At 43.3% G+C, this 111,316-nt stretch carries 88 protein-coding genes and 2 tRNA genes; 46 read left to right on the forward strand and 44 right to left on the reverse strand.

Annotated features, from left to right (window positions below):
• Positions 1–2,686 (reverse strand): ESPR-type extended signal peptide-containing protein (locus H3U82_RS08850; RefSeq protein WP_198210210.1); only part of this gene is annotated, 2,686 nt, incomplete at its 3' end.
• 1,556 nt (positions 2,687–4,242) lie between these two features.
• Positions 4,243–5,160 carry a DMT family transporter gene (locus tag H3U82_RS08855; protein ID WP_198210212.1) on the reverse strand — a complete coding sequence of 306 codons (918 nt, stop codon included), beginning with the start codon at positions 5,158–5,160 and terminating at the stop codon, positions 4,243–4,245.
• Positions 5,161–5,807: 647 nt separating this feature from the next.
• Between H3U82_RS08855 and H3U82_RS08860 the strand changes: the two genes are divergently transcribed.
• Together H3U82_RS08860 and H3U82_RS08865 are read left to right on the forward strand one after the other, a co-directional pair.
• Positions 5,808–6,356, forward strand: coding sequence for a DUF2975 domain-containing protein (locus tag H3U82_RS08860; RefSeq protein ID WP_198210214.1), 549 nt, complete (start codon positions 5,808–5,810; stop codon positions 6,354–6,356).
• 39 nt (positions 6,357–6,395) lie between these two features.
• Positions 6,396–6,596, forward strand: coding sequence for a helix-turn-helix transcriptional regulator (locus H3U82_RS08865; protein ID WP_194240767.1), 201 nt, complete (start codon positions 6,396–6,398; stop codon positions 6,594–6,596).
• Between the two features lie 95 nt (positions 6,597–6,691).
• Here the strand turns inward: H3U82_RS08865 and H3U82_RS08870 are convergent, their stop codons facing one another.
• The 7 genes from H3U82_RS08870 to H3U82_RS08900 form a co-directional block, all read right to left on the reverse strand.
• The gene (locus tag H3U82_RS08870) at positions 6,692–7,459 is read right to left on the reverse strand and encodes an SDR family oxidoreductase (protein ID WP_084548229.1); all 768 of its coding nucleotides are present in this window, start codon (positions 7,457–7,459) and stop codon (positions 6,692–6,694) included.
• A 20-nt stretch (positions 7,460–7,479) separates the two neighbouring features.
• Positions 7,480–8,643: an isochorismate synthase MenF gene (locus H3U82_RS08875; RefSeq protein WP_174830690.1), complete on the reverse strand. Its 1,164-nt coding sequence runs from the start codon at positions 8,641–8,643 to the stop codon at positions 7,480–7,482.
• Positions 8,644–8,805: 162 nt separating this feature from the next.
• On the reverse strand, positions 8,806–9,594 hold the full coding sequence (locus tag H3U82_RS08880; protein ID WP_198210216.1) for a 4'-phosphopantetheinyl transferase: 789 nt from the start codon (positions 9,592–9,594) through the stop codon (positions 8,806–8,808).
• Positions 9,595–9,657: 63 nt separating this feature from the next.
• Positions 9,658–11,250 (reverse strand): ABC transporter ATP-binding protein, encoded by a 1,593-nt coding sequence (locus tag H3U82_RS08885; RefSeq protein ID WP_198210218.1) that lies wholly within the window; start codon positions 11,248–11,250, stop codon positions 9,658–9,660.
• Complete coding sequence (locus H3U82_RS08890; protein ID WP_198210221.1) at positions 11,247–12,848, reverse strand: ABC transporter ATP-binding protein; 1,602 nt, start codon at positions 12,846–12,848, stop codon at positions 11,247–11,249. Before H3U82_RS08890 ends, H3U82_RS08885 begins: the two co-directional genes overlap by 4 nt.
• Positions 12,849–12,902: 54 nt before the next feature.
• Complete coding sequence (locus tag H3U82_RS08895; RefSeq protein ID WP_198210223.1) at positions 12,903–13,778, reverse strand: isochorismatase family protein; 876 nt, start codon at positions 13,776–13,778, stop codon at positions 12,903–12,905.
• 32 nt (positions 13,779–13,810) lie between these two features.
• Positions 13,811–15,424 (reverse strand): (2,3-dihydroxybenzoyl)adenylate synthase, encoded by a 1,614-nt coding sequence (locus H3U82_RS08900; protein WP_084550654.1) that lies wholly within the window; start codon positions 15,422–15,424, stop codon positions 13,811–13,813.
• Positions 15,425–15,646: 222 nt separating this feature from the next.
• Here H3U82_RS08900 and H3U82_RS08905 point away from each other — a divergent pair, with 222 nt between their 5' ends.
• Both H3U82_RS08905 and basC read left to right on the forward strand, forming a co-directional pair.
• Positions 15,647–18,511: a condensation domain-containing protein gene (locus tag H3U82_RS08905; protein WP_198210225.1), complete on the forward strand. Its 2,865-nt coding sequence runs from the start codon at positions 15,647–15,649 to the stop codon at positions 18,509–18,511.
• A 61-nt stretch (positions 18,512–18,572) separates the two neighbouring features.
• Positions 18,573–19,889, forward strand: a complete 1,317-nt coding sequence (gene basC / locus H3U82_RS08910) for a putative histamine N-monooxygenase (protein WP_198210227.1) — start codon at positions 18,573–18,575, stop codon at positions 19,887–19,889.
• A 57-nt stretch (positions 19,890–19,946) separates the two neighbouring features.
• Here the strand turns inward: basC and H3U82_RS08915 are convergent, their stop codons facing one another.
• From H3U82_RS08915 to H3U82_RS08935, 5 genes are all read right to left on the reverse strand, one after another.
• A complete protein-coding gene (locus H3U82_RS08915; protein WP_198210229.1) occupies positions 19,947–22,211 on the reverse strand; it encodes a TonB-dependent siderophore receptor in 2,265 nt (754 codons plus the stop codon).
• A gap of 112 nt (positions 22,212–22,323) precedes the next feature.
• Positions 22,324–23,310 (reverse strand): siderophore ABC transporter substrate-binding protein, encoded by a 987-nt coding sequence (locus tag H3U82_RS08920; protein ID WP_198210231.1) that lies wholly within the window; start codon positions 23,308–23,310, stop codon positions 22,324–22,326.
• A complete protein-coding gene (locus H3U82_RS08925) occupies positions 23,307–24,083 on the reverse strand; it encodes an ABC transporter ATP-binding protein (protein ID WP_198210234.1) in 777 nt (258 codons plus the stop codon). Before H3U82_RS08925 ends, H3U82_RS08920 begins: the two co-directional genes overlap by 4 nt.
• Positions 24,080–25,027, reverse strand: a complete 948-nt coding sequence (locus H3U82_RS08930; protein WP_198210235.1) for an iron chelate uptake ABC transporter family permease subunit — start codon at positions 25,025–25,027, stop codon at positions 24,080–24,082. Before H3U82_RS08930 ends, H3U82_RS08925 begins: the two co-directional genes overlap by 4 nt.
• Entirely contained in the window at positions 25,024–25,965 is a 942-nt protein-coding gene (locus H3U82_RS08935; protein WP_037394177.1) for an ABC transporter permease, read from the reverse strand. The genes H3U82_RS08930 and H3U82_RS08935 overlap by 4 nt, the downstream gene beginning before the upstream one ends.
• A 431-nt stretch (positions 25,966–26,396) precedes the next feature.
• Between H3U82_RS08935 and H3U82_RS08940 the strand changes: the two genes are divergently transcribed.
• A complete protein-coding gene (locus H3U82_RS08940; RefSeq protein WP_198210236.1) occupies positions 26,397–28,496 on the forward strand; it encodes a condensation domain-containing protein in 2,100 nt (699 codons plus the stop codon).
• Between the two features lie 63 nt (positions 28,497–28,559).
• On the opposite strand, the gene H3U82_RS08945 is transcribed toward H3U82_RS08940, so the two are convergent.
• Positions 28,560–30,437: an AMP-binding protein gene (locus tag H3U82_RS08945; RefSeq protein WP_198210237.1), complete on the reverse strand. Its 1,878-nt coding sequence runs from the start codon at positions 30,435–30,437 to the stop codon at positions 28,560–28,562.
• 356 nt (positions 30,438–30,793) lie between these two features.
• Between H3U82_RS08945 and H3U82_RS08950 the strand changes: the two genes are divergently transcribed.
• Positions 30,794–31,225: a hypothetical protein gene (locus tag H3U82_RS08950; RefSeq protein ID WP_198186590.1), complete on the forward strand. Its 432-nt coding sequence runs from the start codon at positions 30,794–30,796 to the stop codon at positions 31,223–31,225.
• A gap of 2 nt (positions 31,226–31,227) precedes the next feature.
• Positions 31,228–31,683: a MarR family winged helix-turn-helix transcriptional regulator gene (locus tag H3U82_RS08955; protein ID WP_198186591.1), complete on the forward strand. Its 456-nt coding sequence runs from the start codon at positions 31,228–31,230 to the stop codon at positions 31,681–31,683.
• A 134-nt stretch (positions 31,684–31,817) separates the two neighbouring features.
• Here the strand turns inward: H3U82_RS08955 and H3U82_RS08960 are convergent, their stop codons facing one another.
• The 4 genes from H3U82_RS08960 to H3U82_RS08975 form a co-directional block, all read right to left on the reverse strand.
• The gene (locus H3U82_RS08960; RefSeq protein ID WP_198186592.1) at positions 31,818–32,111 is read right to left on the reverse strand and encodes a helix-turn-helix domain-containing protein; all 294 of its coding nucleotides are present in this window, start codon (positions 32,109–32,111) and stop codon (positions 31,818–31,820) included.
• Positions 32,111–32,338, reverse strand: a complete 228-nt coding sequence (locus tag H3U82_RS08965; protein WP_084552612.1) for a hypothetical protein — start codon at positions 32,336–32,338, stop codon at positions 32,111–32,113. Before H3U82_RS08965 ends, H3U82_RS08960 begins: the two co-directional genes overlap by 1 nt.
• A gap of 112 nt (positions 32,339–32,450) precedes the next feature.
• Complete coding sequence (locus H3U82_RS08970; RefSeq protein ID WP_037394187.1) at positions 32,451–33,272, reverse strand: hypothetical protein; 822 nt, start codon at positions 33,270–33,272, stop codon at positions 32,451–32,453.
• A gap of 282 nt (positions 33,273–33,554) precedes the next feature.
• A tRNA-Phe gene (locus H3U82_RS08975) sits at positions 33,555–33,630 on the reverse strand.
• 283 nt (positions 33,631–33,913) lie between these two features.
• On the opposite strand from H3U82_RS08975, the gene ampD reads away from it, so the two are divergent.
• The 4 genes from ampD (at position 33,914) to galU (ending at position 39,252) form a co-directional block, all read left to right on the forward strand.
• The gene (ampD, locus tag H3U82_RS08980; protein WP_198210238.1) at positions 33,914–34,498 is read left to right on the forward strand and encodes a 1,6-anhydro-N-acetylmuramyl-L-alanine amidase AmpD; all 585 of its coding nucleotides are present in this window, start codon (positions 33,914–33,916) and stop codon (positions 34,496–34,498) included.
• 106 nt (positions 34,499–34,604) lie between these two features.
• Complete coding sequence (locus H3U82_RS08985; protein ID WP_143555327.1) at positions 34,605–35,855, forward strand: cell division protein ZipA C-terminal FtsZ-binding domain-containing protein; 1,251 nt, start codon at positions 34,605–34,607, stop codon at positions 35,853–35,855.
• A 91-nt stretch (positions 35,856–35,946) separates the two neighbouring features.
• Positions 35,947–38,373 (forward strand): NAD-dependent DNA ligase LigA, encoded by a 2,427-nt coding sequence (gene ligA / locus H3U82_RS08990; RefSeq protein ID WP_198210239.1) that lies wholly within the window; start codon positions 35,947–35,949, stop codon positions 38,371–38,373.
• A gap of 6 nt (positions 38,374–38,379) precedes the next feature.
• Positions 38,380–39,252: a UTP--glucose-1-phosphate uridylyltransferase GalU gene (gene galU / locus H3U82_RS08995; RefSeq protein WP_096765929.1), complete on the forward strand. Its 873-nt coding sequence runs from the start codon at positions 38,380–38,382 to the stop codon at positions 39,250–39,252.
• 95 nt (positions 39,253–39,347) lie between these two features.
• On the opposite strand, the gene H3U82_RS09000 is transcribed toward galU, so the two are convergent.
• Positions 39,348–39,752 (reverse strand): EthD domain-containing protein, encoded by a 405-nt coding sequence (locus H3U82_RS09000; protein ID WP_084547365.1) that lies wholly within the window; start codon positions 39,750–39,752, stop codon positions 39,348–39,350.
• A 75-nt stretch (positions 39,753–39,827) separates the two neighbouring features.
• On the opposite strand from H3U82_RS09000, the gene H3U82_RS09005 reads away from it, so the two are divergent.
• Positions 39,828–40,169: a MerR family transcriptional regulator gene (locus H3U82_RS09005; RefSeq protein WP_025331549.1), complete on the forward strand. Its 342-nt coding sequence runs from the start codon at positions 39,828–39,830 to the stop codon at positions 40,167–40,169.
• A 79-nt stretch (positions 40,170–40,248) separates the two neighbouring features.
• Here the strand turns inward: H3U82_RS09005 and rtcR are convergent, their stop codons facing one another.
• Entirely contained in the window at positions 40,249–41,880 is a 1,632-nt protein-coding gene (gene rtcR / locus H3U82_RS09010; protein WP_198210240.1) for an RNA repair transcriptional activator RtcR, read from the reverse strand.
• A gap of 319 nt (positions 41,881–42,199) precedes the next feature.
• Between rtcR and H3U82_RS09015 the strand changes: the two genes are divergently transcribed.
• The 3 genes from H3U82_RS09015 to H3U82_RS09025 all read left to right on the forward strand — a co-directional run bounded on the left by H3U82_RS09015 (position 42,200) and on the right by H3U82_RS09025 (position 45,402).
• Positions 42,200–42,274, forward strand: a tRNA-Trp gene (locus H3U82_RS09015).
• 275 nt (positions 42,275–42,549) lie between these two features.
• Positions 42,550–44,124: a slipin family protein gene (locus H3U82_RS10900; protein WP_232335738.1), complete on the forward strand. Its 1,575-nt coding sequence runs from the start codon at positions 42,550–42,552 to the stop codon at positions 44,122–44,124.
• 45 nt (positions 44,125–44,169) lie between these two features.
• Entirely contained in the window at positions 44,170–45,402 is a 1,233-nt protein-coding gene (locus H3U82_RS09025; RefSeq protein WP_198210243.1) for an RtcB family protein, read from the forward strand.
• A gap of 85 nt (positions 45,403–45,487) precedes the next feature.
• On the opposite strand, the gene gyrB is transcribed toward H3U82_RS09025, so the two are convergent.
• The 3 genes from gyrB to dnaA all read right to left on the reverse strand — a co-directional run bounded on the left by gyrB (position 45,488) and on the right by dnaA (position 50,929).
• Positions 45,488–47,878, reverse strand: coding sequence for a DNA topoisomerase (ATP-hydrolyzing) subunit B (gene gyrB, locus H3U82_RS09030; RefSeq protein WP_174830671.1), 2,391 nt, complete (start codon positions 47,876–47,878; stop codon positions 45,488–45,490).
• A 309-nt stretch (positions 47,879–48,187) separates the two neighbouring features.
• A complete protein-coding gene (gene dnaN, locus H3U82_RS09035; protein ID WP_025331544.1) occupies positions 48,188–49,291 on the reverse strand; it encodes a DNA polymerase III subunit beta in 1,104 nt (367 codons plus the stop codon).
• Positions 49,292–49,306: 15 nt separating this feature from the next.
• Positions 49,307–50,929 carry a chromosomal replication initiator protein DnaA gene (dnaA, locus tag H3U82_RS09040; protein ID WP_078474975.1) on the reverse strand — a complete coding sequence of 541 codons (1,623 nt, stop codon included), beginning with the start codon at positions 50,927–50,929 and terminating at the stop codon, positions 49,307–49,309.
• 222 nt (positions 50,930–51,151) lie between these two features.
• Between dnaA and rpmH the strand changes: the two genes are divergently transcribed.
• From rpmH to yidC, 4 genes are read left to right on the forward strand one after another with little or no spacing between them, the layout of a single operon-like run.
• On the forward strand, positions 51,152–51,286 hold the full coding sequence (rpmH, locus tag H3U82_RS09045) for a 50S ribosomal protein L34 (protein WP_004283944.1): 135 nt from the start codon (positions 51,152–51,154) through the stop codon (positions 51,284–51,286).
• An 8-nt stretch (positions 51,287–51,294) separates the two neighbouring features.
• Positions 51,295–51,654: a ribonuclease P protein component gene (gene rnpA, locus H3U82_RS09050; protein WP_037394212.1), complete on the forward strand. Its 360-nt coding sequence runs from the start codon at positions 51,295–51,297 to the stop codon at positions 51,652–51,654.
• Positions 51,651–51,860, forward strand: a complete 210-nt coding sequence (yidD, locus tag H3U82_RS09055; RefSeq protein WP_084547360.1) for a membrane protein insertion efficiency factor YidD — start codon at positions 51,651–51,653, stop codon at positions 51,858–51,860. The genes rnpA and yidD overlap by 4 nt, the downstream gene beginning before the upstream one ends.
• A gap of 19 nt (positions 51,861–51,879) precedes the next feature.
• The gene (gene yidC, locus H3U82_RS09060) at positions 51,880–53,538 is read left to right on the forward strand and encodes a membrane protein insertase YidC (protein WP_198210245.1); all 1,659 of its coding nucleotides are present in this window, start codon (positions 51,880–51,882) and stop codon (positions 53,536–53,538) included.
• Positions 53,539–53,668: 130 nt separating this feature from the next.
• Here the strand turns inward: yidC and H3U82_RS09065 are convergent, their stop codons facing one another.
• On the reverse strand, positions 53,669–54,364 hold the full coding sequence (locus H3U82_RS09065; RefSeq protein WP_078474978.1) for an OmpA family protein: 696 nt from the start codon (positions 54,362–54,364) through the stop codon (positions 53,669–53,671).
• Between the two features lie 317 nt (positions 54,365–54,681).
• Here H3U82_RS09065 and cysS point away from each other — a divergent pair, with 317 nt between their 5' ends.
• Positions 54,682–56,091: a cysteine--tRNA ligase gene (cysS, locus tag H3U82_RS09070; RefSeq protein WP_198208038.1), complete on the forward strand. Its 1,410-nt coding sequence runs from the start codon at positions 54,682–54,684 to the stop codon at positions 56,089–56,091.
• 259 nt (positions 56,092–56,350) lie between these two features.
• Positions 56,351–56,566, forward strand: a complete 216-nt coding sequence (gene rpmE, locus H3U82_RS09075; RefSeq protein WP_037394224.1) for a 50S ribosomal protein L31 — start codon at positions 56,351–56,353, stop codon at positions 56,564–56,566.
• A gap of 353 nt (positions 56,567–56,919) precedes the next feature.
• Here rpmE and H3U82_RS09080 read toward each other — a convergent pair whose 3' ends face one another.
• Positions 56,920–57,882 carry an urea transporter gene (locus H3U82_RS09080; protein WP_198210246.1) on the reverse strand — a complete coding sequence of 321 codons (963 nt, stop codon included), beginning with the start codon at positions 57,880–57,882 and terminating at the stop codon, positions 56,920–56,922.
• A gap of 451 nt (positions 57,883–58,333) precedes the next feature.
• Here H3U82_RS09080 and H3U82_RS09085 point away from each other — a divergent pair, with 451 nt between their 5' ends.
• A complete protein-coding gene (locus H3U82_RS09085) occupies positions 58,334–58,810 on the forward strand; it encodes a hypothetical protein (RefSeq protein WP_198210247.1) in 477 nt (158 codons plus the stop codon).
• Positions 58,811–59,308: 498 nt separating this feature from the next.
• Entirely contained in the window at positions 59,309–60,286 is a 978-nt protein-coding gene (locus tag H3U82_RS09090; protein ID WP_084586011.1) for a TerC family protein, read from the forward strand.
• 102 nt (positions 60,287–60,388) lie between these two features.
• Here the strand turns inward: H3U82_RS09090 and H3U82_RS09095 are convergent, their stop codons facing one another.
• Positions 60,389–60,940 carry a flavodoxin family protein gene (locus tag H3U82_RS09095; RefSeq protein ID WP_025331534.1) on the reverse strand — a complete coding sequence of 184 codons (552 nt, stop codon included), beginning with the start codon at positions 60,938–60,940 and terminating at the stop codon, positions 60,389–60,391.
• 478 nt (positions 60,941–61,418) lie between these two features.
• Here H3U82_RS09095 and H3U82_RS09100 point away from each other — a divergent pair, with 478 nt between their 5' ends.
• From H3U82_RS09100 to H3U82_RS09110, 3 genes are all read left to right on the forward strand, one after another.
• Positions 61,419–62,810, forward strand: coding sequence for an NAD-dependent succinate-semialdehyde dehydrogenase (locus tag H3U82_RS09100; protein WP_025331533.1), 1,392 nt, complete (start codon positions 61,419–61,421; stop codon positions 62,808–62,810).
• Between the two features lie 332 nt (positions 62,811–63,142).
• Positions 63,143–63,925 carry a peroxide stress protein YaaA gene (gene yaaA, locus H3U82_RS09105; protein WP_198210248.1) on the forward strand — a complete coding sequence of 261 codons (783 nt, stop codon included), beginning with the start codon at positions 63,143–63,145 and terminating at the stop codon, positions 63,923–63,925.
• Between the two features lie 120 nt (positions 63,926–64,045).
• Positions 64,046–64,384: a zinc ribbon domain-containing protein YjdM gene (locus tag H3U82_RS09110; RefSeq protein ID WP_025331531.1), complete on the forward strand. Its 339-nt coding sequence runs from the start codon at positions 64,046–64,048 to the stop codon at positions 64,382–64,384.
• 117 nt (positions 64,385–64,501) lie between these two features.
• Here H3U82_RS09110 and H3U82_RS09115 read toward each other — a convergent pair whose 3' ends face one another.
• Genes H3U82_RS09115 through hutW form a run of 3 tightly spaced genes read right to left on the reverse strand, consistent with a single transcriptional unit; the run spans position 64,502 to position 67,083 of the window.
• Positions 64,502–65,146: an NAD(P)H-binding protein gene (locus H3U82_RS09115; protein ID WP_198210249.1), complete on the reverse strand. Its 645-nt coding sequence runs from the start codon at positions 65,144–65,146 to the stop codon at positions 64,502–64,504.
• 10 nt (positions 65,147–65,156) lie between these two features.
• Positions 65,157–65,660, reverse strand: a complete 504-nt coding sequence (hutX, locus tag H3U82_RS09120; protein WP_198210250.1) for a heme utilization cystosolic carrier protein HutX — start codon at positions 65,658–65,660, stop codon at positions 65,157–65,159.
• A 40-nt stretch (positions 65,661–65,700) separates the two neighbouring features.
• The gene (gene hutW, locus H3U82_RS09125) at positions 65,701–67,083 is read right to left on the reverse strand and encodes a heme anaerobic degradation radical SAM methyltransferase ChuW/HutW (RefSeq protein WP_198210252.1); all 1,383 of its coding nucleotides are present in this window, start codon (positions 67,081–67,083) and stop codon (positions 65,701–65,703) included.
• Positions 67,084–67,621: 538 nt separating this feature from the next.
• On the opposite strand from hutW, the gene H3U82_RS09130 reads away from it, so the two are divergent.
• Complete coding sequence (locus H3U82_RS09130) at positions 67,622–68,704, forward strand: ADP-ribosylglycohydrolase family protein (protein WP_198210254.1); 1,083 nt, start codon at positions 67,622–67,624, stop codon at positions 68,702–68,704.
• Between the two features lie 162 nt (positions 68,705–68,866).
• Here H3U82_RS09130 and H3U82_RS09135 read toward each other — a convergent pair whose 3' ends face one another.
• The 3 genes from H3U82_RS09135 to glmS all read right to left on the reverse strand — a co-directional run bounded on the left by H3U82_RS09135 (position 68,867) and on the right by glmS (position 73,115).
• The gene (locus H3U82_RS09135) at positions 68,867–69,034 is read right to left on the reverse strand and encodes a hypothetical protein (protein WP_198210256.1); all 168 of its coding nucleotides are present in this window, start codon (positions 69,032–69,034) and stop codon (positions 68,867–68,869) included.
• Positions 69,035–69,342: 308 nt separating this feature from the next.
• Positions 69,343–70,848, reverse strand: a complete 1,506-nt coding sequence (locus tag H3U82_RS09140; protein WP_198210259.1) for a glucosyltransferase domain-containing protein — start codon at positions 70,846–70,848, stop codon at positions 69,343–69,345.
• 425 nt (positions 70,849–71,273) lie between these two features.
• On the reverse strand, positions 71,274–73,115 hold the full coding sequence (gene glmS, locus H3U82_RS09145) for a glutamine--fructose-6-phosphate transaminase (isomerizing) (RefSeq protein ID WP_198210261.1): 1,842 nt from the start codon (positions 73,113–73,115) through the stop codon (positions 71,274–71,276).
• 31 nt (positions 73,116–73,146) lie between these two features.
• Between glmS and H3U82_RS09150 the strand changes: the two genes are divergently transcribed.
• Positions 73,147–73,377, forward strand: a complete 231-nt coding sequence (locus tag H3U82_RS09150; protein ID WP_198210263.1) for a hypothetical protein — start codon at positions 73,147–73,149, stop codon at positions 73,375–73,377.
• 173 nt (positions 73,378–73,550) lie between these two features.
• Here the strand turns inward: H3U82_RS09150 and H3U82_RS09155 are convergent, their stop codons facing one another.
• The 6 genes from H3U82_RS09155 to H3U82_RS09180 form a co-directional block, all read right to left on the reverse strand.
• The gene (locus H3U82_RS09155) at positions 73,551–73,823 is read right to left on the reverse strand and encodes a FeoC-like transcriptional regulator (RefSeq protein ID WP_198210264.1); all 273 of its coding nucleotides are present in this window, start codon (positions 73,821–73,823) and stop codon (positions 73,551–73,553) included.
• Between the two features lie 144 nt (positions 73,824–73,967).
• Entirely contained in the window at positions 73,968–76,292 is a 2,325-nt protein-coding gene (feoB, locus tag H3U82_RS09160) for a Fe(2+) transporter permease subunit FeoB (RefSeq protein WP_198210265.1), read from the reverse strand.
• Positions 76,289–76,531 (reverse strand): FeoA family protein, encoded by a 243-nt coding sequence (locus tag H3U82_RS09165; RefSeq protein ID WP_198210266.1) that lies wholly within the window; start codon positions 76,529–76,531, stop codon positions 76,289–76,291. Before H3U82_RS09165 ends, feoB begins: the two co-directional genes overlap by 4 nt.
• 326 nt (positions 76,532–76,857) lie before the next feature.
• Positions 76,858–78,228, reverse strand: coding sequence for a bifunctional UDP-N-acetylglucosamine diphosphorylase/glucosamine-1-phosphate N-acetyltransferase GlmU (glmU, locus tag H3U82_RS09170; protein ID WP_198210267.1), 1,371 nt, complete (start codon positions 78,226–78,228; stop codon positions 76,858–76,860).
• A gap of 81 nt (positions 78,229–78,309) precedes the next feature.
• Positions 78,310–78,579, reverse strand: a complete 270-nt coding sequence (locus tag H3U82_RS09175) for a hypothetical protein (RefSeq protein WP_025331518.1) — start codon at positions 78,577–78,579, stop codon at positions 78,310–78,312.
• A 72-nt stretch (positions 78,580–78,651) separates the two neighbouring features.
• Entirely contained in the window at positions 78,652–79,296 is a 645-nt protein-coding gene (locus tag H3U82_RS09180) for a pyrimidine 5'-nucleotidase (RefSeq protein WP_198210268.1), read from the reverse strand.
• A gap of 97 nt (positions 79,297–79,393) precedes the next feature.
• Between H3U82_RS09180 and H3U82_RS09185 the strand changes: the two genes are divergently transcribed.
• From H3U82_RS09185 to fba, 4 genes are all read left to right on the forward strand, one after another.
• Positions 79,394–80,401 (forward strand): thiamine ABC transporter substrate binding subunit, encoded by a 1,008-nt coding sequence (locus H3U82_RS09185; RefSeq protein WP_198210269.1) that lies wholly within the window; start codon positions 79,394–79,396, stop codon positions 80,399–80,401.
• Between the two features lie 145 nt (positions 80,402–80,546).
• The gene (locus H3U82_RS09190; RefSeq protein WP_198210270.1) at positions 80,547–82,097 is read left to right on the forward strand and encodes an iron ABC transporter permease; all 1,551 of its coding nucleotides are present in this window, start codon (positions 80,547–80,549) and stop codon (positions 82,095–82,097) included.
• The gene (locus tag H3U82_RS09195) at positions 82,091–83,026 is read left to right on the forward strand and encodes an ABC transporter ATP-binding protein (protein WP_198210271.1); all 936 of its coding nucleotides are present in this window, start codon (positions 82,091–82,093) and stop codon (positions 83,024–83,026) included. Before H3U82_RS09190 ends, H3U82_RS09195 begins: the two co-directional genes overlap by 7 nt.
• 128 nt (positions 83,027–83,154) lie before the next feature.
• Positions 83,155–84,219: a class II fructose-bisphosphate aldolase gene (gene fba / locus H3U82_RS09200; protein ID WP_025331513.1), complete on the forward strand. Its 1,065-nt coding sequence runs from the start codon at positions 83,155–83,157 to the stop codon at positions 84,217–84,219.
• A gap of 101 nt (positions 84,220–84,320) precedes the next feature.
• On the opposite strand, the gene hpaC is transcribed toward fba, so the two are convergent.
• The 5 genes from hpaC to ffh all read right to left on the reverse strand — a co-directional run bounded on the left by hpaC (position 84,321) and on the right by ffh (position 90,608).
• Entirely contained in the window at positions 84,321–84,851 is a 531-nt protein-coding gene (gene hpaC, locus H3U82_RS09205) for a 4-hydroxyphenylacetate 3-monooxygenase, reductase component (protein ID WP_025331512.1), read from the reverse strand.
• Positions 84,852–84,855: 4 nt separating this feature from the next.
• A complete protein-coding gene (gene hpaR, locus H3U82_RS09210) occupies positions 84,856–85,305 on the reverse strand; it encodes a homoprotocatechuate degradation operon regulator HpaR (RefSeq protein ID WP_078474998.1) in 450 nt (149 codons plus the stop codon).
• A 317-nt stretch (positions 85,306–85,622) separates the two neighbouring features.
• Positions 85,623–88,469 carry a valine--tRNA ligase gene (locus H3U82_RS09215; RefSeq protein ID WP_198210279.1) on the reverse strand — a complete coding sequence of 949 codons (2,847 nt, stop codon included), beginning with the start codon at positions 88,467–88,469 and terminating at the stop codon, positions 85,623–85,625.
• 423 nt (positions 88,470–88,892) lie between these two features.
• A complete protein-coding gene (locus H3U82_RS09220; RefSeq protein ID WP_078475000.1) occupies positions 88,893–89,057 on the reverse strand; it encodes an SEC-C metal-binding domain-containing protein in 165 nt (54 codons plus the stop codon).
• Between the two features lie 192 nt (positions 89,058–89,249).
• Positions 89,250–90,608: a signal recognition particle protein gene (gene ffh, locus H3U82_RS09225; RefSeq protein ID WP_078475001.1), complete on the reverse strand. Its 1,359-nt coding sequence runs from the start codon at positions 90,606–90,608 to the stop codon at positions 89,250–89,252.
• A 224-nt stretch (positions 90,609–90,832) separates the two neighbouring features.
• Between ffh and H3U82_RS09230 the strand changes: the two genes are divergently transcribed.
• The 14 genes from H3U82_RS09230 to H3U82_RS09295 all read left to right on the forward strand — a co-directional run bounded on the left by H3U82_RS09230 (position 90,833) and on the right by H3U82_RS09295 (position 111,158).
• A complete protein-coding gene (locus H3U82_RS09230) occupies positions 90,833–91,633 on the forward strand; it encodes an inner membrane protein YpjD (protein ID WP_037394291.1) in 801 nt (266 codons plus the stop codon).
• 49 nt (positions 91,634–91,682) lie between these two features.
• Positions 91,683–93,101: an MFS transporter gene (locus tag H3U82_RS09235; RefSeq protein ID WP_198210281.1), complete on the forward strand. Its 1,419-nt coding sequence runs from the start codon at positions 91,683–91,685 to the stop codon at positions 93,099–93,101.
• Positions 93,102–93,181: 80 nt separating this feature from the next.
• Positions 93,182–94,174, forward strand: a complete 993-nt coding sequence (locus tag H3U82_RS09240) for a nucleoside hydrolase (protein WP_174830659.1) — start codon at positions 93,182–93,184, stop codon at positions 94,172–94,174.
• 237 nt (positions 94,175–94,411) lie between these two features.
• Positions 94,412–95,251, forward strand: a complete 840-nt coding sequence (locus tag H3U82_RS09245; protein ID WP_198210283.1) for a MurR/RpiR family transcriptional regulator — start codon at positions 94,412–94,414, stop codon at positions 95,249–95,251.
• A 144-nt stretch (positions 95,252–95,395) separates the two neighbouring features.
• Positions 95,396–95,854: a hypothetical protein gene (locus tag H3U82_RS09250; RefSeq protein ID WP_198210285.1), complete on the forward strand. Its 459-nt coding sequence runs from the start codon at positions 95,396–95,398 to the stop codon at positions 95,852–95,854.
• A 100-nt stretch (positions 95,855–95,954) separates the two neighbouring features.
• Positions 95,955–96,608, forward strand: coding sequence for a YiiX/YebB-like N1pC/P60 family cysteine hydrolase (locus H3U82_RS09255; protein WP_084552807.1), 654 nt, complete (start codon positions 95,955–95,957; stop codon positions 96,606–96,608).
• A 556-nt stretch (positions 96,609–97,164) separates the two neighbouring features.
• A complete protein-coding gene (locus tag H3U82_RS09260) occupies positions 97,165–97,803 on the forward strand; it encodes an AzlC family ABC transporter permease (RefSeq protein ID WP_198210308.1) in 639 nt (212 codons plus the stop codon).
• Complete coding sequence (locus H3U82_RS09265) at positions 97,796–98,098, forward strand: AzlD family protein (RefSeq protein ID WP_198210287.1); 303 nt, start codon at positions 97,796–97,798, stop codon at positions 98,096–98,098. The genes H3U82_RS09260 and H3U82_RS09265 overlap by 8 nt, the downstream gene beginning before the upstream one ends.
• 342 nt (positions 98,099–98,440) lie before the next feature.
• Positions 98,441–99,040 carry a nitroreductase family protein gene (locus H3U82_RS09270; protein WP_198210289.1) on the forward strand — a complete coding sequence of 200 codons (600 nt, stop codon included), beginning with the start codon at positions 98,441–98,443 and terminating at the stop codon, positions 99,038–99,040.
• A 493-nt stretch (positions 99,041–99,533) separates the two neighbouring features.
• Entirely contained in the window at positions 99,534–101,306 is a 1,773-nt protein-coding gene (locus H3U82_RS09275) for a ShlB/FhaC/HecB family hemolysin secretion/activation protein (protein WP_198210291.1), read from the forward strand.
• A 65-nt stretch (positions 101,307–101,371) separates the two neighbouring features.
• A complete protein-coding gene (locus H3U82_RS09280; RefSeq protein ID WP_198210293.1) occupies positions 101,372–109,801 on the forward strand; it encodes a hemagglutinin repeat-containing protein in 8,430 nt (2,809 codons plus the stop codon).
• A 7-nt stretch (positions 109,802–109,808) separates the two neighbouring features.
• Positions 109,809–110,006 (forward strand): DUF4926 domain-containing protein, encoded by a 198-nt coding sequence (locus H3U82_RS09285; RefSeq protein ID WP_025331490.1) that lies wholly within the window; start codon positions 109,809–109,811, stop codon positions 110,004–110,006.
• 28 nt (positions 110,007–110,034) lie between these two features.
• On the forward strand, positions 110,035–110,196 hold the full coding sequence (locus H3U82_RS09290; RefSeq protein ID WP_171991469.1) for a hypothetical protein: 162 nt from the start codon (positions 110,035–110,037) through the stop codon (positions 110,194–110,196).
• Positions 110,197–110,660: 464 nt separating this feature from the next.
• On the forward strand, positions 110,661–111,158 hold the full coding sequence (locus H3U82_RS09295; protein ID WP_084552518.1) for a hypothetical protein: 498 nt from the start codon (positions 110,661–110,663) through the stop codon (positions 111,156–111,158).
• Positions 111,159–111,316: the final 158 nt, after the last annotated feature.

Genomic DNA, 111,316 nt, shown 5'->3' on the forward strand with positions numbered 1-111,316 from the left:
CAGCATCAGTAGAATCGTCTGCCAGCTGACCGGCAGCCACATTAGTAATCTTCTGCGCCTGATTAGTACCATGGCTGGCATCATAAGAACCAGTACCATCGGCATTGTTTTTCCATTGCAGCGCATCAGACTGTAAAGCAGAAACATTGCTGCTTACCGTATTCAGTTTACCGGTAGTGCTAAGAGCAGCGGTAGATAAAGAAGTGATACCGGAAGCAGAAGAGGTGGATACCTGATAAAGCTGACCGGCATTAACCGCATCAGTAGAACCATTTATCAGCTGACCGTCTGCCACATTGGTAATTTTCTGCGCCTGATTGGTACCATGGCTGGCATCATAGGCACCGGAACCATCGGTATTCTTTTTCCATTGCAGTGCATCAGATTTTAAATCAGCAACAGAGCTGCTCAGTGTACTGATATTACCATTCACATTGGCCATATCACTGACACGGCTCACAGCGGTAGATAAAGAAGTGATACCGGAAGCAGAAGAGGTGGATACCTGATAAAGCTGACCGGCATTGACAGCATCAGTAGAATTGTCTGCCAGCTGACCGGCAGCTACATTGGTAATTTTCTGTGCCTGATTAGTACCATGGCTGGCATCATAAAAGCCGCCAATACCATTGACATTATTTTTCCATTGCAGTGCATCAGACTGCAAAGCAGAAACATTGCTGCTTACCGTATTCAGTTTACCGGTGGTGTTTAGAGCAACAGTAGATAAAGAAGTGATACCACTAGCAGAAGAGGTGGATACCTGATAAAGCTGGCTGGCATTAACTGCATCAGTAGAACCGTCTTCCACCAGACCGGCAGCCACATTAGTAATCTTCTGCGCCTGATTAGTACCATGGCTGGCATCATAGGCACTGGAACCATCGGCATTGTTTTTCCATTGCAGTGCATCAGACTGCAAAGCAGAAACATTGCTGTTCAGTGTGCTGATATTACTATTAACATTGCTCATATCACCGACTTTGCTTACAGCAGTAGACAACGAGCTTAAACCAGTGGTTGTAACACTGGCCAGATTTTTCATCTGTGCCACATTCACCGCATCGGTATCGTTTGTACCTGCTGCCAGACCGGTTAACTGACGGGTTATTCCGCTGCCTGCATTACCAATAGCAACAGCACCTGCGGTGCTGGTCCAGGTCGGATTATTCGCAGCAGAATTTGTACCAGTAGGGTCAAAGCCGGTTTTTCCTTTGTCAATATTGGCAACTGATCCGCTGCCCAGAGCGACACCTGTGTCTACAATAGTCGTAGCATTGGTACCTATTGCAATACCACTGGCATTGCTAACGCTGACAGAATTACCAATAGCAATTGCATCAGTAGCATTGGCACCTGTACTTGTGTTATTACCAATAATTAAGCCACGATCGGCATTAACCGTGTTATCATTGCCCAGAATCAGGCCACGAGTGGCCGTGACGGTATTATCATTACCAAAAACCAAATCTTTGGCTGAACTAACAGTATTATCATTACCAAAAACCAAATCTTTGGCTGAACTAACAGTATTGTTATTACCAACAATACGGATATTATTTACGCCTTCAGTTGTACCGCTAATGGTATTTTTATTACCGAAAACACCAGAATCATCAACAGCAATTGTGCCGTTTTCGTTACCAAGAGAATAAGTGTTGTTACCGGTAATATTGGTTGGGTTGCTCGGGGTTGCACTTATTTCACCATTCTTGAAAATGGCATTGCTTTGTACACCGCCGATTGCCCCGGATTTACGCCCGCTGACCTGATTACCAGCGCCAATACTGATACTCTGATCGCCAGCTGCCTGTGCTGCATTACCGACTGCCACACTGCTGTTACCGGATGCAGTTGCACCGGTACCCAAAGCAACCGCTGCATCTTTATTTGCAGCACTGCTTAAACCAACTGCTACGCTGCCGGTACCATTTGAAGAAGCCATAGATCCCAGAGCCACACTGGAAACACCAGTCGCCTGAGAGCTTATACCAAAGGCAATTGATGCAGTGCCGGAAGCCAGAGATGCTACGCCGAAAGCCATTGCTCCGCCCGCAGTTGCAGTTGCGTTAGCTCCGAATGCAGTGGAATAATTCCCGGTAGCGTAAGAACCGCAGCCATAGGCAAAAGAATAAATACCATAAGCTACAGGCATTGCATTGTTATCACCGCCGGTAGGTGCGGCCTGATAACCGGTTCCGCCATCGGTCTTACCTTCATCACTCCATGCTTCTGCTTTGTTAGAAGTTACGCTTCCGTATGGATGACTGGTCCCAAACGCAGTATTTCTAATGAAACGTAAGTATTCATCTTTTGCTGTAATGCCGTCTGAAACGGTTCTGCGACCATTAACTCTGTCTGCACCACAATGGTCGTCATCACCCGAGAATACCATGCTACCATGGCCGCCATATTGATAGCCGCCACCAGGCCAAACTGTACCGCTGTTATTGCCGCCGACAATTGCCGCATTAGCTGCATATACTGGAGCAATTGCCTGCCATTCTAAAATCAGCGCTGTTATTGTTACGCTAACAATTTTTTTCAGTCCTAGCTTATTAATAATTTTTTTAACTATTGATTGTTCACAAACAGTATTTGATTTGGTTTTACTATTCGCCAGCTCTGATGCGGCTACCCATGTTTGGGTATTTTCATTCCAGACATTCCGATAAACCTTGTTCATAGGTTTTTCTCCTGATTGATTAAAGTTACAAAACCAACAATCCAACCCCCTGTACTACAATTTGAATCTGCTTACTCGGCTTTAAAATATCTGCTTATCTTGACGGCTGTATCAGCAGATAGCCGACTCAGGAAATAATCTTCCGGAATAAACAATGACAAAGGTTTACCCAGCGTTAAATCCAATTAATGAAAAAGATTACGCTTGAAAAATAAAAGCTTATAAATTCTTAATTATTAATTATTAATATTTTCAGAATAGATAAATGATTAACTTAATCTTGTAACTTTTTAATACAAAGGTATGAGCAAACTGAATAATTAATATTAAATATATAGAATTAACATGAAAAAATATAAATGTACTTATTTATAATTAACTTTAAACGTAAGAAATTAATGTAAAAATTAAAATAAAGAATAAAAATGAGAGAGAAACAGTAAACAATGCCATTTTATGGCTGTGAATGATAGAAAAAGAAATATTTGATATTTGCAAATTATTTAAAACGGATATTATTGCGGCGTGTCGATTACAGGAGAAATCAAAAAAGATAAAAAATAATTTGGATTTAAGAAAATTTAAATCCAAATCAGCAGAGATGAGAAAGTAAGACGAACAAATTAGCCGGCTAAATCATAAATTTTCATATCGCACTTTTTATCTAGTTCTAAAAATTAGTAAACAAATTGATCATCAATTTTATAACCTGACTTTTCATACAGAGCTCTGGCTTTGAGATTATCGATTGATGTGCATAATGGAATGCCGTCATAGGCAGAATTACTAGCGAAGTTTCTTACTTTTTCCATTAATGGGTGGCAACACCGCATCTTCTGTGGCTTTTTATAATATATAAGTCATTCAAAATGATAGTGAGTGATATAACTAAAGAAGAATATGAAAAATATAACTGTATAAAACCATATGCTGTTTTATTGTCGTAGGCTAGAAAAATGATTGAATCATTGTTTATCAATCTTTCTTTAATGAATTATTTTGATTCAGAATGACAATCCTTAATACCATAAAATTCTCGATATTCAGAGAAAAGTTATGATATATCATCAAATTCGTTTAATGTTCCTTATACTATATTAAATGAGGTATCCATACGTTTATCAATATCATAATGCTATTTAGATAATCAGCATTATGATATTAAACCGCTCCGTTTGGTTCAATATCTTATTTGTAATAGCATAGATTAATATTATAAGAGTGTAACTTTTCAGATTTCTTCAGAACGAATTTTAATTCTTGCGGGAGAAATCTATTAAATTTGTACATTGCAAATCAAAATTAATTTATATATTAGAATGAATCAACGGGTTTAGTTTTTTGGCTAAATTAATTCTATTATAGATTGCTTTTTTATCTTTAAAGAAAATTAGTTTTCAGGGTGATAAATAAAAGTGAATGCTATAAAACATCAATAAAAAATATATTAAAGGTGGAATTATGAATAGTGTATTTTCTGCCAGGGTATCAGCATTGCAGATTTTTTGATTAAAGATATGATAACTTACAAAAGAGTGATTACCTTTTGCTGATTTTTATTCTTTTAAAAAATAAGTTTTTAATAAACCCAATACATTATTAATCAGCATAATACCGGTAATAATTAACAGAGCACCGAGGAAAAAAGCATAGTCAGGTAATTCAGACAGAATCAGCCAGCCCATCAGCATGGCAAATATTGGCTCAGCTAATTCAGTTACCTGAACCTGAGCAGCGGATAAATAACCAAGTGCTTTGGTAGTACAGTAAAATCCCAGAATAGTAGGTAAAATGGCCAAAGCTATCAGCCCTGCAACGGTTTGCCAGTGAAAATCAAAAGGGTTTTGCCGGAAGGTTGCTAAATAGGGTATAGCCAGATAGATCAGACCAAACAATAATAAAAATCTGGTCAGATAAATACCACCATGTAAACCGAATTTCTTAACCAATACACTAAACAGCCCGTAACCGGCTCCTGCGGCACTGGCAAATATCAATAACAATAATGAGGCCTGCCCAGACCATGAAATAACGCTAATGCCGGCGATTGCAACAGCAACACCGAAAATGGCTGATATTTTAATTTTTTCATTTAATAATAAGCAGCCGAAAACTAATGCCGCTATCGTAGCTGAAGCCATGAGTATCACGACTACATTCGCCGCACTGCCATGCCCGTAAGCGATTGTTTCAAAGAAAAACAAAGTAAATATTCCAAACAGAGCACACAGACCGATATGCATCCAGATTTTTATATTATTATCTGATACAGGGGCAACTATCTGAATTTGCCGGGTAAATGGAGTACGTATCAAGAGTAGTGAAACAAAAACAAAAGCCAGAAACGTTTTATAAAACGCTATTTCATAAGGATTCAATCCACTGGCCATCAGTAATTTACTGATAATACCTATAGAACCATTTAGTGCGGCTGCTGATAATGCAAATAAAATTCCGGCTAAAGCTTTAGGCATTATGGACTTTCTCCGATAAATCTTTCCACATGGCAGATTTCGAATACGCTGACTAAACTCAGAATCAGGTTCCGATCATTCATTCAAACATGTAGCTATCTGACACGATAATTAAATAATCATATGCTAAAGCCAGTATTCTATACTGTTTAACAAGTCTGTTTTTATACTTTTAAGAATTCTTGATTACCCGTCCCCTCTCTCGGTTTCTGAATTTGTATTTGCTGAATAGTAGTCAGAGCAGAAATACTTTTACTGGTTTTAATCTGGTTTTTATTTTAATTATGCTAAATAAATATATTTATCATCGCCGGTGCTGATTATTTTTATAACATTTGATAATGCAACCGACCACTTAAATGATTGTTTTATTCTGTAACGGTTTAATGGTTATCTGAAGATTAATTCTGTATCAGCAGGGAACAGGCTTAGTTCACTTTAGACATTAAAGCCGGCTATTGTTTTATCTGGTTGATGAATAATTATAATAATTAATTTTATATAATAAATTATTATCGTTTTATTTTAATTTTTTATTGTTAAATTTACATTTACATGATATTGTATGCCTGGTTTTTATATTTTTATAAAAAGGTACTAAACATGAACACTGTAATGCTTGAAACACATTCCCGATTAAACCGTTATTGCAAATTAATGTCTCAGTTAACCCTGATTCCTATATTCTGTATAGGTATCGGAATGATATCTCCTTTATTATTTTATTTTTTGATATTCATAATATCGGACTGAATTCCGGGGGATATTCATTTTTTATTACCCATAGTATGGGTGATGGTAATGCTGATATTGATATATCCAGACTTTCTTTATGGCAGGCAGTTTCTGCTACCTTAATTGATACCATAATCATTGCGATTCTGGCTTATGGTTTCGTTCAGCTCAGATTGCTGTTTCTAAGCTACAGTAAAGCAGATTATTTTTCTGTGAGATCAGCAAATTACTGTTATGCATTTGGTAAAGCTTTGGTGATTTGGGAGGTTTTACAATTGCTCTCAGAGCCTCTGCTATCGTTTATCTTAACACTTAATAATCATTTTCCGGATCGGTATATTTCGATATCATTTGAAAGTAGTGATTTAATTCTGTTATTCCCTTCTATCAGTATTATGATTATCGGTCAGATACTAAAAAAAGCATGCCAGATTGCAGAAGAAAATAAGCAGTTTATTTAACAGGAGTTTAATGTGCCGATTATAATAAATTTAGATGTTATGCTTGCTAAACGGAAAGTGAAATCAAAAGAGCTGGCTGCTGCTATTGGTATTACCGAGCAAAACTTATCTTTGCTTAAACAGGGAAAAGTAAAAGGCATCAGGCTGGCTACGCTGGAGGCAATCTGTCAGTATCTGGATTGCCAGCCGGCTGATATATTGGAATATATTAAAGATAATCACCCGGAAACGACATTGTAACCTTTATCATGTCGTTTCATTAGCGCATTGTCATATTTTACCCATAAGAAAAACTAAAATAAAAATCGTATTTTATCTGTTTTCTTTAAAGCGAATCAGACGCCCAGTGTTGCCCCGCCATCTACAACAATTTCCTGCATAGTGATCTGTGCTGCTTCTTCAGACAGCAGGAAAGAAACGGTATTGGCGATATCTGCCGGCTGAGCCAGTTTTCTGAGAGGAATGCCAAGACGATATTGCGTTAAGTCACCATCCAGTATTCCGGCCGGTGGTTCGTTGTCGGTCCATAATTGTTGTTGCATCGCTGTGAGGGTAGAGCCCGGTGAAACGATATTAACCCGGACATACGGGGCAACTTCCAGCGCAAGATTGCGGCAGAAATGGCTGAGTGCTGCTTTGGTGGTGGCATATAAACCCATCTCAGTGCGCGCCATGCGGGCACTGTTAGAGCTGACGGTAACAATACAGCCTTGTCGCTGCTGCCGGAAATGTGCGGCTAAATGCTGGCTGATGAATATGGGCGCCAGCAGATTAACATTCAGGCTGGTTTGCCATTGTGCCTCAGTGGCACTCAGCAACGGTGTAAGGATTAATACTCCGGCCACATTAACCAGACCGGTTATATTGTATTGATTAATCAGTGTATTGAGTAATATACGGGTTTCTTCGAAAGCAGTGATATCCTGACTAATGCTTGTCCAGTAAGTCTGATACTGGGCTTCAATCATCTGTTGAACCGGCCAGCTCGGCGAATAGGGCTGTTTATCGATTCCAATAACATGATAGTGCTGTTTGAGTAGTTTGGTAACAATCGCAGCCCCTATACCCTGGGCTGCACCGGTAACGATAATGGCTTGCTGCATGGTTGTTTCTCCAGATAATGTTACTGTTGCTGAAATACATTGAGCATAGTTTGCATTTTGGCTTCGGTTTCAAACCATTCTGCTGCTGCGTCTGAGCCTGCAACGATGCCTGCTCCGGCATACAGGCGGATAATATTGTGATTCAGTAAGCCGTTGCGGATAGTAACAACCCATTCTCCGTTCCCGCTGGCATCCATCCAGCCATTCAGTCCGCTGTAGTAATGACGGTTATAGCCTTCATGATTGAGAATAAAGTCTCTGGCGATATCCGTTGGTGTGCCGCAAACGGCCGGTGTGGGATGCAGATGAAGTGCCAGATTAAGTGCATCGGGCGCATCGGCTTTCAGTTGCCCCTGAAAGACTGATGACAGATGAAACATGGTTGATGTAGTTAAAATTTCGGGTATTTCTGATGCCTGATACGCTGAGCAATAGCTGCTGAGCTTGTGCCGGATATTATCGATAACCAGCTGATGTTCATACCTGTCTTTGGCCGACTGATAAAGTTCTGTCTGAGTCTGGCTGTTGTGTTCCGGAATGGCCGGGCGCGGTCGGGAGCCGGCCAGCGGGTTACTGCGTACCTGTTGCTGCTGGCGCGATAGCAGTAATTCCGGGCTGGCACCAAAAATGTACTGGTCTTCTTCTACAGGAATCATAAATTTATAGGCATCAGGATTTTGCCGGATAAGGATATTCAGTAAATCCTCCGGGCTGTACTGCCGGGCAAATTCAAATTCTGTTGCCTGTGACAGCACAATTTTTTGCATCTGTTTATCCGCCATAGCGCTTAAAGCTGTTTGAACACTGTGTTCGAATGCCTGACGCTCTACCAATGATTTTTTGCGGATAAGGGAGTTTGCTATTTTGCCTGCTGAGGCAGTATTGTGCTCAAAGTGAGCTGGTGAGGTTTGATTAAATTCACTGTAAAAATTTAAGGTACCGTTTTTTCTGGTATCAAATGGAATAGCAGCAATAAGAATGGGATTGGTATATCCCTGCGCTTTGATGTGATTAAAACAGTCGGCAATCTGCTGATTGCAGGATTCGGACTGATTAACCGGCATGTGTATTTTATGGATAAGATGTCTGGCACTGATGTGATGCTGTCTGGTTGCAAAACAGGCAAACTGATCCTGAGATTGAATAGGAGAGTGGGAAACAACGCTTGATTCTGTAATCGTCATTTTATTACCTGTAGACAGATGCGGGTTATATGTAATGAAAAATCTAGATAAATCAGGCTATGTAAGTTTGTTTATATTAATGCAAATAGTAATCATTATCAATAATTATAATAAAAATACAGAAAATTTTCTGTTCTGGGCAAAATTCAGCCACAAGCTATTTCAGATATATGCAATGGTTATTATTTTTTCTTTTGTGCAATGGAAACAAACTTCTGCTGTTTGCGGATTTGCATGGGTAAGCGGTGAATCAATCAGGAAATTCAGGTATGAATGACGATACGACTGGAAAGCTATATCAGTAAAATTAATCAGTTTCTGATATTGATGAAACCATGCTTTGATAATGCTCTCTTTTGCTGAAAAAAGCAGCAGCGCCATCAACGGCAGGTCAGTACTGTGTTCGGTTATATAGCGTAATTCGGCCGCCCGGAGAAACAGGCTCAGAGTGGATTTATGCTCATTCATAATACTCTGATGCTGCCGGTATTCAATATCGATACCCAGATAGCGGTGTGTCGGCTGTTTTTTCTGTACGCAGGCAATAGCCAGACATTGGCGCTGATTGCTGGTGTGGCTCAGACTTCCCTGTAAGGATTCAGGAAAAAGCGGCTGTCCCTGTGAGCCTGTTTTCAGATTAAAGTTGCTGTAATCATACTGTAATAATGCATATTTTGCCGCCAGCCGGCCGGCTATAAATTCTGTCTGGCGTTTGTGCCGGCTTTGTCTGATGTTGTCCGGCAGAAAGATGTTATGTATCTGACCAATTTTATGCAAAACCGCTGTGTCGGCTAATGGCATGCATATCTGGTGAATGGTGTTATCGCCGATGCTGATTGTGTGATGACTGAATAATGCATGCGAATCATTCACCGGCAATAGCAATTTTCTGCTGCCGGCAGAAGTGTTTTGCCGGCAGTCTGTTCTGCCCGGGTCTGATATAAATGACATGCATAGCCTGTATTTTAAGATATGGCTCTAATCAGTAGTATTTGCCTGAATCATATCTGGTGTTTATGTAATATTCGGCGATAAATCCAGAGTCAGGGTAGGCTGCCACGGAGCCGCACTACGATGCGACACAAAAATCAGGGTGCAGGACTGGCTGAGTATAGTATCAATCAGTTGTTGTTCCGTACTTTCATCCAGTGCTGATGTGGCTTCATCCAGAATCAGTATCGGCGCATGCTTGATAAGAGCACGGGCAATGGCTACGCGCTGCTGTTCGCCGCCGGATAGGGCAGAGCCCTGCTGGCCGACATGTTGGTGAATGCCTTCATCCGTCCGGTCGATAACTGTTCCCAGCATACATTGTTTGGCAATAGCTTCGATTTCAGCGTCACTGGCATCAAAACGGCCGATGCGGATATTGTCTGCCAGAGTGCCGGTAAAAATAATCGGGTTCTGAGCGACATAAGCCATATTGTCTGTCAGTGTCTGATAAGACAGTTGAGGCAGCGGAATGCCGTCTAATCTGATTTCACCCATAGCCGGATCATCAAAGCGCAGGCATAGTTGCAGCAAGGTACTTTTGCCACTGCCGCTAACACCGGCAACGTGTAAGCGCGCACCTTCGGGGATATCCTGATTAATGGTTGTCGAGCCGGTGATACAGTTCAGATTATGCAGAGATAACTGTGCATGCTTCGGGGTGCGCGTTTCTTCTGTTTCAGGCAGTACCGGCGGATGGGTAAGTTGCTGAAAGTGGCGCAGTGAGCTGATTAAATCATTGATGCTCAGACCGGCAGTAGCCAGTGCACTTAATGGTGCGCCGGCGCGCCCCATCAGTAATAATACAGCCAGTATCAGGTATTCATCGTTCTGAGCGGATAAAATACAATAAACCGCCATACCTGCCATGGGCAGCACATTAGCTAAAGTAGCTATCAGCGTTGCACTGGCTGCACTGCAGTTAATTTTGCTTAGCAGGTTTTCCTGAGTGCTCCAGCGCTGCCGGATAGTATCCAGCGCATGAGCCGATCCTGCGGCTGTACGCAGCAGAGTAAGGTGTTCAACCAGTTCAATGGTTGCCGTGGTGCTGTCCAGTTCGGTCTGATGGCGTTGTGCATCAGTTTTATTTAAAGCATATTGTGCCCATACTTGTAATAGTAAGGACAGCAATATCATCGCCAGTGCAGCTAACATGATGCCTGTACCGGCAACAAAGGCCAGCCCGATACAGATAAACAGGGGGAGACAGGGCGCATGTAAAAAGGTCTGCAACTGATGTGCCGGAATGCTCATGAAATTCGGAATTTCCTGTCCGGCAGTTTTACTGATAACCGCACGGCGCTGGTCATTAAACCAGGATAATTTAGCGCTGGACAGAGAACGTCCCAGTGCGGCAAATAAATCTCCGGCCAGACGTACGCCGGTAAGAAAGCCGTTACGGGTAACCAGTACTGTAATCACTATGGCTATAGCAGCACTAATCACTACCCACAGTGGCGACTGCTGATTTACTATAGCCAGAGCCAGTATGGTGTAAGCACATGCTTCCAGTACGGCAACCAGTATCCAGCCGATGCTGACAGCAATCAGGCGGGGTCTGGTGGCGGCCGGTATGGTTTCAAAAAGGGAGTGTTTGTTGCCGGCTGCTGTATTCATGCCTCGCTCCTTAATGCTTCCAGTACCAGTTTTGCATCGGCTTTATCGGCCAGAGCCGGCTGGTGAGTAACAATGATAATGGTTTTATGCGCAGTATGAGCCAGTTCCTGCAAGGCCTGAAATATTTCCCGGGCATTCTGGTCATCCAGCGCACTGGTAGGCTCATCCATTAAGATAATTTCTGCCTGAGTGAGAAAAGCCCGTGCAATGCAGATACGCTGCTTTTCTCCGCCGGACAGGGTACGGGCAGGTGTTGATAAATCCAGATTCAGATTGGCTCTGGCCAGAGCCTGCTGCATGACTTCATCGCTGGCATCAGGAGCAGTTAAGGCCAGATTGGCACGAATCGTATTGTCTAAAACATCATATCCTTGCGGAATAAACAGAATCAGCAGGTGGCGGGTATCGTCATGTAATGCAGACAGATCGGTCTTACCCAGTTGAACAGTTCCGGATGTCAATGGTATGTATCCGGCTAATGCATTGAGTAAAGTGGTTTTACCTGCTCCGCTGGGGCCGGTAATAGCGGTAATGGCACCGGCGGGAAATGTGAAGCTGAGTTTGCGTAAAACCGGATGTTCTTCCTGAGAAAAAACTGCATCATGCATAGATAATACTGCCGGCTCCGGCAGATGATTTATGGTTCCGGCCGGTAATAAGGGCTGATGTAAAAATTCGGTCAGACGTTTGGCAGCAGCGCGTCCGGCTCTGATGTAATCAATACCATGCCCGAGACGTAATGCCGGTGTCACAATGGCCAGACTGAATAACAGAGTGGCAGCCAGAGTAGTGGTGTCCTGTGTATAACTGACCCAGTAGCCAATGGCAAATGTCGCTACTGCCTGTAGCATAGCAGTGGCGATGGCTGCCGGCGTGGCTGCCTTGGCTACCCAGTGCACCATATTACGGGTAAATTTTTCAGTTGCTTCTGTATAAGCAGTTAATGCGCTGGAATGCTGCCCGTAAATACGATAAACCGGAATCCCGCGTACATATTCATCGGCCTTATTAATGATATCCAGCATTACCTGCATACGTGCAGTACCGTCACGCCGGGTCATGCGCGGTATGATGATGAGATAATAAACAGAAGCAATCAGTCCGGGTAATAATACCCATATTGCCGATATGCCGATAAAATAAATAAGGATACCGATGGATAAAAGCGGAATAACCGTAAATATGGCAATCTCACCGGGTAAATGCGCCAGCATATGATGCAAACTGGCAACATCATCGGTTAGCAGCTGTTTAAGTGTCTGCTCATTCTGTTTAGCCAGTATATTGGACGGCATACGGATTAAATGTTGAGCCACTATCCGGCGTAAAGCCGCCGCAAAGCGGCTTTCTGCCTGATGTGCCAGCCATGAGGACAAGGCCGTAAACAATGCGGCCAGCAGCCAGCTGACCAGTGAATAATTCAGCCAGCACCAGCTCATGTTATCGATAAATTTAATGATAAACCATAGCCCTGCCAGCATAGCGATACCGGCAATTACGGCGGCAAGTGTACCGCTTATCAGCCCGGGCAGGGCTACTCGCCACTGATGAGCCAGACCGGGCGGTATGCTCTTGCCGGATAGATTTAAGTCAGTCATGTTTTATGTTCCTAAAGCTGTATGCAGCGTCCGGCTAATTATTTGCAGCCAATGCTAGGCTGAAACAGTTTTGTTTTGTTTTTCAATGAGTTGCCACCAGTTGTTTAGTGAAGGCTGCTGACCCAGTACATCATAGCCAATATTGATGTCATACTGTTTCAGTTCAGCGGCAAACTGCATAATGCGTAAAGAATCCAGGCCGTAGAGAATCAGGTTCTCTTCAGGGTTAATGGTTTCTTCCGGTATTTCCAGTAATGTCTGAACTTTTTGTGTCAGCCATGCACGGGTAAGACTATTTGTTGACGGCAACAATGCCTCTGTAGTGGTGACCTGCCCGCAACAGCCGGCAACATAATTTAACGCTTGCTGGTGTTGCTCCGCAGAGAAGTCAGCCAGTGCATCAGCTACAAAAAATACCTGAATATCCTGCATAAATGCTTCGGCAGCGGTAAGCATACAGCCGATATGCGCATAAACACCACCGATAATCAGCTGATCACGCTGCCAGTTATGCATGTGTGCCAGTAAATCTGAACGCTGAAAAGCGCTATAACGCCATTTGGTCAGTATGGTATCTTCCGGACGTGGTGTCAGGGCATTAACTATTTTCTGCTCTTCAACAGGTGCGGTAGTAATACCCGCACCCCACATATCATTCAGCAGCGCCCGTTGCTGAGGATGCTGCTGATGCGGCTGGGCGGTATACACCACGGGAATCTGTTGCTGAGCCGCCCAGCTGCGCAAACTTTGCAGATTCTTTATCATTGTCCGGATGAGTGTGCTGTCCTGCTGATAAAAATTCAGAAAATAATTCTGCATGTCATGAATTAATAATACAGAGCGCGCAGCATCAGCTTCCCAGTCGGTTTTATTTTGCGGGATTTGTGCCAGAACAGGCATCGGATAATCAGCGATTTGTTTGATAGTCATGCTGTCTCTCGTTTCTCATTCTGATAATTATTTCAGGCAGGATTTTGCTGAAAGGTTTCACGTAAGCGTTTTTTATCGGTTTTGCCGACGGCAGTAAGCGGCAGGCTATCAACAATGCATACCTGATCAGGCAGTTTGTAATGAGCAATACCCAGATTGAGCAGATGGCGTTTCAGGCTCAGAGCAGTTAAGTGCTGATTCTGTGACACAATAAATGCACAGCTCTTTTCACCAAAACGTTCATCCGTAATAGCCACCAGTGCGGCTTCGGTAACATCAGGATGGGTAATCATCAGTTTTTCAATTTCTTCAGCAGCAATTTTTTCGCCACCGCGGTTAATCTGATCTTTAACCCGTCCTACCACTTTCAAATATCCGTTGCTGTTACGCTGTACCAAATCACCTGAATAATAAAAACCTTCTGTATCGAAAGCCTGTGCATTGTGTTCAGGGCTCTGGTAGTAACCGCGAAAAGTATAGGGACCGCGTGTTTTCAGCATACCTGTTTCTCCGGCAGGCACTTCGTCACCGTTTTCATCCACCACTTTTACTTCATCATCCGGGCTGATAGGACGCCCCTGAGTGGTGACAATAAGCTCTTCGCTGTCATCCAGCCGCGTATAGTTCACCAGTCCTTCCGCCATCCCGAATACTTGCTGCAACTGACAGCCGAAAACATTTAATACCTGTCGTGCCACTGATTCCGGAAAACTGGCACCGCCTACCTGAATTAATTGTAGTGAGTGCAGCTTTTCCAGTTGTTCAGGTGCCTGCTGTAACCACATAGATACGGCACTGGGTACAAGCGAAGCCATAGTTACCTGATGCTGTTCAATCAGGCTGAAACAGCTCAGCGGTTCGGGGCTTGCCGCCATTACCACACATCCGCCGGCATGAAATACACCCAGAGCGCCGGGTGAGCTCAGCATATAATTATGTGCTGCCGGCATGGCACAGAGTAATCGGGTATGCTGATTCAGAGCGCAGATTTCGGCACTGGCACGCACGCTGTAATCATAATCATTGTGCGTACGCGGAATGAGTTTCGGCGTACCGGTACTGCCGCCGGAAAGCTGGAAAAAAGCCACTTCATCTGCCGGCGTAGCAGCATAATGGCTGATATCAGATTGCGCAGTGGTATACCAGTCCGGCAGGCTTTCATCATCAGCAAAGGCATTGAGCATTAGAGTTAAAGCCGGCGCCAGCTGTAAAGCAGTCAGTTCAGTCAGAAAATCATTTCCGCTGAATACTTCATGATGGCGTGAGGCCACCAGCAGCCGGGGTTTAATCTGGCTGAAAAAACTCTTTAATTCATGCTGACGATGATTAAACAGTGCATTCAAAGGCACAATACCGGCTTTCAGCAGAGCAAAAAAGACAATATAAAATTCGGCAATATTAGGTAGTTGCACCAGTGCAGTATCACCTATGCCAAAGCCCTGTGCGCTCAGTCGGGCTGCCAGATTATCGGAAAGCTGATTTAACTGTGCATAACTGAAATGCCGTTCACCACAGATAATGGCAGTTGACTGCGGAAACTGTCTGGCAGTTTGTGTCAGCACGCGGGTTAACGGCTGATCCAGCCAGTAACCTTTCTGGCGGTATTTCCGGGCTAAATCTTCAGGCCAGTGTGTATAGCTAATCATCTTATCAGCCTTTTTTTCTATCTGTTAAACCAGCTGAATCAGACAAAAATGTTGATTAATCAAAATAAATTGAATCATCCAACATTTTTCTGATGGTCTGTTCAGGGTTGCTAATTACGGTTTGCTGTAGTGATAAGTTTTAGTTAAATGAAACTGGTAATCATTTTCATTTAACTGTATCATCGTCAAAAATCGTAAATTTGTCAACAGAGTAAAGAAATAATGTGTGAACTTACTCCAATGCAGTCTGCATGCTGGTTTGGGCGTGTGCATGACGCCATGCTCGGTGGTGTGGCTGCGCATCTGTATACCGAATTCAATGGCACTCAGCTGGATTTAGACAAACTCAGACAGGCAATTGAATGTCTGTACCGGCGGCATGAACTGTTACGTTTGCAACTGAATGCCGAAGGTGAAGTAAGAATCAGAGATACGCTGCCGCAAAATGTATTGGAAATAGATAATTTTTTACATTTATCCGAGGCGCAGCAGCAACAGAAACTTGAAGACAAACGCCGGCAATGGACACATCAGCAACTTAGTCTGGATGAAGGACAGACAGTACGTTTTTCTGTCAGCCTTCTGGGTAATCAGGTTTTCCGCCTGCATATAGATGCCGATATGATTGCCGTTGACCCTTCCAGCTTCCGGATTCTGATGGAGGATCTGGCTCAGTTTTACGCAGACAGTACCGTCTGTCTGCCTTCACCGCCATTTTTTTATGACTGGCGCAACAGGATTCAGCAGGATCTGTACCAACGCCAACAGCAACAGCGTGCTCGTCAGTGGTGGCTGTCACGCATGGATACTATCGCACCTGCGCCTGCTTTACCTTTAAAGCAACTAACCGCGGCCGGAGCACAAAGCACACGCTTAAGTGCAATTATCGGTGCAGAGCAGGCATTGCTGTTACGCCGGTTTGCCCGTCAGCAGCGGTTAACCTTGTCTGCTCTGATGCTGGGGTTGTTTGCCTATACATTGGGCAAAGTCACCCATGATCGTGCTTACCGGCTTAATGTGCCGTTTTTCTGGCGGGAACCGCTTTTGCCTCATATTGACCGAACCATTGGTGATTTTGCCGATCTGGTGCTGTTAAATGTTGATATGACTGAAACGCCTGATCTGGAAACTTTTTGCCGGCGTCTGGCGACTGAATGGCGGCAATGTCTGGATCACCGGCAATTCAGTGGTGTCAATGTAATGCGGCGTTTGTCGCGTTATCATGCTACGCCGCAAATCGCACCGGTAGTATTTACTGCCGCAGTCGATTTACCTGAAAAAAATCTGTTCTCATCCAGGGTACATGAATATTTTGGCAGTATGGACTGGTGTATTTCACAGGGGCCGCAGGTGGCACTGGATGCACAGTTTGTGCAGCTAAATAATGATTTACTCATTAACTGGGATATTCGTCTGGATGCATTAGCCGATACATGGGTAAACGGACTGTTTGAACGTTTTCTGACTCTGCTGAATACATTGATTGCGCAGCCGGAATATTTTTCACGCCCGTTAACTGAATTGAATCAGTACCTGAATATTACCGAGCCTGATGAAAAAGCCACCCCTTTAAACTCTCTGCAAAAATCCTATTTGTCCGGCCGAAGTACCGCTTTTGCGCTTGGCGGTGTGGCGATGCAGGAATTTCGCGAATATGCCGGAACTCTGGATTTACCCGCATTCAGGCAGCGTCTGGCTGATATGGTACAGCATCATGCCAGCTTAAGAACCTGTATTGATGTCAGGCGTTGTGTACAGTGGGTAAATCCGCAGGTAATTATTAATTTAACTGAAATCAATCTGTGTGGAGAAGAGCCGGCAGCCGCTACCGAAAAAATTGACAGTTTTCGCCGGCGTTATCAGCAGGAAATATTTGATTTACAGGAATCGCCGTGGGATATCACACTTTTTCAGTTATCCGCACAACAGTTTATTGTCTTTGCGCGCTTTGATGCGCTGATTCTTGACGGACGGTCTATCGCAGCGCTGATGTGTGAGTTATTCACAGATACGGAGCTGAAAGAGGCGCCACTGCTGTCTGAAAACAGGCAGCAACCGGATATTCAGACTTATAACACAGCACTTGCCTACTGGCAGGCACAGTTGCAGCCTGTTACGAGCATTCCGCAATTACCCTGGAAACAGCCTTTAGCGACACTGGAAACTTCACGCTATCAGCGACAAAGCGCCGTATTGCCGGCACAGACATTCGATAAATTATGTCAGTCAGGTTTACGGCAGGGGCTCTTTAAAAATTCCTTATTGATGGCGTTGATTCTGGCGGTATTAAATCGCTGGCAGCAGACATCCGGCCTGCTGTCGGCAGCGGTGCCGGTTTTGCCGCTGTATAAGGGTGAATTCTCCAATCAATCCACTTTTGTTGTGGTCTGCTGGTCATCCGCAACCGGGTTTATCGAACAGGCGGTTAAATTACAAAAAAATATGCTGGACGGTTTGCAGCATCTGGCCTTTTCCGGTGTGGACTTGGCAAGATTACTATTTGAGCAGCATGGTGAAGCACCGGTTTTACCAATCGTTATTACTAATGGATTATCGTGGCCGGTGTTACCGGCGGGTAGCGCAGTTCATTATGTTAACGGGTTAACTCAGACACCACAGGTAGCGATAGATATTCGCTTTATGCTCAGTGATGACGGCGCATTGCTGTTTAATATTGATTTTGCACAGGCTGCCATTGATGCAGCCATCATTCACGATTTTCTCGCAGTTCTGGTCAGCGTCTGTCAGCAACTGGCTGATCAGGGTCTGGAAAATATTGATTCCGTATTAAATCAGACATTATCCAGTATCACAATCAATCCGAATGGGCAGTGTGCTGATGCAGTTATCCGTCAAAGAGAACAATTAGAACATATTTACCGCGATACGCTGAATATCGAACAAACAATAGTTATTGAACATACCCGGCCATTCAGCCAGCTCGGATTACGCCCTGCGCATGTAAAAGAAATTACCAGCCGGATAAATCACAGTTTCAGACTGACTCTGAATCCGCGCCAGTTAATCAGCTGCCGCAATATGAAGGAAGTGGAACAACTGATCCGGGCAGAAATGGATTCAGTATAAAAGCATTACATGTTGTAAATATTTAAATGTTTAACTTTTTGTACATAGGGACGGAATAAACATGGATATAAAGCAAACGGATTTGGCAGGTATTGGGATTGGTCCTTTTAATCTGGGGTTGGCGGCATTATTATCTGGTCATTCAGAAGTCAATGCAGTATTTCTGGATAAAACGCCTACTTTTCACTGGCATGCTGGCCTATTATTGCCTGGTACCACATTGCAGGTACCCTTTCTGGCAGATCTGGTTACCATGGCTGATCCGTGTCATCCCTTAAGTTATCTTAATTACCTGTGTCAGCAGGGGCGTCTGTATCAGTTTTATTACTATGACCGTTTTCTGATTCCGCGTCAGGAATATGATGATTATTGCCGCTGGGCAGTACGCCAGTTGCCATCCTGTCATTTCGATGCCTGTGTCAAGGCAGTAAGTTATGATTATCGTCAGGAAAGATTTATTCTCGAAAGTGAATCTGCAGCCGGAGACAGACAGATTTTTTCCAGTAAAGATATTACTGTTGGTGTGGGTACCAAACCTTACCATCCTGAGTGGCTGAAAAACACCAGCCACCCGCTGATACAGCATTCAGCGCAATTTACCTATATGCAGAAACAATTGCAGGAATGTAAACAGGTTACCGTGGTCGGAGCAGGGCAAAGTGCTGCTGAATGTGTGCTGGCTCTTTATCGCGCATTGCAGCCGGAACAAATCCGGGCAGGCGCGTCAATCCGCTGGATTACCCGTTCTGCCGGTTTTCATCCGATGGAGTTTTCCAAACTGGGACAGGAGTGCTTTACTCCGGTATATATGCGTTATTTCCAGACACTGACACCGCAGAAACGGCGTGAAGTCAGTGCCGGTCAGGGGCAGCTTTATAAAGGGATCAGCTTTGCCACCATTGGCGATATTTATGATTTATTGTACGAACGAACCATTGCCGGTGCACCGGCAGGGCTGACACTGTTTTCTAATTGTGACGTGCAGTCGGTAGAAATACTGCCTTCCGGCGTAATTAATATGACCTGTCTGCATACCCAGCTTAATCAGCAACAAACCATTCAGACAGATGCAATTGTGGCAGCCACCGGCTACCATCATCAGTGGCCGCAATGGTTTGAAGAGCTGAAAGGCAGTGTTCTGCAAACAGATGAGCACAATGACTATCTGGTTAATGAAGACTTTACCGCTGTACGCTGTGATAGCGGTAAAGGGCGGATTTTTATTCAGAATGCCGAAATCGCCAAGCAGGGGGTTGGTTCCCCTGATCTGGGTATGGGCGCAACCAGAAATGGTGTGATTATTAATCAGCTTCTGGGCAGGCAATATTACCGGGTACCGGAATACTCGGCCTTTCAGCAATACGGATTACCGCAATAAACTGCCACTTATAAAAAATCGCCCGAAAGGGCGATTTTTTAACAGGCCGGAAATTTTTTAAAAATCATACGAACCGGATAAAAGGAAAGTTCTCGGTGCACCTAAAGACAGATTGGACAGGCGCGGCATGCCCCAATATGCTTTGTTGGTTACGTTCTTCACTTCCGCGCGCAACGTAAACGGATGGCCGGATACTTTGGCATTGTAGCGGGCACCAATATCAAATACAGTATGGCCGGGTACCGATAAACTGTTTTCCTGATTCAGATATTGTTTGGATACAGCCGTAGCATTGGCAGAAAGAGTAACAATGCCGGCTGCGGCTTTAATATCCCACTCCGCACCCAGCTTACCCTGTACTTTAGCCACACCCGTAGCGATATTTCCTTCATTGGCATGATTTGCCAGTTTAGTCAGCTCCGGTTTAATGTAGCTGGCACCGCCTATCAGACGTACTGTTTCAATCGGCGAGGCTATAAACGTCCATTCAATACCGCGGTTGCGCTGCTGACCGCCGGATGTAAACTCATTGGTTCTCAGATCAGTATAACTATTGGGTTTTTTAATTTCAAATATGCTTAAAGAATTAACCAGATTGCCGTAATCCCATTTTACTCCCAGCTCAGTCTGCTTGGTTTTATACGGAGCAAACACCTTGGGATAATTAGCTGCTGTAATGGGGGCTGAATTACCCTTGGTCAAACCCTCAATATAATTGCCGTAAAGTGATACATGATCTGTGGCTTTAAACAGAATAGCCACGCCCGGAGTCAATGCGTGTTTTTTGTATTCAGTTAAAACAGGTTTACCCATCAGGCTCAGATTATCACTTTTGACTTCCTGATAGCGCAGACCTAAAGTCAGCTGCAGTTTATCATCCATGAACGACATAATATCGGCCATCCCATAGCTTCTGAGCTGCAGTGAGCTTCTGGAAATTGGCGGAACATCAAAGGGTACAGACTTACCCCATGTCGGATCATACATATTGGTTATCCATGTAGCCCATGGAATACTTCTGACACCAAAATCATGCTGATTATGCTTGTAGTAAGTAGTATTAACTACCCATTGATGATTTACCGGACCAGTATCAAACTGACCTTTAAAGCCCACATCTGCTGATTTCTTGTCCAGATCAAATGCCAGCTGCGCCATTATGGTCTGAATGGTGCCTTTGTTATCCAGTAAATTGGCTGAAGTAGCACCATTGTATTTATAATTGGTTTTACTGCGCCCGAAAGCCGCATAAGCAGTAATATTGTTTGTAATATCAAATTCACCGCGCACCATGGCTCCGCGGTCTTTATTGCTGACATATGACCAGTCGGGGTTAATCAGCGTTTTCGGATTTGGCGGTGAGGGTACTTTCATATTTTTACCCAGATTGATACCACGTACCACTCCATCCACCTTGTCATTGGCCATATAGATATCGGCAGAAACCCGTGCACGGTCGCCGCGCCAGTCCAACCCGACTGAACCGAGCTGGGTTTTCAAGTCCTGTTTTCTTACAGGGCCGGAGCCATCCTGATAAACCCCGTTAACCCGGATCCCGAACTGTTTGTTCTGTCCGAACCGGCGGCTGGCATCAATGGTGCCGCCCCATTGTGAATCAGACATATAGGTAGGCGTTATCCGCAGCAATGGTTCATTACCTGCGCGCTTGGATACCAGATTAACTGTGCCGGCAACAGAACCGGCAGGCGGCATACCGTTTAACAGTGCGGACGGTCCTTTCAATACCTCAATGCGTGAAAACATGGCCGGCGGTGTACGGTAATAGGGGGCAATACCAAATAAACCATTCATCGACATATCGTTGGTGTCGGACTGAAAGCCGCGGATATAGTAATTTTCACTCCAGCCGCCGATAGCGCCATTGGTAAATACCGAAGGGTCAGTAGCAGCAATGACATCAGTGACATTTCTTGCCTGAGAATCCTCAACGAATTTATTGGTATAGCTAACGGTATTAAATGGCGTTTCCATCGCAGTTTTATTGCCAAGAAAACCAAGACGGCTGTCTTTAGCCACAAAACCGCCGGAGTAAGTTGTTTTTCCGCCTGCTTCCACCACCACATCAGCCAGAACAGCTTCACCAGTGGATTGAGTATTCTCGGTAGCTGTTTTTTTCACTGCAGGTTTGGCTTTATCATCAGCCGGTTTCGCATATATAACCGGAGTGTAAAGCAGCATGGCGCTGGCAATACTCAATATCAGCGCTTTGGGTGAGGAAGTGAACGGATGCAGAAAATTTTTGCTTCGGTGTCTGACCGCAGGCAAAGCCTCTTGCCTGCGGTGATGTGCGTGTTTACCCATAGATTTCTCCTTGTTAACTAAACTCACGCAATACATTTAACGGATGGATTTATTGGTAGGGTCTGGTTTTCTTATTTATACAGCTTATTATTCTGCTGTAATTAAAACAAAGTTATTGATAGCCTTTCATCACATCCTGCATAAGCAGTCGCATCGAAGTAGGGCTGGCTCCGGTGGTATACCATGCATCGGCATCCACAAAGACTACCCGGTTGTTTTTCCATGCTTTGGTAGCGCGTAATAACGGATTAGTTACCTGTGCAGCGCTAATCACCGGCTGATGCTCCATAACTGAGGTACGGTCAATAATGTACAGAATGTCCGGATCAGCCCGTTTAATAAATTCACTGGAAATCGGCTGTCCGTGCAGGCTGGTGCTGAGATCATTACTGGCCGGTCTGACCCCCAGATCACTGAAAACGAAGCCGTAGCGTGAATCCACCCCATAATTACTGAAAGAGCCATTGTTATAGAGTACTACCAGCGCTTTTTCCGGCCGGTCTTTAGTCACGGCACGAACTTTACTGACTTCCGTATCCAGCTCAGCAACCTTGGTGCGGGCTAAATCTTCACGGTTAAAAATCTTACCCAGAGTCAGCAGATGATTTTTAATGGTATCCAGATGCCCGTGTTCGCTGTTATTGAAGTTGATTTCATAATAGAGCGTAGGTGCAATCTGCGTCAGTTCCTGATAATGGTCTTTCTGAATTGGAGTCATTAAAATCAAATCAGGTTTCAGAGTATGGATACGTTCCATATTCGGCTGCACAATGCCACCTAAATCGGCAATATCATCATGATTCTGTTTGTATTTATCCAGAAAATGCGGAATAAAATCCTTGGGCATTCCGGCAACAGGCACATTTAACTGATCCAGAAAGTCCACTTCATTCATATCCATTGCGGCTACATGCTGCGGAATGTGATCAATTGTAGTTGTACCAAGCTGATGCTTGATAATAAGCGGCTCAGTACGCTTCTGTACCGCAGACGAAGACGCAGAAACCGGCTTTTTATCACAGCCGGATATGGTCACCATTGTTGCTACTGCAATCAGCCCCAGCAGACTGACAGCACATTTTTTGAGTTTCCCGTTCATATTTTACCTTTCGACTTTTGAAAATACTGACAGACATAACCATGTTTATTGTGACTAATTTCAAAATCCAGCTCATACAGTTCACTCAGGCGTTCTTCAGTAATGACTTCCTGAGCAGGACCGCTGAAACTTAACTGTCCCTGTTTTAATGCGACAATATAATCTGAATAATTTGCAGTAAAATTAATATCATGAACCACCATAATCACAGTTTTCCGCTGTTCTTCACTCAGACGCCGGATTGCTGCCATGATTTGTACTGCATGATTCATATCCAGATTGTTTAAAGGTTCATCCAGCAGCAAAATCCTGGTTTCCTGAGCAATAGTCATCGCCAGAAAAGCCATTTGCCGCAGCCCGCCGCTTAATTCATCTATATACGCATCACGCAGGGCACTGAGCCCCAGAAAATCGATTGCCTCGTCCATAACCTGATGGTCTCTGGCTGAGAGTATCCCGTGCCCGTAGGGAAAACGGCCGAACGAAACCAGCTCCTTAACCGTCAGCCGCAAACCGAAATAAGGAGATTGCCGTAGCGTTGCGACCAGACGGGCATAATCAGCAATGCGGATGCCGGCAATATCCTGCTTATCAAACAGAATATTGCCTTTAGTCGGCGAAAGCAGCCGTGCCAGAATCATCAGCAGAGTGGATTTCCCTGCACCATTGGGGCCAATCAATGCAATTACCTGCTGCATCGGCAGCTCCAGATTAATATTGTTCAGCACCGGCCGATGACCATATACTTTGGAAATATTCTGAATAGAAATCATGCCATTCCTCGATGACGGACAATAAGCAGCAGAAAATACACCCCGCAAATCAGATTAATTAAGATACTGACTGTCGTTTTATAATTAAACACATGCTCCACCAGAATCTGAGCAATCAGAAACACCGCAATAGCTACCGCACTGGCAAATAACAGAATCCGTTTATGCTGATAATGGCCGACGAAGGCATAAGCCATATTGGCAATAAATACCCCCATAAAGGCAGTCGGACCAACCAGACTGGTCGAAACAGCGACCAGTACAGCAATCAGACCGAATCCCCAGCGCACATAACGGGCATAATCGACACCAAGCGAAACAGACTGTTCCTCTCCCAGAGCCATCACATCCAGAGTAGTCAGATACGGATATCCCACCAGTCCTACAGCCAGCATGGCGACAAAAGCATATAAAAGCGTCTGCGTTTCGGAATGATTAAAAGATGCATAATTAATTCCCTGAAAAACAGAAAATTCGCCCGGGCTGATTTTGAGCACAATAAACTGCGTTAATGTGGTGATAACCATGGTCAGCACCATACCGAACAAAAGCAATAACCACAGACTGTGGCGTGCACGCGGCAGCAGATAATGATGAATAAGCCACGAATAAAACAGCATTAATCCGACTGAAGCAAAAAAATTCCCGTTCAGCCCCAGCAGCCCCAGACTGCTTTGCCCCAGAAAGAACAGCAGCAAGACCTGCCAGAACAGATATACTGCCTCATAACCCATAATTGCCGGAGTCAGAATCCGGTTAGTTACCAGCGTCTGAAACACCACAGACGAAACCGCAATACAAATACCTGCCAGCAAAATAGTAGCCAGACGCAGTAATCGCTTGGGCAGCACATATTCAAAATCAAGGCCGGAATCAAACAGCATAAAAAATACCGCCAGTCCGGCAATACCGGCGCAAAGCAGCCAGAATTTGCGATTCATCATCGTAGCCCCCGTAAAATCAGCAGCAAAAAGACAATGCCGCCAACCGCACCGGCAGTAAGGCCAATAGGTATTTCAAAGGGGTAGATCAGCAAACGGCCGGTAATATCACATCCTAGCAGCAGGCATGCCCCGCCCAGCGCAACAACGGGTAAAGTTCTGGCTAAATGTTCACCATATTTAATCGCCACCAGATTCGGAATCACCAGACCGATAAAAGGAATAGAACCAACCGTAATCACCGTAGCCGCAACAGTAACTGATACCAGCATCAATCCAATAGCCACAGTTGTTTTATAGCTTACGCCCAGACTGGCAGCCATCTGTTGTCCCATACCCACTACAGTAAACCGGTTGGCAAATACATAACTCAGAATAATTACCGGCACAAGCACATACAGCAATTCATAATGCCCCTGCACCACACGGGAAAAATCTCCCAGCAGCCAGCCCTGAACATTTTGTAAAAGATTATTTTTATAGGCATAAAACTCAGCCGCAGCACTTAAAACACAGCCATACATCAGCCCGATTACCGGAATCAGCACAATCTGCTGATAGCGGATTCTGGCAATAATCCAGATGTAAATCAGTCCGGCAACAAAGCAGAACAGCAGAGCTGCCAGCATCTTACTCAGCACACCGGCAGAGGGAAGCAGTACCAGCGAAACCAGAATGCCGAGTTTGGCTGCATCCAGCCCGCCAGCTGTTTCCGGCTCCACAAATTTATTGCGGACAATATGTTGCAGAATCACACCACCGATAGAAAGTCCCATACCTGTGAGCACAATCGCAATCAGACGGGGAAAGCGGCTGGCTTTGACAGTTAACCAGTCAGCATCAGAACCGGACAGCAGACCTGTCCATGAAACCGGATCAGTGCCTACCAGCAAAGACACAATACATAAAACAATAAATACACTGATCAGAATACGGTACATCAGTGATATATCCTGCTACAGCAATGACTGATTACAGCCGTTGTCACAAAGTCATCACCATATAAAACCGTAAGCCGGTAAGTTAAATTTTGCTCCGGCATCAGCTGATACAGACTCAGCATTGATTCTCCTCAGGAAAGTGCTCTTTATGTCGATCCGCTGCTTATGCTGCTGTTTTACGGCATAAATCAAAACATTAAATAAAATTAGAAACAATTAAAGTTGATGAAAATGAAAATCAATTGTATTATCATTTTAAATGTATTGTAAAGTATTATTAATAAAAATAAAAATTCTGACTCTGATAAACAGAGCAGACAGATAGCACAAATCTCTTCCGATGTTAATTTAAGTTAACTGGTTAAATAATTATTACCAGAATGAGTGAAGACAGTCATGAATAACTGATACGGCAAGAGAGGATTAATAATATGTTAACGTTAAATACAGATTCTGCTCCTTCTATCGCAAATGAGCACGAAGAATTTATCTGGATGCAGCAATTGCAGGAACCGGAGCAGGTAAAATATCAACTAGCGGTGTGGCAGGTAAACCCATATCCGGATTTAACCATACTGCATAAAAGCATTGTGCATTTACTGGAAATCCATACAGACTTAAATGTTCGCTATCAATTTACCGATGACGGAGATTTATATAAATATCCCGATGCTGATTTCTCAGCTTGTATCCAAACAGAGCAAATACAGGAAAAACAGCTTATTACCCTTCTGGCGCAACTAATGCAGCAATCATGGCAGCCGGAAACAACACCCCCCTTTCTGGTTACAGTAATCAGCACAGAAAACAAAGTTTTTCTGGCTTTGCGTTTACATCCGATACTGGCTCAGCAATTTACTCTGGATGATTTAATTCAGGAAATTCAAGCTACTTACACCAGCAATACCGGAGCACCGCATCAGCTCGAATTATTGCCTTTAGATTTAACTGTACTGAATATACCGGCAACACCGGCTCAGCCTGCAAATACAGAATCGCTGCCAGACATCATACTGGCAGAATTCAGAAATACACTGGCAGAGCCCGATATGACTGCTGACGATGATTTTTTTGATTTTGGCGGACATTCACTACTGGCAACACGGGTGATAGGTAATTTACAAAAAAATCATGGTATTAAATTGAATTTTAATGATTTTTTTAAATCGCCTACAGCAGGCGCACTGGCAAAAATTGCCCGTCAGCAGCAGCCGGCAGTATCCGCAGCCGAAGTACAGCCGGATCAGAGTGCGCCATTAACACTGGCACAGGATTTTCTATGGCAGGCATACAGTGCCTTTGATTTCAGCCCTATTTACAATTTACCGTTTGCCATCGAATTTCAGCAGCCGGTCAATGAAGAAATCCTGCATCAGGCATTTAATGATTTAATCATACGTCATATCGGCTTGCGTACCCTGTTTAAAACCGATAAACAGCAAACCAGACAATATACAGTTCCCGTAGCCGAACTTAACCAATATAAATGGTTCTGGCCGGTCAGCGACAGCCATGGAGTAACACTGTCCGGTGAAGCGGCGTATAAATTTGATCTGACTCGTGAACTGCCTCTCAGAATCCGGCTGTTAACAGCAGATAACGGCAACACAGTTTTATCGTTTCTGGTACATCATATGGTAATAGATGAATGGTCTTTAAATACCATCATGACTGATCTGAGCCATGCTTATGCCGCACGGCTGCAAGGGCAGGCACCGGTATGGGCAAATACCGTACCCGCTATTCATGAATTTGCACGCAGACAGCAGCAAAACGGTATTAACCGTCAGCATCTTGACTACTGGCGCAGCCGCTTACAAGGAGCAAAAAAAGGCTTAACCCTGAACACAGATACCATTACCTTGCCGGAAAATACTGCTCCGCAGGTGAAATGGCTGGAAATCAGATTTGATTCTGCTTTTCATCAGCATATTTCCGCATTTGCCAAACTTCATCATGCTTCAATATTCAGCGTGTTTTATACCGCTATTGCCACCATACTGCAAAAAGAGGGTAATTTAGACGAAATCGTCATCGGCACCTCAGCATCCGGCCGTACTGATCCCAATTATTTTGATACCGTTGGCTACTTCACAACCATGGTTGCCCATCGTACCCGTTTTACCCCACAGCAATCATTTACCGCATTGCTGGCAGACACCAGTGAACAAATCAACGAATCCATGGATTATGCCGATATTCCGATTAACTATATTCAGCAGGCTTTAGGTATTCCTGATAACGAAGGATTAATGTTTGATGTTTATATTCACATTCATTCAAACAATGCTTTAAATGGTCAGCTAAACACAGCCCGGGGTGCCATACCTTACCGGCAGATATTACCGGAGCGCAATGAATCCATGTTCGGGTTGCACTTCGAAATTATGGAAAATCAGATTAACAATCAGTACAGCCTGAGCATGATTATTACCTATCAGGCACATCGTTATCCGACTGTACTGGTCGAGAGAATAGCCAAAGAAGTGCAACAGCTGTTAAATGATCTGGCTAAACAGGCATCGGCATAAAGATTCAGATAAACAAAGTACTTAAATTTTTTAAGTACTTTGTTTAATAATTTCCGGCAGATATTATTCAGGCATTCTCCTGCTTATCTCATTCACCACATCCTGTATTGTTTTACAGCGTAGCAAAACAGCCGTATCCAGCCGAATATCAAACTGTTGTGTAAGCTTGTCTGAGAGCATAATTAACTGTTTCAGACGCATACCAGTATCCAGAATTTCAGTTCGGGCAGAAATATTCACAGCATTCTCTGCTGTCTGGGGCAGGCATTCACGAAAAATAGCCAGAATATCATCAGTTACAGCCTGTTCTTGTGTCGCTGTCACTTTGGCCTGTGGCAGCGTAGCCTGATACAGTCGTTCCTGTGCCATCTGCTGTATCAGTTTACGGTCTACTTTAACATTACGGGTTAGCGGAATTTCTTCAATCATCAGCCATCTGGTCGGAATATGTGATTTCGGTAAATCAGCCATCAAGCATGTTTTCAAAGCATTAATATCCGCATCGGGCTGATTAGCCGGCAACGTATACACCGCCACCAGTTCATGCATTTGTGTTACCGGGTGAGTACAGCACATCACCAGACTGTCCTGAAAATAGCCGGATTTAGCCAGTGCAGCCTCAACCTCGGCCGCAGAAATCCTCACACCTTTTATTTTCAGATAACCTTCAGTACGTCCCGCAAAAATAATATTGCCATCATCTCGCATATACCCCAAATCACTCATGCGAAAAGCAATTTTTTCTTCATCACATCCCAGAGACACAAAATCCCCGGTTTGCAACTGACCATTGAGCAAATAACCGTTAGACAGATTCACGCCCGACATATACATTCGTCCCACCTCACCAATAGCACATGGCTGTAACTGCTCATCCAGAATATAATATCGGTTATGTGCCAGTGCTTTACCATAAGGAATCACATCAATATCTTCAGCAGTTATTTCATGCCATATACTCCAGATAGTTGTTTCCGTCGGACCGCCTAACGAAAACAAACGCGCCTGTGGCAGTTGCCGGCGCAAAAACTGAATCAGACCCGGCTTAATATAATCACCACCTTGTGCAATCAGGCGCAAAGACTGCAATTGTTCTTTACTGGCAACGCTGCACAGCATATCCACAATAGCCGGAACACTTACCCAGATACTAATATTATAAGCTGTCAGTAACTCAGCCCATGACATTGCATCCTTGGCCTGGGCAGCAGTAGGAATAACCAGAGAAGCACCAAGAGCCATTGCCCCAAAAACATCAAAAACCGACATATCATGATGAAAGGGCGTTACAGCCATCAATACATCATCCTGATCAGCCTGCCACCGGCTGATGGTTTGTCCGAGTACATTGGCAGTAGCCAGATTATTCAGTACCACACATTTCGGCGTTCCCGTACTGCCGGAAGTATATAAATAATAGGCTGCTTCAGTATTCAGCTGATAGCAGCATTTCGAATGATTGAAACCTTGTGCAGTCAGGGCATCATCAATAAGTACATATTGCCGGCCGGTTACCGGCGTTTTGCTAATCACCAGATCCGTCAGACTATTAGACAGTAAATAATCTCGTCTGGCTTCTGGTGCATCCATATCAACCGGTAACCAGATAATACCCGTCAGAGCACAGGCCAGAACCGCATAAACATGCTCAGCACTTTTAGGCAGACAAACTGCCACTACCGCACCGGCACGTAATTTTTTTTGTTGCAGTGCAGCCATTACCTGAGCCACATTTTTACCCAGCTGAACGTAACTGATTGCTTCACCATCATAGAACAGAGCAGTTTTATCTGGTGGATAATCAAACAGATTATGCCGGATAGAATCAAGAAAGCAGAATGCATCTGCCACTATCTCATCGTATTTCCCGCGATACAGAAAACTATCCCGATTAGATTCTAAGTTATCCTGTTGCTGTAATTCAGAGCTGTCAGATTGCATATAAACTTTCTCCCGTTTATTGTTGTCGGCTGCTACATAAATGAGTAATGACAAAATAGAATTTCAAATAAATTACTTCACCGCAGAACATTTTATACAGAGTTAACTTTTTTTAAAAGATAATAATAATTATTTTCATTTATAAGAAAAATTATAATTTCAATTGTTTATTCAGATTATCGATAGCAACTTTCGGGCAAATAATCATTAAATTGCCCGTTATCCGCTCTTCGCAGGTTAGTTGCATACTTAAATCACTGCTTAACCGGAACAGGCCTCAACAGCTAAATAAAATTATATTGTATGTTTTAATAAGTAAACATATAATAAGTTTACTTATTATATAAGGAGGAACAATGAATAAAATTTCAATCACATTTACCTTACCAACATCAGCTAAACCGGAACAAATCTGGCCATACTATACAAAGCTTTCATTAAGACAACTATGGGAAACTGATCTTGAAAACTTCCTTTTTTTCGGTGAACTTAAAACAGGCGTACAGGGAATATTTAAACTCCGGAATGTACCTGAAATGCCGGTAACATTATCAAAAGTAATCATCAATCAGGAATTCACCGAAGAATTTAATATGCCGGATATCGGCGTATTATCTTTTTCACATCAGATAGTAAACCTTTCGCAAAATCAGTATGCATTAAAATCTGAAATTGCCCTGAGACCGGAGCAAAAACTTGATGCTAAATCCTCTTATGCTTTTCTAAAGCAAATCTCAGATGATATTATCGACAAAGCATATGCTTTAAATCATCTTGTTGAAAGCTGAAAATGAGTAAGGACAATAAGTTTCGCACCCGATTTACCAATGATTCAGATTCAATTGGTTTTACTTTTATGAAAACTTATTCGTCCTGGCATAATCAGATTAAAAACTGTCTGAAAACACATAAAATTACCCATCCACAATTTATTGTACTGGCTACACTGGCTTATCAGTCTCAATTCAATGAAGAAATAACTCAGGTTTTACTGGCCGGTAAAACTAATATTGATGTAATGACCATCTCACAAATTCTGGAAAATCTGGAAAAAAAAGAATACATAACCCGTGCGGTGTCAGCCAGAGACAGTCGTGCCAAATCAATTACACTGACACAAAGCGGTTTCGATATGGCCAATAAAACCGTGCCACTGGTAGAACAAATTGATAAACAGTTTTTTGCTGTTTTGGGTAATGATCAACAATTATTTAATAAAATGCTAATAACATTATTAGGCAAGTAAATATTTTATTAACAGTAAATGTATCTGGAATTACCAAATAAATGGTTTACTGAAAATAACAGCAATAGAAAAAGCATAAAACACTGTTTAACTTTTTCTATTGCTGAATTCAGATATTAAAATTAATAAATTTATTATCTGTTCCTACTGGTTAGTAGAGTATATACGGCAATACTGTGTATTACACCAGCAGAATCGTATTCATGCCTGCGTGTTGTCTTAATTACATACCCTTTATTGCGTAATTCATTAATACGTGGTGCCGGACTACAAATACCTAATGCACGCAGTTCCAAAGTACTATGAGGACATTTACGTAAGCATTGCAGAATAAAACTACGCTGAGTAGCGTAACTGGTATTTGGTAGTGACTGAGTAGTCACATCACTTTGTTTTTTAGCTAAAATAGCAGTAGTAATATTATTCATTATTTAACTCCCGCATTTATTGTTAGCTTATCGGGTAATATCACAAAGTAATACGGTATATAATATTGATTTGCTAACCATGCTTTATAGAATATAACTAACTGGCTAAGTTTGAGAAAATGTGTTTTATCAAACTTATGGTTTAAGATAGTTCTTACCCATGTAATATCTATATCTGAAGTTTTGAGTGTGAAAATTTTAATAGCTTTGATCAGCTTATTTGTCATGCTTTTGCCTTTTTTGTAATTGGTCAGTACAGGCAAAAGATTAATTAATGCCAAGAATCAGTTAAATGAATTAGCATGCTGATTTCCTGAAATAGCGTGTTGATTTCCGGAATCAGCTTGATGATTTACTCATTTCCTGTTCAAAGTCTTTCATCCAGTTTCTAATTGTTTTTTCAGTTAAATTGCTATTTTTAGGCATAGGTAAAATATTTGTTAGTGCTTTTTCACGCATATCATCTATAAATTGTTGCTTTGCTCCTCGTTCTGTAAAATTATCTTTTGCCCGTAACCAATATTCTTTCATTGCTTCTTTTGTTCCGGTTTTTTCGTAAGGGCTTTTTTTCGCTTTTCCAGCATTACGGGCTCTTATTGTAAGTGTATTTGCTATTTCTTTTTTCTTATTTTCTAGTTCAATAGAAGCATTATTCAGTCGCTTTAATTTTTTTTCAGCCCTGATATTTTTTTCTACAATAATAGGTTTAGTTCGTTTTAATGCTATGAGCTCATGTTGTAAATTTTGAATTTGTGATGTTAATTTATTATTATAAATTGTTAAATTATGAATAATTGTAGTCTGTGCTGGATTATCTTTTTGCTTTTCTAACTCTTGAATTTTAATTTTTGCTTTATATAGTTTTTCTGTTAGAAATGTATTCTTATTTATAGTAGTTTTCAGCAAATTTTCTAGTTTTTTTATTTTTTTATTAATTTTATGACTATTTCCACATAATGAATTATATTTTTTGCGTAATTCTTCTAATGAGATAAATTTTGGTTCTGATTTTATTTTTTTACTTGTGGCCTCACAGGTATAAATAATTTCATTATTTTGGGTTTTAGCCTCATTTAGATGATCTTCAAGCGTAAAAATTGAATATGAATGACCATCTTCAGATAGGAAATCAATGGGTTCTAATTGTTCTTGGTTATTCATTTCTATTCCTTAATTGCTTCGAGTTTTTAGATAATTAAAAAATATTTTATTCTAAATTTAAACTGTACGGTATTTGCTCAATAGAATTTAGGATAACTATAAGTCAGGGTGTTGTAGTTTGATTTTTTGAATTATTTGACCGTTATTGATTATATTAGCAACTAATATAAATTTAATTTCATTAAATAAGAAAAATTTTTAAATTTTAAATTTCATACAATTATTTAATTTATTTTTATATTTTCAACGGGCAAAAAAATAACCGCATTCAGCGGTTATTAATGGTGGCCAGAGGCAGGATCGAACTGCCGACACACGGATTTTCAGTCCGTTGCTCTACCGACTGAGCTATCTGGCCATCGGGGAAGAGTGCGCATTAAACCAGATATATGCCGGCTTGGCAAGTGTTTTCTGTGTTCTCTTATCTATGTTGCTGTTTATTTGTTAAAAATTAGTTATTTTCTAGTTGCACAAGTGTGATTTTGAAATTCTATATGTTTAATAAGGTCGTTTTTTTCTTTTTTCAGAATACACACCGGAGACGATTGCTTAGCTTGGATTTCTGTCTGATTCTTCACAAAAAGTAGACGCCGGATAAGAGCTGTATTAAGGTAAACACTTTTATTACAAGGGTGAAGAGGATGCAGGGCGAACAAAAGCCGGTATGGAAAGATGGCTGGTTACAGCAATGTATTCATGTACCGTCACCGAATTTCAGCCGGCGTCCGGCACAGACTGAGGTATCGCTGGTGGTATTGCACAATATTTCTTTACCACCGTTTGAATACGGGCAGCAGGCAGTACAGCGTTTGTTCACTAATCAGATTGATGCTGCTGAACCGGATGATTTTATGCGTTCATTAACCGGATTGCGGGTATCCAGCCATTTTCTGCTGGAACGGGACGGAACGATAATTCAGTTTGTTTCCTGTGATGACGCGGCTTTTCATGCCGGAATATCACGTTTTAACAGCAAGGATGGCTGTAATGCGTTTTCAGTCGGAATTGAGCTTGAAGGCTGTGATTTCGAACCGTTTACGCCATCTCAGTATACGCAGTTGGATGCGTTATTGCAGATGCTGTGTGCGCACTATCCGATTCAGGCGATTACCGGCCATCAGCATGTAGCACCGGGGCGAAAGTCGGATCCGGGGCATTTTTTTGAATGGGATATGCTGCGCAGTAATGGTTTACCGATAGTGACAGAATATCAGTGGCTTTTGTAGTTTATGGCTGCCGGCAGGGGTATTTTTAGTTATAATTCCATTCAACTGTTAATTAAGTTGCGGTTTTCGCAAATTGTCTGGTAGGAATGTAATGAGTGATTCTGTAATGATTGTGCTGGTGATAGGTGCTGCGATTATTCTGTTGGTACTGGCCTATAATATTTATCAGGAAAGCCAATACCGCAAACAATTACGCGAACAGTTCGGGCATGCTAATAAAGACGCTTTACTGGACAGTCAGGTAAATTCAGTACGGGATGGTGCGGAGGCACAGTCTGTAATGAACACTAAAACTGTGCCGCCGGCTGAGGAAGTAAATAAAACTGATGATTCATCCGCCGAACAATCTGAGACTTCGGCCACTGATGAAAAAGTTATTGATGACACAGTTTCTGAAGAAGAGAATGTGTCTGCTGCGCAAGCGGCATCTTCTGCTCCTGATAACGTTGCAGCACCGGAAAATTCAGCAGCACATATTGATATGGCGCCATTATCACGCACGGTTCCGGTAAAGGGGCGTAAAGCTTTGCTGGATGTGCGGGACATGTCTAAACAGCCGCTACCATGGTTTGATGTACGTTTTGATTATCTGGCCTATATTGCGTTGTATCAGCCGAAAGAATTACATGCAATGCCGCGATTGAGCAGCCGTTCCCGTTTCCGGCTGGTGGGCTGTACGATGGATGACCGTTACCAGATAGCTGAACCGATTCCCAGTGTTTATTATCAGGGTTTTGTGGTTGGTCTGCAGGCAATCAGCCGCAGTGGTCTGCTTACGCATGAAGAGCTGGCGCATTTTGGCGAACAGGCCAATCGTTTCGCCGAGCAGATGGATGGTCAGCTGCTGTTAACGGATATTAATACTTTTCTGGATGTGGCGCGTCCACTGGATGATTTGTGCGCAAGGGTTGACCAGACAATTGCGATTCATCTGGTATCACGTACGAACGTCAGCGGAACGGAGCTGCGTTCTGCGGTTGAGAAACAGGGCTTTGAGCTGGGGCATGATGGTGCATTTTTTTATGCAGATACTGATGGCGAGCCTTTGTTTAATATTGTTACGCTGGATAACACACCTTTTACCTCTACTTTGTTAGCAAATCAAAATTATCGCGGATTCAGTATGTTGTTTGATATAGTACATATACCAAACGGCGAGAAATGTTTTGATCAGTTTATGGATATGGCTGTGAAATTATCCAGTCAGCTGGGTCTGGATCTGGTTAATGATAAAGTGGAAGAGTTATCCACAGAGTGGTTGCGTGAGGTACGCCGCTATGTAGTTGACCGGCAAAAGGAAATGAAGCAGGTTGATCTGGAGCCGGGAAGTGAACTGGCCAAAAGACTGTTTTCCTGATATTGCCTGAATATTTTAATTTTATAAAGAGATGGCAAGCCGCAGAACGGGGTTTGCCATTTCTTTTTCCTTTTCCTGAAGGATAGCTGTAATGGATTCAGTAAGCGAACAGCAAATTATTGATTTAACCGCTCTGCTCAATCGTTATGCGCATGAGTATTATGATCTGGATGCACCTACTGTGCCGGATGCGGAATATGACCGATTGTTTCGCCAGTTGCAGGCTCTGGAAGAGCAATACCCGCAATGGCGGCAGCCGGACAGCCCGAGTATCCGAGTAGGCGGGCAGGCACAGCAAAAATTTACTGCTGTGGTGCACCAGATTCCGATGCTGTCACTGAACAATGCATTTTCACCACTGAATGATAATAATCAGTTCGACCATAGTGAGATGTATGCTTTTGATAAACGGGTACGTGATGGTCTTGGTGCTGAGCCTGAATATATTGTTGAACCAAAGTTTGACGGTCTGGCAATCAGTTTGTTGTATCGTGACGGTCTGCTGGTACAGGCATCTACGCGCGGAGACGGATATACCGGCGAGGATGTTACTCAGAATGCGCGCACTATTGTTAATATTCCATTGCGTCTGCAGGGTGATCAGGTACCGGATGTGCTGGAGGTACGCGGTGAAGTACTGATGCTTAAAGCGGATTTTGACCGGCTTAATGCACATCAGCAGGCAGAAAATCAGAAAACTTTTGCCAATCCGCGTAATGCAGCGGCTGGCAGTTTACGCCAGCTGGATCCGAAAATAACGGCACGCCGGCGCTTGCATTTCTATGCCTACGGAATTGCCAGACTGGATGAGCGTTTTGCGGTAAACAGCCACAGCGAAGAACTGGCATTGCTGGCTCGTTTGGGGCTGACAGTACCGCCACAGGATAATTTGTGCTATCAGGCTGATATTGGGAAGGTGCTGGCTTTTTATGAGCATATTTTTCAGATACGTGCGGATTTGCCCTTTGGCATCGATGGTGTAGTGATTAAGGTGGATAATCTGGCTCAGCAGGAGCAGCTTGGCTATGTAGCCCGTGCCCCGCGCTTTGCTATTGCTCAAAAATTTCCGGCAGAGGAAATGCTGACTACGGTAGAGGCTATTGATGTACAGGTGGGACGTACCGGTGCAGTAACACCAGTAGCGCGGCTGACGCCGGTATTTGTAGGTGGTGTTACAGTTACCAATGCAACTTTGCATAATGAAGGTGAAGCACAGCGCAAGGATGTACGTGAGGGTGACACGGTCATTGTGCGCCGTGCCGGAGATGTCATTCCTGAAATTGTATCTGTGGTGCTGGCACAGCGTCCGATGGTGGAAAAACCGGCGGCAGATTTGCTTACTCCGCCTGAAGCTGTGCCCAAATATCCGCCGTTCCGTATGCCAGAAAACTGTCCGGTTTGCGGTCATGAAATTGTCCGTGAAGAGGGCGAAGCAGTGGCACGTTGCAGTGGCGGAATGCTGTGTCATGCTCAGCGGGTGCAGTCGCTAATTCACTTTGCTTCACGTCGCGCCATGGATATCGAAAATCTCGGTGACCGGCAGATTGAACAGTTAGTAACACAGGGCAGAGTCAGTCATTTTGCTGATGTTTATCATTTGCAATTGGCCGATTTGCTGGCAATGAAACAGCAGGCTAAAGAGGAAGCAGGGGAAAGCTCTGCAGAGTCGGTGACAAATGAACTGGAATTATCTGCAACTGATAAAGCAGGCAAACAGCAGCCATCCAGATGGGCTGAAAATATTCTGGCCGGTATTCAGGCCAGCCGGCAGCGTCCTCTGGCTAATTTAATTTATGCTTTGGGTATTTTTCATGTTGGTGAGCGTACAGCAAAACAGCTGGCACAGGCTTTCGGTGATCTGGCTACACTTACTCAGGCTACTGAGCCGTTACTGGCCTGCTTGCCGGATATCGGTAAGGTGGTAGCACATTCGGTAGCCTATTTTTTCAGTCAGGAAGATCAAACCAGTCAATTGCAGGAATTACTTGATGCCGGTGTGCAACCGCAGACAGAAACACGGCGCACACCGCTGGGTAAATACTTTACTCCTGAGCGGATACTGGCTCGTTTACCCGGTGCCGGTTTAACGGAAGCGCGGGCACAGAAGCTGTGGCAACTGGCGGGTAAGGACTGGTTACAACTGTTAACTGATAAAGCCTTGCCGGAAAGCTGGCAGAAATGGTGCAGCCAGCCTGAAAATCATGAATTACTGCGAAAGACGATTGAGTTACGTGAGCAGCTGCTTAGCGGAGAGACGGAGGAAAAGACGTCATCGGTTAATGAAGCTGTAGCCGGTAAGACTTTTGTGTTAACCGGTACTTTACCAGACTGGTCACGTGATGTGGCACAGCAGCATATTGAAGAAGCCGGTGGTAAAGTGAGCGGCAGTGTATCGAAAAAAACTGATTTTGTGGTGGCCGGAGCAGAGGCGGGCAGCAAGCTATCCAAAGCTGAGGCACTTGGTGTTACTATACTGGATCAGGCTGCATTAATGACTATGCTGGGAATTAAAGAGTAAATCTGAATGAAAGCTGAACCAATCCGTAAGTGTGTTTTTCCGGTGGCCGGTATGGGGACACGGTTTTTACCGGCTACTAAAGCCAGCCCGAAAGAAATGTTGCCGATAGTGGATAAACCACTGATTCAGTATGCGGTAGAAGAAGCTGTTGCTGCCGGCTGTACTGAACTGGTATTTATTACCGGCAGGAATAAGCGCTGTATTGAAGATCATTTTGATAAGGCTTATGAACTGGAAACAGAGCTGGCTTACCGCAATCAGAATAAATTGCTTGATTTTGTGCAGGATATTCTCCCGCCCAATGTGACTTGTCTGTATATTCGCCAGCCGGCCGCACTGGGGCTGGGACATGCGGTTTTATGCAGCCGGGCAGCAGTGGGTAAAGAAGCCTTTGCTGTGGTGCTGGCAGATGACCTGATTGATGCACAACCAGGTGCGTTGAGCCAGATGATGAATGCGTATTACCATACGGGTTGCAATGTCATTGGTGTAGAAAATGTTGATCCGCTGCAGACGGGTGCTTACGGTATTGTCGAGATTAATCATCAGAATGATTTTGATTATGTAAAGAGTATTGTGGAAAAACCTCATCCGGATGAAGCACCCTCACATCTGGGTGTGGTTGGGCGCTATATTTTGTCTGCACGAATTTTTGATTTTCTGACTAATTTACCGTTGGGTGCTGGTGGAGAAATTCAGCTGACTGATGCTATTGCACGGTTGCTGACTGAACAGAAAATGATTGCGTATGCTTTTGCCGGCAGACGTTATGATTGCGGTGATAAGCTTGGTTATCTGGAAGCAACAGTGGCCTATGGTATGAAACATCCTCTGGTAGGAGAAGATTTTAAAAAATTATTGCAGCGCATGGTGTGTTAACGCAATACCGGAATTCATACGTAAATGTATCCAGTTTTGTTATTTGCCTGCCTGCTGTTTCGCCGGCAGGCAAGTTTTTTGCCTGGCGTTCTGCTTCAGCGCAATGGCATTGTCTGATAATTAGTGTTGCTAATAATCAGGCGTTCTGTTGCATACCAGACAACTGATTGTGTGTGATTAACAAAGCGCTTTTCATCTTCCATTAATGCGTTTAATGCCTTTACAGCTTCTGGTGAAGACCGGTTTTTCTGCATGCTTTCCAGATTCTGCCACCATATTTCAGCCATACCGTCAAAAACAAAATTCTGAGACTGACGCCCGTTTTGTATTATTTTATCCAGCTCGGGATAACGGTGCGGAATGGTTTGTACATAGCGGGTAATGTTTAAAACGTTTTGCACAGAAGCCACTAGCGGAGCATGATGCTCAATCCAGTATTGGTCAAATTCTTCATAAGTAATATCGGGCAGGCGTTTTACTAACATGGTTAACTTAATCATTTTCTTTCTTTCAGTTTGTGGGTTGTGCGAATAATGATAAAGTTTCACAGTAGTGTTAAAGTCAACAGAGTAAAAATGAAAATCAGTGAATTAGCCAGAAAAAGCGCAATCAGTCCCAGAATGCTGCGCTATTATGAACAGGAAAAATTGCTGACACCTGCCCGTACACAATCCGGATACCGTGAATACCAGCAGGCAGATGTAGAAAGAGTAAAATTGATTCAGCAGCTCAATAATGCCGGTTTTTCGTTAAAAATTATCCGGCAAATACTGCCTTGCTGGCATGAGCAAAACAGTAAATTTGAACCTTGTGAAATTTACCTGAAAAATATTAATCTGACGTTAGAAAAGATTGAACAACAAATAGATATATTAATACAAACACGAACCCGTCTGCTTAATATGATAAATAAATAATGTATTTTTGTGTATTTTATTTTGCATAATAGCTACTGAATCTCAAATAAGAAATAATGATCACAGGCAGGAGAAAGCGTTAATTGCCTTTATTGGTGCTGTCTTTTATCTGCTCCCAGCTTAAATCAAATTTGGCCAGATATTTTTTCAGTCTGTCAGCATCATTGGCGCGCTGTTTTTGTGCTCTGGACACGGCAAACAAATACCGGCCGGCTTCGGATAAAGTTCGGCTTTTCCGGCATACTTCAATGACTTTTTCCAGCTGATACCGGTCAAATTCATCAATTTCAGCCGGAATCAGCGCATCAGAAAAAACTACCTGCTGCCAGTGCATCTGTAAACGCCGGATTTCATTTTCAACTTGTTCCAGTGTGATGTTTCCTTGTATGGATAAAGTAGCCATACGGGTAATGGAAGCAGTGAGCTCACGGAAATTACCCGGCCATGTTGCCATAGCCGATGTGGCAAACTGAATATAACGGTCTCTGGATTGCTGATTAAAACGCGGCATGGTACCGTACTCCTGCGCAAATCGTGCCAGCTCAAAATCAATATTCGGTTCGATATCTTCTTTACGTTCGGCAAGTCCCGGTAGCTGGTAACTCCATAAATTGATACGTGCGTATAAATCCTCTCTAAAAGTACCGCGGATAATTGCCTGTTTTAAATCTTTGTTGGTTCCGGCAATCAGTTGAAAGTTACTGGATACCAGTTTATCTGCACCTAGCGGATAAAATTGTTTTTCCTCAATCGCCTTTAAGAGAATAGCCTGTTCATCCAGCCCCAGTTCTCCGATTTCATCCAGAAACAGAACGCCATTATCCGCCTGTCTGAGTAAGCCGTTTCTGCTCAGACTGGCACCGGTATAAGCACCTTTGATGTGACCGAACAGTGTAGACATGGCATTATCGCTACTCAGGGTAGCGCAGTTAATTTCTACGAATTGTCCGGTAATCTGATGCTGGTTCAATTTAAGCCGGTAAATTTGCCGGGCAAGAAAAGATTTACCGGCACCAGTGGGGCCGCATAGCAAAATAGGCGCATGAGAGCGGCTGGCAACCTGTTCTATTTCGCTGATTAGCTGATTGTAATGCCGGTTTTTTGTCGCTATACCTGATTTGAGCAGTTCTGTTGCCTGAGTAGCATATTGCTGAAAGCGGGTCAGAATCTGGTCGTAACGGTTCAGATTCAGGTCGATTATATTTATTTGTCCGCTGGGGCACAGTAGCGGGTTTGTTATAGGTTCTGCGGCAAGGTTTTCTGGAGATGCAGACGGTCTGGCTGGCGGCGATGATTGTAAAAGTCTGGCAGGATAAAAACGTGATTCTGCCAGTAAGAACCAGCAGATCTGCATTACATGGGTGCCGGTGGTAATATTCAGATAATAATTTTCTTGTTCATTATTAAAAGTATAGTTTTTGGCGATATCCAGTAAACAGGTATACACCTCTTCAAAATCCCATGGATCCTGTATCTGAACCGGAATCGGATTAACCTGTGTATCCGGGGCAATGGTTTTAATATCCAGAATAATTTCTTCGAGTAGTTTTCTGTCCTGAGTGTGATAAATCAGTTCCAGACGATAGATCGGCCATTCCGGATGATTACAGATATCAATAGTAGGGCGCCAGCGTGTCCAGCGTTTTTTTCCTTTGCCCCGCTGGTCAAGTACATTGCCTAAAAAACTGAATACGATATTTTTCTTGTCCATTATTTATTATTAGTTATATAAAATTAAATAAAATTATATAATATTTTATAAAAAATTACGAAAACAAAACTAAAAGTAATTTATTGAAAATAAAATTATCTATTTATTTTTATAATAAAAACAATATCTTAATTATTTTATTTTAGAAATTTACGGACTTGGTACGGTAATTGCAATAAGGATATTGTCTGAAATACATACTGTTTTTTACGGCAGCAGGGTACATAGCGAATGGAATTAAATTAATCGAAAGACTGATTTATTCGCATTATCCACATGTATTCCCCGGTATGAAAGACGTTTCCTTCCGATGAAAAATTTTTGAATAGCTCAGAGGTAGAGCAATTGGTACCAAACCAATCTGTCACGGGTTCGACTCCTGTTTCAAAAGCCATATTGTAATAATTTGTTGTTTGAGCAATACCAGCCAGTAAAGGGAAATAAGCAAAGCAGTAAAGCTAAGACACGAAAAAAACCGGTTAACCGCACAGAATAAACGGATTAATGATTCTGTCCGGGTAAAAAAACCGGATAGCAGGCAAAAAATTGATGAGCCATAAGCAGTTAGTTGAATGTTTAAAGATATCAGTTTTTCCCCTGTTATTTCGTTACTTAATCCGTTTGATTGTGTCTCTTCTCCTTGCTGGCTGCCATAAAAGGAGATTTAATATGTTGAATATAATTAATGTGAAAAAAGGTGAGCTGGCCGTTGTCACCAAACGCGGTGAAATTAATACTATTGTTACCGCAGGCCGGCATATTTTCTGGAATCCTTTTGTCAACATTACTCATTATCTGGTGGATTTAGCTGATACTAAGATTGAACCGGCTATCGCCGAAAAACTGCTCAATTTTTATCCGCAGCTGGTAGAAAAATATTGTCATTATGTCAATGTGGCTGATAATGAGATTGTACTGCGTTATGAAGAACAAATGCTGGTAGAGATTATTCAACCCTCTACTAAAGCATTGTACTGGAAGAGTTATAAAGAACAGGCAATTAAAAAAGTAACTTTGGAGCAAGGGTACCGGTTGTCTGATGAAGTTGCTATGGAAATTATTCAGGCAAAAAATACCGGCAGATTAATTGAAGGTATCGATCACATCAAACTGCATTATTTTATCGATGAGCAAATTGGTACGCTGTTTGTTGATAATCAGTTTGTACAGATTATTCCACCTAAATCCGTAATTGGTTTGTGTGAATTCAAACATAAGCTGGTTCTGGGTAAATTCAAACTACAGGATAACCGTATTGATGATTTGCTGGCGGCAACAATTGAACAAAATGCCCCGCAGCAGATGGCACAATTCTGTATTCAGATGCAGGTAGGTGCTAATCAGACCGGTTTACGTTTTGAAGATGATTTACTGGTAGAAATTCTGCCTCCGGGAACCAAACGATTGTACTGGCAGAATAACTGCAAGCAGCATATGCAGCTTATTGAGCTGACTGACGATTTTCAGCTTTCTGAGCAAATGGTACAGCAGCTGTTACAGCCAAAATTACGTAAAAAAGAAGTGACAGGCGATAGTAGTGTATTGATTGCACAGGTACCGGCATATCATGTTGGCGTATTAAAAGTTAATGGTAAAGTAGAACAGCTGCTTAATGCAGGTATTACTGCTTACTGGCGTTTTAATCGTGAAATCAGTGTCGAAATTGTCGATACACGTTTGCAGACAGTGGAAATATCCGGTCAGGAAATTTTAACCCGGGATAAAGTCAATCTGCGTATTAATCTGGTAGCCAGCTGGTGTTACACCGATGTGTTAAAGGCGTTTGCCAGAATTGCGCAGCCAATGGAGTTATTGTACCGGCAATTACAATTTGCATTACGGGAAGCGATTGGTACTCGCAGTCTGGATGAATTGTTGGAAAACAAAAATTTAATCGACGAGGTGGTGAATGCTCATATGCAGATGCATATGACGGGTTATGGAATCGAAACGGTCAGTGTTGGCGTAAAAGATATTATTTTACCGGGAGACATGAAAACCATTCTGGCACAAGTAGTAGAAGCAGAAAAATCTGCACAGGCGAATGTTATCCGCCGGCGGGAAGAAACTTCTGCTACCCGTTCCTTACTGAATACAGCCCGGGTAATGGAAAATAATCCGGTTGCTTTACGCTTAAAAGAAATGGAAACACTGGAAAGAATTGCTGAACGAATCGATAAGATTTCAGTTGTAGGCGGTTTGGATCAGTTATTGCATGGTTTGATTAATATTCAGGCGCAATAGCATACATCCGCTAATTAATTTGCTAAAAAATAATGGAAGTTAAAAATGCAAAAGCAAGAATTTGAAGTATTAAAAGAAAATAAAACACGTCCGGTAAAAATGTGGACAAAAGGTGTGCCGGTAGAAGATGTGGCTAAAAAACAATTGCTCGAAACTGCACAATTACCTTTTATTTTTAAGCATATTGCGGTTATGCCAGATGTGCATCTGGGAAAAGGCTCTACTATCGGGAGTGTGATTCCGACTGCTGGTGCGATTATTCCGGCTGCTGTCGGCGTGGATATTGGTTGTGGAATGATGGCGGTACAGTTGTCACTTACCGCTCAGGATCTGCCGGAAGATTTAATGCCATTACGTCTGGCTATAGAAAAGGCGGTACCGCATGGTTCCACACTCAATAAAGAAAAGTACGATAAAGGAAGCTGGCAAAATCCGCCACCGATTGTACAGGAGTACTGGCAGCAGCTTTTGCCCGGATTTGAAAAACTGACCAGTAAATATCCGTGTTTTTTAAAAGCGAATAGTTATAGTCATTTGGGAACCTTGGGCGGCGGTAATCATTTTATTGAAATTTGTCTGGATGAGTGTGATCGCGTATGGATAATGCTGCATAGTGGTTCACGCGGTATTGGTCGTGCAATAGGTAAATATTTTAGTGAGCTGGCTAAAAAGGAAATGAAAAAATATTTCATTGATACCTATTTGCCTAATAATGATCTGGCGTTTTTAGTAGAAGGAACCGAATACTGTAATGATTATCTGAAAGCGGTGCACTGGGCACAGGAATTTGCCCGTTTAAATCGTGAAGTGATGATGCACAATACTATCGCTGCTATACGCAAAGTAATCAATGTGCCGTTTACTACGCATTTACAAACTGTAAACTGTCACCATAATTATGTACAGAAAGAGCACCATTTCGGTAAGAATGTTTTTGTTACACGTAAAGGGGCTGTTTCTGCACGAGAAGGTGAACTGGGAATTATTCCGGGTTCTATGGGAACAAAAAGTTATATTGTGCAGGGGCGGGGGAATGCAGAAAGTTTTCATTCCTGTTCTCACGGTGCAGGTAGAGTTATGAGTCGTGGTGAAGCCAAACGGAAATTTACTGTTGCTGACCAGATGCAGGCTACGGCTCATGTAGAATGCCGTAAAGATGCTGAGGTTATTGATGAAATTCCTATGGCGTATAAAGATATTGAAGCAGTAATGCAGGCGCAACAGGAGTTGGTGGAAATCAAGCACCAGTTACGTCAGGTTATCTGTGTTAAGGGCTGATATTATTCGGATAATCAACTGCAGAATATTTTTGTATAGAAAAAAGGATGGCAGACAATGCCATCCTTTTTCAGGTATTTAAAAACTAAATATCAACCTGAGCATTTAGAGCGTTGTTTTCGATAAATGCACGACGAGGTTCAACTTCGTCACCCATCAGGGTAACAAATACATCATCCGCCGCCATCGCATCTTCGATTCTGACTTTCAGCAAACGGCGTACTGAAGGATCCATCGTAGTTTCCCATAATTGTTCGGGATTCATTTCACCCAGACCTTTATAACGCTGAATGTTAATTTTTTCCTGTGCTAAATCCATCAGTAATTCCAGTGCCTGGGCAAAGCCGGTTACAGTGGTAGTCATATTACCTTTAATGACTTCAATTGGTACGTCAGCAATACCGCTTAAAGTGGCCGCTGTCTGCCGGATAATTTGATAGGCGCGGCTTTCAACAAATTTTTGATCCAGATAGCTGACCATATGATTCCCATGCAACTGACGAGTAATTTTAATCATTTGTACTTCATCATCTGCACCAATGCGTTCCAGTTTGAGGTTGTCGTCATTAACCAGTGCGGTTAATGTTTGCACAGCTTTTTCTGCACTGCTTACAGTGCTTAAATCCAGATTCTCATTCCAGAGAAGCAGGGAATTAAGTACATTGTTGTCAATGATACGGCTTTCACGCGCAATCATACTTTGTGCCAGAATCAATTGTTTGGCGATTTCGGACAGAGCATTACCTTCCAGAGTATTTTCGCCAATAATTAATTGAGCATTATTCAATGCCAGACTGAGCATGAACTGATCTTTTTCAAACTCGTCTTTCAGGTAGTTGTCTTTTTTGCCATATTCCACTTTATACAATGGTGGCTGAGCAATATACACATAACCGCGTTCAACCAGTTCAGGCATTTGCCGGTAGAAGAAGGTAAGCAGCAGGGTACGGATATGCGCGCCGTCTACATCCGCATCGGTCATGATAATTATGCGGTGATAACGCAATTTTTCCGGGTTAAATTCTTCTTTGCCTATACCGGCACCCAGTGCAGTGATTAAAGTACCAACTTCCTGACTGGCAAGCATTTTTTCAAAACGGGCTTTTTCTACATTCAGGATTTTACCTTTTAAGGGCAAAATGGCCTGAAATTTACGATCACGGCCTTGCTTGGCAGAACCGCCTGCTGAGTCACCTTCGACCAGATACAATTCTGATAAAGCGGGATCTTTTTCCTGACAGTCTGCCAGTTTGCCCGGCAGCCCCAGACCATCCATTACCCCTTTTCTGCGGGTAATTTCGCGTGCTTTGCGCGCTGCTTCACGTGCACGCGCGGCATCAACAATTTTGCTTGTGATGATTTTGGCCTCTGCAGGATTTTCTTCCAGAAATTCAGACAAGGCTTTACCAAGCACTTCATTAACCACTGGACCTATTTCACTGGAAACCAGTTTGTCTTTGGTTTGTGAAGAAAATTTCGGGTCAGGCAGTTTAACAGACAATACGCAGGTTAAACCTTCACGCATATCGTCGCCATTAGTATCTACTTTGGCTTTTTTGGCAACTTCATTGGCTTCAATGTAGTTGTTGATGGTTCGGGTCATAACCTGGCGCAGGGCGGTTAAATGGGAGCCGCCATCGCGTTGCGGAATATTATTGGTGAAACACTGCACGTTTTCCTGATAACTGTCGTTCCACTGCATGGCACATTCCACGCTCATGCCATCTTTTTCACCATTGGCATAGAAAACTTTATTGTGCAGAGCTGTTTTATTCCGGTTCATGTATTGTACAAAGCCGGCTACACCACCGCTGAATGCGAAGTTTTCGTGTTTGCCATCACGTTTGTCAAAGAGTTCAATACTGACGCCGTTGTTCAGGAAAGATAACTCGCGGATGCGTTTGGCCAGAATATCAAAATGGTAATCGATATTACCAAAGGTTTCGGTACTGGCCAGAAACTGAACACGTGTACCCTGTTTGTCGGTATCGCCGACAACAGCCAGCGGAGCAACTGCATCCCCGTGACGAAATTCAACAAAATGTTCTTTGTGATTACGGTAGATGGTCAGACGGAGCCAGTCAGAAAGTGCGTTAACTACAGAGACCCCTACACCATGCAGACCACCGGAAATTTTATAGCTGTTGTTATCAAACTTACCGCCGGCATGCAGAATAGTCATGATTACTTCAGCTGCTGAACGATGTTCTTCCGGATGCATATCGGTAGGAATGCCACGGCCATTGTCTTCAATAGTAATGGAGTTGTCGGCATTAACTGCTACGGTAATATGATCACAGTATCCGGCCAGTGCTTCATCAATGGCATTATCCAGAACTTCGAATACCATATGATGTAAACCCGTGCCATCCTGAGTATCACCAATGTACATACCGGGACGTTTGCGAACAGCATCCAAACCTTTTAATACTTTGATACTGTCGGCACTGTAATCTTCAGGGTGTTGATCTATCATAAGAATTCTTTACTAAACTTGGCAGCGGTTATGCTGTTAAAGGTCATTTATAACTGTTATTAATTATAAAAAACGTTAGCGGTATAACTGTATAACAGGCCTGTTTGAGGGCAATAAACCAAAAACTTATTATAGCATAAAAACGGTTTTTTTTCAGTCCTGTGCCATATTTAAAATGATGTTTTATCTAATGTTTATTAAAAGATAAGAATACTGATTGTAAATAATAAACTGCCGTAAACCAGGCTGAACTATTAAAAACAGAAAGCTGGCGTACGGCAGTAACCGGATTTAAGAGTGCATGGATGTTTAAATCCGCATAGGCATAACTATATATTTAAAGTTGGGATTGTTCGGGATGGTAAACAGTGTTGAACGGTTTGCATCACCAAAAGCAAGTTGTAAATCTTCTGCATGTAAATTACGCAATACATCCATCAGATAGTTGATATTAAAACCGACTTCCAGTGTATCTCCCTGATAAGCAATTTCCAGCTCTTCACGAGCTTCTTCCTGTTCGTTATTATTACAGGTCACGCTCAGTAATCCGGGCTGGATTTGCAGGCGGGCACCGCGAAATTTTTCATTGGCAAGAATGGCTGCCCGTTCCAGTGCACCCAGCAGCTCGGTACGGTTGGCCAGAAAGATTTTATCGTTATCCAGTGGAATAACTCGGTTGTAATCCGGAAATTTACCATCCACGACTTTAGAAACAATGATTGTGTCATTACAACGGAAACGTACCTGATTGTTCAGTAGTTCAATGGTGATTGGCTGTTCGGGGAAGGTAAGCAGCTTAAAGAGTTCCAGCACGGTTTTACGCGGCAGAATAACTTCTGCTTTGGGTAAATCGGCTTCAATATTGCAGGCTGCATAGGCCAGACGATGTCCGTCTGTAGCGACCAGACGCAGCTGATTGCCTTCTGTCTGCATCAGCAGACCATTCAGATAATAGCGGATATCCTGAATGGCCATGCTGTATTGTACCTGAGACAGCATTTCACGAAATGTTTCCTGTGGCAGGCTGAAGCTGGCATCAATATTTTCGCCCACACTCATTAATGGAAAATCTTCTGCCGGCAGGGTTTGCAGATTAAAACGGCTTTTGCCTGCTTTCAGCACCAGACGGTTGTTATTCCAGTCCAGAGAAACGATTGCGCCGGCCGGTAAAGCCCGCAGGATATCCTGCAGTTTTTTGGCATTGGTGGTAATGCGAAAATCTTCTGCTTCACTTTTGGGGCCGATGGTATCGATCTGAATTTCCAGATCGGTTGCCAGAATCTTGATTTGCCCCTGATGGTTTTCCAGTAATACATTAGATAATATCGGTAATGTATGACGACGCTCTACAATACCGGTTACTGCCTGCAGCGGTTTGAGTAAACTGTCACGTTCTGCTTGTAATATCAGCATATTTTGTTCCTTGGTTTAATCTCGCAAAATCATCATTAAGGTTTCATACGCTTTGGTTGTTTCAGCATCATCCTTGCGGAGTTTGGAGATACTTTTTACCGCATGCATAACTGTGGTATGGTCGCGGCCACCAAATCCGCTGCCAATAGCGGGTAAACTAAGCGGAGTAAGTTCTTTTGCCAGGGTCATGGCCATCTGGCGCGGTCGGGCCAGATTCCGGGTACGTTTTTTCCCTACCATATCACTAATGGTAATCCCATAAAATTTTGCTACCGTATTCTGAATGTGTTCCAGGGTCATGGGTTTATGGTTAACAGCCAGAATATCCTGTAATGCCTCAGTAGCCAGCCCTACATCAATCGGTCGGCTGGCAAAACGGCTTTGTGCTACTACCCGCTTGAATGCACCTTCCAGCTCACGCACGTTGCTGCGGATATGTTTGGCAATAAAAAATGCGGCTTCGTCCTCAAGCTTCACCTGAGCCATCTCAGCTTTTTTCTGCAAAATGGCTACGCGCATTTCCAGCTCCGGCGGTTCCAGTTCCAGACTCAGCCCCCATGAGAAGCGGGATTTCAGGCGATCGTCCATGCCGTCTATATGAGTAGGCAGCGTATCACAGGTAAGGATAACTTGTTTTTTTTCGTCAATTAAATGGTTATAGACGTAAAAAAACTCTTCCATGGTACGGTCTTTACCGGCAATAAACTGTACGTCATCCATAATCAGTAAGTCTACCTGCTGATATTGCTGGCGCATGGCATCAAAAGATTTGGCGTGGAATGCATTCATGATGCCGCGAATGAATTCATCAGCATGAATATAGCGTATTTTTACTTTGTTGTCGGTGGCAAACAGCTGGTTGCCAATAGCCTGTACCAGGTGGGTTTTACCCAGACCGGTACTGCCATAGATAAAAAACGGGTTGTACATGCTATTGCCGGGATTTTCTGCAATCGACAGCGCAGCAGCGTGAGCAAGACGGTTCCCTTTACCTTGTACCAGAGCAGCAAAAGTATGTTCAGGGTTAAGGTTGGTATCAGTATAGCGGGATTTTTTACCATTTTCATGTGCTGAATCAGAGGTGGCCACTGATTCGCCAGCCTCAGGTTTTTCTGTGGCGGTCTGTTTGCTGTTTTCTTTTGTTTCGGCAGTAGCACTTGCGCTTTTGGTCTGGGTGTTTCGCAGGCGTTTGGCAATAATGTCCTGAGCAGATTCGGTACGTTTTGCCGTTGTCTGTGGTTTGGTTGAAACTTCAGAATGAATTTTATTGGTATTAACTGAATCCGGTTTAATATCAGCCGGCTGTTCAGCGACATTTATGACTGGTTCTGCAGTCTTGACCGGTGAATTGTTTCCTGCCGGTATTGCCTCAGTGGCAGCCTGCAGAGATAGTCCCTGTCCGATTTTCAGAATTAATGGTGTGCTGCCGTCTGGCAGAACAGATTGTCTGGCACTTTCGATAGCCGGCCAGAAACGCTCGCGGATATGATTGAAGGTAAAAGTATTACGCGCAAAAATAACCCAGTTGCCATTTTCTTCGCCCACAGTTAATGGTGCAATCCACATCTGGTATTGCTGAGAAGGTAAGCTTTGTTTTAATTGCAATAGGCACTGAGGCCAAAATTCTGTCAGGGTCATTCGTGAAGCTTAAATTTATCTGTCAATCGGAGCTGGCTGAAGGCTGGAAACAATAAGTGCCTATTATGCTAATTATACGCAATAAACAAATTTCTGACCATGATTTGCACTTTATACCAGCACAGCTCCCGTAAAGCTTTGCTACAGATTATATTGATTGACAAAGTGCTGTTCTTGTTGTGTAATGCTACGTTTTATTTAAAGTTAATTCGGGAATAAATTATGAAACGCACTTATCAACCATCCGTTACCCGCCGCAAACGCACTCATGGCTTTCTGGTTCGCAGTAAAACCCGTGGCGGACGTGCTGTACTGGCTGCCCGCCGTGCCAAAGGCCGTAAACGTTTGGCTGTGTAAGAACAAGAATGGATTATCATTTTGGCAAAAAATATCGCCTATTAAAAACGGATGATTTTTCATCCGTTTTTGCATTACGTTGCCAAAAAAGCCGTGCTTGGATTCAGGTTTTTCAGGCGCGCAATAGTTTAGGTTTCCCGCGTTTGGGGCTGATAGTAGCCAAAAAAGTTGCCAAACGTGCTAACCGGCGCAATTATATGAAACGCTTAATACGCGAATGGTTTCGCCTGCATAAGCATGAATTGCCGCCGGTAGATATAATCATTCGTGTACGCCAGCCGTTCCGGCATGCTGAGTACGCTGGCGTAGTCAGGACTTTACAGCAGCTGCTTATTACAGCTGACAGGTGTAAAGCATCTTCGCAATGAGATATTTATTGCTGGGTCTGATCCGGTTCTATCAGTATGCCATCAGCCCGCTGTTACCACCGCGCTGCCGCTACAATCCAACCTGTTCGCAATATGCCGTACTGGCACTGCAAAAATACGGGGTAATGAAAGGTAGCTGGCTGGCGATAAAGCGTATTTGCCGCTGTCATCCATGGGGTGGTTGCGGTCATGACCCTCTTCCTTAGCGAGTAGACGGAATACACTATGGATTTCAAACGATTATTGATATTTTTTGTGCTGACCATGGCGATTTTGCTGGGTTGGGAAAAATTATACCCGCAACCCGAAAAACAGCCAGCTGCACAACAAACATCATCCACCAGTAACGGCAATACTTCTTCTACTGGTGTTGTTGCCGAGAGTGCCCTGAATAAAACGGAGCCGGTAACAGTGACTACTGATACTGTTAAGGCTGTTATTGATGAAAAAAGCGGCGATTTACGCCAGCTAACTCTCAATAAATACAAGGCTACCAGTGATGCCAGCAAGCCTTTTGTATTGCTGGATAATGGTGCAAATGGCCATCAGTATGTTGCCCAGTCGATATTATTAAACCGTCAGGGTGATTATCAGTTTAAAGACCTGACATTTACAGCTGCGCAAAAACAGTACACGCTTAATGGTGACAAACTGGATGTGCGTCTGACCGCTGCCGAACAAAACGGTGTACAGGTTAGTAAAATTTATACGTTTACTAAAGGCAGTTACCTGATCGGGCTGCGCTATGAAATTGCCAATCACAATGCTCAGCCATTACAAATGGATGTAGCTTACCGGGTACTGCGGGATGATAAGGAACCTGAAGGTACAGGCTATTTCGATCACACTTATACTGGTCCGGTACTGTATACCCCGAATGGTAAATTTGAAAAAGTAGCCTTTAAAGATCTTGACAGTGATTACACCTCTGGTCGTGATCAGGCAGATTATCAGCGTAAAACCAATACCGGCTGGATTGGTATGACGCAGCATTATTTTATGACTACCTGGATTCTGCAGCCGAAAGAAGGTAACAGTGTTTGTGGTACCAGCGACTGCCAGATAGATATCAGAAAACGCAGTGATGGCCTGTATTCTGCCGGCGTACGAGTACCGCTGAAAGATATTGGTGCTAACTCCACCGGCAGTTTCGGTATCTCTCTGTATGCCGGTCCGCAGATTTATTCTGTCATTACTAAAGTAGCCGATCATTTGCAGATGATTAAAGACTACGGCAAAGTATCGCTGTTTTCTTCTCCTTTATTCTGGTTGCTGAACTGGTGGCACAGTCTGGTACAGAACTGGGGCTGGGCGATTATTCTGCTTACTCTTACTGTCAAAGCAATTCTGTTTCCGCTGACACATGCCTCATATAAATCGATGGCCAAGATGCGTGCTGTGGCTCCGCGTTTGCAGGCATTGAAAGATCAGTACGGTGATGACCGTATGCGTATGCAGCAGGAAATGATGTCGCTGTATAAAAAGGAAAAAATCAATCCTGTTGGCGGTTGTCTGCCTATGTTGTTGCAGATTCCAGTATTTATTGGTTTGTATTGGGCATTGTTTGCTTCGGTAGAATTGCGCGGAGCTCCATGGATTGGCTGGATTACTGATTTAGGCCGTCAGGATCCTTACTTTATTCTGCCTGTGCTCATGGCACTGACTATGTATCTGCAAACATTTATGAATCCGCCGCCAACTGATCCGGTTCAGGCGAAAATGATGAAAATCATGCCAGTTGCCTTTTCAGTAATGTTTTTCTTCTTCCCGGCAGGGCTGGTTCTCTACTGGTTGACGAATAATATTCTGACTCTGGCTCAGCAATGGTTTATCAATAAGCGTATTGAGCGGCAGGCCAAACTGCATCGCTCACTGGATATATAAAATACAGTCTGAAAAAAAGCACTTCATGTTGAAGTGCTTTTTTATTTGCAGCTTGATTGAATATATATACCGAAATTTAATTGTCTGACTGCTGGAGCTGCTGCAGTAATCAGTCAGGCATATTCATTTATTACTGAACATAGGTTGTAGTTTGCTGTGTGGTTGTAGTCTGAGCCTGTTGTACCGGATTTAACCTGATTTCCACACGGCGGTTTTGTGCACGTCCCTCAACGGTAGCATTGCTGGCAATGGGATTGGCAGATCCGTATCCGTTAGCACTGATACGGTTATAAGCAACGCCACGGGAAGTCAGGAAATTTGAAACTGATTGTGCACGGCGCTGTGATAACGGAATGTTAATACTGTCATTGCCTGTGCTATCAGTGTATCCGGCAATGGTGATGGTAGTGTCTACATATTTAGCCAGTACTTCAGCTACCGAAGACAGAGAAGAGGTAGCCGCGCCACTTAAATCTGAACTATTGGTTGCAAATGTCACATTTTCAGGCATAGTCAGTTTAATCTGATTACCCTCACGCTGAACTTCGACATTGGTATTAGCCAGTTTCTGGCGTAACAGTTTTTCCTGATAATCCATATAAGCGCCAATACCGGCTCCGATAGCACCGCAACCAAGTGCTGCATTACGTGCACCGCGGCTGTTATGAGTAATCGCGCCGACAATGCCGCATACGGCAGCGCCACTTAAACCATATACTGCTGTTTTACTGGCATGAGACTGACCGGTAGACGGATCGGTAACACAACCGGTTAAAGCAAGGGTGGTAGCGGCTGCAAGTGCAGCCAGTGGTTTCATAATAGTCATACTTACTCCTTCTCTTGAATATAAGCTTGATTATGCTTTTCACAGTTTCTGTTTTATGCTTTCTATAGTAGAAAAGCAAGAGTCATGCTTTTTTAGCAATATGATGTACTGAAAATAAAAATGGTTATATCTATATGATAAAAAGATAAGTTTTTGGTTGAAAACTGCTTTAGACCATAATAATTATTGGCTATAGTACCGTTCAGACTACTATAATTAACTTTTTAAGCTGGTTATATCTTGAAAACAACCAGTTTAACCTCATACAAACTAATTACTTTAGTACAGTGCTACCATTTTAGCCATTTGGAAACGACATGCTCAGCTTGTATAACACTTTAACCAGAAGCAAACAAGAATTTACACCGATTAATCCGCACCAGGTGCGTATGTATGTGTGTGGTATGACTGTTTATGATTATTGCCATCTTGGTCATGCCAGAGTAATGATTGTATTTGATCTGGTGGCGCGCTGGTTGCGGGAATTGGGTTATCAGCTTGATTATGTACGCAATATTACTGATATAGACGATAAAATCATTGCCCGTGCCAATGAACGCGGGATTAGTATTACTGAGCTTACCGATTACTATATTCAGGCCATGCACGAAGATGCAGCCGCTTTGGGTGTACTGCCGCCAGACCACGAACCGAGAGCCACGCAATATATCCCGCAAATGATTGCTATGATTGAAGATATCATTGCTAATAATAAGGCTTATATGGCGGATAATGGCGATGTTTTTTATGCGGTACGCGAGTATCCGCAATACGGTCAGTTAAGCGGGAAAAGTCTGGATGATTTACGTGCCGGAGAACGGGTTGATGTTGACGGACATAAACGGGATCCGTTGGATTTTGTGTTGTGGAAATCAGCCAAGCCGCATGAGCCGGCATGGGACAGCCCGTGGGGCAGAGGACGCCCGGGATGGCATATTGAATGTTCTGCCATGAGTAAAGCACTACTGGGTAAAAATTTTGATATTCATGGAGGTGGTGCTGATTTACAGTTTCCTCATCATGAAAATGAAATTGCTCAGAGTTGCGGTGCGGAAAAAAACGGATGCTGTGAAGAGCATAATCATTTTGCCAGCCATGTTAAATATTGGTTACATAATGGATTTATTCGTGTGGATAATGAAAAAATGTCTAAATCACTTGGAAATTTCTTCACTATCCGCGAAGTGTTGCAGAAATACGATGCTGAAGTTGTGCGGTTTTTTATTTTGCGTGCACATTATCGCAGCCCTCTGAACTATTCGGATGCTCATCTGAATGATGCAAAAGGCGCATTAACCCGCTTATATACGGCACTTAAAAATACAGCTGCGGCAGAAGTGGCAGTACATGCTGACTTAAATGATTACACGCGCCGTTTTTATGCAGCCATGAATGATGACTTTGCTACCGTTGAAGCTGTAGCAGTATTGTTTGAGCTGGCTAATGAAATTAATAAAACACATGACGCCAAACTGGCAGGATGTCTGAAAGGGCTGGCAGGTTTACTGGGCTTATTACAACGTGATCCGGCTGCTTTTCTTCAGGGAGAAGTGGGGGAAACGGTTCAGGGTCTGGATAGCGCAGCTATAGAAGCGCTGATAGCTGCACGACAGCAGGCTCGTGCAGAACGTAACTGGGCTGAATCTGACCGGATTCGTGATGAGCTTACGGCAGCCGGTATTGTATTGGAAGATGGTGCCGGCGGGACTAGCTGGCGTCGTGCCTGAATTTGTATACGGCACAGCCTTAAGTCTCAGACCGGGTGTGTTTTTGTAATGCATTATGGTCTTGACAGCAATGTTAGACTTAAATAGTGGGATGTGAGGAATCTGGTCGTTTCATATCGTTTTAGCTGTGAAGAAGAGTAGCTGCTATATACTGATTCACTTGAAAATCTTATTCATGCGAGTATAATTACCCGATTCTGAACATCCGTTTCAAGAGGTACAGGCACAACCCCTGTGCCCGCCAACCAAGGACGATATTATGAATAACAGTATTCAACCGAACTACCATGATATAACCGTGACTTGCTCTTGCGGTAACACTTTTGTAACTAAATCCGCAATGGAAAAAGATACTTTCAATATCGAAGTATGTTCTGCCTGTCACCCTTTCTACACAGGTAAACAGAAAATCGTTGACTCTACCGGTCGTGTGGATAAGTTCAATCAGAAATACGGCAATATGTTCAAACGTTAATTCTTATTTGCAACATGTTGCACCGAAAAAGACTGCCACCAGGGCAGTCTTTTTTATCAGATAATCTGATGTTGTGTTCAATACAGTAGCAAAAATAGCCAAAAAATTCGAATATTTTACTGGTTTGATTATTTCAAGCGGGTATACATTTACCTTTCATATTACGAAACTCTTTCTTGATAGTTCCGCGCAAAATTGTGAATTTGCATTTTCTGATTCATAGTTAGTAAAAAGCATTGATTTAATCTTGTTTTACCGGGATCGCTGTTTTCTGTTACCTATCCAATTTTAAAATCTGAAAAATACAAATTTTTCTTATTTTTCTTTTATTCAATATATAAAATCGATAAACGCTAACGCTGGCTTAAAGTTTGATTGGTTAATAACCATAACCAGCTTACTAGTACAAAAGGTAAGGTTAATACAGGTATGGCAAACGGCTTCAGTATTGTGGCTAATGCGGCCTGAGTAAGAACAGTAAAGATAATACCGAAGACAATATAAATAATGGTTTTAAAATCCTGATTATTACTGAAAGTAGCCAGTGTGATAGCTGTCAGGATTGCATTAAAAGAATAGAGGCCGAGAGAGATCATTTCTATCTGACTGCCATATAACAGTGCAATACCGATGGCCAGTAAAGAACTGGCCAGTGCATAGATAGCCATTCTGATTGAATTGACTGCCAGTCCCGCCAGAAAAATGACACCTACCAGCGTGCTGTTAAATAAAAATACTTCGGCAATGCCCAGTATACTATCCGGTATTAGATGCAGAAGATTAAAACTTGAAATCTGTGCAGATAATTCCGTAGACGGTTCGCGTATCAGTACTGAGAATGATGGTGTAGCCAACAGATACAGCCATGTAATCAACACAAATGGTATTGTCAGACAGGGTAAGTACCATTGCTGTAATATTGAGCTGAATGCTTGTGTAATAAATACTGATAATATGGCAGCAAGTATGATACTTAGCCATAAATACAGTGAATTTTCGCAGAAAACAGATAAGGCGATACCAATCAGACAGGCATTGAAACCATAAATTCCTTGCAGCCAGGCTTTGCGGTTAAGCTGGTACATGTAAGCTATTGCATTGGCACAGACTACAGCAAGTACGCAGGCCAGAGCAGTTTGTGGCTTACCGGCACTGTAACTGCCAAATAGTATGCCTATTGAAAAGATTAGCCCGGAAACAGGATTGTTTTGCAACATAACCTGTCCGTAGCTGCGCAGGATAACATCAATAAACTGACAAAGATGATTGGTACTGGTTAACTGATGCCAGTACTGACGTACTGAGGCTGTGTTCATCTGATTTCTCCTTTTTATTTTTACTTTAGCTGAACAGATAAATTACTATCAGCAGCGGTAACTATGAATATTAGAATGATTATAAAAGAGAATAAGCGATAGTTGGGTTGCAGAAGTATAAAAATGTAATTATCCCGTATTTATTCAGGCAAAATACTGCCTATAAGAATGTAATAGATATATATCAGGGCGTTATTTGTCCGTAATAAAAATACGCGGATGCAAGGCTGCTATTGAACAAACTAATGAATAATATTTCAAATATAATCCGGAATAATTAAAACGAATTTCATATGAAATTTATAAAACTAAGCGAATCAGATAAATTTGATTTATATCTAATGAATAAAGAATAAACCTGAATATCAAGTAATAAAAAATACTAAATACTGTAAGTTAATTTATTTTTTTGTAATAATAATAATTCCAAATATTAAATATGGAAATAGATATGAAAATTTTAAAAATGGTGGCGTTATTATCCCTGAGCATGATGCTTTTTGGGTGTGGTAATTCGAAGCAGGCAGAGCCAAATAAAGCAGGTAGTGAGGCAGTACAGTCAGATGCTAGTAAGTCTGATAACAATAAATTAGATGATGATACTATTCAGAGCTACTTTAGCGAGCTTAAACGGCAACTGCCTATGAGAGTTTCCTCAACTACCCAGCTGGTCGATCTCACTATTGGAAATAATGTAGTAGATTATAAATATGTAGTAACAGGAAATAAAAAAAATTTCTCATCATCTAATGTTCAGAAAATGACTAGTGATAACTTAAAAAATAAATATTGTGAAAATAGAGATCCTGATCTCGTGAAATTAAGAAATTCATTTCCGGATGGCATTAATCATCATTATTATTTTAAAGATGAAGATAAAGAATTATTTAGTGTACATTTAGTACCATCTGATTGTGATGCTAAATAAATTGAAACAGATAATGTGAAAGTAATCATCATAACAGGGTGTTCAGCCCTGTTTTTCTTTTATTATTCATCATTAATTATTTAAACTTTGCCGGTTTTATAGTTTTAAAAGGTTCAGTACCGGAAAACAGGCCGGATACGAAAATCAAAAAACATAAATTGCCAGCAGACTAATTTATATCCGGATATGAAAAATAGTAAAGCTGGCTTTGTAATCTTATAACCAGACTGAATTATTATATTTAGCTATCAGAAAATCATGTACGGTATAGATTATCTATTCCGCTAAAAATAATTCTGAATATCTTCTCTTAATTCCTGGCAGAGGCGGAATGCAGAATCTGCTTAAAACAATTATCAGCAGGGGGATTATCTTTTCTGTCGAATATGCTATTGTTCGAATAGCAGCCGGTATAAAGCCATTTACCTGACTGCTGATTCTGATAACTGGTATGGTTACCAGATTTTTTATGATAAAAATATTTAGCAGGAAAAACTTATGCAGCTACAGCTGAATTCTGTCGGTACACCTTTATTCTATGGCGTATTTATCGTGATTGTCATTGTGATGATTGCAATTGATATGCTTACATTGAAAAAAGAGGGAGTGCATCGGGTTAGTACCAAAGAAGCTCTACTATGGACAACAGTCTGGATTACTGTCTCTCTCGGATTTGCTGCCTGGCTGTATTTTGAGCTGGCACATAATCCTGCCGCCGGTCCGGCTATAGCAGCAGATTCGGTGATGGATTTTCTGACAGGTTATGTTTTGGAAAAATCACTCTCAGTCGATAATATCTTTGTATTTATTCTGATATTCGGTTATTTCAAAGTGCCGGCTGAGTACCAGCATCGTGTTTTGCTTTACGGTGTACTGGGCGCTATTGTACTACGCGCCATTATGGTGGCTCTGGGTGCAGTACTGGTCAGCCGTTTTGAATGGGTATTATATCTGTTTGGTGTATTCCTGCTTTATAGCGGGATTAAGCTGATGCTGCCTGAAAAGACGGAAGATAAAGGTCTGGCCGATAATCCGCTGATAGGCTGGCTGCACCGGCATATGCGTGTTAGCGGGCAGTTAAACCGGGAAAAATTCTTTACCGTTGAAAACGGTCAGCGTATGGCAACTCCTTTGCTGCTTACTTTGATTGTGATTGAATTAAGTGATGTTGTTTTTGCTGTTGACAGTATTCCGGCAGTATTTGCCGTCACCACTGACCCATTTATTGTTTTTACTTCCAATATCTTTGCGGTACTGGGGCTGCGTGCGATGTATTTTTTACTCGCCAATGTAGTAGAAAAATTTATCTATCTCAAATACGGGCTGGCTGTGGTTTTAACTTTTATTGGCGGCAAAATGCTGGTAGCCAAATGGTGGCATATTCCTTCTTTTGCTTCACTGACTGTCGTGTTTAGTGCTTTAATGATTGCTATACTTGCTTCATGGTGGAAAACCAGACAACAACCATCAGCTTAATTAATAATAGGTGATATTTATTTAAACAGCCTGTTATCTGTTACTGCCATTAACCGGCAAAAACAGATAACGGGCTGAAATTCGAAATTAGCTTAAAAACGATTAAGCTAATTTATTGATGATTTCGCTTACCCGTGCTACGTAGATTTTAACGGTTTCAATATCGCCGCGCGGAATTTCATCTACGCTGGCATCTGCCGGTGTTTGTATCAGCGCTCCTCCAGAGCCTCCGAGTACATTAATATCATTACGGTCTGCTTCTTTGTTATTGGCCGGTAACAGTCCCAGACTTACCCAGATACCGCCGTGCTGTGCGGCCAGTGTCTGCATCCAGAGAAGCGTAACCTGTTTGTCACCGTTAAAACTGGCACTATTGGTAAATCCGCCAAATACTTTATTTTGCCATGCGCGCTCTGCCCACAGTCCTGAAGTGGCATCAGCAAATTTTTTGAATTGCCAGGGTACATTGCCCATATAAGTAGGTGCGGCAAAAATAATCCCTTTGGCGTCGTGAAGCTGTTGCCACTGATCATTGTCCAGATCACCATTAGCATCAATTTCAACCAGTACTGCATCGGTATCTGCAGCAGCTGCTTCAGCTATTTTACGAGTATGGCCGTAACCGGAAAAAACCACTATCGCCAGTTTACTCATTTGTACATCCTTATGAATGATTAAATGTTAAAACAGTTTATGCGTGCTGTGCTGCTACTGCAAGAGAGTTTCAGGAAACAAAAATTTCGATTATTGCCTGCGAAGAAATTATTGACTGATGCATTATTATCCTTACACATACCAGTTGCTATGGTATTTAGCTAATACACTAATGCACTAAGACAGCATGCTGGAATTTGTTAGTTTACGGTGCGCTTGCTGTTGTGGTAAATTATTGTTAAACTCAATTAATACATAATCATGCTAGAGTGATAACAGACAGGAAAATTAATGTTGCCGGTAGCCTGTATCAGGCTTACAAAAGATAATTAACAGCGGCAGCACACATCAGGCACACAACCATTTCTTCATAGTAAACACTGTAATTGTTTCAGAACCTGCCCGTACCGGCGGCACACCAAAAATAGCCAACAGGGCAGTAACCGTGGTGTAACTTTTACTCATGAGAGGTAATTATATGGCGTACGCTAGTACCAATCCTTATACCGAGCAACAGGTAAAGGCATTTTCTGATACTACCGATATTGAGCTGGAAGCAGCATTAAATCATGCTGATGCCGCTTTCCATCAGTGGAAAACTACTACATTTGCCCAGCGTGCGCGTATTCTGCAAAACGCTGCGGATATTCTGCGGGCTAATATTGAAGAATATGCCAGTTTACTCACGCTGGAAATGGGTAAACTGTTTAGTGAAGCTAAAGCAGAAACGGAACTGTCAGCACAGATTCTTGAATATTATGCAGTTAATGCTGAACGGCAGCTTCAGCCGGAAGTGTTACCGGTTACATCCAATAAAGGTAATCGTGCCCGTATTGAATTTGCTCCGCAGGGTATTATTCTGGCTGTTGAGCCATGGAATTTCCCTTATTACCAGATAGCACGTATTGCAGCCCCGCAACTGGCTGCCGGTAATGTGATTGTGCTGAAACATGCTTCTAATGTACCTCAGTGTGCAGCGAAAATGGAGGCGATGTTCCTTCAGGCCGGTTTAATGGCCGGTGCTTTCCAGAATCTCTATCCAACTCATGCTCAACTGGCCAAAATCATTGCAGATCCGCGTGTACGCGGTGTAGCGCTGACTGGCTCTGAAAGTGCCGGTGCCATTGTTGCCGCTCAGGCCGGAGCCGCAGTGAAAAAATGTACCCTTGAACTGGGTGGTGCAGATGCTTTCATCGTACTCAATGACGCAGATATCGAAAAAGCAGCTAAATGGGCTGTTTTCGGACGTCACTGGAATGCCGGTCAGGTATGTGTCAGTGCCAAGCGTATTATTGTAGAAGATGGTGTATACGACCGTTTCCTAAGTTTGTATCGTCAGGGTGTGCAGCAATTGCGCATGGGTGATCCGATGGATGCAGCCACAACACTGGCTCCGCTGTCTTCACGCTCAGCCGTTACTGGTTTACAGCAGCAGCTGGATGAAGCAGTTAAGCTTGGTGCGCACGCTGAGGAAATCCCGCTGGATATGCCTGCTCAGGGCTGTTTCTTCCGGCCGGTTATTCTGACCAATATTCAGCCGGATAATCCGGCACGTCACTGGGAATTCTTTGGTCCGGTTTCTTCAATTTACCGTGCTAAAGATGCAGCACACGCTATCGAGATTGCTAACGATAGCCCGTACGGATTGGGCGGATCTATCTTTACTGCTGACGAAGAACGCGGTGCACAGCTGGCTCAGCAGATTGATACCGGTATGGTATTTATTAATCATCCAACCATGGTAAAAGCTGATTTACCTTTCGGTGGGGTGAAACGTTCCGGATTCGGACGTGAATTACTGGATCTGGGCTTAAAAGAATTTGTTAATGCTAAGCTGGTAAGTATTGCCGATATTGACGGTGAATTCTAAGCAGAGCAAATAAAGCAAAACAGGGCTGACAGTGTGCAGCCCTGTTTTTTTATCTCCGACCGTCAGTAAATTAATTGTTTCTTTATTTTCTCCATTGTGGTTAGCAATCTGTTTTTTCGGTTCAGTAAAGTGTTTACCTGGAGAGACATATACGTTACTGAAATGTAATATATATGTAGCATTATGCTAAATTCCGGCTATTGTGTTCTGCTGACAATATTTTCTCAGGTAAAGTGGTGATGTCGAGTTTTTATGCATTATCTGATTGATAATAATATTTTATTTCACCATGATGAGCATAAATGTGTACCAGTGATTGAACAGGAGGCCGTATGTTAACCATTATCGCTGCACCCACCAGTCAGGACTTTGCTAATCCGCGCCTGAGTGAAAAGTATACTCAGCCACAGTTTCTCAAACAGAGCGAACAGTTAATACATTATTGTCGTCAGCTAAGTGTGAAACAGCTGGAAGAATTGATGCACATCAGCCCGCATCTGGCTGAGCTTAATCAGCAGCGTTTTCAGGACTGGCATACGCCATTTACCCCTGATAATGCTTTACAGGCGGTTTTTGCCTATAGTGGTGATATCTACACCAGCCTGAAAGTCAGTGATTTATCCCTGCATGAACTGGATTATATGCAAACCGCTGTATGTATTCTTTCCGGTTTGTACGGCATATTGCGTCCGCTGGATTTAATTCAGCCCTACCGTCTGAGCATGAATGTACGTCTGGAGAATCCTAAAGGCATTAATTTGTATCATTTCTGGCATGAAACCCTGACCAGCCATTTGAATCAAATCGAAACTGAAACCATCATTGATTTAGCTTTTGATAATTATTTCAAAGCAATAGATAAGGATAAACTTAAAGCACAGGTAATTAAACCGGTTTTTCTGGATGAAAAAGCGGGTAAATACATGAATGTTAATGCTTATGCGAAAGAAGCCATGGGATTAATGACTCGCTTTATTGTACGCAATAAACTGCACTCACTTAAAATGCTGCATGAATTTAATGAGCATGGTTACCAGTTTGCTGCACATGAATCAAGTGAGGATGAACTGGTATTCAAACGTTCAGAAAAAACAGCTCAGCAATACCGTAATTAGGCATATTATTCAGTATAGCTGTACAAAAGTTGCAAAAAAAGCAGAGCAAGTACATAAAAATGTGGTAGTTGTAGCAAAATTAGGTACAATCGCCGCTTTTACCATCGCAAAGGTGTAACCATGTCTGAATCAACCCCAATCTGCCCGCAATGTGCCAGCGAACAAAATTATTTTGATGGTAGCTTTACTGTCTGTCTGGAATGCGGACACGAATGGGATGCTGCTAGCAATACCGGTTCATCACAAGAGCTTGATGTTAAAGACAGTAACGGTAATCCGTTGTCGACTGGTGACGACGTTATTCTGATTAAAGACCTTAAGCTTAAAGGTAGTAGCACTGTTCTGAAAAAAGGTGCCAAAGCTAAAGGTATTCGTCTGGTTGAAGGCGATCATGAAATTGATTGCAAAATTGACGGCATGAAAATCATGCTTAAAGCGTGCTTTGTGAAAAAGGCCTGATATTTTTTAAAGAGATACGTACACAAAACCCACCCTGTCTGCCAATTTTTAATTGCAGACAGGGTGGGTTTTGATCTGTGGATAACTAAGTTATCCACATACAGGCGCCAATATGCTCTAATTATTGTCGGAAGTTAACCCCGGGTCAACGACTGCATAGATGCGGTTGTCCAGAACACTGGCACTGATTCTTTGCATAATGACATTAGCCAGTTCAGTACGATGAATAAAACCATGTACCTCCTGCTGATAAAAACATTTACCTGTGTCAGTAACGTCACCATTAGACAAACCGCCCGGACGCAGAATTTCATAATTCAGCTTACTGGTTTGCAGCCATACCTCTGCCAGAGATTTTTCCCGTACAGCATGCCCGAAAGCAGTTTTTGCGCGTTCAGACATAGTATGCCATGAGTCGCCGCAGCCCAGAGAGGTAACCAGCAGCATCCGGGAGATACCAGCTTGTTCAGCTGTATCAATAATCAGGCGCTGAGCCAGATAATGTGCGCCAGCTGATCCACCCAGAGTAGAGACAATTATGGTATTGGTGCCGGCAAGCTGACATATTTCTTTGACACTGGATTCATCGGTAGCATCACCAACTACAGTCTGCACACCCTGCCGGTTTAATTCAGCGGCAAAAGCGGCATCGCGTACCAGTGCCGCGCAGCGCCATTCAGATGATTGCTGTAATGCCAGCTGTAATACCTGATAGCCGGTGCCTTTTTTAGAGCTCACCCCGAACAATAATAGCGTTTTCATCAGTTTTTCCTTAGTCCGGACGGAAACGTTTAGCCAGAATTCTGAATTTATCTAATTGCTGTGCTTTTAATTGTCTTTGTTCATCACGTCCGACAAAAATTTTAAACATGGCTTCGCCCTGACGGTTCAGAAAAATAATTCCCGCGGTAGCCATATGCATAAAACTGCGCTCAACAAAAGCGATATGTGCACAGTTTTCTGCCCGGATATGCCCGCCGAATGCTTGCTTATGCTGCAAATTGAAATAACCGGCACCATATTTTCCAGCTGGCAGTTCACCGGAAAATTCAGCAATAATATCTGGAGTGTGAACCAGAAAAGTAATTTCACCCCATGTAAGTACTTCCTGCCACACAGTATCAAATTGACTTCCGTCTGTCATCACTGCATTAGGCACGGCTTCAATTACTGCGGTTAAACTAGTCTGATATTGCCGGGCAATCTGTTCCAGCGTACCTTCCGGGTTACTTTGCATGAAAAGTTTAAGATTATTACTTGCAGACTGTTCAGTCATTTTTATTTCCTTAAATTAAAACTGTTTTGACGCTGAGATATTACGGAGCAGCGGTATGCCCTGGCGCGGGTTTTCCGCTTTGGCGCATCTGCATCATTTTTTCCTGCCGCTCAAGATGTTCCGGATTATTCAAAGACAATAGTAATTGCTGCAAAGCCTGTAACAGATTGCTCGACCAGAAACGGCCTGATGGTGTTAGCAACAGACAGCGTGCATCATTGACGAGTAAACCCGCCTGCTGCCATTGTTCCAGTAATGGATCCAACAAGTGAGCCTGTGTTGTCAGTGCAGCTAAATCAACCCGGCCCTGTTCTATACCGGCCTGAAGCTGATATAACCATTCTCCTAGTAAAGATTGGCCGGTAAGCATCATCAATGGTTTTTTGCCTTGTTTCAGCCGTGTGTAGTACTCAGCCAGATCGCGTTGCAGCATAAATGACTGACCGCCCAGCCGGCCACCGGCACCGGAGCCAAATGCAAAGAAATCAGCACCCTGCTTAATTAGCAGATTATATAAATTTCGTTCACGTGTGGTTTTAGCCCAATGGCTGTTACTTAGCTGCATCCAGCCCTGCCGGCGTAAAAAAGCTTCACCCTGTAAATAAAAATGACATTTATCCGCTACTGAAGGTAATTCAAGTTGGCCGTTTTCCACCCGCTTAGCCAGCGGTGTGGAAGAGAGCAGATTTAGAGCATACAAATCCACACCATCTAGCGGCAGGCCGGCAGCAAGTTCTAAATCTGTCTGCCAGCTCTGAGGCGTCTGCCCGGGTAATCCAAACATCAGATCGCACACCAGTGCTACACTGTCTTTAGCGGCAATTCGTTCAAATGTTTCTATAATCTGTTCACGTTTGGATAAGCGTCCGAGCTTCTGACGAATATTGGTATCGAAAGTCTGAATACCGATTGAAAACCGGTTTGCACCTGCCTCTATATAACTATCTGTACGTGCCTCATCGAAATCAGAAATTCGTCCTTCAATAGTAATTTCACAATCAGGTGCAAGAGGTAATGACTGTTTCAGTAAACTGATTACCCGGGCTAGCTGACCGGCGGGCAGAGCGGATGGTGTACCACCTCCGAAATAAACCGCATGAATGGGTGCAGACTGTAATGCCGGATTGTTGATTTCCAGAGTGATTTCGGTTAGTAAGGCATCAATATATGCTTCAGTATCAAATTTGCGCAGCAGATTCTGGTAAAAACCACAAAACTGGCAGTGAGTATCACAAAAGGGGATATGAATATAAATCAGCCTTTTATTGCCGGTAAGTTCAGTTTGCTGTAATTGTTGCCATTGCTTTTCGATATCTTCCGCAGCCAGTGGCATACTTGCGCGTAATGGCATGACAGCCCGGCGATCCTGAAACGGTAAACCAGAACATGCAGCATAATAACGGCTTAAATCCAATGATTTCATAACACAGACATAAATTGAAAGCTGCAAGAATTAAATAATAATTATTATCATATGGCAATGGTTTTATGACCATGTATACTTAACAATATCCTGTTTATTGATACATATCAACAGACTTGAATATGCCAATAGAAATGTTTATTCTGTAGAATAGTTGTACAAAAACTATTTTATGCGTATTGGAATTCATCTATCAATGATTAAAAGAATACGGCTGAATCAGATAATAGTGTGAATAAATTTATCTGTCTGAATTAAAGCTTGATAAGCTTAAAACTGAATTTATAAAAATCAATATTGATTAAAGTTCTGATTTTTGAATTAATTGTATTTATTAAATGGTAATTATATAAACTCTGTATTCTGACTATATATTTAATTGGCAGCAGGTTATCTTTATGGCTGAGGATTATTATTATTGAATATTCTGAAAATAAATAAAAATTTGATAATCTCAACAGTTAAAACAGGAATTAATAAAGAAAATACTGTATAGTTAACATTTGTAAATTTATTATTCATCCACCGGAAATAAATTATGCAACAAACCCAGTCTGTCCGGCAGATTACCGGATTGCTTATTGGTACCGCAGTTGGTGATGCAATAGGGCTGGCTCGTGAGGGTATTGCTCCTAAGCGAGCCAGACGTATGTTTGGCGATAAAATTCAGCACAGCCTGATTGTCACTCCATGGGGGAGAATAGGGTTATGCAGTGATGATACTGAGCATGCAGCGATGGTGGCACAATGTCTGCTGAGCTGTAAGCTGAATCCGAAGGATTTTAGTGGCCGGCTGGGCAGAGGCATGAGGCGATGGTTTCTGACCATGCCGGCCGGTTTGGGTATGGCTACTTTAAAAGCCTGCCTGAAATTGTGTCTGGGTATCAATCCGGCTAAAAGCGGTAATAATTCTGCCGGTAACGGAGCGGCTATGCGTGCACCGGTGATAGGCTGGTTTTTTGCCGGTAATCCTGACATCATGCGTGAATGCATTCATGCAGCTACCATCATAACTCATACTGATCCGCGTGCTGAAGAAGGCGCATGGGTGATTGCCATGGCCGCCGGCTATGCCAGCCGGCAGCAGTCTGAGGTGTCTGCTGACAGTTTCTTTGCTGAGATTATGCCTGCGCTAAGCGGAGAGCAGCTTATCAGTCACTTGCAACTGGCTCAGCAGAAACTTAAGCAGCAGGCTCAATTGCATGATTATCTGCTGGCGCTGAAACTGGAAAAAAAAGGAATTACTGGCTATATTAACAATACCGTGCCTGCTGTTATCTATGCATGGCTGCGCTATTATGGTGATTACGAACAAACCGTCAGTGCATTAGTACATGCGGGCGGGGATACTGATACCACGGCAGCCATTGCCGGCGCTCTTGCCGGTATTTATGTGGGCGAAGCAGGTATTCCGGAACAATGGCTGCAAGGTGTGAAAGAATGGCCAATGAGTATGAATTATCTGCGCAAACTCTCGGTGGCACTGGCTGACAGAAAACATCATCCGAAACAGATTATCAGTTTGAAACAGCCACCATATGTTTTTTTATTATGCAGAAATATACTTTTTTTCTGCATAATCATGTTGCATGGTTTCAGACGGTTGTTACCGCCCTTTTAAATTATTAAAAATTAATACTCTTGTTCTTGATAAAAAAACTTATAACTATAAAAATATATTTAAATTCAATAAAATAAGCCACATTAGAAGTGGCTTATTTTATTGGATTAATCAATATAAAATAACAATCAGAATTTTAATTGAATAACTAATAAGGGGATATTAATCTGATATTTCTTGTACATCTAATATTTCTAAATAATCAGAATATTCTTTTGCAACTTCTACTCTCAAAAGTAATGTGGCTTGCAAGGCATCTTTAGCTTCAATAATTTTAAATCTAGCTGCTGATTCAGTTAATAACGCATAAACAACTTTATATTTTTTCATTTTCCTCCTTTATGAGATAAAGATATTATTTAAAAATAAGCATATAAATTATAACATTTTTATAAAAATTTTAGAATAATGATTGCTTTGTTATTACTCTTAAACTAATCTTCAATATTGAGTTGGTTAATTTAGAAATGCTTCAATAAAAATAATTCTACTACATTGATTGAAATATATATTTAAAGTATCCGAACTATATATTCTGTATTATCATGCTGTATGGTTTCAGACGGCTGTTACCGTCGTATTAGGCAATAAATACTTTATTGCTGAACCATTAAACAGATAAAAACAGGCCGATGATTTTATAAACATTGTTTTGGTATCGTATTTTCCTTAACGCCGTTCGGGCAAAAACCTACGCTTTGTCCGAGTTTTACTACTACCACATCCTTTATCTGGAAAATACTGCCTTTCTGCGGCCACACAGGTGCGGCATAAACGGTATTTAAATCAGATTTAATATCATCATAGGATGCGGGAATGATAGTGGCAATTTCGGCTTTATTCATAAATGCAGATATTCTTACGGAATTACCGCTATCCCAGTTAAGAAATGAAGCACCAAACATATCTGAATTATTTGGTCTGTTTACGCGTTTAATATCCATCGCACCAAAGAAATATACTTTGACAGGGGCATCCGGAGATATTTTTATTTCTTTGGCGATATCACTGGCAATAAATGAAGCCAGCCGATAATCTTTATTGTAGGCAATATAGTCTGTATAAAATAGGTTACTGGAACAGGCCAAACCATATAAAAATGAAAAAGCGGCTACCGCCCATAAATATTTATTTTTTCGGATAATAATAAAGCCAATCAGTCCTGCAGAGGCAAAGAATACGGTAAAACTGGTCATTGTTCTGGCTGGCAAGCCTTTGCCGACAACAATATTCATACAGAACAAAGTCAGAATGCTTAAAAGTACATAAAACCCATATCTGGCTTTTCTTTTTAATGGATACAGGAGTGGCAAAATTAAAAATACAAACGCAATTAAAAAGGTATTTAATCCGTAGGGGGCTTTTAGAGTGAAATAGTGCTCTATAGAACGTCTGATATTTTTTAAGTTTTGTACGGGTGATTCATTAAACCAGGTAACAATATCGCTTAAATAAGATTCAGACTGCAGATGATAATAATTCAGAATTAATTTTCCCAGTACAAAATACAATATTAATCCGATAACTGAGGAAATACATAATGCAGCTATCAGTTTTAAATGCCGGGTATTTTCTGTACCTCTGACCTCATCGATTAATAAATATGCGATTAGTAATGAGTACGGGAGAAAGATTAATGATTGATAAATAGCTATTGAATAACAGATCAGAAAGGCCGGAAAAATTACGGTATGCAGAAAGGAATTTTTTCTGACAATCAAGTATACGGCAACAGATGACAGTAATATTGCTGTGGCCAATGTGTCACACTGGTTCAGAAACTGTAACTGATAGGCAAACTGTACAGATGAGGCATATAAAACAGTAAAGAAAAGCGATTGATTCAGATTTAAACAAAATATTTTTACAATTACCGTGCACGAAGCGGCCAATAAAATAAACGTCAGAATTTCAGTGAAAAAGGGGATAAAAGGTTCCGGATAAATACTGGCTTTCAATAAGGCATGCCCCCATCTGCCAATTGCGACAGTATGCAAAATGTTGTTATTGAATTCTTCATCTATAGACAAAGAAAAATGAGTAAGCTCAAAGCCGAAAACAAAAATATAGATGATTAATGCGGACAGAAAAGAAAATATGGCAATCTGGTGTTTATTATTCTGGTCTAGCTGCAAAAATTGCATTCAATGTCACCCTTATTAAGGTAAAGCTTGTTGTTTAATAATCTATATTTCTCCGGAATATTTGTCGCTGACATAGAATCTTGAATAAACCGGAGCTTTCTTTTCTATGGAGAAATTATAATTCAATTTGATTTAATCAGTTACTCTATATAAGAAGATTAAAGCTAATAAAAACTATTTTTAAAGTAAAAAACAAAATATAAAGTTGATTTGAGGTTTTATGCTAAAAATATAATAAATAAAGCTGGTATTAGTTTTTAAATAATTATATGTAATAAAAACGCTGATTATTCAATGAAAATGCAGATTAATTAGGATATTAAGTGGCTCAGGTTTTATTTTAATATATTTTAATTTAAGGAAAATTAAACGCCCTGTTGTTCTTCAACAGGGCGTTTAAGAATTAAAAAGCGTTCACAAGCTATTTATTCTACAGTCACCGATTTCGCCAGATTTCTTGGTTTATCTACATCAGTGCCGCGGGCCAGTGCGGTGTGGTAGGCCAGTAGTTGTACCGGTATGGTGTGTACAATCGGGGAAAGTACGCCCATATGGCGCGGGGTACGGATAACGTGTACGCCTTCATCGGCGCTGAATTCGCTGTCCAGATCGGTGAATACAAAGAGCTCACCGCCGCGTGCGGCTACTTCCTGCATATTGGCTTTGACTTTCTCGAGCAGGCTGTCATTAGGTGCAATCACCACTACAGGCATATTCTGGTCTACCAGTGCCAGCGGGCCGTGCTTAAGCTCACCGGCCGGATAAGCTTCGGCATGAATATAGGTAATCTCTTTAAGTTTCAGAGCACCTTCAAGGGCGATGGGGTAATGAATGCCGCGGCCTAGAAACAGTGCGTTATTTTTAGCGGCAAACTGATTTGCCCAGCCGGCAATTTGCGGTTCGAGATTAAGTACATGCTGCACGCTGCCGGGAAGCAGGCGCAGCTCATTGGTATATTGCTCTTCTTCTTCAGGGGTAACCAGTCCGCGCATTTTACCCAGTGTTACCGCCAGTCCGAACAATGCCACAAGCTGAGTCGTAAAGGCTTTGGTAGAGGCTACACCGATTTCGGCACCGGCGCGGGTATACAGTACCAGTTCACTTTCACGCGGCAGAGCCGATTCCATTACATTGCAAATAGAAAGGCTGTGCTGCATGCCCAGTGACTGCGCATATTTAAGCGCTTCCATGGTATCAAGTGTTTCGCCGGACTGAGAAATCGTGATGACCAGCTGTTCCGGATCGGCAATAACTTTGCGGTAGCGGTATTCACTGGCAATTTCGACGTCTGTCGGTATTTGCGCAATGGCTTCCAGCCAGTAACGTGCAGTGAGTGCGGAGTAGTAGGAGGTACCGCAGGCAAGAATTTTAATGTTACGGATTCGCTCAAAGATGCCGGCAGCACTGGCGCCAAAGTTTTCCGGCTCAAAGCCGCCTACCAGAAATACTTCGGCGGTGTCGGTGATGGCTTTGGGCTGTTCGTGAATTTCTTTTTGCATGAAATGGCTGTACAACCCCAGTTCGAGCGAAGCTAAGGACAGTTCGGACATTTTGATTTCACGTTCTGCCGGCTGATTGTGTTTGTCGAGCAGAATATCAATGCCTTGTGTGGATAGCTGAACAAGGTCGCCATCTTCGAGAAAGACAACACGACGGGTATAAGCAATAACGGCGGAAACATCGGAAGCGATAAAGCTTTCATTTTCACCCAGTGCCACTAACAGTGGACAGCCCATACGCGCAGCCACAAGTTTATCGGGATTGTCTCTGGCAATAACGCCGATGGCATAGGCACCCTGAAAACGTTTGCAGGCAGTTTGTACCGCCTGAAACAGGTTGCCGGTGCTGGTGTGGGTGTATTCGTAATGGATGCTATGAGCAATGACTTCTGTATCAGTTTGAGATGTGAATTCATAACCCAGTGCCTGTAGCCGGCTACGCTCACTTTCAAAGTTTTCGATAATGCCATTATGAACAATGGCAATCATATTGTTAGAAATATGCGGATGGGCGTTGGGTTCGGTAACACCACCGTGTGTTGCCCAGCGGGTGTGGCCAATACCCAGTCTGCCTTTGAGTCCGGCAGCCTGAGCGGCTTCTTCCATAAATTTAACGCGGCCGACACGGCGTACGCGCTCAATACCGTCCGGTGTCCATACGGCAATGCCGGAAGAGTCATATCCGCGGTATTCCAGCCGTTCCAGACCGCTGGTAAGAAATTCTACTACGTTATTCTGTGCGCGAATGGCGCCAACTATGCCACACATGGTTTATCCTTTTTCAACAGGCATGGTTGCAATGCAATTACGGTTTTTTTACCTGGCTGGAATGCGGCTGTTACGGTTTGCGGGTTATGCCGTGCTGATTCCAGTTTATGTGTATCGTCTGCCTGATGATGCTGTTTCAGTTTTATTTGAAATGAAGATTGTAATGGAAACGGCGGATTTGTACAGTAAACTTTGTTTACAGCCGGCTGTACAAACAGACAGATATGTTTATGCTAATGGTTTTCAGGATGATGTTGGGTAGATAAATTATCTTTATATATCAGATATTTTATTCATTTGTTCTGTGGGTGTCATTAAATATCTGGTTTAGGGATATGTTAGTGGTATTGATTTATGCCGGCAAATTGTTAATGTGTTTTCACCTGAAAAGACAGTTTTGCATCCAGGTAAGTCAGATTTGAAATTTTTGCTGGTTCAGGCTAAGCGGGTAATCGGAATGGTTCTGTCTGTGCCGGTGACGGCCTGATAAATTTTTTTGGCACCTTCAGGACAAATAAAGCAGTCGCTGCATTTACTTTGCTGACAGGAAGGCTGGTAAGGAGCTATCTGGCGTATGATCCCTTTTCTGAGCCAAAAATTAAGCATTTGCTCCATGGCACTTTCCTGCACCTGAAAATGGCGGGACAAATCCTGCAGGCTGGCTTGTCCGATAGTGATAAGGTAGTCACGAATGGCAGTGATAAGCATATCCGGTAGTCCTTTATCTGGGTTGGCTGATGGTTTGTTCCTGCTGTCTGGATAACTGAATACAAATAGATAGTGATGATTTTGCAAATATCACTATCTGTTTAAGTAAATAAGTTTTGGTAATTAGTAAAAATGCCTGATTGCTCAGTGACAGCAGCTACTTTTGCTGTGCGGGCAGTTTTTCATGGTTATCTGGCAAGTCTGACGCCGGCTGCCGATAAATTTCATGCTGCAAACAACAAGAATAAACAGGCAGGCTACTCCGCCAATCCAGTATGCGGCGCTGGTACTGTGACTAAGCTGGTGGTACTGGTAGTAAATGGTGGCACAGCTCCAGCCGGTAAAGAATGTCCAGCCGGCTACAAACAGCATCCAGCGTCCGCCGGCTTCGCGGTAAATGGTACCTAGCGCAGCCGCACACGGTGTATATAGCAGGATGAATATGAGATAGGCCATTGCGGCGGCACTACTGCCGAAGGAGGTTTCCAGTTTGGTTACTGTGCGTCCGGTCATGTCCATATCCTGCTGTACGCTGTCAGCACTCTGATTCAGCGCACTAAACCCCAGAGGATCGAGAAAGGAACCGGCCAGTTCGTTTAAGTTGGCTGGTATGGTGTTCAGGGCTTTGATGACACCGGCCTGAAAATTAAAGGTTTCTTCTCCGCCATCCTCTTCCGCTTTCATAGAGTACAGGGAGTTGAGGGTGGCAATGACGGCTTCTTTGGCAAAGATACCGGTAAATATACCTACCGTAGCCGGCCAGTTTTGTTCATTGATACCCATAGGCGTGAATACCGGGGTAATTTTCTGACTGGAAACCGACAGTACAGACTGGCTGCTGTCATTGTGGCCGAATGAGCCGTCGCTACCCAGTGAGTTAAGCAGGCTGAGAATGGTTACCATGAGTACGATGGCCTGTCCGGCACGGAAAATGAATCCTTTCAGACGTGACCATGTCAGGTAAAGCATGCCGCGCAATGTAGGCAAACGATAAGCGGGCATTTCCATAATAAAAGGGGTAATGTCGCCGGGCAGCAGGGTGTGCTTGAGAATAATACCGGTAAGAATGGCAACACCGATACCGAGCAGATAAAGGATAAAAACCACGGTTGAGGCGTTTTCAGGAAAAAACAAAACAGCAAACAGGGTGTAAACCGGCAGTCTGGCACCACAGGACATAAAAGGTATCATGCTGATAGACATGAGACGGTCACGGGCACAGTCCAGTGTGCGGGTACCCATAATGGCAGGTACACCACAGCCGAAGCCGACCAGCATAGGAACAAAGGCTTTGCCCGGCAGGCCAATGGCACGCATGCTGCGATCGACTACCATTGCGGCACGCGCCAGATAGCCGGAATCTTCGAGAAATGACAGGCACAGAAACATGGCTGCAATAACCGGAATGAATGTGGCCACTGTTTGAATACCACTACCGATTCCGTTGGCCAGAATAGCAATCAGCCACTCGGGAGAGCCGAGTTTGGTGAGCAGGGCGGAGAAGCCATCGACAAATATGGTGCCAAAGAGGATGTCGAAGAAATCGATAAATACAGAGCCGAATTTAACCGCTACCATAAACATCAGGTACATGACGAACAGAAAAAACGGGATGCCGGTATAGCGGCCCAGGGTAATACGGTCAATTTTATCGGATAAGGACAGATTTGCTTCACGCGGCTTTTCAATTGCAGAGCGGCTTAGCTTATCGATGGCGTCATAACGGGCGCTGGCAAGGGCAACGTCGATTTCATGGTTACACCAGTCAGACAAGGCATCACGGCATTGTTGCAGGATATGTTTTTCGGTTTCAGTAAGAGAAACGGGGTTCTGTTTAAGTAATAATTCGATCAGCGACCACTGGTCGAGCTGGTGTACGGCACTATCGGCCGGAAGCTGAGCCAGATAGTTGCGGATAATGATGCTTTGTTTGCTACCAAGAGTATCCAGCTCGGGATGGGCAGCTACAGGGGTGGTGATGGCCTGTGCAATTGCCTGTTTAAGTTGCGGTATTCCGGTTTTTCGTGCAGCGGAAATGGCGATAACCGGACAGCCAAGCTGTTTACTCAGTGTGCTGATGCTGATATTTTCCCCTATGTTATGCAGGGCATCGATCATGTTGAGAACGACCAGCATCGGCCGTTTGAGGTCGAGCAGCTGGAAAGTCAGGTACAGACTGCGTTGCAGATTAGTGGCGTCGATAATGTTGATGATCAGGCTGTCTGGTTCATTGAGAACAAACTCACGCGCAATCATTTCATCCTGAGAAGCAGCTATGTCGAGATTTTCTATGGCATAGGTGCCGGGCAGGTCGATGATTTCTACCTGTTGCTGGTTTATCTGGATACTACCGGTTTTGCGTTCTACAGTTACCCCGGGCCAGTTTCCTACCTGCTGGCGTGAACCGGTAAGCGCATTGAAAAGCGTACTTTTGCCGCTATTGGGATTGCCGATTAATGCTATTTTCATTGTGTTGCCTCAACTACGCCGATGGCTTGTGCTTCACTGCGCCGCAGGCATAGGTAAAATCCGCGGGTTTTGATTTCCAGTGGATCGCCTAATGGTGCTGTACGGATTACGGTAACGTAGCTGCCGGGGGTAATGCCCATGGCTAACAGACGCCGGCGGAAAGGCAGAGATTCGGGCAACAGTCGGGTTATAACTGCCGGCTGACCAAACGGTAGTTGATCAAGAGTAAGTATTGGCACTGCGATTGACCTTCAGTAGTAGGTAAGGTGTCTTTGTTATTATTGGGAATCATTTTTATTGTACATGATATTACTTTTGCCTGTTAATTTGCTTGTATGAATGGCTAAGAGAAAATGCTTTGTTTAGTTCTTTTGTGAAGAATGTAGTGAATAAAGTGATTATTTTGCGAATTATAATTAGTTTGTGTATTTTTTAAACGCAGATATGTAATGCTTTTGATTAAAGTATGGCGGGTTTGGTGAAACAGATGTAAAGGCGGGAAAGATTAGTGAATACAGATAATCAGCCCGGCAGGCAGAATAACACTGGCGGGCTGATAAAGAGATTATTTTTCGTTGTTTTTTTCTGGTCGCTGCCATTCTGACAAAGTTGTCTGGCGACTGCGTGACAGTGTCAGTTTGTCTGGCGGGCAGTTTCTGCTCAGAGTACTGCCGGCACCGGTGGTGGCACGGTCACCTATGGTGATAGGCGCAATAAGCATATTGCCGGAACCGATGCGGACATGATTGCCAATGGTAGTATGGTATTTGTTAACTCCGTCATAATTACAGGTGATGGTACCGGCGCCAATGTTGCTGTTTTCGCCAATAGTGGCATCGCCCAGATAGGTAAGATGGTTGGCTTTGCTGCCATAGCCAATGGTGCTGTTTTTAACTTCGACAAAATTACCGATATGTACTGCGTCACCAATCTGTGCCTGCGGACGCAGGCGTGCAAACGGACCAACCCGGGCATCGCTGCCAATATTGCAGTTTTCCAGATGGGAATTGGGGTGAATGATGGTACCGGAGCCGATGGTGGCGTTTTTAATCACACAATTGGCACCAATGGAAACGTTGTCACCAAGATCTACATTCCCTTCCAGAATGACATTAATGTCGATTATTACGTCTTGTCCGTGGGTTAGCTGTCCGCGTAAGTCGAAACGGGCAGGGTCACGCAGGGTTACGCCAGCCTGAAGCAGTGCCGTAGCCTGCTGCTGTTGCAGGATGCGCTCCAGCTGTGCCAGTTGCAGTTTGTTATTAACGCCAGCTGCCAGCCATGATGCACGCACTTGCAGCGGATGAACGGGAATATTGTCCTGCCGGGCCAGTGCAATGACATCAGTCAGGTAGTATTCTTGCTGACTATTGTTATTTTGCAACGCATTGAGCCATTGGGTCAGCTGACAATTGGGCAGTACAAAGATACCGGTATTGGTTTCGCAAATGGCTTTTTCCTCTGCACTGGCATCTTTTTCTTCGACAATGGCGACAACATTGCCATGTTGACGGATGATGCGGCCATAGCCGGCCGGATTGTCGAGAACGTCTGTCAGTAATCCTACGTCTTTACCGGCGGTGCTGAGTAATTCTTCCAGTGTTTGCTGATCGATAAGGGGTACATCGCCATACAGAATCAGAGTGCGTCCGCTGTCGGATAAATATGGCAGAGCCATTCTGACTGCATGGCCGGTACCCAGTTGCTGGTCTTGTTCCACCCAGCATACGTCTGCCTGAATTTGTTCCCGTACCAGCTCTTTGCCGTGACCAATAACGACGGTGATATTGTCCGGATGCAGACTCTGTGCGGTGTTAATAACGCGTTCCAGCATGCTGATACCGCCGATTTCATGCAGAACTTTGGGCAGGCGTGAATACATCCGGGTACCTTTGCCGGCTGCAAGGATGACGATATTTAAGGGTGAATTAGCCATAAATTTGTATATATTAAGATGTGAAAACGGGCTGTCGGTAATCTGGCATGATTCCGGCAGCCCTGTACTGATGTATCTGAATTATTCGGCACTACTGTTTGAATCTGACCAGTGTGTGTGTGCCGGTAATTTTTCGTCTGCATCCCCTACAGTGGGTTTCATCACGTGCGGTTCGGGGCGCATGCTGTTATAGCGCATATTATGTGAGTAGGTGCCATCCTGATAAACCACACGTGTACCCGGTTCATATTTCTGGCGCAGTTTTGTCTGTCCGCTGGCATCCTGATAGGTTTCCCATGTGCAGCCACTGATGGCCAGTAGACCGCAAATTAAACAGATTCCGGCACGCATGGTGTTGTCCTTTGAGGTTAGTCGTTTGTACAGGGATATTGTAGAGAATTTGTGTGCCTGCGTATAGTTGCTTTATAACAGAGACGGGGCAATCTGTAGCAGACTGTGCATATCAGGTACAGCAGCATCGATTCCGGCAGCCGGATGGCTGTGTGTTCCGAACCATACTGTTCGCATGCCCAATGTATGTGCTGTTTTCAGATTGGACAGGCTATCGTCTACCATAATGCATTGCTCAGGGCGGATATGCAGCTGCCGGCACAGGCTGTGGTAAGCATGCGGATGAGGTTTGTAAAGCATTTGTACATTATCAGTACCAAACAGGGCATGGAAATGTGATTCAATTTGCATGGTACTGATCAGTGCCTGTACATAATGGCTGGGACCATTGGAAAAAACGACTTTATAGCCGGGCAAATGAGCCAGAGTATGCTGTATTTGCGGCATAGGCTGCAACAGAGGCATAATTTGTTCCAGCGGGTGACACGCCAGCAGGAATTCCTGAAGATTGATTTCCGGATGGTGTTTTTGCAGTCCGGCCAGTGTAGCGCCATAATCCTGCCAGTACTGCTGACGCAGCCGGGAAGCGGCAATATCGTCGATATTCAGGGTGGTGGCTATATAGGCTGTCATGTGCTGATTGATAATACCGAATATGCCTGCATCAGCCTGATGCAGGGTATTGTCGAGGTCAAATAGCCAGTAATGAGTTGTCATGATTTGTAAGATGGCGTCAGATTTTTACTATAAACGTCTAAAACGGGTATGATTGTATATGAAGAATACCTAATGATTTTAATGGCAGGAGGCCGGAATGAAAGCAGGTAAGTGGTTAATCGGAGTGCTGTGTCTGTTACTCAGTATGGTTGCACAGGCACAGACAGAAGTACGTCTGGCTGTACATGATTCATTTGCTTTACCTAAAAATGTTCTGGCTCAGTTTGAGCATGATAATAATGTGAAACTGACGGTGATTAAAGTCGGTAGCGGAAATGAAATGCTCAACAAGCTGATTTTAACTCGTGCCAGACCGATTGCTGATGCAGTATATGGTCTGGATAACAGCAATATTGCCAAGGCTCAGCAGTTTAAACTGTTTGCTCAGGCGCAGCCGTCCGGTCGTCCGGTTAATGTTTCTCTGCCGCAGGCTCTGGCAGTGGATTACGGCTATATTACGATTAATTATGATATGGCATGGTTTCAGAAACATGGCAAAGCTTTGCCGCGCTCGCTGGAAGAACTGGCCAGCCCGGCTTACCGTGATTTACTCGTTGTGCCCAGCCCGGCCACTTCCAGTGTGGGGCTGGGTTTTCTGCTGGCGAATATTGGCGGCTTAGGAGAGCAGGGCACCTGGCAATGGTGGGCTAAAATGCGCCAGAATGGTGTAAAAGTGACTAAAGGCTGGAGTGAGGCCTATTACACTGAATTTACCTTGAACGGAGGCAGCCGGCCGATGGTGGTAAGCTATGCTTCCAGTCCGATAGCAGAAGTTTATTATGGTAAGGGTAAATACAAAACACCGCCAACTGCCGATTTACGCTTTAAAGGGGCAGTGTTCCGTCATATAGAAGGTGCTGCGGTACTGAATCATGCCAGTCAGCCTGCACTGGCCGCTAAACTGGTGCAATATCTGCAAAGCAATCAGGTACAGAATGCCATTCCGACATCCATGTGGGTTTATCCGGCTGTAAAAGGTGTGTCTTTGCCACCGGTATATGCTCATGTAAAAATTCCGACTACAGTAACGCAGCCAAGTATGGCTGATATGGCAGCTAAGCAGCAAAGCTGGGTTAAACAATGGGTAAAGGTAGTGCAGCGCTGAGTAAATAACCTGTACTGTCGCCATGCGGCTGTTTATTGCGGCCGGAGTAAGAAATAAAAACAGGGCATGGATATGCCCTGTTTGGTTATACAAATACTGAATCTGAGGTAATCGTCTGGTAAATAGAGATGTAAACGGTATTGGGATGAAAGTTGTCAGTTTCGGGCAAAAATTGCTGCCGGTGCTGTTTTCATTACTGCCGCTGTTTTTTTTGCTGGCTGTGGTGCTGTTACCATTGCAGGCAATGCTGCAACAAACGGATGCAGACAGTTTCCGTATGGTGTGGCAGGACGAATATATGCGTCGCTTACTGGGCTGGACAGCTTCACAGGCTGCTATCAGCAGCGTGCTGACGTTGTTGCTGGGTGTACCGGTAGCATGGACGGTTACCCGTTTGCAGTTTAGCGGCCGGAACTGGGTGCTGCGTTTGTTAATGCTGCCGTTTGTAATCCCTACTTTAGTAGCCGGTGTGGGTATTCTGGCATTGTTCGGGGCACAGGGTTTATTGTGGCGCGGCTGGGAAGGTACGCCATGGCTATTGTTATACGGTAATGTATTTTTTAATCTGCCGGTAATGGTACGTGCCGGCTATCAGGGTTTGTGTCAGGTACCGGCAACACGTATGTATGCGGCGCAGACACTGGGTGCCGGAACGTGGCAGCGCTTTGTCAGGATTGAAATTCCGCAGATGCTGCCATGGCTGGCCGGTGGTATGTGTCTGGTGTTTTTGTATTGTTTTTCCGGATTTGGTCTGGCTTTATTGCTTGGCGGTGAGCATTACATTACGCTGGAAGTGCAGATTTATCAGCTGATAGCTTATGAGCTGGATATGGCACAGGCAGGTGTGCTGGTGTTGTGGGTACTGGCCACAACTTTTCTGTCCGGTATTATATATGCGGTTCTGAGCAGATATTCTGCTCAGAAGGCAGTGATACAGATGTTGCCGCCGCAATTGCCGACAACCGGTCAGAAAGCAGGACTGGTACTGGCTTTGCTGCTGTTGCTGGGGTGTTGTGCGCTGCCGCTGCTGGCAGTGTGCTGGCGTGCTTTGCTGGCTGGCAGTTCATGGCTGGTATTACTGGAAAGTACAACGTGGCAGGCAGTACTGAATACTTTGGGCTTTACTTTAATGGCAATCATGCTGGCATTACTGCTGGGTTTTTTGCATGCTGCGCTGGCAAAGCGGCTGATGTGGGTGCGCAGTCTGACATTTTTACCATTTATGGTATCACCGGTGTGTGTGTCATTCGGGCTGTTGTTGTGTTATCCCGGCTGGACAGCATCATTAAGTATGCTGATATGTACGTATGCGCTGCTGGCTTATCCGTTTATTACCAAGGATGTACTGGCCGCATGGGACAGTTTGCCTGACAGTTATACACAGGCTGCGCGTACACTCGGTGCCGGCCGCATGCAAGTATTGCTGTATGTTATTGTGCCCCTGTTACGACCGGCTTTGCAGCGCGGGCTGGCGCTGGCTGCGGCTACCTGTATCGGTGAGTTTGCGGCTACGCTGTTTCTGTCGCGGCCGGAATGGCAGACGCTGACTACATTGATCTATCATTATCTGAGTACCGCCGGACGGGATAATTATGACCGTGCGATGGTGCTGACCTTGCTGCTGATGATGCTGACTATACTGATTTTTGCGTTAGTGGAATGGAGTAAGGACAAAAAGGAAACGCATCTATGCTGAGCTGGCAACAAATTAATAAAAAATTTTCCGATAAAGTTGTTGCCGCGGATTTAAGTCTGGAGGTGGCCGACGGTCAGCTGGTAGCGGTACTGGGAGAAAGCGGCAGCGGTAAATCAACTTTGCTGAATATGGCTGCCGGTCTGGTACAACCTGATAGCGGCAATATTTTTATTAACAAAGAAAATATAACTTTTTTATTGCCGGAACAGCGCCGTATCGGGCTGATGTTTCAGGATTATGCTTTATTGCCACATCTGAATGTGTGGCAAAACGTGGCTTTCGGACTGCGTATGCACGGGGTAAGCAAACCGCAAGCACAACAGCAGGCCATGCAAATGCTTGCCGAGGTGGGGCTGTCTGAAGCATCTGCCCGGCAGGTAGATGTATTATCCGGCGGAGAGCAACAGCGGGTGGCACTGGCCAGAGCACTTGTTCTGCAACCGCAGGCATTGTTGCTGGACGAACCATTTTCAGCGCTGGATACAACGTTGCGTGCTAGTTTGCAGCAATTAACTGTGCGTTTATTGCGTCAGCAAAAATGTTCGGCTGTACTGGTTACTCACAGCCCGCTGGAGGCTTTTGCGCTGGCTGATCGTATTTGTTTGCTCAGGCATGGCCGCTGGGTACAGCAGGGTACCGCTGCACAATTGCTGGCACGACCGGCTGATGCATGGGCTGCGCGTTTACTGGGTTGTGATAATGTCAGCGATGTTTGTTATATTCCGCAAAACGCTCTGCAATATGATCCTGAAAACGGAACACAGGTACAGGTAACAGAAGTATGTTTAACAGCCAGATCATATGATGTACAGTTGCTGCATCCGCAATACGGAATATTACGCTGGTGGCTGCCGCTGCATTATGCTGTGCAGGCAGGAGACTGGCTGCCATTAACGGTACAGCATCAACAAATTGTTTTCTTTCAGTAATACAGTGTCTGTTTGGCGGTAAACTGAATTAGTCGAAGAATGCATGCTCATGCCTACAAAAACGGTGCATAGTGGTATAATTGCGCCGATTTTTTTACCAATTATTGCAAGTACACACGGAGAACCTCATGGCTTTAGTTTCTATGCGCCAACTGCTCGACCATGCTGCAGAAAACAGTTATGGTCTGCCGGCGTTTAATGTCAATAATCTTGAACAAATGCGTGCGATTATGGAAGCGGCCGATGAAGTTAACGCTCCGGTGATTGTGCAGGCCAGTGCCGGTGCACGCAAATATGCCGGTGCCCCGTTTTTGCGACACCTTATTCTGGCTGCCATTGAAGAATTTCCGCATATTCCGGTTGTGATGCATCAGGATCATGGTGCATCACCGGAAGTATGTCAGCGTTCAATTCAGCTGGGCTTTTCATCAGTAATGATGGATGGTTCGTTGCTGAGTGATGCCAAAACACCTTCCACTTATGAATACAATGTAGATGTCACTCGCAAAACTGTCTATATGGCACATGCCTGCGGTGTATCAGTAGAGGGTGAAATCGGCTGTCTGGGTAATCTGGAAACCGGAGATGCCGGTGAGGAAGATGGTGTGGGTGCTGCAGGTAAACTGAGCCATGAACAGATGCTCACCAGTGTGGATGAGGCAGCGCGTTTTGTACAGGATACGGGTGTTGATGCTCTGGCCATTGCTATTGGTACCAGCCATGGCGCCTATAAATTTACCCGTAAGCCGACAGGGGAAGTACTGCGTATCGACCGCATCCGTGAAATTCATGAACGTTTACCTAATACCCATCTGGTTATGCATGGTTCCAGCTCAGTACCGCAGGAATGGTTGCAGGTGATTAACGAATTTGGCGGCAATATTCCGGAAACTTATGGTGTGCCGGTAGAAGAAATTGTCGAAGGTATTAAATACGGTGTACGCAAGGTTAATATTGATACAGATTTGCGTCTGGCCAGCACAGGCGCCATCCGTCGTTTTCTCGCTACACATCCGGCAGAATTTGATCCGCGTAAATACTTTACTGAAACCATTAAAGCCATGAAGCAGGTTTGTATTGATCGTTATGTGGCCTTTGGAGCTGCCGGTCATGCGAGCCAGATTAAACCAATTTCTTTGGAAAAAATGGCAAATCGTTACGCAGCCGGCGAACTGGTACAGATTGTAAAATAAGTATTTTTACATGTAATAATGGACTGTCCGGAAAAGGACAGTCCATTGTTGTTTATATCCTGTTTTTTTAGTTTATCTGCCGGTGTGGCAGGAAAATCGATTCAGACACAGTCTGCTTCACAAAATGGTATGGCAGTCTGAGTAAACCGGCGCTGAAAATACAGTAATCCCTGATTTTCCTGTGAATTAATATTTATGTGCTCAACTGCTACATAAAATACGCTGTGGCTGCCCATATCATGGCTATCGACAATGTGACCGTGCAAATGTGCCAGTGCTCCTACTAACTGAGGCTGGGCGGAGTGGTGATGATTTTGCCAGTCGTTTTGCAGAAAACGTTCGGTTACCGGAACAGATGTTATTCCGGCAAAATGCTCCGCTACATCCTGCTGAGATGAAGCCAGAACGTTAACACATAAACGCCCGTTGGCGCGGAGAACCGGTTGAATACGGGCGTTACGGTTAATGCATAATAATAAGGTAGGAGGTGTATCTGTTACCGATGTGACTGCGGTAAGGGTGATGCCATAACGGCCGGCTGAACCTTCGGTGGTAATAACATGTACTGCTGCGGCAACTTTTGACATCGCTTCACGATATTGTAAAGCTACGGCTGACGGTGGTTGATTCATTTTATTAAGTTTCTGGTTCTTCTTTATCGACAGCAATATTGGTAAATTCTTTCAGCATATTGCCCAGTTGATGTAATTTTTCCTGAGTATAACGCTGTTCCAGTACTTTGTACCGTGCATCTACTGAACGACACAAATCTTCATACAATTTTTCTCCGGCCGGGGTCAGCTTAAGAAAAACCCGTCGCTGATCATTGGATGGTTTAAGACGGACTACATAATCCAGTTTTTCCAGTCTTGTCAGGATACCAGTCAGGCTTGGGCGAAGAATGCATGCCTGTTTAGCTAAATCCTGAAAATCCATGATACCATTTTCTGCCAGTAAACGGGTAATACGCCATTGCTGATCAGTGATACCGATATCATTCAGCATCGGGCGAAAATGAGATAATAATGCTTCACGAGCCTGAATCAAGACAATGTTGAGGGACGAGTATTTAGATGTATTAATCACCTGTTTGCTCCAATCTTTCAGTATATCCGGTTCATATAACTTTTCAATATAAAGCTAAAAAGTTATTTTTTACGAATTTTACATAATATTATTATAAATTTGAATAATTATGTGTAAATAAATTACAAAACAAGTACATTGTATTTAATTAATAGCTTGTTTTAGAATAAAAAATTATTTTTTAGTTGATTATTGCAATATTTTTGAAATTAAAAAAAGAAACCACCAATCCTAATACATAAAAGTGATCGCCGGATTTATCCGGCTGCTACCTGTATCTGTGGTTTGGTGGTTGAGAAGAAATAATTTGTAATTAATTAATTGTATTTTTGTAACTGTAAAGCAATTTTAGACATTCTGTCCTGTAGTTGAGCCAGTTCGGTACGGTCTTTTTCTACCAGATGCGCAGGTGCCTTGTCGGTATAGCCCGGTTTGGCCAGCTTTGCTTCAATTTTATCGATATTTTTCTGTAGTTTTTCTGCTTCTTTTTGCAGTCGTGCCGTTTCAGCAGCTTTATCCACTTCGACTTTCAGCATCAGGCGCGCACCCTGACATACTGCTACCGGTGCATCATCACTTTCTGGCAAATGGGTTACCTGTCTGGCTTCACTCAGACGTGCCATCAGTGGCAGATATGGAAGAATTTCACCCAGATCGGTATTGCTTTCAACCAGTAAAGGCACTTTTACACTCATCGCCAGCCCCATTTCACCACGCAAATTGCGTACTGAATTAACCAGCTCCTGCAAATAATGCATCTGATTTACCGCATTAGCATTATTCAGACTGCTGTCAGCCTGCGGCCATTTGGCCAGCATGATGCTGTCAGTATGTTTTGCGTTAGCCAGTGGTGCAATGGTCTGCCACAGTTCTTCAGTGATAAACGGCATAATCGGATGCAACAGGCGCAGTACTACTTCCAGAACGCGTACCAGTGTGCGCCGTGTTGCGCGCTGCTGTGCTTCATCACCACGTTGCAACTGAGTTTTGGCCAGTTCTACATACCAGTCACAGTATTCATTCCAGATGAATTCATATAAGGTCTGAGCAGCCATATCAAAACGGTAGGTGTCCAGTGCTTCACTTACTGCCGAAATGGTTTGCTGCAAACGGGTCAGCAGCCATTTATCAACAAAGCTGTAACTTAGCGGCAGACTTTCATCCTGCCCGCAATCGTGATTTTCAATATTCATCAGCACAAAACGGCTGGCATTCCACAATTTATTGCAGAAATTACGATAGCCTTCAGCACGTTTGAAATCGAAATTGATACTGCGGCCCAGGCTGGCATAGCTGGCCATAGTGAAGCGCAGAGCATCAGCACCGAATACCGGAATGCCGTCAGGAAATAGTTTTTGTGTCGCTTTAATTACCTGCGGCGCTTTTTCCGGACGGCGCAAACCGGTAGTACGTTTAACCAGCAGGTTTTCCAGATCGATACCGTCAATCAAATCCACCGGGTCAATGACATTGCCTTCAGATTTAGACATCTTCTTACCTTCATGGTCACGCACCATGCCATGAATATATACATCATGAAAAGGTACTTTACCGGTGAAGTGGGTAGTCATCATAATCATGCGTGCTACCCAGAAGAAAATAATTTCATAACCGGTTACCAATACCTGAGAGGGCAGAAATGCCTGCAATTCCGGTGTTTTTTCCGGCCAGCCAAGAGTAGAAAACGGCACCAGAGCTGAAGAAAACCAAGTGTCCAGTACATCTTCGTCACGGGTCAGAACCGCATCTTCACCCGCCTGTGCCTGTGCTTCGGTTTCATTACGCGCTACATAAACGCGGCCGTTCTGGTCGTACCATGCCGGAATCTGGTGACCCCACCACAACTGGCGGGAGATACACCAGTCCTGAATATTGTTCATCCACTGGTTATAAGTATTAACCCAGTTTTCCGGAATAAAGCGTACTTGTCCACTTTCCACTGCATGAATACATTTTTCAGTCAGAGTTTTACCTTTAAACTCTGATTCCGGTTCAGGGTTGGCAACATTATTATCAGCACTGCGGGTCATAGCCACAAACCACTGACTGGTCAGCATTGGTTCGATTACACTGCCGGTACGGTCACCTTTAGGTGTCATCAGTTTGTGTTCTTCCACTTTTACCAGTAAACCCTGAGCTTCAAGGTCTGCGACCATCTGTTTGCGTGCAGCAAAACGATCCAGTCCGGCATATTGTGCCGGTAACGTAATACCAGCCTGAGCCTGACCCTGAAAATCAAATACTTCTGCCTGCTGTAGTATTCTGGCATCCAGACTGAGTACATTAATCAGTGCAGTCTGATGACGTTTACCCACTTCATAGTCATTAAAATCGTGAGCCGGTGTGATTTTAACGCAGCCGGTACCAAAATCTTTATCTACATACTCATCAGCAATCACCGGAATAGTGCGGCCGGATAACGGCAGCACCAACTGTTTTCCGATGAAACCAGCATAACGTTCATCATCGGGATGTACGGCTACGGCTACGTCACCCAGCAAAGTTTCCGGACGGGTAGTGGCAACAATCAGAGCGTTGTCCGGATCATCGGCCAGCGGATAACGGATATGCCACATATGACCGTTTTCTTCGATATTTTCCACTTCCAGATCTGATACAGCTGTACCCAGTACCGGATCCCAGTTTACCAGCCGTTTACCGCGATAAATCAGACCCTGCTCAAACAGGCGTACAAATACTTCGGTAACCACTTCGGCACGTACTTCGTCCATTGTGAAATATTCACGGCTCCAGTCTACAGAGCAGCCGACACGGCGCATCTGTTCGGTAATGGTGCCGCCGGAGAATTTTTTCCAGTCCCAGATTTTGGCAATAAATGCTTCCCGGCCTAAATCATGGCGGGTAATGTTTTCTACCGCCAGCTGGCGTTCCACCACAATCTGCGTAGCAATACCGGCATGGTCAGAGCCGGGAATCCAGCACACATTTTCACCTTTCATGCGGTGATAACGGGTAAGGCCATCCATAATGGTCTGGTTAAATGCATGCCCCATATGCAGGGTGCCAGTTACATTAGGCGGTGGCAGCTGAATAGCGAAAGAAGGTTTGCTTAAATCCAGTGACGGTGCAAAATAGCCGCGTTGTTCCCATTGCTGATATAAACGGGTTTCGATTTCACTCGGAGAATATTGGGTGTTTAACATGGTTACGAATTGGAAAAAAATCAAAAAATAAGATTCTGATTATAACTCATGCGCTGAGGCATGGTTTAAGACGATGCGCTTTTGTCAGAATCCGGATATCAAAGTAAACAGTCTTATTTTCAAAATAGAGGTTGAGTCGAATAAACGATTAATTATTAAGCAAATGTCATAAATGAAAATTATGAGTACAGGCGGATAATTAACTAATAAATATATATTTCTGCTGCTTTACCTGTTTATTATCTGTGTAGGCGGGATAAAACTGTGCAGAATCCCAATCAATTATCCCCCGGTATGCGTAGAATACAGGGGGAAGTAATTAAAAGTGGATTAATTCAGTAGCAGTGATTACTGGCAGACATTAGCGGAAGTAGTCATGCCTGTTGCTGCCATCGAAAGCAGCCGGTTTTCAGACAACACTTCTTAAAAGCTGCGGCCGGAGTTGCATGGACAGGGATCATTGCGCCCCAGCTTTTCATGCAGAACTTTGTCACCATGAACAGTTCTTATCAGTCCGCGTTTAACGTTGGTTTCTGACGGGAAACCTCTGCGGCGTTTGCTGGTTGGCTCAAAAAAAGCCTTTATCATTAAATTTGCGCATTATCGTACTCCTTTTTAAAATAATGTAATTAAACAGCAATCATAAATTGCTCGGAATATTTTACAGTAAAAATATAAGATTATCCATGCCGGATGCTTGTCATAAGCTATCTTCAGGAGATAGCAGAAAATAAAAAAACTGCCTGAATCTGAATTCAGGCAGTGTATTAAAAATACAGGTTATTGCGGCATGATACCTTTCATGCCTTTGGCCAGACGCATCAGTTTACCCATACCGCCTTTGGTAAATGATTTCATCATTTTTTGCGACTGCTCAAATTGTTTGAGCATTTTATTCACTTCCTGTACGGTAACACCGGAACCATTGGCAATGCGGCGTTTACGGCTGGCTTTAATCAGCAGCGGATTGGCACGTTCTTTGGCTGTCATCGAGTTAATGATAGCTTCCACACGACTCATGGCTTTTTCTGCCGTGCCTTCCGGCACCTGTTTGGCCATTTGTCCCATATCGCCTGGCAGCTTAGACATAATGGATTCAATTCCACCCATTTTACGCATCTGCTGAATTTGTGCTTTAAAGTCATTCAGGTCAAAACCTTTGCCTTTATGCAGTTTTTTTGCCATCTGCTGCGCGGTTTTTTCATCAATGCCTTTTTGTACATCTTCAATCAGTGAAAGTACATCCCCCATGCCGAGAATGCGCGAAGCCAGACGATCCGGATAAAACGGTTCCAGCCCGTTGATTTTTTCACCTACACCAATAAATTTAATCGGTTTGCCGGTTACATGACGTACAGACAAAGCGGCACCCCCACGGGCATCGCCATCCATTTTGGTTAATACCACACCTGTCAGAGGCAGCGTATCATTAAAAGCCTGTGCTGTATTTACGGCATCCTGACCCTGCATGGCATCTACTACAAACAGAGTTTCTACCGGATTAATCGCTGCATGTATCTGCCGGATTTCATCCATCATTTTCTGGTCAATAGCTAGCCGGCCGGCAGTATCCACCATCAGTACATCATAAAAATGTTTTTTGGCATGATCCAGAGCATTTAATGCAATGGTCACCGGCTGTTCACCTTCGTGTGACGGGAAAAAATCCACTTCAACCTGTTGTGCCAGCAATTTTAGCTGCTCTATTGCCGCCGGACGGTATACGTCGGCAGAAACCACCAGGATTTTTTTCTTCTGCTCATTTTTCAGCAGTCGGGCCAGTTTGCCTACCGTAGTGGTTTTACCTGCCCCCTGCAAACCTGCCATCAGAATCACGGCCGGTGGAACTGCGGCCAGATTCAGACTGCTGTTTTGTGTGCCCATCAGTTCGGTAAGGGCATCGTTTACCACACCAACAAAAGCTTGCCCGGGTGTGAGACTACCAATGACTTCTTGCCCAACTGCACGTTCTTTTACCGAAGCCATAAACGTTTTTACAACTGGTAGGGCAACGTCTGCTTCGAGTAATGCCATACGTACTTCACGCAGGGCATCTTTGATATTGTCTTCACTCAAACGCGCCTGTCCGCGCAGAGTTTTCGCGATTTTACTAAAGCGATCTGATAGATTGTCTAACATCGAAACCATCTCCGGCTAATTGTAAGCAGCCTGTATATGTTCGGTGAAAATTGCCTGTTGCCAGTCAATTCGCACAATAAATAGGTATGATAAGTAGCAATTTGGTTATAAAATGGCACCCCGTTGCTATACCTGCCTGTATTTTTTAGCAGGCATAGCAATAATAAATACCTATTTTACACTACGCGCGCCAATTTTTGGCGCGCTATTGCTGCGGAAAAATCATGAGCTTATTGCTGCTGGTGCTTATTCTTGCTTATGTCGTGCTTTCTGTACTGGCATGGCGGTTCTGGCAACGTCATACTGATGTGCCTTATCCGTTGCGGGGTGAGCAGTCACTGTTACTGCTGATATTGCTGCTGCATACCTTTGTTGTATGGCAGCCAATGTTGCAGCAGCATGTACTGCTGGTGGGGTTCGGTCAGGCACTCAATCTGATTACCTGGTTAATGGTAATGCTGTATTGGGTGGGCAGTTTTCGCTATCGCCTGCAGGGATTACAGCTGGCGCTGTTTCCCTGTTCGGCACTCGTACTGCTGATTGCCTTACTGCTGCCCGGACAGGCTATTGCTTATCCGATGCACAACACAGCATTCATGATACATGTTTTGTCGGCATTGCTGGCTTATGCCCTCTTTGGCATTACAACACTGCTGGCTGTGCTCATGCTGGTACGCAATCATTATCTGCACCGGCGTAAAACTGTTCCGCAGCAATCATTCCTGCCGCCTTTGCTGGCTATTGAAAAATTAATGTTTCAAGGCCTGCAGGCGGGTTTTGTGCTTCTGACTATAGCGGCTGTCAGCGGCACAGTATTTTCCGAAGCTGTATTTGGTGAGCCGGCACGTTTTAATCATAAAACGGTATTCGGCGTGCTGTCATGGATAATCTATCTGGTTATCCTGCTCAGACATCATATGCAGGCATGGCGCGGGAAAAAAGTGGCATGGTGGGTTATTGTGTCATTTGTCAGCCTGATGCTGGCTTATTTTGGCAGCAAGTTTGTGCTGGAAATTTTGTTTTAATCTTTTTTGTAACTAGTTTCACCCTGATTTGTAACCATAGGATATTTGAATGAGTGACTTACAATCGTCAGTTGACAGCCCGAAGCAGAGCGCAGCTGAACAGCGTTTAGCCACACCTGAAGGACGACGGGAATTTATTAAGGCAACACTTTCCTGCTGGCTCGGAACCACCATGGAGTATGTGGATTTTGCTTTATACGGCCTAGCCGCAGGGCTGGTATTCGGAGATGTATTTTTTCCGGGAGAAACGTCCACAATTGCTCTTCTGTACAGTTTTGCCACTTATTCAGTCGGCTTTGTTGCCCGCCCGATCGGTGCCATATTTTTTGGCCGTCTTGGCGACCTTAAAGGACGTAAATTTGTACTGGTAACCACTATTGCTCTGATGGGCATTTCCACCACACTGATTGGTTTTATTCCTAGTTATGCCACTATTGGGATATGGGCACCAGTTCTTTTAGCTATACTGCGTTTTATGCAGGGCTTTGGAGCCGGTGCAGAACTTTCCGGCGCTACAGTAATGCTGGGAGAATATGCACCACCCAAACACCGCGGTCTGATTGCTTCTATTATTGGCATTGGTTCTAACAGTGGTACACTGGTCGCTTCGACTGTCTGGCTGTTAGTGTTAATGCTGGATAAAGAAGATGTAGCCAGCTGGGGTTGGCGGATACCATTTATTCTCAGTGCACTGATTGCTCTTGCCGCTACTCTTATTCGCCGCCATGTACGGGAAACTCCGGTATTCGAGCAGGAACAAAATGAAGTTAAACAATCTCAGGTGCAAAAAACTGAAATATCAGTTTCACAAGTTACTGAAACAGATGAAAGCATTCCCTTTCTTGCACGTGTTAAAGCATTTCTAGCAGCTAACAAAGCATTTTTTATTATGCTGGGCTTGCGTATCGGTGAAAACGGCCCATCTTACCTGGCGCAGGGATTTGTTATCGGCTATGTGGTCAATTTTCTGAAAGTGAATCAAATTGTTGCTACTTCTGCGGTATTTGTTGCTTCTTTGTTAGGCTTTTTTGTGATTCCGTTTGCCGGTTGGTTATCCGATCGGTTTGGCCGCCGTATTGTTTACCGCTGGTTCTGTTTTCTACTGATGCTGTATGCTGTTCCGGCTTATATGTTTCTGGAAACACGAGATCCTTTTATCGTAGCCAGTATTATTGTTATTGGTATGTGTCTGGCGTCACTGGGTATTTTCGGTGTACAGGCAGCCTATGGGGTAGAACTGTTCGGGGTGCGTAATCGTTACTCTAAAATGGCTTTGGCTAAAGAGTTCGGAGGCATTATGTCTGGTGGTATTGCGTCATTAGTTGCCTCAGCATTGCTGAAACATTATGAGACATGGTGGCCGATTGCAATTTATTTTGTAGTGATGGCAGGTATTGGCTTTATAACTACATTCTATGCTCCGGAAACTCGCGGACGCGACCTAAATGCAGTAGAAGACGCCATTTAACTGCTTTAACAAATTGATAGAATCACCAATAACGGAGTCAGTTACTGACTCCGTTATAATTGAAGCACAGGTAAATATTTATGAAGCGTATCGTAATTGATTGTGATCCCGGTAATGGTATTGCAGGCGCGAATGTAGATGACGGGCTGGCGCTGGCGCTGGCACTGGCTGCAGATTCAATTAAACTGGAATTGATTACCATTGTGGCCGGTAATACACCACGGGATACCGGTTTTCAGGTAGCGCACCAATTAATGCAGGAATTGAATCAAAGCATCCCGGTAGTAAAAGGAGCTGCTCAGGCATTACTTGAACCGGCTGCCCCATGGCGAGAACAACTGGATAATAATGTACGCAAACAGGGATTATTGTCTTTATGGGACAATCTGCCACCGCTGCCGCCATTAAATGATCACAGTGCGCCACATGCGGCTCAGGCAATTGGTGAACTGGTGTGTAAGAACCCCGGTGAAATTACCGTGGTGGCTATTGGTCCGTTAACCAATATTGCCCATACCATCCAGCTTTATCCTGATTTTGCCCGGTCTGTTGCCGAAATTGTCATCATGGGCGGTGTATTTCAGCTGGACAGCTACCTTAAGGACACCAACTTCGCTGTTGACCCTGAAGCAGCCAAAATTGTTATCGAAAGTGGAGCCAATATTACCCTTGCACCGCTGGACGTAACTACACAGACACTGCTCACCCATCAGGATCTGGATAAACTTCAGAGCTTTGCCAATCCGCTTGCAGATTTTATTGTCCGTACATCACGTCCGTGGATAGACTATTCTATTCAGACACGCCAGCTGGCCGGTTGCTGGATTCATGATGTATTGTGTGTCGCCAAGCTGATTGATGAAAGCATTGTTACCAGCTCACCTTATATTGTTGATGTATCCACTGCGCGAGACTGTACCCGTGCCAGCAGCCGTCGCTGGAAAGAGGGTGCACTCAGACTGACTGTCGGTATGCCCCCAGTCAGTCATCAGCCTGTTAATGTAATGGAGCAGGTAGATAATCAGCGTTTACTTGAAATTATATTTAATGCATTAGGTCAGTATCGCTGCTAGAAAATATTAGAATATCTTACAGTAATAACAAAAATCTGTTCTAATACCGCTATAATAAATATTTATGGTTTTAATAACCATCATGATAACGATAATCCGCATCAGAATATTGCATTTGTTTATTTCAGTGTTAGCATAGGCACGCAATACAAGAGAAATTAGCAGGTTTACCATGTATAAATTAATTATCAATATTTCTCTTCCTGTTTTGTGGCGACAACAAAACAGGAGAGCATAATGTTAGCTAAAATCAGTCAGAAATTACCTGAATTATCTTCAGCAGAACGCCGGGTTGCTGAATGTGTACTGGCGCAGACCAAGTGGTTTGTACACGCAGCTGTAGCCAATATTGCTAAAGAGGCACGTGTCAGCCAGCCTACGGTTATCCGTTTTTGCCGCAGCATGGGCTATAGCGGGTTGCCTGAATTTAAACTTAATCTTTCTGCCAGTATCGGTCATGACGGCATGCCATATGTCCATGAAGAACTCAATAGCACAGATTCTATGCAGGACGTGCTGAATAAAGTTATAGCCAGTACCGCAGCCACAGTGCTTGGCAGCCGTAAATCTCTTAATGCGGCTGACTTGGAAACCGCAGTCAGGCTGATGGCCAAAGCGCGCCGTATAGAATTCTATGGGGCAGGCAATTCAGGTATTGTCGCAATGGATGCTCAGCACAAACTTTTCCGTTTTGGTTTGTCTACAGTTGCCTATACCGATAGTCATGTACAACTGATGGCTGCTGCCGTATTGTCACCACAAGATGTGCTGGTTGTTATTTCGCATTCAGGTTCTTCACGAGATTTACTTGATGCAATTAAAATTGCCAAGGGTAACGGCGCCAAAGTAATCGCTCTTACCCGTGCCGGATCACCCGTCGCACAAGCCTGTGACTGTGTCATTAGTGTTGTTACCCCTGAAGACAGCGAAAAATATACCCCGATGATTTCCCGTCTGCTACAGCTGATGGTAGTTGATATGCTGACTATCGGCCTGGCCTTGCATCTGGGCGAAAATGTAAGCGAAATGCTGGCAAAAACCAAGGCAGGAGTTAAGCTGAAATTTTTACAATACTAATTTCAGCAGAAAAACAGCTTTTAGTATGATTCACTATCAGCCAATATGATTACCTGTATGAAGTTTCTGCCGGTTGTCAGCGGGTTTGCATTGTCTCCTCGGGCACGGTATTTATCTTAAATTATTACAACGAAATGAGCGCTAGTGAGTAACAAAACCCGTCAAATTAAACGTCAGACCGAACAGCAGAAAAAGGTTAAAACTTCAGAAGCGGCTACGCAGCAGAAAAGAGGCTCTGCCATTCTGGTAGGCATTATTGCTATTTGTCTGCTTGCCGGAGGGCTGTATATCGGCGGCTGGTTTAATCTGGTTACGCCGGCACAGATTCAGCAGTGTGAAACAGCAGTCAGACAAACATTTCCACAGGCTGCTGATCAGAATGTCTTGCTGCCCAAATGTAATAATCGCCATATGATTGAAGGCATGAGCAGCCCGGGCAGCCAGAAACTGAGTTCTAAACAGATACTGGACAGTCTGGATGTGGGCAAAACTGTTGATTTAGTTTCCATGTTTATCGGTGGTGCGCTGATTGGTGCGGCTATTGCTGCATTTGCAGCCAGCTACCGTATTTTCCAGCGCAAGCTTGGTAAAGATACCGATTGATTTAAAAGCGTACTTTACAGCCTAAATTCTATAAAAACTGGTTAATCAATGTATATGCAGTATAATTAATCATTATTTACTAATAAGATATGGTTTGTACATGAATAAAAAAACTATCCGTTTATTGCTGGCTCTGGTGTGCAGTTTATTTTTCAGCCTGAATGTCTATGCCCAAAAATCCTTTAAACCACAAAATGGTGATCTTATTTTTCTGGAAAATTGTGACGGCGGTATGAATAGTGCCATTAAGGCTGCTACCAGTGGTCTGACCGGATACAATTTTACTCATGTCGGAATTGTCTGGCAGAAAAACCCAAATCAGTATTTTGTTATTGAAGCCACCACTCCTGAAGTCCGTATCACATCACTGAAAACATATCTGCATCCCAAAAAAAAATGTCAGCCGCGAGCAGTAGTGGGCAGATTGAAAGCACCTTATCAGGCACTGATTCCTTCTGCTCTGATTTATGCACAGCAAAAAGTAGGTAAAAAATACGATGATGCCTTTGATATCACCAACGATCAGTATTACTGTTCTGAGCTGATTTATCAGATATTCAAAGAAGCCAACAACGGGCAGGAAGTATTCCCATTACGCGCAATGACCTTTAAGTCTAAAGATACTGGTGAATTTCCTGATTACTGGGTAAAGCATTTCCAGAAAATGGGTATTCCGATACCTGAGGGTCAGCCCGGAAATAATCCGGGCGATATGTCCCGCTCTGATTTAATTGATATTGTTCATTACTATTAGTTATTAACCAACAGACCGGCATTAATTATGCTGGTCTGTTTCATTATAGAAACTAAACTTTATCCGGCACATACCAAATTAACCAATCACTAATCATGAGTCAGATAAACGGATTAATACAGATATCCGTACTATTCCTGAATAATGAAAATTAATAGCATCAAAAAATTGTATATTGGGTTAGCAGTCTTAAATTTATGATTAGCAAAATGACAAATGTATTTTTAAAGAAAGAAATTTATATATCAATTCAGCATCATTTTATTAATAGAATAGAAAAGCAAATAGATAAAATAATCGAATTGTAATTAACTTGCATAAAAAATTCAGAAATAGAATATTATTATTGCATAAAATTATTTATTTTGTACCGAGTTCACCCGCTTAAGCTGTATTTCATTATCTATATTGGTATTTTATGTTTACGTTGTGTAAATATCCTCTTTATAATACACAACACTAAATTTACACCGGAAAGCACCAAACTGTGTCATCGTCTGCCCTATTACAATCAGGACAGGAATTTAAAAGAGGGTTGATTACCGCTTTGCCGGTTATGCTGAGTTTTATTCCGTTTTCATTGGTGTTAGGTGCGCAGGCAATTCAAAAAGGAATGCGTACCGGTGAAATTTCACTGCTTACTGCGGTAAACTTTGCCGGTGGTTCCGAATTTGTAGCGGTTAATTTGTGGACTTCACCCCCGCATTTAGTCTTAATTGCTTTAATGACACTACTGGTAAACAGTCGCCATATTCTGATGAGTGCGGCACTAACACCTTATCTAAAAGATCTGCCCAGACGAAAAGTATTTTCTGCGTTGTTTTTAATGTGTGACGAAAGCTGGGCGCTGGCATTTACTGATGCGAAAAACTCACCAAAGCAGAAATTCAGCTATTATTTTTATCTTGGTGCCGGCATAGGTCTGTATGTCGTCTGGGTCGGATTCACAACTGTGGGTGCACTTATCGGACCGGTAATTGGCGATGTTACTCATTACGGTTTTGATATGGCCTTTGTGGCAGTGTTTCTGGTTTTACTCAAAGGAATGTGGAAAGGTTTTACTGCAGCTATTCCATGGCTGGTGAGCCTGCTGGCGGCGATTGCCGGCTATCTTTTCCTGCCTGGTGCATGGTATGTATTACTGGGTACAATATCAGGCTTAACTGTAGCTTTTATCATGGCAGCGTATGATTGATTTATCAGCTTTACTCACTATTCTGGCCATGGCAGTAGTTACTTACATCACCCGAATCAGTGGTTATCTGTTATTACGCAAGCGTAAGCTTAGTCCGCGCCTGACCAAAGTCCTTGAATCCGTCCCCGGCTGTGTCCTGATTGCCGTAATCGCTCCTGCCTTTGCCACAACCAATTCAGCTAATCTTTTAGCCGTTATCATCACGATATTACTGGCGTGGCGATTTTCACTGTTACCAACAGTGGTGTTCAGTATCGCTATTACGGCTTTTTTGCGTCACTATCTGTTCAGCTAAATATTGCGTATTCCTGACCCAATAACAGTAATAATTTATAAAAATATATTAAAAACAGTCTGTTTGATAGTACAAATATGGCATTTTCATATAAATAAAAAATCAATTCCTATAAGGAAATGCTGTGTAACAACGACTTCAAACCGGCGCAATTATCATCAATTTCGATTTATTTTATTTGTTATATTTTGTTTTTTAAGAAAATAAAATTTATTAATATCTAAAATGAATAATTTTTGTACTGATAAACAGGGCTGGGTAGACTTAAATTTTTCCGCTAGTATATCAATGTATGTTGGAGTTAATTTATTAATTTAATTGCATAATGATAAAGGAAAGAACATGAATAATACATTAATAGAAGCCATTGAAAAACGTCGTACCCAGTATGCACTCGGCAGGAATATTACTCAGGCACAGGAAGAAATAACTGCTTTAATAGAAGAAGCCATTAAACTGTCTCCGTCAGCTTTTAATTCGCAAAGTTCACGTGCTGTAATCCTGTTTGGTCAGCAAAGTGAAAAATTCTGGCATATTGTCATGAATGAATTGCGTATCATAGTACCTGCAGACAAATTTGCCCCCACAGAGGCCAAAATTAATAGTTTTGCGGCTGGTGTCGGTACCATATTATTTTATGAAGATCAGCAAATCATTACCAGCCTGCAACAGCAATATCCCAGCTATGCTGAGCAGTTTCCTGCCTGGTCGGAACAGGGAAGCGGTATTGCCCAGTTTGCAGTCTGGTCTGCTCTGGCAAATGCCGGCATCGGTGCCAGCCTGCAACACTATAACCCTTTGCCCGATGCGGCAGCTGCTAAAGAATGGCAGATACCGGAAAGCTGGAAGCTGCGTGCAATGATGCCTTTTGGTTCCAATGAAGCATCTTTCCCTGAAAAAAGCTTTATTGATGATACGGAACGATTTAAAGTATTTTACTGAATTAGATAATCAGATATCTGCATAAAATAAATTCCGAAATGCTGCCGGCCGGATCAGAATATCTCTGATCCGGTTAGATTTTTATCGATTTTTCGCTTCGGAATGATAATTTTAGCCCTTTTTGAACAATTAGAACTAATATTGCTTTTTTATTATAATAAAAAAATAAAATTTTAAGATTTTAAATAAATCAATTTATTATTGATTATAAAATAAAAATTTAAACATAAAAAAAGCTAATACTGTATTTTGATATAATTTTTATATCTGAAAACTTTTATATAATTCATTAATTTTAATTAAATTAAAAAAATTATTTTAAAACATATATTTATATAATATTTAATATCGATTTAATGCAAGTTTCTATAAAAAATACTGTTACTACTAAAGTTATTAAGTATATTTATGTAAATGATAATAGAATATTTAAAGTTGTAATTAACTTTAAATAACGTTAAAATTAACTAGTATTAACATTCATTAAGCATAAATGCGTATAAAAAACCCAGTTTTATTGTTAAATCTATTAGGGATAAGTCTGTTACAAGCCAATGCTGCATCAATGAACGAAGCGGCTGAACAGATAGATAAGAAACAACAGCAGCAAATTATACGCGAGCAGCAGCGTCAGCAGCAATTCCGGCAGCAAATGCAGCCTGATGTAAACGTACATTTGCAGCCTGCGGAAGAAAATCTGTCTGGAACAGGTAAACTGATAACAGATGAAACTCCCTGTTTTGCTATCCAGGACATCCGTCTGGTCGGAGAAGATGCAGGTCATTTTCAGTTTGCCCTGAAAAAAGCTCTTCGTCAGAGTCAGTTTACGCCCGGTATGTGTCTGGGCGGAAAAGCGATAAATCAGATTATGATTCTGGCGCAAAATGCCGTTATAGAACGTGGCTATACCACTACCCGTATTCTGGCCAGTCCGCAAGATATTAATAGCGGGCAATTACAGCTGAGTGTTATTGCCGGACGGGTTCATGCTATTCGTTATAATCTGGATGATTCTGCTTCCAAACATGTTGGTCGTATTCGCCATATTCAGAATGAATTTCCGGTCAGGGCTGGTGATATTCTGAATTTACGTGCATTGGAGCAAGGGCTTGAAAACCTTCGCCGAGTTCCGACTGCTGAAGCCGATATTCAGATTGTGCCGGCAGACGAGCCCAATCAGAGTGATATAGTAATAAGCTGGTCACAGCGTACCGTGCCAATGCGTTTAAGTTTCAATATAGACGATTCCGGCAGTCATTCAACCGGACGTTATCAGGGAGGTGTCACCCTATCGGTAGATAATCCTCTTGGATTAAGTGATTTATTCTACATCAACTACAATCATGATCTGGGTAGCAAAGACAGCTATTTTGACAGTGATGGCAATCGTACCGGCAGTGGTACACACGGCTATGCCCTGCATTACTCAGTTCCTTTCGGTAACTGGCAGATTGCCTTCAACCGCAATCATTACCGCTATCATCAGGCAATAGCAGGTTATAACGAAAACTATGATTACAGTGGTAACAGTGACAATACCGACCTGGGTTTAACCCGTATGCTTTACCGCAACAGCCATCGCAAAATCGATGTTACCGCTAAGGTATGGAAACGCGAATCGCATAATTTTATTAACGATGCCGAAATTGAAGTTCAGCAGCGTCATACTGCAGGCTGGGCTGTCAATCTGAATCATCAGGAATATATCGGTAATGCCGTCGTCAATCTGGGGCTGGGCTACAAGCGTGGTACTGGCGCGGATAACAGTTTGCGTGCACCTGAAGAAGAATTTGGTGAAGGTACTTCACGCATGAAAATCATTACCGTAGATGCCGGTTTATTGTGGCCGTTCACGCTGGGTAATCAGCAGTTAAGCTATGACAGCTCCTTTCACGGACAGTGGAACAAAACACCATTAATTACCCAGGATCAGCTTTCCATTGGCGGCCGTTACACCGTGCGTGGTTTTGATGGCGAAGTTACCTTGATGGGTGAGCACGGCTGGTATTGGAATAATAACCTGAACTGGCAATACAAAGGCCGCCATCAGGTATATCTCGGACTTGATGTCGGCCACGTTTCCGGGCCGTCAACTGAAATGCAGCTGGGAAAAACACTGGCTGGAGCAGTTATCGGCTTTAAAGGACAAATCAAAGCCGGCGGACAATGGTATTACGACATCTTTGCCGGTAAACCAATATACAAACCGCAATACTTCCGTACGGACAGAACCAATGTAGGCTTCAGTCTTAATTATTCAATGTAAATTGTTAAAGAAACAAAAAATGGCTATGAATTAAAGATATAAAGCCAGATTTAAGAGGATCAATCATGAATAAAAACCGTTATAAAATCATATTCAATAAAAAAAGAGGCATGCTGGTAGCCGTAGCAGAAAACACCACTCGCGAAGGTAAAAGCACAGCCGACCGCAGCAGCAGTAACAGCATTACCGGCAGCCTGCTGGCCAAACTGCCATTAATCACCGGCTCTATCCTGTTAGGACTGGGCTTATGCGTACTGACCGGTAACGGAGCCATAGCGGCCGACATTCACGCAGATACATCTGCACCTAAGAATCAGCAGCCCACCATATTACAAACTGCCAATGGTGTACCACAGATAAATATTCAGACTCCAAGTAAAGGCGGCGTGTCCGTCAATCAGTACCGGCAGCTGGATGTAAATCAAAAAGGTGCTATTCTCAACAATAGCCGAAAAAGCATTCAGACACAGCAGGCTGGTTGGGTACAGGGCAATCCCTGGCTGGCCAGAGGCGAAGCCAGAGTCATCGTTAACCAGATTAATAGCAGCAATCCCAGCCGGATTAACGGCTACATCGAAGTAGCCGGTAAACGTGCCGAAGTTATCATGGCAAACCCCGCCGGAATCAATGTTAACGGAGGCGGCTTTATTAATGCTGCCGGTGTAACACTGACTACCGGCAAACCCATACTCAATAATGGTAGTCTGGATGGTTTTCAGGTACGTGAAGGCAATATCAGCATCAACGGACAGGGGCTGGATAGCCGGGGTAGTGATTACACCAATATCCTGACCAAAGCTGCTCAAATCAATGCCGGCATCTGGGCAAATAATCTCAATATTATTGCCGGCAGCAACGATATTACTTCGCAGGGAGCAATTACGCCCAGCTATCCGGCTGAGAACTCAGCCCAGAACCGGGTAGCCATAGACAGTAGCAAACTGGCCGGTATGTACGCAGGTAAAATCACACTCGTCAGCAACGACAAAGGTGTCGGCATTAATAATGCCGGTCAGATATTTGCCGGGGCAGGTGGCGTACAGATTAGTGCCGATGGCAAACTGAGTAACAGCGGCAGCATCGTTGCTGCTGATAAGAGCAGTGTCGGCGCAGATAGTGCCGCAGCCGCCATCAAAGCTGACAGTATCAGCAACAGCGGTACTGTCTCCAGCCTGGGTAAACTGCAATTACAGAGCCGGCAGCTGGACAACAGTGGTTTAATTACCAGTGCTGACGAACTGAATATCCGTAACCGGCAACAACTGGATAATCAGGGAGAAATCAACGGCGGCCGTCTGGACATCATCAGTGACAGCCTTCATAACCGTAACGGCAAAATTATCCAGAGCGGTTTGCAGGCGTTGAGTCTGGAAACAGATAAACTAAGCAACGAAAACAACGGTCTGATTGGCTATGCACCAGCAGAAAGCAGCACAGAACCAGCCCCTGACAAACCGGCTAACACCGGAGAACCGTCAGACAGTAATACCAATCCGCCAAGCAGTGCAACAGCAACAGGTCAGACCAAACCTGCGCTCAGCCAGCCTAAACAGTTTGCAGCCGGACAAATCATCAGCCGGCAGGAAATTATCAATGATAACGGGCAGATTACAGGTAACGGCGGCATCGATCTTAATGCTCATAACGGATTGAGTAACCATGCTAATCTGCATCTGAATCACCTTCAGGTAAGCGGAGATTTGCTGGATAATACTCAGGGCAAACTGATTGTCAGACAGGCACAAATCAAAACTGACCGGCTGGATAACCGGCAGGGTGAAATCAGCGGCAGCGAGCAGTTACAGTACGCAGGAAAAGTACTGGATAACCGCCATGGTCGTATCCAGTCAGCCGGACAGATAGAAATTAACAGCGCAGAAACAGATAACAGCAATAGCGGCGTAATAGCAGCCCAGAACAAATTACAGCTTAATAGCAGCAGCTACATTGATAACAGCAATGCCGGGCAGTTGTGGAGCGGCGGTCAGACAGAGCTGGAAACAGACAGTCTGAACAACAGCAGCGGAGCGATAGACAGTAACAGCCTGAGGATAGATGCAGCAAATCTGAATAACCGGCAGGGTGCTGTCCGCAGCATAGCTGATCAGCAACTGAAGATACAAAATCAGGCAGATAATCGTGACGGACAAATTGGCAGTAATGGTCAGCTGACTATTTATGCTAAAAGCATAGAAAACAGCAATGGTAAAATCAGTGCCGGTAAACAGGCAGATATATACAGTAGCGAATTAAACAATCAGCAGGGTTCAATAGATGCAGAATCCATCCGGATTAGCAGTAATAATCTGAATAACAGACAAGGCGCTATACGTGCCAATGAAAAAATCGATGCCGTAATTAACCAGTCTCTCGTTAATCAGCAGGGGCAGATAAGCGCTCTTAAAGACATATCAATTAGCGGTAACGGCACTGATAACAGTGGCAATAATCTCCATGTGGATAATAGCGATAATGGCCGGATTATTGCCGGACAGAATCTTAGTCTGCATGCCAAAAATCTCAACAACCAAAGTACTATTGCTGCCGGGAATGATGCAGATATTGCACTGATTGATGATTTCAGCATTGATACAGATCTGAGTGCCGGTCATAACCTGAGTATCAGCAGTCAGGGAAATATCAGTAATAGCCATACCGTAACCGGCGGCAATAGCGTAATTATCAAAGCGGCGAACATCAGTAACCAGACCAATGGGATTATTCAGAGCAACAGCCATACCGAACTGAACGCAGCTGACAGCATTACTAATCGCGGCCTGCTCAATAGTAACGGTACTACACTGATACATTCGGGCAGCAGCATCAACAACATCGGTACCGGCCGTATTTATGGTAATCATGTGGCTATCGGTACTCATAACTTGTTTAATCAGGAAGAAAACACCGGTACCGAAACCAAAGCGGCAGTGGTAGCAGCCAGAAACCGTCTGGATATTGGTGCTTCCAATATCATAAATCAAGAGCATGCTCTGTTATCCAGCGAAGGTGATATTGCTATCGGAGGCATTCTGAATGAGCAGCATCAGGCCAGCGGTATGGCAGAAAGCCTCACTAACAGCAGTGCACGGATAGAAGCGCAGGGTAATGGCAATATTGCAGTTAAACAATTGAAAAATCAAAATAACCACTTTAGCGTAGAAGAATATCTGGAGAGCAGTAAGAAAATTCATCAGTATCAGGAGAAAGGTAACCCTGAAATCTGGGTAGATGGTGTAGACGGTAAATATAAAGAAGAAAGAAAAAAAATCAGTTTTACCTTTAATGATAAAAGCAAGAAAGTATGGAAAAAATATTCAGTATCAAAACTGCACTGGTGGGATTTCAAGCGTGATATTTATAAACAGAAAGTAACTGAAACTCAGCCCGGAGAAATTATTATAGGCGGAGATTTGACCGTCAGTGGTGAACACTGGCTGAATGACAACAGCCATATTATCGTTGGTGGCACCTTGCAGAGTACAGATAATCTGAATCTGGAGAACAAAGAAACCAAAGGCCGGCAGCGAGTAGAAGAGCATGGAAAAGAGGGTGGCTATAAATATGTGAATAAAAAACTGTCAAAGGGAAAAATTAAAACGAATGGAGAAACCTCGTATAACAAAACTATCATCAGCAGCCATGAATTTGAGACTCCGGTCAGTGTAGTGCAGCAACACACCAGCACAGGAACCAATCAGGCACATGCAGAGCAGGTTCAAAACAATAACCAGCTACAGCAGCAAGATAAAGCACAGACACAGTTAAACAGTCACAACCAGAACATACAGACCCTCAGTGATTACACTACCAAACTGCCTAACAACAGCCTTTATCATATCAGTCCGGACAATAGCGGCTATCTGGTAGAAACCGATCCGGCCTTTACCAACATGAGAAAATGGCTGGGCAGTGATTATATGCTCAGCGCTCTGGGGCAGAATCCCGAGAATATGCAAAAACGGCTTGGTGACGGCTACTATGAACAGCGGCTGATTAACGAGCAGATAGCTAAACTGACCGGTTACCGTTATCTCGAAGGTTACAGCAATAATGAAGAGCAATATAAAGCACTGATGAATGCCGGTATCGCATATGCACAGAAATTTAACCTGACACCGGGAATAGACCTGAGCCCTGAGCAAATGGCACAACTGACTAGTAACATCGTGTGGATGGTCAGCCAGACCGTCACTCTGGCAGATGGCAGCCAGCAGACAGTACTTGTACCCAAAGTGTACCTGATGGTTCACAGCGGAGATGTCAATGACAACGGCAGTCTCATCAGTGCCCGCAATATTAACCTGCAAAATAGCGGTAATATAAATAATCAGGGCACCATAGCCGGTCAGAATATTACCAGTATCGGTGCACAGAATATCAGCAACAGCGGTACTATCAGTGGCAGTAAAGTTGGTCTCACTGCCAAAGAGAACATTGACTTTAATGGCGGAGTAGCCACAGGTAAAGATCTGCTTAGTCTGAAAGCCGATAAAATCAACCTCAGCAGCACTACCGTCAGCTATGGAGATGAACATAATGGCGGCACCATTATTGACCGCACCGCAGGATTATATGTCACTGGTGAAAAAGACAGTGTTCTTAGTGTGGCCGGTATACACGGTATTACCAGTCACGGTGCCGGCATTACCAATACAGCTGAGAATGGCATTACTCAGCTTAGCTCCGGAGAAGGTAGTATCGATCTTAATACAGTGACCACTGCAACCAATATGGCTTCAGGCAGCCGCAGCGATAAAAATCACTGGATAAACCGTTATCAGAATGAAACCGGTACCAGCATCAATGCCATCGGCGACATTAACATACTTTCCGGAGAGCAACTCAATATCAGGCAGGGTGACATCAACAGCCTTCAGGGTAATATCAACCTTTATGGTAAAAACGGCGTTAATATCAGCGAAGGACGCCAGCAAACTGAGATGGATCATTCTACATATATTAAATCCAGCGGGCTGTTGTCGAAAAAAACCAGTCTTGATCAGTATCAGGCCGACCATGATGAAGCTGTATCCAGTAATATTACCGGAGCTTTAATCAACATCAGCAGTGATAAAGACATCAATATCCGTGGTAGCAACGTCATCTCTGATTTCGGTACCATTATGCAGGCGGGTAACGATATCAGCATCAGCGCAGCAGAAAATCATTATGCTGATCGTCAGTATCGCAAAGATACTAAATCCGGTCTGATGGGCAGCGGCGGTATCGGCTTCACTATCGGTAAACAGAAAGAAACTGACGATACCACCAGTAAATCTCTTGTTCACAGCGGCAGCAGCATCGGCAGCCTGTACGGAGATACCATTATCATTGCAGATAATCACTACAACCAGACCGGCAGCAGTGTGAGCACACCTGCAGGTAATGTAACCATAGCGGCTAAAGATATAAATATTGCAGCTGCGCAAGATGAACATAACCGAGACAATATTCATACTTTTGAAAAGAGCGGACTCACCGTTGCTGTCAACGTACCTGTGGTGAATGCCATCCAGACTGCGAATACTGCCATTAACCGCGTAGGTAAAAGTAAAAATGACCGCGTCAATGCCATGGCTGCCTTCAATGCCGGTATGGATACCTACAAAGCAGGCGAAGCTTTAAATAAACTTGGCAGCGATCAATCAGCAGACCAAAATGTCAGTGTCAGCATAACCATCGGTCAGCAGAAGAGTCGCAGTGAAAATCACACAAAAGATACCGTGGCCTCTGCCAGTCAGATTAATGCCGGCGGAACAGTCAATTTACTGGCAACGGGCGCAGGCAAAGACTCTAATATCAACATCATCGGATCAGATGTGGCAGGCAGCAAAGGCACCCATTTACAGGCAGATAACGAAATTAACCTGCTTGCAGCCGAACAAAGCCACAGCGAGCGCAGCAGTAATAAATCCAGCGGCTGGAATGCCGGAGTGGCTATCAGCTATGGCTCTGGTGGCACATCTCTGGGTGTTACAGCCGGAGGCAATCTGGGTAAAGGCCATGGTAACGGAGACGAAACCAGCTACCGGAACAGCCATGTCGGCAGCAGCAGCGGCAGTACCAGCCTCAGCAGTGGCGGTGCTACCAACATCATAGGTGCACAGGTAATTGGTAAAGGCGTGAGTATAGATGCAGCCGAGCTGAACATAGCCAGCCTGCAGGACAAAGCTAAATATGACAGTAAACAGGAGAATATCAGCGGGCAGGTTACTGTAGGCTACGGTGCATCGGGATCGGCCAGCTACAGCAAGAGCAAAATCAAGGCCGATTATGCCGGAGTAACCGAACAAAGCGGCATCATAGCCGGAGATGACGGCTATCAGATTAAAGTCAAAGGCAATACAGATCTGAAAGGTGCCATCATAACTTCTGCCAGTGCCGCAGAAGCAGCAGGTAAAAACAGCCTGATTACCGGCAGTCTTACCAGCAGTGACATCAAAAATCACAGCGATTACCGTGGCAGCAGTATTGGAATAGGTGCAAGTGGTAACTATCACGGAGGCTGGGATAATTCCAGCATAAACAACCAAACAGGCGAGAGTGTCAGCAACGTCAAAGGAACGGTTGGCTATGGTAGTGACAGTGGTCATACCAGCAGTATTACCCACAGCGGTATTAATACCGGCAATATCATCATCACTGATGAAGCAGTGCAGCAGCAGAAAACCGGCAAAACCGTAGCAGAAACCATAGCAGCCATCCATACTGATATCAGCAGCGAAGATTATGCTGATAAGGCCGGATATCTGCATAATAACTTTGATAAAGATAAGGTACAGAAAGAGCTGGATTTACAGCGTGAAATCAGTCAGGAATTCAGCGATAACATGCAGACAGCCTCTGCTATGATAAACAGTAAAAAAGATGCCCTTAAAGAAAAACTGAAAAATGAAGCACTGAGTCCGGAAGAACGTGAAAAATATGAAAAAGAACTGTCGCAGTGGAATGCAGGCGGATTACTGTTAAATGCGATAGGAGCAGGCCTGTCCGCCCCGACTAACAGTATAGGAGGGATAGTGGCAGCCACAGCCAGCCCGATAGTTTCATATCAGATAGGGCAGTACTTTAAAGGAAAAGATGCAGAAGGCAGCACTGCGCATCTGGTGGCGCACGCAGTAGTAGGAGCAGCAGTAGCGGCAGCAGGAGGAAATAATGCACTGGCTGGCGGACTGGCTGCGGCAGGAACAGAAGCTCTGGCACCGGTAGTATCGAAATGGCTGTATGGCAAGGAATCAAAAGATTTAACTGCAGATGAAAAAGCCACGGTTTCATCAATCATAGGGTTGGCTGGAGCAGCAACAGGAGCGGCAGTAGGCGGCAGCATGGCTGATGTGGCACAGGGGAATCAGGCCGGGCATACGGCGGTTGATAATAATGCACTTCGTAACAGTAAGGGGGAAAGTAAACTTAACACTCAGGAAAAAATATTAAATGAAAAACTGAAAAAAGCAGGTGTACAAAGTGCGGATGATTATCAAAGAAAATATGATGCATGCAAAACAGATCAGTGCAGGATTCAGGTTGAAAAAGAATATTTAAAGGCCTCTGATGAAGCAAATAAAATCATATTGAATTTGTATATGACAGGACAAATAACAGAAGAAGAATCCAAAATATTATTGACAAGCTATGCTAATAAAATGATGAGGGGGGCTGGAGAAAGTCAGCGTAGGTTTGGTTCACGCATATTTGATTTAAATGCAAATGAATGGATACCAGCGAGCGTAATTGGCAATGCAGATTTCAACCAAATTACAATGTTAAATCTAGTCAAAAAAATGAAACGCTCTGGAGCTTCTGACGAACAGATAGCCATAAGAGTATTCCAATATCAAATTGCTGGGAGCTACATAGGGTCAGTTAGTATAATGCAACAGCAAGTTGATACATTACTCAACTCAGGAGTTAGTGTTGAAACAGTTATACGTGCACTGAGCATGAAAAAAGGAAGGAGACTAACCAATGACGAAATAGGTTTGATAAAAAATAGATATTCTGTAATGATGCAAAAGCAGGGTTCTAAAGCAAAAGCCGGAAAGGGGACGAGTGCTGTAGATGATGTTGCTACAATAACCTCTAAAGATAAACTTTCAGGACCAACAGCGAATTGGAACAATTACACCCATGCAGAGGCTGTAATTAAAACAGGAAACTCTGGGAAGCTAGCAAATGCAGATAAAGCAGTAATTGATCCGAATAAAGTTACTTCTTATGCATTAAATACCGAGCATCCCGTAGGGGGAAACAAAGCAAAAGTTTTTGAGTCAGCTTTAGGATATAACCAATCAAACGCAAATGATCTAATATCAAAAATACAATCGGGAGCAAAAACAAATACAGCCATTCTAGGTAAAGCAGATAATCATGGTCAAAGAATTACTATTGATATGCCAATTACTGGACCGAATGGGAAAACAGCAACTGTTCGAACTGGTTGGATATATGATCCTGGATCATCAATACCTAGATTAACAACACTCTATGTAAAGTGAAGATATTATGAAATATTCCCTTTTTGATACAGTAAGTTTAACTGAAGATATTCCTGAGTATAATCTGAAATCAGGAATGATAGGTGCAATTATAGATGTTTATACTAAACCCGATGAATCATATGAAGTCGAGTTCTGTGATGAGAACGGTAGAACAATAGAGATACTAGCCTTATCACCAGATAAATTATCCAAGGTAAGCTAAAGCAATCCCCACCTAACCCGTGGGGATTTTGTTTTACCTCTTAGCTCAGCCCCTCAATCCTGATAATCAACAGCCTCGGCTGTACATCAATGATGACTGGCTGACTGGTGGTAAAGCAGGAAAGGGAATGAATGGTAATTCTCTGGAATGGAATTCTTGGCAAAACTACATAAGAATGATTCCTACCTAACTATTAGAGATTCTAATTATTATCTTTTAGACTTATATAACAAGTTGAATAAATAATTTACCCTACTTTATTGTTATGGTTATGAGCATACCAGCATAAAATCTGAGCTCCTCCAATCAATGACCATTCATGGTCAGTTGAATTGGAGGGTTAGGTCTGACCAGACTAGGTGTATATAACAAATGGTATAAAGTTATTTGGTTATAGGAAAAGTTGCTACTACACGACCTATAAACAATTAATTGCCAAAAATAAAAGGTAAAATAGGTTCTGGATTTACCTTTTGTTTTGGAAGTGTTAAGCAGCAGCAATTATAATAGAAAAATTAGAAGAATTAAATAAGCTCTTTAAATGTAAATAACAGAGTATTAGAACAAGTATAATAAAAAGCTATTTGTACTTGTTCTGTTATGTTTGTTTTTATTATATATTTTAAATTAACTACGTCTGCTGAAAGTTTATAAATGAGTAATATCAATATACTATGGAAAGGATATAAGAAAAGGATTATATATATTATCTTTATATTATGTAGCTTTTCAATTTTTGGGTATATAAAATGGATGGGGAATGGAAAATCTAGATATGAAATAGATAATAATGAAAAAGAATCAATAATAATTAAACAATTACCAGATATTCTTAAGCCATATTCATTTAATAAAGAACAAGTAATGATAACTAAAAATGGTTCAACAACGACAATTTATGTGATATTTAAACTAAAGTATGATGATTTTGAAAATAGAAAAAAAATTTCTAATACTGTTGATAAGAATAGTGCAAAACTAGGTTTTGAACATAACTGTCGCGGAGAAGAGATGATTATTACTTCTAATTTGGATGATTATTATGATTATGAAAGAGATCCAACAGTAACTGAAATACCGCTTCAAAGATATGCTGTTGTATGGCAATATCCTAGTTATGCATGTATTTATCAAAATCAAAAGCATCAGTAATATTCAATAAAAAATAAATATTTATTGAATAATGTAATTAATCTTATTGATTAAGGTATGGGATTTTAAAACCTAGCAGCCATCCATACTGATATCAGCAGCGAAGATTATGCTGATAAGGCCGGATATCTGCATAATAACTTTGATAAAGATAAGGT

It is taken from the genome of Snodgrassella sp. W8132 (assembly GCF_016100865.1).
Taxonomy (GTDB): Bacteria; Pseudomonadota; Gammaproteobacteria; order Burkholderiales; family Neisseriaceae; genus Snodgrassella; species Snodgrassella alvi.

Coding starts and splice junctions, on each gene's coding strand:
- H3U82_RS09180 (WP_198210268.1), bottom strand. CDS start 79,296: ATGACAACTCATTACTGGCTATTTGACCTCGACAATACCCTGCATCAG.
- H3U82_RS09095 (WP_025331534.1), bottom strand. CDS start 60,940: ATGAGTAAACTGGCGATAGTGGTTTTTTCCGGTTACGGCCATACTCGT.
- H3U82_RS08955 (WP_198186591.1), top strand. CDS start 31,228: ATGAGTAAGGACAATAAGTTTCGCACCCGATTTACCAATGATTCAGAT.
- H3U82_RS09140 (WP_198210259.1), bottom strand. CDS start 70,848: ATGCAATTTTTGCAGCTAGACCAGAATAATAAACACCAGATTGCCATA.
- glmU (WP_198210267.1), bottom strand. CDS start 78,228: ATGGCTAATTCACCCTTAAATATCGTCATCCTTGCAGCCGGCAAAGGT.
- H3U82_RS09285 (WP_025331490.1), top strand. CDS start 109,809: ATGAAATATTCCCTTTTTGATACAGTAAGTTTAACTGAAGATATTCCT.
- dnaN (WP_025331544.1), bottom strand. CDS start 49,291: ATGCTGATATTACAAGCAGAACGTGACAGTTTACTCAAACCGCTGCAG.
- H3U82_RS08865 (WP_194240767.1), top strand. CDS start 6,396: ATGCTTGCTAAACGGAAAGTGAAATCAAAAGAGCTGGCTGCTGCTATT.
- H3U82_RS09135 (WP_198210256.1), bottom strand. CDS start 69,034: ATGAAAAAATATAAAGTTGTTTATGCGTTATTAACTGAATCAGCAGCT.
- basC (WP_198210227.1), top strand. CDS start 18,573: ATGGATATAAAGCAAACGGATTTGGCAGGTATTGGGATTGGTCCTTTT.
- ligA (WP_198210239.1), top strand. CDS start 35,947: ATGGATTCAGTAAGCGAACAGCAAATTATTGATTTAACCGCTCTGCTC.
- H3U82_RS08935 (WP_037394177.1), bottom strand. CDS start 25,965: ATGTACCGTATTCTGATCAGTGTATTTATTGTTTTATGTATTGTGTCT.
- H3U82_RS09265 (WP_198210287.1), top strand. CDS start 97,796: ATGATTGATTTATCAGCTTTACTCACTATTCTGGCCATGGCAGTAGTT.
- rtcR (WP_198210240.1), bottom strand. CDS start 41,880: ATGGACAAGAAAAATATCGTATTCAGTTTTTTAGGCAATGTACTTGAC.
- H3U82_RS09175 (WP_025331518.1), bottom strand. CDS start 78,579: ATGCGTGCCGGAATCTGTTTAATTTGCGGTCTACTGGCCATCAGTGGC.
- H3U82_RS09295 (WP_084552518.1), top strand. CDS start 110,661: ATGAGTAATATCAATATACTATGGAAAGGATATAAGAAAAGGATTATA.
- H3U82_RS08965 (WP_084552612.1), bottom strand. CDS start 32,338: ATGACAAATAAGCTGATCAAAGCTATTAAAATTTTCACACTCAAAACT.
- H3U82_RS09130 (WP_198210254.1), top strand. CDS start 67,622: ATGCAACAAACCCAGTCTGTCCGGCAGATTACCGGATTGCTTATTGGT.
- H3U82_RS09230 (WP_037394291.1), top strand. CDS start 90,833: ATGAGCTTATTGCTGCTGGTGCTTATTCTTGCTTATGTCGTGCTTTCT.
- H3U82_RS08875 (WP_174830690.1), bottom strand. CDS start 8,643: ATGACGATTACAGAATCAAGCGTTGTTTCCCACTCTCCTATTCAATCT.
- H3U82_RS08880 (WP_198210216.1), bottom strand. CDS start 9,594: ATGTCATTTATATCAGACCCGGGCAGAACAGACTGCCGGCAAAACACT.
- yaaA (WP_198210248.1), top strand. CDS start 63,143: ATGTTAACCATTATCGCTGCACCCACCAGTCAGGACTTTGCTAATCCG.
- yidC (WP_198210245.1), top strand. CDS start 51,880: ATGGATTTCAAACGATTATTGATATTTTTTGTGCTGACCATGGCGATT.
- H3U82_RS10900 (WP_232335738.1), top strand. CDS start 42,550: ATGTTGAATATAATTAATGTGAAAAAAGGTGAGCTGGCCGTTGTCACC.
- H3U82_RS09260 (WP_198210308.1), top strand. CDS start 97,165: ATGCTGAGTTTTATTCCGTTTTCATTGGTGTTAGGTGCGCAGGCAATT.
- H3U82_RS08970 (WP_037394187.1), bottom strand. CDS start 33,272: ATGAATAACCAAGAACAATTAGAACCCATTGATTTCCTATCTGAAGAT.
- H3U82_RS08940 (WP_198210236.1), top strand. CDS start 26,397: ATGTTAACGTTAAATACAGATTCTGCTCCTTCTATCGCAAATGAGCAC.
- H3U82_RS09090 (WP_084586011.1), top strand. CDS start 59,309: ATGCAGCTACAGCTGAATTCTGTCGGTACACCTTTATTCTATGGCGTA.
- H3U82_RS08915 (WP_198210229.1), bottom strand. CDS start 22,211: ATGGGTAAACACGCACATCACCGCAGGCAAGAGGCTTTGCCTGCGGTC.
- hutW (WP_198210252.1), bottom strand. CDS start 67,083: ATGAAATCATTGGATTTAAGCCGTTATTATGCTGCATGTTCTGGTTTA.
- rpmE (WP_037394224.1), top strand. CDS start 56,351: ATGAATAACAGTATTCAACCGAACTACCATGATATAACCGTGACTTGC.
- H3U82_RS08925 (WP_198210234.1), bottom strand. CDS start 24,083: ATGATTTCTATTCAGAATATTTCCAAAGTATATGGTCATCGGCCGGTG.
- ampD (WP_198210238.1), top strand. CDS start 33,914: ATGCAGGGCGAACAAAAGCCGGTATGGAAAGATGGCTGGTTACAGCAA.
- H3U82_RS09005 (WP_025331549.1), top strand. CDS start 39,828: ATGAAAATCAGTGAATTAGCCAGAAAAAGCGCAATCAGTCCCAGAATG.
- H3U82_RS08960 (WP_198186592.1), bottom strand. CDS start 32,111: ATGAATAATATTACTACTGCTATTTTAGCTAAAAAACAAAGTGATGTG.
- H3U82_RS08945 (WP_198210237.1), bottom strand. CDS start 30,437: ATGCAATCTGACAGCTCTGAATTACAGCAACAGGATAACTTAGAATCT.
- H3U82_RS08900 (WP_084550654.1), bottom strand. CDS start 15,424: ATGATTAGCTATACACACTGGCCTGAAGATTTAGCCCGGAAATACCGC.
- rnpA (WP_037394212.1), top strand. CDS start 51,295: ATGGATTATCATTTTGGCAAAAAATATCGCCTATTAAAAACGGATGAT.
- H3U82_RS08895 (WP_198210223.1), bottom strand. CDS start 13,778: ATGACTATCAAACAAATCGCTGATTATCCGATGCCTGTTCTGGCACAA.
- H3U82_RS09110 (WP_025331531.1), top strand. CDS start 64,046: ATGTCTGAATCAACCCCAATCTGCCCGCAATGTGCCAGCGAACAAAAT.
- H3U82_RS08870 (WP_084548229.1), bottom strand. CDS start 7,459: ATGCAGCAAGCCATTATCGTTACCGGTGCAGCCCAGGGTATAGGGGCT.
- H3U82_RS08985 (WP_143555327.1), top strand. CDS start 34,605: ATGATTGTGCTGGTGATAGGTGCTGCGATTATTCTGTTGGTACTGGCC.
- H3U82_RS09270 (WP_198210289.1), top strand. CDS start 98,441: ATGAATAATACATTAATAGAAGCCATTGAAAAACGTCGTACCCAGTAT.
- H3U82_RS09235 (WP_198210281.1), top strand. CDS start 91,683: ATGAGTGACTTACAATCGTCAGTTGACAGCCCGAAGCAGAGCGCAGCT.
- H3U82_RS09215 (WP_198210279.1), bottom strand. CDS start 88,469: ATGTTAAACACCCAATATTCTCCGAGTGAAATCGAAACCCGTTTATAT.
- cysS (WP_198208038.1), top strand. CDS start 54,682: ATGCTCAGCTTGTATAACACTTTAACCAGAAGCAAACAAGAATTTACA.
- H3U82_RS09240 (WP_174830659.1), top strand. CDS start 93,182: ATGAAGCGTATCGTAATTGATTGTGATCCCGGTAATGGTATTGCAGGC.
- glmS (WP_198210261.1), bottom strand. CDS start 73,115: ATGTGTGGCATAGTTGGCGCCATTCGCGCACAGAATAACGTAGTAGAA.
- H3U82_RS08855 (WP_198210212.1), bottom strand. CDS start 5,160: ATGCCTAAAGCTTTAGCCGGAATTTTATTTGCATTATCAGCAGCCGCA.
- gyrB (WP_174830671.1), bottom strand. CDS start 47,878: ATGATAGATCAACACCCTGAAGATTACAGTGCCGACAGTATCAAAGTA.
- H3U82_RS09245 (WP_198210283.1), top strand. CDS start 94,412: ATGTTAGCTAAAATCAGTCAGAAATTACCTGAATTATCTTCAGCAGAA.
- H3U82_RS08920 (WP_198210231.1), bottom strand. CDS start 23,310: ATGAACGGGAAACTCAAAAAATGTGCTGTCAGTCTGCTGGGGCTGATT.
- rpmH (WP_004283944.1), top strand. CDS start 51,152: ATGAAACGCACTTATCAACCATCCGTTACCCGCCGCAAACGCACTCAT.
- H3U82_RS09280 (WP_198210293.1), top strand. CDS start 101,372: ATGAATAAAAACCGTTATAAAATCATATTCAATAAAAAAAGAGGCATG.
- H3U82_RS08890 (WP_198210221.1), bottom strand. CDS start 12,848: ATGACTGACTTAAATCTATCCGGCAAGAGCATACCGCCCGGTCTGGCT.
- H3U82_RS09000 (WP_084547365.1), bottom strand. CDS start 39,752: ATGATTAAGTTAACCATGTTAGTAAAACGCCTGCCCGATATTACTTAT.
- hpaC (WP_025331512.1), bottom strand. CDS start 84,851: ATGAATCAACCACCGTCAGCCGTAGCTTTACAATATCGTGAAGCGATG.
- hutX (WP_198210250.1), bottom strand. CDS start 65,660: ATGACTGAACAGTCTGCAAGTAATAATCTTAAACTTTTCATGCAAAGT.
- H3U82_RS09255 (WP_084552807.1), top strand. CDS start 95,955: ATGAATAAAAAAACTATCCGTTTATTGCTGGCTCTGGTGTGCAGTTTA.
- H3U82_RS09115 (WP_198210249.1), bottom strand. CDS start 65,146: ATGAAAACGCTATTATTGTTCGGGGTGAGCTCTAAAAAAGGCACCGGC.
- galU (WP_096765929.1), top strand. CDS start 38,380: ATGAAAGCTGAACCAATCCGTAAGTGTGTTTTTCCGGTGGCCGGTATG.
- H3U82_RS09085 (WP_198210247.1), top strand. CDS start 58,334: ATGAAAATTTTAAAAATGGTGGCGTTATTATCCCTGAGCATGATGCTT.
- yidD (WP_084547360.1), top strand. CDS start 51,651: ATGAGATATTTATTGCTGGGTCTGATCCGGTTCTATCAGTATGCCATC.
- H3U82_RS08930 (WP_198210235.1), bottom strand. CDS start 25,027: ATGATGAATCGCAAATTCTGGCTGCTTTGCGCCGGTATTGCCGGACTG.
- H3U82_RS09155 (WP_198210264.1), bottom strand. CDS start 73,823: ATGCTTATCACTGCCATTCGTGACTACCTTATCACTATCGGACAAGCC.
- H3U82_RS09190 (WP_198210270.1), top strand. CDS start 80,547: ATGAAAGTTGTCAGTTTCGGGCAAAAATTGCTGCCGGTGCTGTTTTCA.
- dnaA (WP_078474975.1), bottom strand. CDS start 50,929: ATGACCCTGACAGAATTTTGGCCTCAGTGCCTATTGCAATTAAAACAA.
- H3U82_RS09195 (WP_198210271.1), top strand. CDS start 82,091: ATGCTGAGCTGGCAACAAATTAATAAAAAATTTTCCGATAAAGTTGTT.
- fba (WP_025331513.1), top strand. CDS start 83,155: ATGGCTTTAGTTTCTATGCGCCAACTGCTCGACCATGCTGCAGAAAAC.
- H3U82_RS08885 (WP_198210218.1), bottom strand. CDS start 11,250: ATGAATACAGCAGCCGGCAACAAACACTCCCTTTTTGAAACCATACCG.
- H3U82_RS09275 (WP_198210291.1), top strand. CDS start 99,534: ATGCGTATAAAAAACCCAGTTTTATTGTTAAATCTATTAGGGATAAGT.
- H3U82_RS09220 (WP_078475000.1), bottom strand. CDS start 89,057: ATGATAAAGGCTTTTTTTGAGCCAACCAGCAAACGCCGCAGAGGTTTC.
- H3U82_RS08905 (WP_198210225.1), top strand. CDS start 15,647: ATGTGTGAACTTACTCCAATGCAGTCTGCATGCTGGTTTGGGCGTGTG.
- H3U82_RS09080 (WP_198210246.1), bottom strand. CDS start 57,882: ATGAACACAGCCTCAGTACGTCAGTACTGGCATCAGTTAACCAGTACC.
- H3U82_RS09100 (WP_025331533.1), top strand. CDS start 61,419: ATGGCGTACGCTAGTACCAATCCTTATACCGAGCAACAGGTAAAGGCA.
- ffh (WP_078475001.1), bottom strand. CDS start 90,608: ATGTTAGACAATCTATCAGATCGCTTTAGTAAAATCGCGAAAACTCTG.
- H3U82_RS09150 (WP_198210263.1), top strand. CDS start 73,147: ATGCAATTACGGTTTTTTTACCTGGCTGGAATGCGGCTGTTACGGTTT.
- H3U82_RS09025 (WP_198210243.1), top strand. CDS start 44,170: ATGCAAAAGCAAGAATTTGAAGTATTAAAAGAAAATAAAACACGTCCG.
- H3U82_RS09065 (WP_078474978.1), bottom strand. CDS start 54,364: ATGACTATTATGAAACCACTGGCTGCACTTGCAGCCGCTACCACCCTT.
- feoB (WP_198210265.1), bottom strand. CDS start 76,292: ATGAAAATAGCATTAATCGGCAATCCCAATAGCGGCAAAAGTACGCTT.
- H3U82_RS08950 (WP_198186590.1), top strand. CDS start 30,794: ATGAATAAAATTTCAATCACATTTACCTTACCAACATCAGCTAAACCG.
- H3U82_RS09185 (WP_198210269.1), top strand. CDS start 79,394: ATGAAAGCAGGTAAGTGGTTAATCGGAGTGCTGTGTCTGTTACTCAGT.